This is a genomic window from Agrobacterium tumefaciens (assembly GCF_005221385.1).
Taxonomy (GTDB): Bacteria; Pseudomonadota; Alphaproteobacteria; order Rhizobiales; family Rhizobiaceae; genus Agrobacterium; species Agrobacterium tomkonis.
Map to the genome: position 1 here is coordinate 689,708 of NZ_CP039904.1, position 112,870 is coordinate 802,577.

The window sequence follows — 112,870 nt, forward strand, 5'->3', positions numbered from 1 at the left end:
CTGCGGGTGGAAATTGTCACATGGCGGGCAAGACCCAGTTCCCTGATATCGCGTGCAATCGACGAGCCAATCAGGCCGATGCCGATCAGCGCGATGCGTTCAAACATGATCTCGCCCATCACGCCTGCCCCATGAACTCGGTGAGAGCAGCGATGACGCCGAGATTGGCCTCTTCCGAGCCGACCGTCATTCTCAGCGCATTCGGGAAGCCGTAACCACGCACCGCACGCAGAATATAACCGCGGCGGCTCAGGAACTCATCCGCATCCGCCGCACGCTTGCCGTCCTGATCCGGAAAATGGATGAGAATGAAGTTGGTGACCGAAGGCGTGACGGTGAGACCGAGACCGGTGAAGGTAGTGACCAGCTTTTCCATCCACAGGGCATTATGCGCCACGGCCTTTTCAACGAAGGCCTGATCGCGGATTGCAGCGGCACCGGCAGCGATGGCCGGCGCGCTCATGTTGAACGGGCCGCGCACACGGTTCAGCGCATCGATGACGGCGGCCGGACCATACATCCAGCCGACACGCAGCGCGGCCAGACCGTAAACCTTGGAGAAGGTGCGGGTCATCACCACGTTTCGGTTGCCGGAAACCAGCTCCAGCCCGGCTTCGTAATCATTTTTGCGCACATATTCGGCGTAAGCCGCATCCAGCACCAGCACGACATGTTTCGGCAGGCCGGACTGAAGACGGCGGATTTCCGCAACCGGAACATAGGTGCCGGTAGGGTTGCCCGGATTGGCGACGAAAACCATCTTGGTCTTCGGCGTCACGGCGGCGAGGATCGCATCCACATCCACCGCGCAATCCTTTTCCTTCACCGTCACCGGGGTCGCGCCCGCACCCATGATCTGGATCTTGTAGACGAGGAAACCATGCTCGGTGATGATCGCCTCATCGCCTGCACCCAGATAGACGTGGCACAGCAGGCCGAGCAGCTCGTCCGAACCGTTGCCGCACATGATATTCGCGATGTTGAGGCCATGCACATCGGCAATCGCCTGACGCAGCGCGATCGCCTGACCGTCCGGATAGATTTCCAGATGGCTGGCGGCGGTGCCGAAAGCCTCGATCGCCTTCGGGCTCGGCCCAAGCGGCGTTTCATTGGAGGAGAGCTTATAAACCTTCGCAACGCCGTCCACATGTTCCTTGCCGGGAACATAAGCGGCGATATCCAGAATACCCGGACGCGGAACAGGTTGGTTAAGCTCTGCACTCATTTGATCGACCTTTGGAAAAACGCCGGAGAACCCGGCAAAAGCAATGCCGGAGGCATTAGACCGGAATGGCCGTTTTGTCGAGGGTCAGCGCGGCTTTACTTGGCTTGTTGCAGTGCGGGTGGTGGGCACCCCCTGCGGGGCCAGAACCGGCACGAAAACCCGGCGCGAGGCGCGCTGGGTGACGGGCAGTCCTTGGTAGAGACGTTTCTGGGCTTCCACCACGATGACGCCGGAAAAAAGCGGCCACAGCCGGCGGCCGGTATGTTCGAGATAACGGCGGAACTTCAGCACCGGCCGGCTGGTGGTGGGCGGGAAGAACAGCGCCTCGGCGGTGGCTCCCGGCGTGAAATTGGTTTCGCGCAAAAGCGCCGTCAACTGCCCGCGCGAATAGGGTCGACCAGAACCGAAAGGCGTATGTTCCATGCGTGCCCAGACGCCGCGTCGGTTCGGCACGACAATCACCAGACGGCCGCCCGGCGCCAGCACCCGCCAGAGTTCTTTCAGCGTTTCGCGCGGGTTTTCGGCAAATTCCAGCGCATGCACCATCAGAACCCGGTCTATCGACGAATCGGGAAGCGGCAGTTCCTCGTCGAACACCAGCGCCGTTGAAGACAACTCGCCAGCCGGCCAGTTCACCGCCCCCTGCCCCGCCGGCATGAAGGCGAAAGTGCGCTCCGTATCATGGCGGAACCGCTCCAGAAACGGCACGGCATAACCAAGGCCGACCAGCCGCTCCTCCGGCAAGGGCGGCCACAGCGTCGATAGCGCCATGGTGATCGCCTGCTCGGCCGAGCGGCCAAGCGGAGAATGATAGAATTCGCGCAGATCGACGATATCGGTATTCATGGGCGAGAATGTAGCATCAGGCGGTTGGACTTCAAGGCGTCTGCCCCTACATTGGAAGTCAGTTGGGAAAGTCAGGCGGGCGAATGCGCCGGTTTTGGCCGGCAAACGGAGAGGATACGATGAAACCTTTGGAAATAGACGTCTTTCTTTGCCGCAGCGACAATTTCGGAGTGCTCCTGCATGATCCCGAAAGCGGGGCGACGGCCACCATCGACGCACCGGAAGAAGGGCCTATCCTGCGCGCGCTCGACGGCCACGGCTGGAAACTGACCCATATCTTCACCACCCACCACCATCAGGACCACGTGGAAGCCAATCTGGCGCTGAAGGACAAGTTCCGCTGCGAGGTATACGGCCCCTATGACGAGGCGATTGCGATCCCCGGCCTCGATCGCTCGCAGGCCGATGGTGACGAGTTCGAATTTGCCGGACGCCGCGTTCAGGTCATCGCCACACCCGGCCACACGGCGGGTCATATCTGTTATTATCTGCCGGATGACGGCCTGTTGTTTGCCGCCGATACGCTGTTTGCCATGGGTTGCGGTCGCCTGTTCGAACGCCCGGCGACGGACATGTGGCACTCCTTCCAGAAGCTGATGGCCCTGCCGGATGAGACGCGGGTCTATTTCGGCCACGAATATACGCTTTCGAATGCCCGTTTTGCACTGACCGTCGACCCTGATAATGCCGTGTTGAGCGAGCGCGCGGCGCGTGTCGAGACGGCGCGGAAGGCCAATGAGTTCACCATTCCCACCACCATCGGGCTCGAAAAGCAGACAAATCCCTATATGCGCGTGGCGGATGCCGGCATTCGCAGACATCTCGGTCTTGAAGGGGCCGCCGATGCCGACGTCTTTGCGGAAATCCGCACGCGCAAGGACAATTTCTGATGAGCGCCGATCTGTCTGCGGAAGCGATCATTCGCGAATTGGGGCTGGAACCGCATCCGGAGGGTGGTTTTTACCACCAGACTTTTCGCGACAAGGCAGGCGGCGAGCGTGGCCATTCGACGGCGATTTATTATCTGCTGGAAAAGGGCGTGCGCTCACACTGGCATCGGGTCACCGACGCGGTTGAGGTCTGGCACTATTATGCCGGCGCGCCGATCGCGCTGCATCTTTCGCAAGACGGGCGGGAGGTACAGACCTTCACGCTCGGTCCCGCCATTCTCGAAGGCGAGCGTCCGCAGGTGATCGTGCCGGCTAATTGCTGGCAATCGGCGGAAAGCCTCGGCGATTTCACCCTTGTCGGCTGCACGGTCTCACCGGGATTCGCCTTCTCAAGCTTCATTATGGCCGAGCCCGGCTGGTCGCCTGGGGATGCGCTATAACCCGTAACGCCGGCCTATAGAGTGAGCGGTTGCCGCTTGCTTCTTCTCCCCGCCGGGGAGAAGTTCGCGGCAGCGGGATGAGGGCGCGCCGCCAGAGATATTCGGAGAGCGCACCCCTCATCCGACCCTTCGGGCCACCTTCTCCCCGGCGGGGAGAAGAAATATGCCGCAACGTCTGCTTTTCTTACGCCACCGCCAGCTTTGGTCAGCCGCCGTATTTCGTGGCCGTAATATAGACCTGACCCACCCGCGTCGGAATGATCGCATAAACCGGCGCATAGACATCCATATTGTTTGACTTGGCGAACCAGATCTCCATCGAGATGGATTTCAGATATTCTATATCCTTGCGCCCCTGCCGGTAGCCCGACTTCGGCACATAACGCGCCTTGCAGACGATGGCGTCACCGTTAAAGCCGTTGGTCTTGAACGGCTTGGTGCCACTGGAGCTCAAAACGAGGTCGAGTCGCGATTCGCCGTCATAGATCGGCAGGCGCGTTGGGCAGATGCGGCCGCCTGAGGGAATGATGAGACCGGAAATCGGATCGAGAACCGAGCGCAGGTCGCGGTCCTTCACATCCACCCAATTGTCCGGCCGGGCTTTCGGCTCAGGCTTCACCGTTGTCGATGTGACATTGCCGTTGCGGTAGACGACGTCATAGGTGCGTACCCGCTTGCCATCCTTATAGACCAGCGAATATTCGTTCGCCTGCAGCCGGTGGCCACGCTTGGCCCCGGAAACCGTTGTCTTGCCGGAAATGTCCTTGAGGATGCTGGCAAGGCCAGCGGCGCTGAAGGAACCGGAGATCGAATAATTCGGTCCGTCCATGCGAGTCGAAAAACTTGCCCGCGCAATCGGCAAAATGCCAAGATTGATGCTGTATTCGCTTGTGTGGCGTGCTTCGGCGGCGAGCGAGGGGGAGACGCCCGCAAACGCCATCGTCACGGCCATAAAAATGCTTTTTCCTCTGGCAATCATTTCGATATCACCTTAAAAGAGGCGCGGAAGCGGCCTTATCGGGCGATGATATACGCTGACTTGTGGCAATAAAAAAGCGGATGCCGGTTGAAAACGCCGGAATTTCCTTTCATTTGATCGCGAGCGGCTTGACTGTTAAGTCTCGTCTGACTATAGAACCGCAACTTTCCAATCATGGCCAGTTGGATTGCCACCCCGGTTTTGCCGGTGGCGAGCCAGTGGTGAAACAGACGAAACGAAATAGGTGTACCCATGTCCCGTGTATGCGAATTGACCGGCAAGGGCGTCCAGACGGGCAACAACGTCAGCCACGCCAACAACAAGACCAAGCGCCGGTTCCTTCCGAACCTCTGCCAGGTTACGTTGATCTCCGATGCTCTCGGCCAGCGTTTCCGCCTGCGTGTTTCCGCAGCCGCTCTGCGCTCCGTTGAACACCGTGGCGGCCTCGATGCTTTCCTTCTGAAGTCCGGCGAAAACGAACTGAGCATGCGCGCTCGTCTCCTGCGCCGCCAGATCGCCAAGAAGACGGCTGAAGCTGCTTAATAGCGGTTTCGACATCATCGATATTCAGAGGGCTTGAATGGCTTTTGCCGCTCAAGCCTTTTGTTTTATTTCAGTTCAGCTCCAACTGGTGGCATCACCCAGGATAAAAAAATGCTGACTCTGCGCTATACGCTGATCTACGTTCTCCTGATGACACTCGTGGTCGTCGCTTCCAATATTCTGGTTCAGTATCCGCTCTCCGGATCGCTGCTCGGCGTCAATCTCGGCGATCTGTTGACCTGGGGTGCCTTTACCTATCCGGTCGCCTTCCTCGTCACCGACCTGACAAACCGCCAGTTTGGGCCCTCCATTGCGCGCCGCGTCGTGCTGGCCGGCTTTGTCGTTGGGGTAACGTTGTCCTTCTGGACATCCATCCCGCGCATCGCGGTCGCTTCCGGCACCGCCTATCTCATCGGCCAGCTGCTCGATATTTCTGTCTTCAACCGCCTGCGCCGCCAGCGCTGGTGGCACGCGCCGCTTGCCGGCTCGATGCTGGGTTCCGTGCTGGATACGGCGCTGTTCTTCTCCATCGCCTTTGCCGCGAGTTTTGCTTTTGTCGGCCCCAATGATGCCTTCGCCATTGAAAATGCGCCTATCCTTGGCGTCTTCACTCTCGAAGCGCCGCGCTGGATCTCCTGGGCGCTGGGCGATCTTTCGGTGAAAATCCTCGTCGGCCTCGTCATGCTTCTGCCTTACGGCGCGCTGATGAACACGCTGAAGCCCATGCCGGGCGCGGTCAAATCGAGCTGACATTATCCGCCAGCCGCATTTGAAGCTGTGCAGGCGTGCATCAAATCACGCTTGCAAACCCACAGGTGGCGTTGCAATCTGGCGTCCGTGGCAAAGCACGGAGGCGGATCGGCATGCAGATCAAGGACGTTATCGAGATTGTGGATGCAACGAGCGCCACGCTCTCGGGTTCCAGCTTTGACGACGTCAATCTGTCAGGAACGGTCTTCAACAATGTCAATCTGGCCGGCACACGCTTCAACGACATCAACTTTTCCGGTGCGTCATTTACGGACAGCAACATGTCCGGCTGGTCAATCGATGACGTCAATTTTACCGGATTGAAGCTGAGCAACACGAACCTGTCCGGCGCGCAGATAATGGCATGTCGAATGACCGGCATGAAGATCGACGGCATTCCGATCGAGGATCTCCTCGCTGCTTACAAGGCGGCACAGGAGCGGACCTGATATTCAATCCACCAGCTTGAATTCCAGCATAAGATTGCGCTGGAGAAACGAGTGGTTGTCATCGGACACGATGATGAGGCGTGTCGAGCCATCCGGCCCCTTCACCACATCCATCCCCTCCATATTGTCGATCTGGTAGGCCATGCCCGCTTCCATCAGGATTTCACCATCCACCACCGCACCCGGACGGATATCGGCGCCGCGGATACGGCGGATGCGCATGCCGACGCCCTCGGCGAAATTGAACCGGCGTTCCAGAAGCAGCAGGTCGCCATTGGGCAGGAACGCACCGTCCGTCACGTCGAATGAGGGATGGTGCGTAACGGCAAATGTGCCCTTGCGCGGGCCTTCCAGAATGGCGGCAAGAAGATTGCCGTCCGTATCGATGCTTTTTTCAGCCACCACGACCAGAGCGCCGGCAAGCGGCGAATCGGCCGGCGATACCGCGAGAGCCTCCATGCCGCCATTATGGCGCAGCTCGTTACTGCGAATGAGATATGGCAGGCGGTCGAGCGGCTTTGAGCTAGCGAAGCCCGGATCGGGATAGATATCGATCCTGTGGCGCTGCTCGTAACTGACGAAAACCTTGCCGTCGCGCAGCGCCAGCCCTTCCGCATCCATTTCCATCTTGCGCGGCGGTTCGCGGCCGCTCATGTCCAGCATGGGGGTGATGCGGACATCGGCAAGCCCGGACAGCGCGCCAGCAGCACCACGCGTGATCCTGCCCGTCAACCAATGGCCGGTATCCAGCACCGCCACGAAATCCTCGCCATTGGGGCGGAAACGGATGGAGGATATCGCCCCGAACAGCTTTTCCGGCGCGCTCATCACCATGCCGCCGATAAATTCCAGCTTGCCGAAACGTTTTTCGCTGGTGCCGACTTCGAAAGAGGAGAGCAGACGCACGCCCACCGGCACATCGATGGTGGAAGCACCGATGGAAACCGGACATAGCGATATGGCCGCCAGAATGGCGGCCATCGCAAGCGTTTTGCAGGCGGAAGAAGCCCGGCCCCGCTTATCCCGCACGGCGAACCCTGCGGGACGAACCGGAGGCGCTGCTCGTATCCTCGAAGAGAGCAGCAAGCTGCTCGGTCATCGCGCCTGCAAGCTCATCCGCATCCACGATGGTCACTGCACGGCGGTAATAACGGGTCACGTCATGGCCGATGCCGATTGCCAGCAGTTCCACCGGCGAGCGCGTCTCGATCTGCTCGATGACCGCACGCAGGTGTCGCTCCAGATAGTTGCCCGGATTAACCGACAGGGTCGAATCATCCACCGGCGCGCCGTCGGAGATCATCATCATGATCTTGCGCTGCTCGGGGCGGCCGATCAGACGGTTATGCGCCCACATCAGCGCTTCACCGTCGATATTTTCCTTCAGAAGGCCTTCACGCATCATCAGGCCGAGATTGCGCCGTGCGCGCCGCCACGGGGCATCCGCGGACTTGTAGACGATGTGGCGCAGATCATTGAGGCGACCCGGCGAAGCGGGCTTGCCATTGGCGAGCCACTGTTCGCGCGACTGCCCACCTTTCCACGCCTTGGTGGTGAAGCCCAGAATTTCGACCTTGACGCCCGAGCGCTCCAGCGTACGTGCCAGAATGTCGGCGCAGGTGGCTGCAACCGTGATCGGACGACCGCGCATAGAGCCGGAATTGTCGATGACGAGCGAAACGACGGTATCGCGGAATTTGGTGTCGCGTTCCTTCTTGAAGGAGAGCGGCTGCATGGGATCGATGATGAGCCTGACCAGACGGGCCGGATCGAGATAACCCTCTTCCAGATCGAAATCCCAGGAACGGTTCTGCTGCGCCATCAAGCGGCGCTGCAGCCGGTTCGCCAGCCGTCCGACCGCACCCTGAAGATGGGCGAGCTGCTTGTCGAGGAAGGCGCGCAGCCGGTCAAGCTCGGCCTCGTCACACAGTTCCTCGGCGCGGATTTCCTCGTCGAATTCCTCGGTGAAGATGCGGTAGTCGACCTTCTCGTTGAAATCATCGAAAGGGCTGTTGGGGCGGCGGGTCTCGCCGGGCGTTTCGGAATCCTCGTCGAGATCGTCGGACATTTCTTCGTCCGACATCTCGGCACCGTCCATCTCGCCTTCTTCCATTTCCTCCTGCGAGGCCTCGTTTTCATCGGCGGGCGTCGCATCGGAGCCAGCCTCTTCCTCGACCTGCTCTTCCTCGGTCTCGTTGGTGCGCGGCTGATCCTCGTTGGATTCCGCTTCCTGGCTTTCCGGCTCGTTATCCTCGTCGCCGAAATCTTCCGCCATCTGCATGGAGGTCAACATCTTGCGCACCAGCCGCGAAAACGCCTTCTGGTCGGTAATGACGCGGGAAAGATCGTTGAGGTCGCCTGCGGCCTTGTCTTCGATGAAGTCGCGCCAGAGATCGAGAACCTTGCCGGCGCTCGCCGGCGGCTTTTCGCCGGTCAGTTTCTCGCGCACCAGAAGTGCCACAGCCTCGGCGAGCGGTGCGTCATCCTTATTGTTGATGCCGGAAAAATTGGCCTTGGCGTATTTTTCCGTATTCATGGCCTTGATATTGGAGGCCATGCCCGGCATGCGCAGCGCGCCGATGGATTCCACCCGCGCCTGTTCGACGGCATCAAAAACCAACTGCGCTTCGGCGCCCTGCGGTGACATCACCGCATGGGTATCCGCATCATGGCAGGCGAGACGCAGCGCCATGGAATCGCCGAGACCACGCGTGATGGCGATCTCCTGCGCCGTGGGTTTCTTCGAAATTTCCGGCAGGCGCATGCGCTCACCGGCAAGGCCTGGCCGCTCATTGGCGAAGACGACCTCAACCTCGGCGTCACCGGCAACGGATCGCACGCACCCGGCAATCGCCTGACGCAACGGCTCCGTATCAACCGCCGTACCCGGTTTCGCTCTGGAATTGTCGCCGCGCCCTGCCATAGTCTTTCCTGTCAGTTGCCGACGCCTGCGGCCCACCCATCAGAGGATGCGCAGCCGCCGGCGTCTTCAAGTCATCGGTGATCTTCTCCGGAAAACCGGGGACGATCAGGCGCTGAGAACGATGTTCGCGGCGCTTTCTTTGAGCTCAACGCCGAAAGCGCGCTGATACTGCTCGGCTACCAGGGTACGCTCAAGCTCGTCGCACTTGTTGAGGAAGGTCACGCGGAAGGCAAAGGCGAGATCGCCGAAAATTTCCGCATTTTCCGCCCAGGTGATGACGGTACGCGGGCTCATGACCGTGGAAAGGTCACCATTGACGAAGGCCGAACGGGTAAGGTCTGCCACGCGCACCATCTTGGAGACGGTTTCGCGGCCCTTCGGATTGTCGAGGCTCTTCACCTTGGCGGCGATGATGTTCACTTCCTGCTCGTGCGGCAGGTAGTTCAGCGTGGTGACGATGGACCAGCGGTCCATCTGCGCCTGATTGATCTGCTGGGTGCCGTGGTAGAGGCCCGTCGTATCACCGAGGCCAACCGTGTTGGCCGTTGCGAAAATGCGGAAAGCCGGGTGAGGGCGGATGACACGGCTCTGGTCGAGCAGGGTCAGGCGGCCGGAGGATTCCAGCACGCGCTGGATAACGAACATCACGTCCGGGCGGCCGGCATCATATTCGTCGAAGACCAGCGCGACATTGTGCTGGTAGGCCCAGGGGAGAATGCCGTCCTTGAATTCGGTAACCTGCTTGCCGTCCTTCAGGACGATGGCGTCCTTGCCGACGAGATCGATACGGCTGACATGGCTGTCGAGGTTGACGCGCACGCAGGGCCAGTTCAGGCGGGCAGCCACCTGCTCGATATGGGTGGACTTGCCGGTGCCGTGGAAACCGGAAACCATGACACGTCGGTTGTGAGCAAAACCGGCAAGGATCGCAAGCGTCGTATCCCGGTCGAAAAGATAGTCGGGATCGAGGTCAGGCACATAGGCGTCGCCCTGGGAATAGGCGGGAACCCGCAGATCCGTATCAATGCCGAAAACCTCCCGCACGGACACCGTCGTGTCGGGCAGGTTGGAAATATCAAGGTCGATTTTGCTCATCACGTCTCCAAGGCGGGCGGCAGCCACCCGGCCACATCATCAATCAGGCGGTAAACACGTAAGTTGGCTTAGCAGAAACCTGACTGCTTTAACAATTGATATGCTTGAACAACAGCCCGAAAACGTTCTTCCGAACCACGATCGCCACCATTAGCATCAGGATGGTGCTTTTTGACAAGCTCCTTATAGCGCCTTTTTATCTCTTCCTGCTTCGCATTGGCAGAAAGACCCAGCGTATCGAAGGCTTTTGCCTCCAGCGTCTTCAGCTTGCGGTCCTGCTGCATGCGCTGTCCACCGGCCTTTGCGCCGCCCGCAAAACCGCCGGCGAAGCCGAAGGGATCGCGAATGCGGGCATTGCCGCTCGCGGTGCCGGATCGAAGTGTCGAATGCAAAGGGCTGTCGCGCGCCGTCTTGTTGACGCCCACCGTCCAGGTCGGACGATGACCGGTGATCGCCTCCTTCTGGTAACGGGCGATCTCGCCGTCCGACAGGCCGGAGAAGTAGTTATAGCCCTTGTTGTATTCCTTCACATGCTCAAAACAGAACAGGAAGAATTGCCCCTCGGCATTGCGGCCGACAGGTGCGCGGTGAACGCCCGGTTTATCGCATCCGTCCCACTGGCAGGTGGGAGCCTGAACCTCAGGTTCCCTCTCCCTTTTCCGGCGCGTGCGGATGCGGTCGAAATATTTCGAATCCAGTTTCATGATGCCCTGATTATGGAGTGCGAAAAGCCGCACAACAAGAATTGACAAAGCGGAATGTTGCTGGCTTTTAGGTAACCCCCTTCAAGACCAGCCAACAGGAATGGAGCCCTTCGCATGTCCCTGCGAGAACGTATAGAAACGAAGCTCCGTGAGAGCTTTTCACCAGAGCGCCTGAAAGTCGTCGATGAAAGCCAGATGCATGCGGGCCACCAGCCGGATATAACCGGTACGGGCGAGACACATATGCGTGTTCAGATAGTATCGGAAAGCTTCTCCGGCAAGTCTCGCGTCGAACGCCACCGGGCGATCAATGCTGTTTTGAAGCCGGAACTCGACGCGGGGCTGCATGCGCTCGCGATCGAGGTGGCGGCACCGGGGGAAACGGTGCGGTTTTAGATTAACGCTGTCATCCGGGCCGATAGCAAGCCCCCTCATCCGGCCCTTCGGGCCACCTTCTCCCACTCGGGGAGAAGAAACCATGCGGCAGCGCTTTGCTCAAAGCTATGCCGCATGGCATTGCCATTGCGGCTTGTTCTTCTCCCCGCCGGGGAGAAGTGCCGGAGCGAAGCGAGGCGATGAGGGGGTACCCTCACCGTTTCTCACCATAAATCACGTCACCCCGGGTGCTTTTCCGAAAGGAACGACTGCACCTCGGAGGCCGCCACATCATCCGCCACGAAAGACTGGCCGATGCCGTGGGTGAGGATGAAGGTGAGCTTGCCGCCCTTGACCTTCTTGTCCTGCGCGATCGCCGTCATCAGCGTCTCGACCGGCGGCAACTCACCAGGAATGTCCTTCATCGTTGTGGGCAGTCCAACCGCCTTCAGGTGCGCCTCGACACGGGCCGCGTCGTCAGGGCTTGCGAGGTTGAGACGGGCGGAGAACTGGTGCGCCAGCACCATGCCGATCGCCACACCTTCACCGTGCACCAGCCGCTTGCTGTCGTAATTGGTCGCCGCCTCCAGCGCGTGGCCGAATGTATGGCCGAGATTGAGGAGCGCGCGCACGCCGTTTTCCTTCTCGTCGGCCACAACAACATCGGCTTTCGCCTGGCAGCTGGTCGCAATCGCCTGGATGCGGGCGGGACCGCCGGTGCGAATTTCATCCCAGTTCTTTTCGAGCCAGAAGAAGAAATCCGGCTTGTCGATCAGGCCGTATTTCACCACTTCGGCATAACCGGCGCGGAATTCGCGCGGGCTCAGCGTGTCAAGCACCGCCGTGTCCGCCAGCACCAGATCCGGCTGGTGGAAAACACCGACAAGGTTCTTGCCGTGGCGGCTATTGATGCCGGTCTTGCCCCCCACCGAGGAATCGACCTGCGCCAGAAGCGAGGTCGGTATCTGCACAAAACGCACGCCACGGCGCACGATGCCGGCGGCAAAACCCGCGAGATCACCGATCACGCCGCCACCGAGTGCGATGACCGCATCGTTGCGTTCCACGCGTGCGGAGAGAACCGCATCGCAGACGGTGACCAGATGTTCGAAGCTCTTGGTTTTTTCACCAGCCGGCAGGGTCAGCGACACCGCCTCGATACCGTCCGTCTGCAGGCCATCCATCAGGCCTTCGAGGTAAAGCGGCGCCACATGCTCATCGGTGATGATCGCCGCTCTCCTGCCCTTCAGCCGCGCCGAAATCTCACCGCCCGCCCTGCCGATCAGTCCCGGCCCGATCAGAATATCATAGGCGCGCTCACCGAGCGGCACATGGACAAGGCGTTCGTCGGCGTGGATTTCGGAAGGCGTCATGATGGTCAGTCTTTCTGTTCGATGCCGGCGATGGCGGCCAGCACTTCAGTCACGATGATTTCCTTGCGGACATCACGGGATTCGATGGTGAGATCAGCTCCGGCATAGATCGGGTAACGTTTCTCCATCAGCGCCGCCAATGTGGCCTTGGGATTTTCGGTCTTGAGAAGCGGACGATGATCGCGCTTGTTGACCCTTTCCCACAAAACCTCGAGATCGGCTTTAAGCCACAGCGAGATGCTGCCCCGCGTGATGTGACGTCTGGTATTGTCGTTGATGAAGGCTCCACCACCGGTGGAGATAACCTTGGGACCGCCGCGCAAAAGCCGCTTGATGACCCGTGTTTCCAGCGCCCGGAACTCTTCCTCACCATAGGTGGCGAAAAGCTCTGATATCGTCATGCGCGAGACACGCTCGATTTCCACATCCGTATCGATGAACTGGACTTTAAGCTGCTGGGCAACCATTCGGCCTATCGCGGACTTTCCAGCCCCCATCAGCCCGACAAAGACGATGTTGCGCCGTCCGAGCTTTGCCCGCGCTTGTTCCCCGAGTGTGGCCGGGACGGATAAATTCGTTTCATTCATAAATTTGAAAGCCCGTTTGGCATGGATATCTGCAAATGTTTACGAAGCGTCAAGCCAAATTGCTGACTGAATGGCGTTGAATCACAATCATCGCCGCATGCGGCACGGGGCGAAAGCCGGCTTTTTGATCTTGCCGCCGCTTTCGCCGCACCGCATATAAGTTCGACCGCCACCTTCACGGAGCCGCCATGCCCACCCTCTTCCGCTTCACGATGATACTGGCGACCATCGCGGGGCTGATCTATGGCGGCATGGTGCTGCTTGTCATGGTCGTGAAACCGCGCGACCGCGAGGTGACGGTGCGCATTCCGTCCGAACGTCTGAACCCACCTGCGGCAGAACCGGTAAGGCGCACTCCATGAGCGGACTAGCGGCAGGGCGTGACGGCGCGCGGCTCGAAAGTTTTCTGGAGATGATGAGCGCCGAAAGAGGTGCTGCCGCCAACACGCTTTCCTCTTACGAACACGACCTTTCGGATCTGCGCGAATTTCTGGCCGGCCGAGGTCAGTCTTTGACCGAGGCCGCCACGCCAGACCTGTCCGCCTATCTCACCCATCTTTCCACCCTAGGCTTTGCCGCCACCTCGCAGGCTCGACGCTTGTCCTCGATGCGGCAGTTCTATCGCTTCCTCTATTCGGAGGGGCTGCGCGGCGACGATCCGACCGGCATCATTGACGCCCCCAAAAAGGGTCTCAGCCTGCCGAAGACGATGAGTGTTGCCGATGTGACGGGACTTCTCCGCATCGCAGCAGAGGAAGCAGCCACCGCCGGTCCCGGCCAGCTTGCCCGCATCCGCATGCATCTGCTGCTTGAACTGCTTTATGCCACCGGCATGCGCGTCAGCGAGCTCGTTTCCTTGCCGGTCAAGGTGCTGCGGCAGGAAGGCCGCTTCCTGATGATCCGGGGCAAGGGTAACAAGGACCGCATGGTGCTTCTGTCACGCGCCGCCATCGAGGCCATGGAAAAATACGACGCCGCCAGAAAGGCGCTCGCGCCGGATAAAGCCAAGGCGGGGAAAAAAGCCGAAGCACCGGAAAGCCCGTGGCTGTTTCCTTCGAGCAGTAAGGAAGGTCATCTGCCACGGCAGGTCTTCGCCCGCGACCTCAAAGATATCGCCATTCGCGCCGGTCTCACCCCTTCGGCGGTGTCACCGCACGTCCTGCGTCATGCCTTTGCCAGCCACCTCCTGCAGAACGGCGCGGACCTGCGCGCCGTACAGGAACTGCTCGGCCATTCCGACATTTCCACGACACAAATCTATACGCATGTGCTGGAAGAACGCTTGCAAGAACTGGTACAAACACATCACCCCCTTGCCAAACAGGGCAAAAACCTTGATTAGAGCGACCGGAACCGCCGGATAATCCGGTCAAACCTTGCGCAAAACGATCGGAAACGGATCTCATGCACAATTATCTCGACTTCGAAAAACCTATCTCGGACCTTGAAGGCAAGATCATCGAGCTGAAGAAGCTTGCCGATGAAGACGAGAGCATAGACACCTCGGAGGAGATCAACCGCCTGGAATCGCGCGTCAATGATGCGATGCAGGATATCTATTCCAAGCTGAATGCCTGGCAGAAAACGCAGGTCGCGCGTCACCCGCAGCGGCCGCATTTCGTTGACTATGCCAAGGCGCTGTTCACCGATTTCACGCCGCTTGCCGGCGACCGCAAATTTTCCGAAGACGCCGCCATTCAGGCGGGCCTTGCCCGCTTCAACGGTCAGCCCGTCGCCATCATCGGCCAGGAAAAGGGTAACGACACCAAAAGCCGCCTGAAGCATAATTTCGGCAGTGCACGTCCGGAAGGTTACCGCAAGGCGATCCGCGTGCTGGAACTGGCTGACCGTTTCTCGCTGCCGGTCGTCACCCTTATCGATACCGCAGGCGCATATCCCGGCGTTGGCGCCGAAGAACGCGGCCAGGCCGAAGCCATCGCCCGCTCGACGGAAATGTGCCTTAACGTCAAGGTGCCGATCGTATCCGTCGTCATCGGCGAAGGCGGTTCAGGCGGCGCCATCGCCATCGCCACCGGCAACCGCGTCTATATGCTTGAACATTCGATCTATTCGGTGATCTCGCCGGAAGGTGCGGCCTCCATTCTCTGGCGTGATTCGACCCGCGCCAAGGAAGCCGCAACCAACATGAAGATCACGTCCGAAGACCTGAAGTCGCTCGGCGTCATCGACGGTATCATTGCCGAACCGATCGGCGGCGCGCATCGCGACCCGGAAACCGTCATCAACGCCACCGGTGATGTGATCGCCAAGGCGCTGGCCGATCTTTCGCAGCGTTCGGGCACGCAGCTTCGCGCCGAACGCCGCCAGAAGTTCCTGGATATCGGCCGGAATCTCTAACTCCGGCCTTATTTTCCTTGAATATCGCCCCAACTCGGCCATAGTCCGGTCACATCAAAAGATGTATCGGCGGCCGCGGGGGCGGATCCGATTTGAGTTAAGAAGATGTAAACGGTTAATACCGTATTTAAAATACACACGGGACGGTGTAGAACTGCCGCCGCTTCGTGCCATCGTCTTTCGGATCAGATCATGCGTTTGACACATTTTGCACTTCTTGCCTGCACCGCGCTCGTTCTCGCCGGCTGTAACGATACGCTCGAAACCGTCGAACGCGACGTTTCCCACGTCAAGAACAAGGTTGATTACCCGCTGTCTCCGTCCATTCTGGCCGAGATCGACAAGCGGGGCATGGATCGCACCTCGCCGATCATGATCCGCATCTTCAAGGAAGAAGGCGCGCTGGAAATCTGGAAGGCCAGACGCGACAACCGTTTCGAGAAGATCGCCGGCTACGAAATTTGCGCCTGGTCCGGCAAACTCGGCCCGAAGGTGAAGGAAGGCGACCGGCAGGCGCCGGAAGGTTTCTACAACCTGACGCCCGCGCACCTTAATCCAAACTCGAAATATTACCTCGCCATCAATACCGGCTTCCCGAACCGTTACGATGCCGCCAATGGCCGCAACGGCACCAATCTGATGATCCATGGCGCCTGCTCATCGTCCGGCTGTTATTCGATGACGGATGCGCAGATTCTTGAGATTTACGGTTTCGCCCGTGACGCCTTCAAGGGCGGCCAGAAGACCGTGCAGCTGCAGGCCTTCCCGTTCCGAATGACGGCGGAAAACATGGCCCGCCACCGCCAGAGCGAACATCTCGAATTCTGGAAGATGCTGAAGGTCGGTTACGACAATTTCGAAGTCACCAAGCGCCCGCCGGACGTAAACGTCTGCGAGAAGAAATATGTCTTCAACCAGCAGACGGAAGGCGGCACCTTCAACGGCTCCGCGCAGTGCCCGGCCATGAGCACACCGCCGGCGCTCGTCAGCGCACTTTCGAGCTACGAAAAAACCTATGATCTCGCCTATGAAAAGGCGATGAAAAAATATGACGGCATGGCCTGGTACGACCCGAGCGAAGCCGAGCGCAAGGCGCTGGTCGCCGAAAAGCGCAAGGGCCGCGAACCCGCCTATGCGCCGACCGGTTCGGCGCTGAAGGCCGGCAAGCTGATGAAGGAAACGGAATATGCAGCGCTGATGGAGAAAAAGGCGCAGCAGGTGACGTCGTCTTCTCCGGCCACAACCGCAACCGCCTCTTCTCTGCGCGGCCCGCGCCCTTCGGCAGCCCAGCCCGCCGCTCCGCAATCGAACCCGGCGCCAGCGGCCCCGACAATGGTTGCCACAGCCACCCCTTCGGCCGCCGGACAGAATGGAACCACTGCCCAGAGCATACCGGTTCCGGCCCTGAACCCGCTCGCCTATTCCGCAGCACCTGCACCGGAAGCGCCCGAGAAGAAGCCGTTCTGGAAGTTCTGGGCCAAGGAATGAGCGACACGGCCGAGATAATTTTCGATCTGAGGGGGCTTAAATGCCCCCTTCCCGTTTTGAGAAGCCGCAAGAAACTCGCGGCACTGAAAGCGGGCGATATTCTGACTATCGAGACGACCGATCCGCTGGCGGTGATCGATATTGCGCATATGTGCAATGAGGACGGGCATAACTTGCTGGAAACTACTGCGGTGGATAAGGGGCATCGGTTTCGGATTGTGAAGGGCGGGTAACCGACGTTCAATGGCGTCGGCCGTGGTTACCCCCTCTGTCCTGCCGGACATCTCCCCCACAAGGGGGGGAGATCTGCAAGCAGCTCCCCCATCACTTCATTCTCAAATGTCGAGATGGCCGAAACCTCGCCTCGATTCGATCTCCCTCCTTGTGGGGGAGATGTCCGGCAGGGCAGAGGGGGGGTAACCCCACCCGCCGATTTCAACGCCGTCGCGCGATCTAAAACCGCAACCCGGAAACCGCCAGCGGATTATCCGTCATTGCCTGCCTGTCCGGCCGGTCGATACCCGGCGTACCGGTGAAGGCCGCGAACAGGTCCTTTACGAAAGCCTCCGGCAAATCCTTCGTAATCAGCACCATGCGCGTGCGCTGGTCCGACGGGTCCGGCCAGGCCGAAAGACGCTGAGGCGTGTGGAAAATGTTCTGAACCCCATGCAACACCAGCGGTCTGCCCGGATTATCAGACAGCTTGACGATGGCCTTCATGCGCAAGAGCTTTTCACCATGTGCCGAGCGCAGCAGATCCACGAACATGTCGATCGCCATCGGGTTGATCGGCTGATCGTGAATGATCGAGAAGGAACGGATAGACGCATCGTGCCGGTTCACATCGTGGTGATGGTGGTCATCGTGGTCACCATGATGATGGTGGTGGTGGCCATGTTCATGGCCGTGATCATGCTCCGCCTCTTCACCCAGCCAGCGGCCGACATCGGCACTCTTGCTGCCGGCATCGTAAAGGCCGTTGTCGAGAAGACCCGCAGCGCTCCACTCGGTTTTGTCGCCATCCTCGATTGTCGCACGCGGATTGAGGGCCTGAAGGCGGGCCGTCAACGCGGAAATCGCCGCAGCATCGGCAAGCGCCCGCTTGGTCATCACCAGCCGGTCGGCCACAGCCGCCTGCTTCACCGCCTCTTCGTGATTGTCGAGCGTGGAGAGGCCGTTCACGGCATCCACCACCGTAATCATGCCATTGAGCACGAAATTCTGCGCGATCACCGGATTGCCCATGATCGATTGCATGACCGGGGCAGGATCGGCAAGGCCGGTCGTCTCGATCACCACCCGCTTCACCGGCTTCAGCTTGCCTGTCTGGATACCATCCATCAGTTCCGCCAGCGTATCCACCAGCTCACCGCGCACCGTGCAGCAGAGGCAGCCCTCCGCCAGCTCGATAATACCCTCGCCTGCGCTTTCGACCAGCATGTGATCGATACTGACGTCGCCAAATTCATTGATGATGATCGCGGCGTCACTCATCTCGGGATCTTTGAGAAGCCGATTGAGCAGCGTCGATTTTCCGGCGCCGAGAAATCCGGTGATAATGGAAACCGGGATGCGATCGCGAGACATGCCTTGCCTGTGTGTTGATGGCGGCCCAGGCAGGTCATTGGACGACATGAAACCCGGAACCGCGTGATAAAAACAGAAATCGCCCAAGGCCTGAAGCCACGGGCGAGACTGTAATATCATAACAGATCAGAGCTGCGAATAGCCAATCCACAAGCGTAGTCGCCCTTCGTCATTGAAGAGCGGTCAAGGCAATCAGAATGTCGGGCGTGGGATCGGGATCGGCACGTTGGCCAACTCACCCTTGCCGACAGCCCCCTTGGTCGTGTTGACAGCCACCGTCTCACTGCCTGGAATGAGACCGGCAAAGGAATATTCCGGTGGGCGGGTCATCTCCGTCACATAGGGCGAATGGATGACCATACGGCCGGCTTCATCGCGGCCCTCGCTACGCACCTTGGCAGCCTTCGGGTTGCAGATTTCGGCGCTGACATCGTTCACATCGCCGGTATCGCCATAAGGCGCCAGCGAAGCGAGCGAAACACCCTGACCGGAAGGCGCCGTCAGCCCCATCTGCAGCAGGTCGGCAGACTGGTCGGTTCGTCCGGCAAGGCTGTCCGCGCCCAGCACCACAGTGATGACGGAGCGGCCATTGCGCACGGCAGACGACACCTGATTGAAGCCGGAGGCACAGATGAAGCCGGTCTTCATGCCGTCAGCGCCATCGAAGCGGCCGACCAGCATGTTGAAATTGGCATAGTTCTTCTTGCCGGTGCTGACGCCTTCCAGCGAGAAATAATGGGCATATTCCGGAAACTCGCGCTTGATGATCAGCGCCAGCAGCGCCAGATCACGCGCGGTCGTATATTGCCCCTTTCCGGGCAGGCCGTTGGCGTTCACATAGCGGGTGGAGCTCATGCCCAACCGCTGCGCCTGCGCATTCATCTGCGCCACGAAATTGTCGCTGGTACCACCGATGGTCTCGGCAATCGCCACGGCTATATCATTGGCGGATTTGATCAGCAGCAGCTTCAGCGCGCTGTCCATCGTCAGCTTCTGGCCGGGCTTGAAATACATTTTAGAGGCCGGCTGGTCGGCGGCCTTCTTGCTCATCACCACTTCCGTCTGCGGGCTGAGCTTGCCGGCCTTCATCTGCGAAAAGGCGATATAGGCAGTCATCAGCTTGGTGAGCGACGCCGGATACCACTTGCGGAAGGCTTCCTGATGGGAAATCACCTTGCCGGTTTTGACATCCACCACCATTTTCGGATTGGCATTGGCCACAGGCGCCACGGCAACGAGGCCTGCGGTCATGATGGCAACGGCTGCGGAGAGCCGCCGGGCGGCGTTTGGCGATTTAACTGTCTGTGGCAAGGCTTGTCCTCGAATTCCCGTCTTCGGTCGGGGAATGGCAATATTCACCATATATGTCCTAGCAATGGCAAAGTACATTGATTACGTCAATTATGCGGCGCACTATCCACCACGGAGGATGGCTTTTACCACACGCCGCACCGATGAACCCAGGAATGAACGAATGCCGATTTTGAACAGAGCCGCCGAACTTCAACAGGAAGTCAGCGAATGGCGGCGTCACCTGCACGAAAATCCCGAGATTTTGTATGATGTCGACAACACCGCAGCCTTCGTTGCGGACAAGCTGAAATCTTTTGGCGTTGACGAAATCGTGACCGGTCTTGGCCGCACGGGTGTGGTCGGCATCATCAGGGGCAATCTTGCCGGTGGACGCACCATCGGCTTTCGCGCGGATATGGACGCCTTGCCCATTCTCGAGGAAACCGGCAAGCCCTGGGCATCGAAAACAGCGGGCGCGATGCATGCCTGCGGCCATGACGGCCACACCGCCATGCTGCTTGGCGCAGCCAAATATCTCACCGAGACCCGCAATTTCGCCGGCTCTATCGCCGTCATCTTCCAGCCCGCCGAAGAAGGCGGCGCGGGCGCGCTCGCCATGGTCGAGGACGGCCTGATGGAGCGTTTCGGCATTAACGAGGTCTATGGCATGCACAATATGCCGGGAATACCGCTCGGCGCCTTCGCCATCCGCAAGGGCGGCATCATGGCGGCACCGGACAAGTTCTCCATCACCGTCAAAGGCCGGGGCGGCCATGCGGCACAGCCGCACCGCACCATCGATCCGATCACCATCGGCGCGCAGATCGTCGGCAATCTGCAGATGATCGCCTCGCGCAATGCCGATCCGATCCGTTCGGTCGTCGTGTCCGTTACCCGCTTCCATGCCGGCTCCAGCCACAACATCATCCCCAATGAGGCGCTGATAGCCGGCACGGTGCGCAGCCTCGACGAAACGGTGCGTGATCTCGCGCAGGACCGCATCAAGCAGATGGCGGAAGGCATAGCCCTTGCCAATGGCGCCGAAGCCGAAGTCGTCTATGAGCGTTATTGCCCGGTGACATTCAACCATTCAGACGAGACCGACCACGCCATCCATGTCGCCCGCGATGTGGCGGGAGACCACAATGTCGATCCCGATGTCGACCCCTCAATGGCCGGCGAGGATTTTTCCTTCATGCTGAAGGAAAGGCCGGGCGCCTTCATCTTCCTCGGCAATGGCGATTCGGCAGGGCTTCATAATCCCGGCTACGATTTCAACGACGACGCCATCGCCTACGGCATTTCCTACTGGGTGAAACTGGCCGAACAGCGCCTGACGAGCTGATTGCCGACTGACGCGAAGAAAGCCGGGAAGAGATCGACCGCGATGAAGAACGCGGTTGATCCGCAGGCATCGTCAGGTTAAAGAGCAATTCAGTGTCCACGTAGCTCAGCAGGATAGAGCACAGGATTCCTAGTTGATAATTGGGGGCTACAGTCCGAAAGGCTGTAGTCGATCTGCTCAAATTCGGGGAACGCTTAGCTGGGCTTCCAGCATGCCAATCCCGAGCCAAGCTTCAGGCGAAAGCCTGTTGAAGGTGTAGAGACTGGTAGGGCAGCGCCTAAAGGCCGCAAGGTCCATGGTGAAGGGACAGTCCAGACCACGAACGCCCTGCCATTCGTGGCGGGACGGCGGTTAAAGCCGAAGTGGTATGAATCCTGGGGTCGGAGGTTCGAATCCTCTCGTGGACACCATTCTATCAAGGTCAATCCTGCGCGCAGAGGCGGAGATGCGTTGGCCGATATGAGTCGGCGAATTAATCGCCCCTGGCGCGATTAAGAGCACCTACGCGATACAAAATCATGCCGAGATGACATCATCCGTTTGGCATGTCTGGAATAGTGCTCACTCGCACGCCATTCTTCGACGCGCCCGCATTGAAACAAGCCTCAAGCCGAAATGGGTTGCGGCAATGTATAAGCCGACTATGGAGGCGTAGTTCACGAAGAAGCCCAACGTCGACGCATTGAAATCCCACATGTCCAGCGAATAGCGCAGCATCAACTTCGATCCGAACACCATATCGAACGAACTTTTCACACCCCAGGCCATGATAAGGGCCGTCAGCAAACGCAGGATCGCAGTCTGGCAAGCGCTCCGAGCAGGCATTCCAATCATTCCATAGAAAACGTTCATCACAACCTGCCAGCGCGTTCCGAGATGGATGCCAACGATCAGTAGCATCCAGTATCCCGTGAACATGTGGATTTCCCGGACGGCGAAAGCACCGCCCATCGCCGTGAGCGGGAAAAGGTCACGCGATATCAGCAGGCTCGTTAAGAACATGATGGTCATTGCGATTGCCAGGCTGACAATCGTGATCAGATTGATGATGCGGGTGACATCCAGCTTCCGTTTCGTCACGCCGCCATACCAGCGGCGATTAAAGACGTTATGAACAATCACCAGCGTGAAAAGCACCGTTCCGAACAGCTCGTGCGACAGGTTGTCCAGCCACCAATAGGCCAGACACGCAACAATCAATCCGACGGCAATGAGGTCGAGGACCAGACGAAACCGCAAGACGCCGTTCATTTAAGTTCGAACCGGCGCATTTCGTTGAACGTGTACAGGAAATCCCTGTCGGCCCGCGAGGTATGACAGCGCTGACAGCGGGCGGTGTTTTCTTCCATGTTGATCGTGCCGTCCGGCTTGAACCATTGGAACTGCCAGTCGGCAGTACGGCGGTTTTCGTCGTAATCCTGCCCCCAGCCCTCGCCCTTCTCCATGATGAAGTAACGGAAGACCTTGCCACCGCGATAGTCGACCAGCGCGACATGGGTGCCGTTGGGAATGGGATCGCCGCGCTTGACGGCCTCGATTGCTTCACGGGTGGTCATGATGTGCTCCGTAACCTCCCCCCGCTCGACTGTCGTATAGTGTATGAGCTTGTCGATTTCAGGCATGGTTGCGCGGGTCGGCTCGGCATGGACCTGCATGCCGACGAGAAATACGGCGCTTGTTACGAAGGCGGCGGCACCCGCCATATACATGACCCTGTTCAATCAAGGCCTCCATCAATCTTGGTGTATTGCTCGTCGGTCACATGTTCCATCCATTCCACCGTCTGGCCGTCCAGGGCCTCCGCCACGGCGATGTGCGACATTCCGACTTCAGATGAAGCGCCATGCCAGTGTTTGACGCCTGGAGGTATCCAGACGACATCTCCGGGTCCGATCTCCTGGATGCCGCCATCCCAGTGCTGAACTCGCCCCGCACCTTCCGTCACGATCAATGTCTGACCGAGGGGATGCGTATGCCAAGCGGTGCGGGCAGCGGGTTCAAAGGAAACGACACCGCCACCGACCCGGGCGGGCGACTGGGCCTGGAAACGGGACTGCACCTTGACGGAACCGGTGAAATAATCCGGCGAGCCTGCGGTTGTCGTCTGATCGTTGAAACGGGTAACCGTTACGGCGCGATCCGGTTCGGCGAAAGCTGCCGTGGCGCTAAAGGCCATGGCGGCGGTGACCATCGATTTCGTATTCATGGATTATTTCTCCGCAAAAACGTCTTTGGCGATCGCAACCGCGGAAACGCCGCTCGGCCAGCCCGAATAAAAAGCCATATGGGTGATGGTCTCGACAATCTCCTCCTTCTTCAGCCCGTTTTGCAGGCCAAGGCGGATGTGAGAGCGAAGTTGATCGGGACGATTAAGAGCGATCAGCGCTGAGATCGTTACGAGGCTCCGGTCACGTTTGGAGAGTTCGGGACGTTCCCATATGTCGTTGTAAAGAACCCCATCCGTCAGGTCGGCCAATTTCGGAGCGGTATCGCCCATCAATTGCTGGGCGCGCGTCTGCTGCTTTTCCGGCTGTGCCGTTTGCGTTGCTGTCTGGGCGTGTGTCATGGAAATGAAACCGTTGATGAGAGTGATGCTCGTTGCGAGAAAGAGACTTGTGGCGAATGCCTTCAAAGCTTGGCTCCTTAAATTGATCGCGTGCTCGCACGGCCGGTGACAGCAGGCATTGAACGACCCATCGTCATGACGAGCCCTTAACCCTGCGGTCACCGGTGAACGAACCGCTGATGGAAGATGTCAAACCAGGGTTCGGCCGAAGAAGGGTGTCAGCTTGTCCACCGCCGCTTCGACATATTCGGGTACCCAGTAGGTTTCGATGTGCTTTGCGCCCTTGATCGTGAAGAGTTCTTTGTCCTTCGTGCCGGTAGCCCTTGGGAACGCATCTTCGGTCATGTAAAGCGTATCAGCCTCGCTTCCGGCGATCATCAGCAGCGGCACGTCGATAAGTTCGATCTCGTCCGTCGCATCCCAGCGCATCAGGTCCATCAGGCTGCTCATCGTGTATCTGAAGGTCGAGCCGGGATGTGCATTGGTGCGCCAGTAATAATGATAGCCCTGTCGATAGAGGTCGAAAGGCAGGGCTTCGATCTGCGCATCCGTGAGGTTCGCGTCGCCCGCATAAAGAACCTCACCGCCGGCCGCTTCCTGCGCGCGGGCAGCGGACGCCTGCTGCAAACGCTTCTGGATCGTATCCATCTGCGTATCCTTAAAACCGTTGCGGCGGACGCGCCCGGAATTGAACATGCTGAGCGTCGCCACCGCCTTGAAGCGCTTGTCGGTCTTTGCCGCTGCCAGCGAATAACCGCCACCGCCGCAGATGCCGAGCAGTCCTAGACGCGCCGTGTCTACACCAGGGAAGCCGCTGATGAAGTCCGCCATTCCGTGGATATCCTCGATGCGATGCTGAGGTTTATCGACGCTTCGCGGTGCGCCACCGCTTCCGCCCTGATAGGCGGCATCGGCCGTGATCGTGATGAAACCTCGCTCCGCCAGATGCTGGGCATAAAGGCCCGTGGTCTGCTCCTTCACGCCACCATTCGGATGCGCCAGCACGATTGCAGGGTATTTCCTGGCGGGATCATAGTCGGCCGGGGTATAAACATTGGCGACGATATCGAGGCCGTTCAGTTTGTACGTCACCGGATGGATGTTCACCTTACCGGGTTCGTTTTTGGTCAGTGCGCCATCATAGACGAGCGTGAAGGGGTTTTGCTTGTAGTCGGCAGCGACGGCTTGGGTCGTCGTCATGGTTGACACTCCTAACATTGCACCAGAGATGAAGAGGGCAGAAGCTCCGAGGAACTCCCGTCTCTTTCCGTTGATGATTTCGTGCGCCATCGTCAGGCTCCTCAATTTGTCGGAAACGCGCGCACCGACCTGTTGAGGTACGCGCGCATGGATTAGTCGAGCTTCTTGTCGGCGAGGAATTTCGAGACCTGATCGGCGATCTCGACGTTGTTCAGGTCCGACATCAGGAAATGCGTGCCGCCCTTGATGCCGATATCCGGCAGGTGCACGAGCGTCGCGTCGCCACCATGCCTGTTGACGGCCTCCACCCAGAGCTTCGCCATTGCCAGCCTGACGCGCCAATTGTCCTGCCCGCGTTCGGCGGTCGGTTCCGTCGGGAAATTATCGCCGTAATAGATGACGATCGGCAGGCGCGTCAGTTTTTCGAAGTCGGCGGCGGGAACAGCCTCGGCTTTCAGTGTGCCTGCGGCGCTCGGCATGTCCCCGGGTATCTCGCCTTCGGGGAAGATGAACCCGCTTCCAGGCTCCAGCGCCACGATACCCTTGACGTTCGGGTTCTTGATCGCCGTCAGCCAGCCGGGACCACCCGCCTGCGAGTGTGTGAACAGGATGGCAGGCCCCGTCCTGTCAAACAGGGCCGACATGGCATCGGAAATTACCTTGGCATCATACGGTCCGGTGTTCGGCGTGACCGAACGCAGGAATTGATCGAGCGTTGCCGGATCGCGGGAGAATTGAACATTGCCGAAATAGTCCGGCCATTTGCCGATACGAAACTGGTCGAAGAAGAGCTGGTCATAGGGTGTCGGCTCGATCGTCGTTGCAACCGTGCTGTTGCCCGCGCGGCCTCGGCGCGGCTGGTCGACAAGGTAAGTGGAGTAGCCACGGCGCAGGAAGATATTCTGGAAACCCTCGCGGCCATCCGGCGTCGTCTCCCAGCTGCGCGCCGACTGGAACGCGCCATGCAGCATGACGATCGGCAGCGGCTTCGGATTTTGCGGAACCTGATAGAACACATAGGCGTGGTCGCCATGCAGCGTCTGGCCTTCGGCTGTCGGCGCATTGTTGTTGTAGGTTCCGGGTTTGCTCGAAACCGTACCGCCGACTGCAAAGCTTCCCTGCTGCTCAATGACAAGGGGTTCGGCCTTTGACGCTGTCTGGGCAAAGGCGACGCTGCAGGACGCAGCGATGGCGGAAAATACGAAGATTGAAATGGTTTTGGTAAAAATCTTTGGCATGGCTCTCTCACAACATGGCGTTGAAAGAAGGCTAAGCGAACAGCGCTCCAGTGATTAGATACCCATTTACGATTGAAGCCATTAGCTACGCTTATCAATCACTTTTAGTTTATTAGCGGGTTATCCGCGATATCGAAGCGCGTCCACCACAAGGGCAAAGGCCGGAGATGCGTGACGTCGATTTGGATAATAAAGGTGGTAGCCGGAAAAAGGCGCGCACCAGTCTTCGAGAACCCGTATCAGTGCTCCCTTCGCTATCTCGTCCGTAACAAGGTCCTCCGGCATATATGCAAGGCCAAGCCCTCGTTTTGTGGCATCGAGGCGCATTGCAATGTTATTGAAGACAAGTTGCCCTTCCACCCTGACCTTGAGTTCATGGCCATCCTTCTCGAATTCCCAGGCGAGGATGTTGCCGTAGGTCGGCATGCGAATCTGGATGCAATTGTGGGAGGTTAAATCCTCGGGTACTTCCGGCCAGGGATTCTGCTGGAAATAGGATGGCGCGCCAACCACGGCCATGCGCATCTCGGGGCCGATCTTGACCGCGATCATGTCCTTTGCAAGCTGCTCACCGAGCCGGACCCCTGCGTCATAGCGCTCCGCAACAATATCCGTCAGCCCGTAATCGACGGTAATTTCGACATTGATGTCGGGGTAATTCGAAATGATTTTTTCAAGTGCCGGCGCAAGAACGGAGATCGCGGCGTGTTCCCCTGTCGTGATGCGCACGGTTCCCGCGGGTTTGTCCCGCATGTCGCTGAGCGCCGAAAGTTCGGACTGAATTTCGTCGAACCTTGGACCTGCGGTCTGGAGCAGGCGCTCACCCGCAGCCGTGGGCGACACGCGCCTTGTCGTTCTCGTCAAAAGCCTCAGACCCAGTCGCTCCTCGAGACTGCGCACCGTCTGGCTCAATGCGGACTGCGAGACACCCAGCTTGACGGCGGCCCGGGTAAAGCTCTGCTCACGCGCGACGGTAACGAAGGCAGCCAGATCGTTGAAGTTCTCCTGCGGCATTCATTAGACATCCTTATAGCTTCATGCCGATTACCGCCCCTAATCGAAAAGATCGGCAAGGAATATCTTTATGGCATCAAAACCACAGCTTCGCCGTGGAAAACGGTATTGCCACCCGTAGAACGGAACCCTGATGCCAAAAAGACAAGCGACCACCGCCCCTGCCAACAAAACCGCGATCCTCGCGATTATCCTCGTGAGCTACGTGATGATCGTTCTCGACATCTCGGTCGTGCTGACCGGGCTTCCGAAGATCCATCACGAACTGGGGTTCACCGACGCCGGGCTGGCATGGGTGCAGAGCGCCTATACGCTGACCTTCGGTGGTTTCCTGCTGCTCGGCGCTCGCGCCGGCGACATTCTGGGACGCCGGCGCATGTTCATCATCGGTATGGCTATATTCACACTGGCTTCCGTCGCCATCGGGGCTTCACAGTCCTCCGCATGGATGCTGTCATGGCGGGCAATACAGGGACTGGGCTCCGCCATCCTTGCTCCCTCCACTCTGGCCCTCCTCCAGATCAATTTCGAAGAAGGCGAAGAACGCGTCCGTGCGGTGTCGCTCTATAGTGCCGCGGCTGGTGTTTCAGCCACAGTCGGACTGATTGCCGGCGGCCTTCTCGCTGACTGGCTGTCCTGGCGCGCCGGCTTCCTGATCAACCTGCCGATCGGGATCGCAATGATCCTTGCGGCCCGCGCCTGCATCCCTGAGACGGCAAAGCAGCCGGGTGCCCTGGACGTTCCTGGAGCGCTCTCCTCGACGATCGGCATGAGCGGGCTCGTCTACGGTTTCATCCGCTCAGCACAGGCTGGCTGGGATACAACGACCATCGCCATCCTTGTCATTTCGGTGACGCTCCTTGGCCTTTTCATCCTCATCGAGCGCCGTGCACCGCAACCCATTCTCCCACTTCGGCTGTTTTCGGATCTCGAGCGTTCGGGGGCCTACGGCGCGCGTGTCCTCTATCTCGGCGCGATGGTCGGTTTTTTCTTTTTCACGACGCTTTACCTTCAGGAAGTCGCTGGCTTGCGCCCGGCGCTTACGGGTCTCGCCTTCGTGCCGGCAACGATGCTGCACGTACCGATCGCCATGATCGTGCCGCGCCTCATCCAGCGCTTCGGGCGTAACACGGTCCTTGTCACAGGCATGGTTGTCGGCATCGTCGCCATGGGCTGGCTCAGCCGCGCGGGCATAGGCTCCAATTACTGGACCGCCATCGCAATGCCGATGATATTGATCGGGATCAGTCAAGGTTTGGTACTGAGTCCCCTGACCTCCTCCGGTGTCGCCCGGGTGGATCATGCGGATGCCGGGGCCGCATCCGGCGCAGTCAACGTTGCCCACCAGATGGGCAGCTCGGTCGGTCTCAGCCTGTTGATCGCCATTGCGGCCATCGGATCTGCTGGCCTCACTGGCGCGGAACTCACCGCCTACCGTGTGTCGCATGCCTTTGAGGCCGGAACAGTGATGCTTATGGCAACATTGGTGATCGCGCTTTTAACCATTGTGCCGACCGCCACACGGCGGGCACCCGCCGAAACAGAGGCCGCCCCGACAGAAAGCGCGGCCTAATCAAGGAGCAGAAACATGCAAAAACGCAAAATCGGAACCCTCGAAGTTTCCGCCCTCGGCCTTGGCTGCATGAGCATGAGTTCGGCCTATGGGCCAGCGGCCGATAAAACCGAGATGATCAAGCTGATCCGTTTTGGCCATGAGCGGGGCATCACATTGTTCGATACCGCTGAAGCCTACGGCCCTTTCGTCAACGAGGAGCTTCTCGGCGAGGCCATCACGCCCATACGTGACATGGTCGTCATCGCCACCAAGTTCGGCTTCGACATCGACCTTGAAACAGGCGAACGCCGCGGCGGCACCAATAGCCGGCCGAAGCACATCAAAGCCGTCGCGGAAGCGAGCCTCAAGCGCCTCAGGACTGATCGCATCGACTTGTTTTACCAGCACCGCGTCGATCCGGCCGTTCCCATCGAGGATGTCGCAGGCGCTGTGAAAGACCTGATCGATGAAGGCAAAGTCCAGCATTTCGGTTTGTCCGAGGCGGGTGTCGACACCATCCGCAAGGCCCATGCCGTTCAGCACGTCACCGCCGTCCAAAGCGAGTACTCCCTGTTCTGGCGCGGACCTGAGGCCGAGTTACTTCCGGTACTTGAAGAACTCGGGATAGGTTTCGTGCCCTTCAGCCCCCTCGGTGCTGGCTTCCTGACAGGTAAGATCGACGAAAATACCCAGTTCGACCCAACCGATTTCCGCAATGCTGTTCCGAGGTTTTCCCCCGAGGCCCGAAAAGCCAACATCGCACTGGTCGATGCCATCAAGGTCATAGCCGACAACAAGCAATCGACACCCGCCCAAGTCGCTCTTGCCTGGTTATTGGCACAGAAACCATGGATCGTCCCTATCCCCGGCACAACCAAGCAGCACCGCCTTGAAGAAAACCTCGGTAGCGTCGATCTTGAACTGACCTCGACTGACCTTGAGGAAATCAACACGATCCTCACGAAGATCGAAGTCGTCGGCAACAGGCTTCCAGAAGCGGTGCTGAAGATGACCGGCCTTTGAGGATGGCCGTTCGAACGTCCTCCGTGTCACGTCAGTGGAAGGCCCGGCAGAGAAATTCGCGCGGCCTTCCGGACCGGCAGAGCCTGTCCGGAAGGCCGATTTTCGGCATAATCCGTCTTTGGCTGCGCGCCTATACCGCCACCGGGGTAATCCAGCGCGGATCGGCGCTTTCGGCACTGTCCACCACCGCTTCCACGAAGGCCACGCCCTTCAACCCGTCATAGGCAAGCGGGATGTTGCGGCCGATGGCTGCCGGTTCGCGCCCCGCCTTGCGGGCGCGGATGGCTTCCGCAAAACCGGCATAGAGGTTGGCGAAGGCTTCCAGATATCCTTCCGGGTGGCCGGGCGGGGTGCGGGTTCGGACCCTGGCGTCTTCGGAAAGATCGTCCGCACCGCGCTTGATGGTCTGCACACGCCCATCAAGTGGGCTATAGACGAGTTCGTTCGGCTGTTCCTGAAACCATTGCAGCGAGCCGGTCGCGCCGAACACCCGCAGACGCACGCCGTTGGAATTGCCGAGCGCCACCTGCGAAGACCATAGGAGGCCGCGCGCTCCGCCCTCATAACGCATCATCACATGGGCATTGTCATCCAGCGCCCGTCCCGCCACGAAAGTAGCGAGATCGGCGGTGAGGGACTGAAGTTTCAGCCCGGTCACGAAACCGGCCAGATGATAGGCATGGGTGCCGATATCGCCGATGGAGCCGCCGCGGCCGTTCTTTTTCGGATCGGTGCGCCACGCCGCCTGGGCATTGCCCTTCTGCTCGATGGCCGTCGCCATCCATTCCAGCGGATATTCCACCTGCACGGTGCGAACCTCGCCGATCTCGCCAGCCGCTACGCGTGCGCGGGCTTCATGCACCATCGGATAGCCGGAATAGGTGTAGGTCACCCCGACGAAACGGCCGGTCTCTCGCGACAGCCTTTCCAGCGCGATGGCATCCTCCAGCGTGGCTGTCAGCGGCTTTTCGCAGATTACATCAAACCCGGCCTCGATCAGCGCTTTGGCGATCGGATAATGGGTAAAATTCGGCGTGCAGACCGCAACCGCGTCGACGCGGTCTTCTCGGGAAATCTCGCCGGCAATCAACTCCTGATAACTGCCATAGCTGCGGGCGGGGTCTAACCCCTCATTGATCGCAAAGGCGCGACCCCGGTCGGGATCGACATCGAAGGCCCCGGCAACCAGTATCCATTTGCCGTCAAGGCGCGCGGCGAGACGATGGATATTGCCGATATACGCGCCTTGGCCGCCGCCGATCATGCCCAAGCGAAGTGGTCTTTCGATAGTCATTGTTCCTCCAGCACTCATTGTTCCTTCAGTCCAAGCATGGCGCGGTTGGCGTTGCGATTGGCACCGGATTTGACAAAATCGTCAAAGGCGCGGTCCGAAACGCGGATGATGTGATCGGCGATGAAACGCGCGCCTTCAGACGCGCCGTCCTCCGGGTTTTTGACGAAACATTCCCATTCCAGCACCGCCCAGCCATCGAAGCCGTAGGTCGTCAGCTTCGTGAAGATCGCCCCGAAATCGATCTGCCCGTCGCCCGGGCTGCGGAAGCGCCCGGCCCGTTTGGACCAGGGCTGATATCCGCCATAGGCGCCCGATTTTCCGTCAGGGCGGAATTCTGCGTCCTTGACGTGGAAGGTCTTGATCCGCTCGTGGTAGTGATCGATGAAAGCCAGATAATCCATTCCCTGCAAAACGAGATGCGAGGGGTCATACATCAGGTTCGCGCGGGGATGCTCCTTAACCTTGTCGAGAAATAGTTCCCAACTGTGCCCGTCATGCAGGTCTTCGCTTGGGTGGATTTCGTAGCAGACATCCACACCATAAGCGTCGAAGTCGTTGAGAATCGGCGTCCAGCGGCGGGCGAGTTCGTCGAAACCTTCCTCGACCAGCCCTTCCGGCCATTGCGGATAGGGATAGAGATAAGGCCATAAAAGCGCGCCGGGAAAGGTCACGTGACGGTCGATGCCGAGACGCTTCGAGGCGCGGGCGGCAAAGCGCAGCTGTTCTTCGGCCCATGCCCGACGCTTTGCGGGGTTGCCGCGCACATGCTCCGGCGCGAAACTGTCCATGATCGCGTCATGGGCGGGATGAACCGCCACAAGCTGCCCGGTGATGTGGGAGGCAAGTTCGGTGATCTCCAGCCCATGCTCGCCGAGCATGCCTTTCAGATCGTCGCAATAGGCATCGCTTTCCGCCGCCTGTTTCATGTCGATCAGTCGCGTATCCCAGGTGGGAATCTGCACGCCCTTGAAACCCTTGGCGGAAGCCCATTGCGCCAGCGACGCAAGCGAATTGTAGGGCGCCTCATCCGCCGCGAATTGCGCCAGAAAAACGCCCGGTCCCTTGATGGTCAGCATTGACCTATTCCTCCAGCTTTTTGGCGGGCACCGGCGCGTCGTCGTAACCGCCATAGACCGATTGGTCGAAGGGGATCACCGCACCCGTCATCATGCCGCCATCGTCAGACGCCATCCACAGGATGGCGCGGGCCACCTCGACAGGATCGAGAATCCGCCCAAACGGCTTGGCCGCCGCCGCACGGTCGATGAAATCGGGATCGCCCGTCTCGGAGAGGACGAGCTTGCGCTCGTGATCGGAATTCATCCAGCCGATATCGAGTTGGTTCACATGGATACGATGGCGCATCAGCGAAAAGCCGGCATGGCGGGTGACGGTGGCAAGTGCCCCTTTCGAGGCCGCATAAGGCGCAAGGAAGGGCTGGCCGGTCAGCCCCGACATCGATCCGACATTCACGATACGGCCTTCGATGCCCTCGCGGATCATCACCTTGGCCGCATCCTGAATGAGGAAGAACGGCGCGCGCGTATTGACCGCGAACATGCGATCGAAGAGCTCGGGTGTCGTGTTCAGCATGTTGCCGCGATCCGTCAGCCCCGCCGCATTGACGAGAATATCGACACGCCCGAAGCGTTTGTCGGCAGCCGGGATGATGGTGCGGACATCATCGATGTTGCCGAGATCGGCGGCCACCACTTCGACAGGCACGCCCGTTTTCTGGGTGATGGCGCTTGCAACAGCCTGGCCCTTTTCCACACCGCGCCCGACGATGACGATCCCCGCGGCACCAGCCTGCGCAAATAGCTGCGCAACGGCTGCGCCCAAGCCCTGGGTTCCGCCTGTAATAACGGCGATTTTTCCTTCAATACGGTTCATTTCACAACCTCATAACCAGCGGCGTCCATGACGCGCAGCAATTCCCTGTGCCCCTTGCGGGCCATGTCCAGCGGCGGGTTCCTGACAGGATCCTGTTCCGCCTCGACCACGAACCAGCCCTCGTAACCTTTCGACGCCAGCGCCTTGACGATTGCCTCGAAATCCAGACTGCCATCGCCCGGAACGGTAAAGGCGCCCTTGATGACGGCGTCGAGGAAGCTCTCCCGGCTTCTGTCCAGCCCATCGACAACCTCTTGCCTGATGTCCTTGGTGTGGACGTGGGTAATGCGCGCATGGTGGTTTTCGATGACACGCATGACGTCCCCACCCGCAAAAGCCATATGCCCGGCATCGAACAGCAGCGGAACGGAAGAGTGCTTCATGAAGAGATCGAGTTCAGGCTCGGTCTCCACGACGGCCGCCATATGGTGGTGGTAGGAAATCGGCATGCCCTGCCCCGTGCACCAGTCGGAAAAATCGGACATCCTGCGGCCATAGGCCGCCATGCCAGCCTCATCGAGCCGGGGCTTGGTGGCAAGCGGGGCGGAACGCACGCCCTGAATGGAGCGTGCCGTTTCTCCATAAACGATGCAGGGCGCACCGGCGGCGATGAAGAATTCCATCTGCTGCGCGATACGGTCTTTCTCCGCCTCGATGTCGCCATCCAGCAGCAGACCGGAAAACCAGCCGCCGCAGACCGATATGCCGTAACGGTCGAGGATCGGCCCAAGCTCGGCCATGTCCATGGGAAACCGGCGTCCGGTCTCCATTCCGGTAAAGCCGGCTTCGCTTGCCTGCCGCAGGCATTCCTGAAGGCTGACATCATCGGAAAGCTCGGCAAGATCGTCATTCCACCAGGCAATCGGCGCGATACCAAGTCTTGCTTTCATCTCAAACTCCCACTCGCTGCGCCTTGCGGATGTTCTCCTGCGCGGCGCGAGCGGCGCGCACCGTCTCGAAGGTGGAAACGGAGGGAACGCCGACATCCCAGTCGGCATCGCCCGGCACCCATTTCCACGCATCGGAGACGATGGAGATGACGGTCACGCCCTCGTTGCCCTGCGCCCAGATCATCGCCTCTTCAAGATCGGCGAGGCTCTCCGCCTTGCGCGCATGGGCACCCATGGCTTGTGCATGTTTGACGAAATCCACATGCAGCGGATTTTCCCGATCCCTGATGCGGCAATCCGCAAGCAGGTTGTTGAAGCCGGGCACACCCTTGGCCTGCTGCAGGCGGTTGATGACGGCATATCCGCCATTGTCACAGACCACCACGATCATCCGGTGCCCGGTGAGCGCGGCGGAATAGATGTCGGAGTTCATCATCATATAGGTGCCGTCCCCCAGCATGACGATGGGGACACCGCCGGTGCCACCCGGCCCCTCCTGCGCCATGGAGCAGCCCCAGCCGGCGGCGATTTCATAACCCATGCAGGAAAAGCCGAATTCGCAATCGAACGTATTGGGGTTCTTGACCCGCCATCCCTTCGTCACCTCACCCGGCGTTCCGCCCGCCGCCGCAATCAGGGTGTCTTCGGGCCGGGCGACGCGGTTCAGTACGCCGACCACCTGCGCATAAGAGGGAACCGGCGCATTGGTGACGCGCTGATGCTCGTCCAGCAAATTATCCCATTCTGCGAACAGCGTTTTTGCCCGCTGCATATGGGCGGCATCGGCCTTATACGCACCGAGCGCCTGGTCCAGCTCGTCAATGGTTTCGAGTGCATCGCCGACCACGGAAAGCGCCCGGTGTTTCACCGCATCGAAGCGGGCGGCATTGACGGAAATGAACTGCGCATCGCGGGAGAAGGCCGTCCAGGAACCCGTCGTGAAATCCTGAAGCCGGGTGCCGATCGCCAGCACGACATCCGCATCCTTGCCCAGCGCATTCGCCGAAGTTGATCCGACAATGCCGATAGGCCCGGCATGCACCGGATGGTGATGGGTGAGCGCGCCCTTGCCGGCGATGGTTTCGACCACGGGAATGCCGCGCTTTGCCGCAAATTCGGCAAGTCGTTCTTCCGCCAGCGAATAACGCACGCCACCGCCGGAAATGATGAGCGGACGTTTTGCCTGCGCCAGCAGCCGGGTTGCGGCCGCCACAGCGTCACGGTCAGGACGCGGCCGAGGAATTTTCCAGACCTTCGGTTCAAAAAAGACTGCCGGATAATCGAAAGCGATTTCCTGCGTATCCTGCGCAAGACCGATGAAGGCCGGGCCGCAATCGGCCGGATCGAGCATGGTGGCGACCGCCTGCGGCAGCGATTGCAGCAATTGCTCCGGCAGCACGATCCTGTCCCAGTAACGCACCACGGATTTGAACGCGTCATTGACGGTCAGAGTCGGATCGCCGAAATGCTCAACCTGCTGCAGAACCGGGTCCGGCAGGCGGCTTGCGAAAGTATCGCCCGCAATGAGGAGAACGGGCAGCCGGTTGGCCATGGCGACGCCGGCGGCGGTCACCATGTTCAGCGCCCCCGGGCCGATCGATGTCGCGGCGACCATGATCTGCCTGCGCCGTTTTGCCTTGGCAAAACCGATTGCGGCAAGCGCCATGGATTGCTCGTTCTGCCCGCGCCATGTTGGCAATCGGTTCTGCACCGTCTCCAGAGCTTCGGAAAGGCATGTGACATTGCCGTGCCCGAAAATGGCGAACGCGCCCGCAAACAGGGGAACGCGCTCTCCGTCGATCTCGGTAAACTGGTTGCACAGGTAACGTACTAGCGCCTGAGCCATGGTCAGGCGTAAGGTCTTCGCGGTCATCTCGCCTCCTCCTGCGGATGGTTGTTGATATGTTTTTGGAATACATATTGACAAATTCGATACTTTGCAATGATTATTGCCAAATACCTTGGGAGGAAAATTTCAATGCTGAGAATTGCAGTGCTTGGTGTGGGCCGTATCGGCCGCATGCATGCGGAAAACATCGTCGCTCATCCACGCGCGACATTGGCTGGTATCTTTGATGTATACGAGCCCTCGGCGAAAGAAATTGCCGAAAAGCTTGATGTGATGCGATTTGAGTCGACCGAGGCGGTTTTTGCCTCGCCTGAAGTCGACGCCGTGCTGATCGCCACCTCAACCCCCACCCATGCGGATCTGCTGGAAAAGGCGGTCGCCGCCAGAAAACCGGCGCTCTGCGAGAAACCCATCGATCTCTCCCTCGACCGCGTCAACGCCTGTGCAACAAAAATTGCCGGCAGCGGCGTGCCGATCATGCTCGGCTTCGTCCGGCGTTTTGACAGCGGACATCGTGCCGTGCGTGAGGCCGTCGAAAACGGAACGATCGGTGAATTGCATCAGGTCGTCATCACCTCGCGCGACCCCGGCATGGCGCCCGCCGCCTATATCGAAATGTCGGGCGGCATTTTCCGCGACATGACGATCCATGATTTCGACATGGCCCGTTTCATTCTGGGTGAAGAAATCAGCCAAGTCTCCGCCACCGGTTCACGGCTGGTCGATAGGGCGCTGATGGAGAAATGCGGCGACTACGACACCGTGACCGTGGTTTTGAAAACCGCTTCGGGCAAACAATGCATGATCAGCAATTCGCGGCGTGCCGTTTATGGCTACGACCAGCGGGTCGAAGCCTTCGGAAGTGCCGGCATGGCGATTTCCGAAAACCGGACGCTCAATCACCTGCGTCTCTACACCGAAAGCGGCACCGACCATGCAGCGCCGCTGATGAACTTCTTCATCGACCGCTATGCCGATGCCTTCGCAGCCGAAATCAGCGCCTTTGTCGATGCCGTGGAACAGGGCAAAGCACCGGAGGTCGGCTTCGAAGACGGCAGGCAGGCCCTGCTTCTTGCCGAAGCGGCGATCCGTTCCGCCGCCGAAGGGCGCACCGTCAACACCAGCGAGATCGGATAAGCCATGTACGCGAATTTTGGACTTTTCATCAACGGCCGCTGGCTTACCGGCGCTGCAACGGGAGAAGTCGTCTCTCCGGTCACCGGCGCGGCGCTGGGTGAGGTGGCGTCCGCCACCGCCGATGAGACCCGCGATGCAATCGACGCGGCGGCAGCCGCCCTCCCGAAGCTGCGCTCCATGGGCGGCTTCGCCCGCGCCGAAGCGCTGCATCGGGCCGCCGACGAAATGTTGCGACGTGCGGACGAAGGCGCGAAGATGATCTCGCTGGAGACCGGCAAACCGATTGCCCAGGCAGGCCGAGAATGGAGCCTTGCCTGCGACCAGTTCCGCTGGTTCGCCGAAGAAGCGCGCCGCATCTATGGCCGCATCGTTGACAGCCGGGTGCCCGGCGGACGGTTTGAAGTGACCCGCGAGGCCGTGGGCATCGTTGGCGCTTTCACCGCCTGGAATTTCCCGGCTGCCCTTCCGGCGCGCAAGCTTGCCCCGGCGCTCGCCGCCGGATGCCCCGTCGTGCTGCGCCCCTCATCCCAGACGCCGGGCGTCGCCATGGTGATGGTCGACTGCCTCAGGGCAGCCGGCCTTCCGGATGGCGCCGTCAATCTCGTTGTCGGTTCGACCGCCGATACCTATGGCCCGATCATGGCGGACAAGCGCGTGCGCAAGGTGTCGCTGACCGGCTCGACGCGGGTGGGGCAGCAAATGATCCGCGATGCGGCGCAGACCGTGAAGAAAGTCTCCATGGAACTGGGCGGCAATGCGCCCCTCATCATTTATGACGATGCGGATCTCGACAACGCGCTCGATCTTGCCGTGCCTACCAAGTTCGCCAATTGCGGCCAGGTCTGCGTCACGCCGGATCGCATCTTTGTTCACGAGAGCCTTCACGACTCCTTTGTCGAGGGTTTCGTGGCCCGCACGGCGAAGATCAGGCTGGGCGACGGGCTTGATCCCGATACCGGCATGGGTCCGCTCATCAATGCCGGCCGCCTTGAGGAAATCGAGGCGGTGGTCGCCGACGCCCTACGCGCCGGCGCAGAAATCGCCCATGGCGGTAAACGCCCGCCTCACCTCAACCACGGCTTCTTTTTCGAGCCCACCGTGCTGACCGGTGTGACGGACACGATGAAGGTCTTTGCCGAAGAGAATTTCGGCCCGATTGCCGCAATCACCCGCTTCAGCACCGAGGAAGAGGTTCTGGAGCGGGCCAATGCCTCCGACATGGGCCTTTCCGCCTATGCATTCACCCGTTCGCCGGAAAGGGCACGGCGAACGGTAGCGACGCTGAAAGCCGGCATGGTTGGTATCAACAGTTTCGCGCTCGCCGCATCCGAAGCGCCTTTCGGCGGCACGAACCATTCCGGCATGGGGCGTGAGGGCGGTATAGAAGGGATAAGCGATTATCTCGAAACCAAACTCGCCCAGATCGTCTTTTAGAGCATTTCCAGTAAAAGTGCGTAGCGGTTTTGCGTCCGGAAAATGCGAAAAAACAAAGTGATAGAGCACGCCCGACAAACCCGTTTTAACCGGACGTGTTCTAGCGACGGATATTCTTGCAGGAGAAAATCATGCGGAAAAACAAACTGAAGGAAATCTGGGCCGAAGGACGTCCGGTACTGCATGGCTGGCTGTCCATCGCCAGCCCGTTCAGCGCCGAAATCATGGCGGCACAGGATTATGACGCCATCTCCATCGACATCCAGCACGGCGCGGTTGATTACAAGGATGTGCTCGGCATGTTTCAGGCGATGCGCGCCTCCGACAAGGTGCTGATGGCGCGGGTGCCCTGGCTCGACCCGGCATGGATATCGAAGGTTCTGGATGCAGGCGCTTATGGCATCATCTGCCCGATGATCAACAACCGGGCGCAGGCTGAGCAATTCGTCCGGTACATGCGCTACCCCCCGCTCGGGGAACGCAGCTTCGGCCCCACCCGCGCCGTTTACGCCGCCGGCGGCAATTACGCCGCGGAGGCCAATGACGAAATCCTCGCCTTTGCGATGATCGAAACGGCGGAAGCGATGGACAATCTCGAGGAGATCGCCTCCACTCCGGGCCTCGACGGGATTTATGTCGGCCCCGCCGATCTGAGTTTCTCGCTTTCGAAAGGGCAATTGACGCCCGCCTTCGACCGGGAAGAGCCTGAAGTCATCGACGCCATCAAGCGCATCCTCGACGCCTGCCGCCGCAACGGCATCAAGGCTGCCCTCCATTGCGGCACGGCGGATTACGCAGCACGCGCGGTGGAATGGGGTTTCGACATGACCACCGTATCCGGCGATTCGCGCCTGCTGGCCGCGGCGGCGACGGAATCGACCGCGACGTGGCGCAGGCTGGTGGAAAAGACCACCAAAAAAACCGATGGCAAAGGGGGGTATTGAATGCCGAACCTTCTCGTGGCCGGAAAACTTCATCCTTCCGGCGAGGCGATGCTGCGCGATCTGCCCTCCCTCGGCTTCTCCGTCCGCTATATCGAGGACGTCTCCGAAGCCTCCTACGCACCCTTCATCGAGGAAGCGGATGCGATCGTCATCCGCACGCAACCGCTTTCGGCAGCCACCATTGCAAAGGCCGGGCGGCTGAAAGTGGTGTCCCGCCATGGGGTGGGTTACGATAGCGTCGATCTTGCCGAACTCAACCGCCGCAACATCGCGCTCACCATCGTCGGCGACGTCAATTCCGTCTCCGTCGCCGAACATGCGATGATGCTGCTGCTGGCGGCGGCGAAGCGGGCCATACTCGCCGACCGCGCGGTTCGTGAACCGGGGCAATGGAGCTGGCGAAACAGGCTGGAGCAGCAGGAAATATCCGGCAAGAACCTCCTCATTCTCGGTTATGGCCGGATCGGGCGGCATCTTGCCAGGATGGCAGCGGGTTTCGGCATGCATATCCGCGCCTGCGACCCCTACCTGCTGCAAGCGGGATGGCCAGAAGGGCCAACAAGACCCGTATCGCTGGAAGAGGGCCTGCCCTGGGCCGACTATATTTCCGTGCATATTCCCAAAGGGCCAAGCCCGGCAATCGGGGCCGCCGAAATCGCGCTGATGAAACGTGGCGTCGTGCTGTCAAACACCGCCCGTGGTGGTGTGGTCTGCGAAAAGGCGCTCAGCGAAGCGCTCGCCTCGGGTCATGTCGGCGCGGCCGGGCTTGATGTCTTCGATGACGAGCCGCCGGAAAGCTCCTCTCCCCTGCTGTCGCAGTTCAATACCGTCCTGTCTCCGCATATTGCCGGACTTACGACGGAATGCGGGGAGAGGATGGCGATTGCGTCCATCCAGAACGCCGTCAACTACCTGAAAGGGACGATCGATCCCGGTCTCATCGTCAATCCGGAATTTGCCCATGTCTGAAAAACCCATTCTCCGCGTCGGCCTCATCGGCACCGGCTTCATGGGCAAGGCCCACGTCTTCGGTTTCGCCTCTGCCCAGAAGGTGTTCGACCTGCCCTACTGGATCGAACTGCACACCGTTGCCGACATCACCGAAGACGCAGCCGCACGGGCAGCTGCGGATTTCGGCTTTACCCGCTTCACGGCGGACTGGCGCAGCATCATCGCCGACCCGGATGTCGACCTCGTCGACATCACCGCGCCTAACGCCCTGCACAAGGAGATGGCGCTTGCCGCCATTGCCGCCGGCAAACACGTCTATTGCGAAAAACCGCTGGCGCCGCTTGCCGCGGATGCCGGCGAGATGGCCGCTGCCGCGGCTGCGCGTGGCGTCAAAACGCAGGTGGGCTTCAACTATCTCTGCAATCCCATGCTGCGGCTGGCTCGGGACATGGTGGCGGCGGGCGAACTTGGCAAGATACGCGGTTATCGTGGCCTGCATGCCGAAGACTATATGGCCGAGGCCTCCGGCGCCTTCACCTTCCGCCACGATCCGGCCGGCGGCGGTGCACTTGCCGATATCGGCTCACACGCACTTGCCACAGCTGAATTCCTGCTCGGCCCGATAACCGAAGTGATGGGGGATTGCGTGACGCTGATTGCCGAGCGGCCGGATGGCAAGGGTGGCACACGCAAGGTGGAAGTGGACGATGTGGGGCGCGCTTTCCTGCGTTTCGCCAATGGTGCGCAGGGTTCGATCGAAGGCAACTGGATCGCCACCGGCCGCAAGATGCAGCATGATTTCGAGATCTACGGCGACAAGGGTGCGCTTTATTTCACGCAGGAACGCTTCAATGAGCTGCATTTCTATTCAGCCGCCGATCCGGCCGGCCGCCGTGGCTTCCGCAGGATCGAGGCTTCGCCCGATCACGCGCCCTATGGCCGATTCTGCTTAGCACCCGGTCACCAGCTCGGCTTCAACGACCTGAAAGCCATCGAAATCGAAGGTTATCTGCGGGCGATCGCGGGAGAGGCGCCAGAGCCTTTCGGTTTTGCTGCCGGTCTGCGCATCCAGCGGCTGGTCGAGACAATCCAGCACTCATCATCCGCCCGCCAATGGATGGAGGTCGCCGGCTGAAAACCGTGATCGCGAGACGGGCTGCGGGCCTTCATGCCCCTTGGAAAACTGCAATAAATATTGCAATATCATGCCATGAAGCAACAACCGCAGCCCGTCGAACCTCCGAAAGATTACGAAGAACTGATCCGCCTCATCCATGATCGTCACGATCAGATGAGCAAGACCTATCAGCGGATTTCCGTCTATCTGACGCAGAACCCCAATGAAGTCGCCGTGCATTCGGTCAACACCATTGCCGAGCGGCACAATATCCACGCTTCCAGCTTCGTGCGGTTTGCGCAGTCGTTGGGCTACAAGGGTTTCAAGGAGCTGCAGGCGCTGTTCCAGAAACGGCTAGCGACAGCGGCTCCAGGTTTCGAGGCGCGCGTACGCGCACTCGATGACGAGCTGCAGAGCCGCGAGGACCGTTCTGAATACGGTTTCCTTCACGATCTTGTCGTCAGGGACATTGCCTCCCTGCAGGACCTTCTGGAGCGCATCAGCGCCGAACAGCTCGGCACCGCCGCGGACCTCATAGAGGCCGCTGGCACCGTCTATCTCGTCGGCCAGTTGCGCTCCGCGCCGGTGGCGGAACTGCTGCGCTACATCCTCACCATGCTCGGCAAGCAATGCATCCTTCTCGACCCCGGCGGAGGCCTCGCCACCCATATGGCGCGGACGATGAGGACTGGCGACGTGCTGATCGCCGTATCCTTCCGTTTTTATGCGACTGAAGTGGTGAATATCGTCGAGGAGGCGGAAAAAATCGGCGTACCGACCGTGGCGATTTCCGACAGTACCCTGTCGCCGCTGGCAAAATCGGCAAAGGTCCTGTTCGCGGTTCCCGAGCATGATTATAGCTTTTCCCGGTCTCTGGCCGCGCCGATGTGCCTTGCGCAGGCTCTGGCCGTCGCCGTGGCCGCGCGCGTTCAGAAGAACGAAACGGCGCCACGCATTCCGACGGTTACGGGCCTCTAGACACCCACACTCCTTAAAGCCCTGTCACGCCGTCCCAGATCAGCTTCACCGCCACCAGCGCCACGGAAACATAGGTCAGGGGATAAAAGATCGAGGCGCGCATGTGGCGCACCGTCCAGGCGCCAAGCCATGTAGAGGCGATCGCCAGCGGCACCATCAGGGCGGCGCGGCCGAGATTCTGTGCGCCGAAACCGCCGAGAGCCGCATAGGGCACGAGTTTCAGGACATTGGTGATGGCAAAGAACATCACATTGGTACCGGTGAAAACCTTCGGGTCCATCCGAAGCGGCAGCAGATAGACCTGCAGCGGCGGCGCGCCGGCATGGGCGACGAAGCTGGTGTAACCCGCAAGCAGGCTCCAGAACCGGCCTGCCATCGGCCGCTCCTTCGCAACCGTCACCAGAACGCCCCTCGACAGCACGACGCGCAGCACGAACACGGCCGAGACCAGGCCGACAATCAGGCGCACCACGGCATCCGAGGTGATCGAAGCTGGCGCATGATCCGCCAGTCGACCCAGTTGCGCCAGGCCGCCACGCCGACCATGTCCATGACGACGAGGATCGGTAGCAGGATGGCGGCCGCCGTGACCGGTGACATCACCAGCGCCATCAGCGGCACGCCGAGCAGGCTCATACCGCCGAGCCCACCCTTGGAAAGCCCGACCAGCACGACGGCGAGCACGGTGACGCCCAGTTCCAGAGGAGAGTTGAAAAGGATCAAGTGCATCTCCTCGGCAATGCCGCCGGCACCCGAGCCGGGGCACCGCGCGCATGGATATCAGCCCTTCCGGAGCCGGGCTTTTTGACGGTAGACATCAGCAACGACCGCACTGACGATGATCAGTCCCTTGACGATCTCCTGATAGTAAGCATCCACGCGCAGGAATGTGAAGCCCGACATCATCAACCCCAGGATCACGGTGCCGATAACCGTGCCGAAAATGCGTCCCCGCCCGCCGGAGAGCGACGTGCCGCCGATAACCGCCGCGGCTATGGCGTCAAGCTCGTACATCATGCCCATGCCGGCCTGCGCCGTCTCCGCGCGGGCGGCGGTGACGATGCCGGCGAGGCCCGCGAGCAGGCCGGCAATGGCATAGACCTTGACCAGATGCAGCTGAACATTGATGCCTGACACCCGGGCCGCCTGCATGTTCGCGCCGATCGCATAGGTGAACTTGCCATAACGCGTATAGCGCAGGGCAATATGGAAGGTGACGGCGACGAGCAGGAAGATGACGACAGGCCATGCGCCCGAGCCGATCGAGGCAAAGCTCTCGGTCGGGAAGGAGATCGGCTGACCCTTCGTATACCATTTGGCGATGCCGCGTGCGGTGACCATCATGCCAAGCGTGGCGATGAAGGGCGGTATTCCCGTCACCGCTATGAGCATACCGTTGACGATGCCGGCAATGAGACCGAGGCCCAGACCAACGGCCAGCGGCACCACCACGGGCATATCAGTCAGTGCGGGATAGATGGCCCTGGCAAAATCGCTGCTTTGCGCAAAACTCATGGCGATCATGGCGGTCATAGCCACCACAGAGCCCGAACTGAGGTCGATGCCGCCGGTGATGATGACCTGGGTGACGCCGACGGCAATGATGCCGACGACGGAGACCTGCAGGATCATGATCGTCAGGCGTTGCGGGCTGCCGAGAAAGCTTTGCCCCTGCACGAACCACCCGAGCAACTCAAACACAAGTGCGACGCCGATCAGCACGGTCAGAATATTCAGTTCCTGCGGCAGCTTGCGCCTTTTTCGTTCGACCGGTTCGGTCTGTACGCTATCCATAATTTTTCCTCCCCGGCATTGCCGCCGTCGCAGCCTCAGCGGGCCGCCAGTTCCATGATTTTGACTTGGTCCGCTTCGGCGCGATCGAGAATCCCGGTCATATGCCCCTCATGCATCACGACAATCCGGTCCGACATGCCGAGAACCTCCGGCAGTTCCGACGAGATCATGATGACGGCGACACCTTCCTTCGCCAGACTGGAAATAAGGCGATGGATTTCTGCCTTGGCGCCGACATCAATGCCGCGCGTCGGTTCATCGAGGATGAGGATTGCCGGCTTCGTCAGAAGCCAGCGGGCGATCAGCACCTTCTGCTGGTTGCCGCCGGACAGGTTTTCGATCCGCTCGTCGAGATCGGGCGTCTTGATGCGCAGCGCCTTCTTCATGTCTTCGCATAGCACCGTCAGCCCGCGCTCATCGACATAACCCATGGTCGCGTGGCCATTCTGAAGGGCCGCAATCTGCATGTTTTCAAGAATCGAAAGCGGCAGAAAACAACCGGTTGCCTTGCGATCTTCCGTCAGTAACGCCATGCCCCTGCGCATCGCATCCGCCGGCGAATGGATCGTGACCGGGGCACCGTCGATGCGGATGGTCCCTTCACTCGCCGGCACCACCCCAAAAATCGCCTCGGCAACGTTGGAGCGACCGGAGCCCACCAGCCCCGCCACGCCGAGGATTTCGCCGCGATGCAGATCGAAGGAAATACCGTGGAAAACCCCGGCCAAACCGAGATCCCGAACCTCAAGGACGACGTCACCGATCGAGGCTTCCTGCTTGGGAAACATGTTGGTGATCTCACGGCCGACCATCATTCTGATGATGTCGTCCCGCGTGACATCGGTGCTCGCATGGGTTCCGACATATCGTCCGTCGCGGAACACCGAAAACTCGTCGGCGATCTCGAACAGCTCGTTCATCTTGTGGGTGATGTAGACGATGCCGATATTGCGTGACCGCAGGTCGCGGATGATATCGAAGAGATGCGCGACCTCCGATTCTGTCAGGGCCGATGTCGGCTCGTCCATGATGAGCACGCTGGACTGGTAGCTGACGGCCTTGGCGATTTCGACCATCTGCCGCTGCGCCACCGTCAGCGTGCTGACCTCCGCCGCCGGATCGATATTGATCTTCAGCTGGTTAAACAGCGCCTGCGTCTCCGCCAGCATTTTCGCATGGTCTATGAGGCCGAGACGGTTTTTCGGCTCGCGACGGATCCAGATGTTCTCCGCCACGGTCATCCAGTCCATCAGCGCCAGTTCCTGATGGATCATGGCGATGCCGCGCTCCAGCGCATCGCGGGGACTTTTCAGACGGACGTCTTCTCCCCGGAGCCTGACGGTGCCGGCATCGGGGCTGTAAATGCCGGCGATAATTTTCATCAGCGTCGACTTGCCGGCGCCGTTTTCGCCCATCAGCGCGTGCACGGAACCGGGGCGCAGGCGAAACTGCACATCATCCAGCGCAACGACGCCCGGAAATTCCTTGCGCACCCCCTCGATTTCGAGAAGATATGGGCCTGCGGCCTGCTTGAAGCGTTCGATCGCCTCTAAGGTGGTTGTGGAAATCATGTCTCACCCGTCCTTTATCCGGCCAGCGGCCGGGCCGTGATTTGCTGTGCCGGCGACCGGGGCAATGCCCGGTCGCCGGCCACAAATCAGTTGCTGGACTTGTATTGAGCGACATTGGCAGGGGTGACGAGTTCGAAGGGTACATCGACCTTGTGCTCGAATTTTTCACCACGTGCGATTTTCAGCACGGTATCGAGCGATCCTTCGCCCTGACCCTTGGCGGACTGGTAGACCGTAACGTCAAGGTCGCCCGCTTCCATGGCCGCCAGAGCATCCTGCGTTGCGTCAACACCGGCGACGACGACATCCTTCATGCCGACGCCGGACGATTTCAGCGCCTGGATCGCGCCGAGCGCCATCTCATCATTGTTCCCAAGCACGATGGTCGGCTTCATGCCCGATGTAATCCAGTTCGTCATCAGGTCCATGGCCGGGGTGCGCATCCAGTTCGCGGTCTGCGCGTCCAGCACCTTGATGTCCTTGCAGGCATCGCTTTTAAGGACACGTTCGGCCGCCGCGGTGCGGCCGCGCTGGCCGGTGGTGCCAAGCTGGCCCATCAGAATGACCGCATCGCCCTTGCCGCTGGCAAGCTTGCAAACCTCTGTCGCCTGCAATTCGCCAGCCTGTTCCTCATTGGAACCAACCCATGCCTGCTTTTCCGGGAATTTCTCCATATTAGCCGGAAGCATGTTCACGAAGACAAGCGGGATACCCGCCTGATCGGCGATCTTCGACATCGCCCTGCCAGAATCCGCATCCACCAGCATGGTGATGATGCCATCAACACCGGCCGCCACGAAGTTTTCGATCTGCGACTGCTGACGGGCGATATCGCCCTGCGCATCTTCCATCTGGACTTCGACGCCGAGATCCTTGGCATGGCGCTGAATGTTGTGGCGCAACACGGTGAGATAATTGTCGTCGAAAAGCGACATTGCCACGCCGATCTTCTCAGCATGGGCAGCGTTTGCCATCAGGGCGCAGAATGCGGTTGTGATTACGATTTTTTTGATCACGAGATTTTCTCCTCCTCTTTTCCCCGCACGTGACGAATGTGTGCGATCACCCAAACCAGCGCCTCCCGGCTGTCTCCAGGCATGGCTTCGCCGATGACGGATGCAGCAGCAAAATCCGCCTCAAGCGAAGTCATGTCCTGTCGATCAGTCGAAACGGCAGCACTGTTTGCGCGCAGCTTTAGTGCTACGCCCGTCTCTCCCATGCGACCGGGTGTTTTCCGGGCGCAGTTTCAACATAGCGGGATGAAACAGGATTCGCAACAAAAATTGCAGAATTTATATACGGCAATAAAATTTCCAAAATCTCACTCGTCGACCTGGACCCATCAAACCCGGATGCCACGGTTTCGCGGACCGCACCGTGCGACTAGAGCGTTGTCGCATTTCCGAACGGAAAACCGGGAGCCACTTCGCCTGGAAATGCTCCCTATTGCTTTTGAGGAAGAGCAGATGAAAGCGGCACGGTCTGGCCGCAAAACTCACTCGACGAAAACGCGTACGCTCGAAGCACGCCCATCGGCATCGATCACCGTGAGGGTGGAAAACCCTTGCCCCTCGGGTCGCCATTCGCTGTTGCGGCGATGGGAAGCGTCGGGCAGAGGCATGCCATTCGCGAGCCAGCGGAAGGGAGCACGCCCGCCTTGCAGCTTCAGCACCAGCGGTGAAATGCCCGACTGGCCGGAAAGCTCAACCCTTGCTCCTTCCGGCGGATAAACGATGCGCGGGGCGCTTTCGCGTCTCGAGGCCGAAAGCAAGCCGCTTGCCGTCGTGGTGAAACGCCGCTGGTTGGCGGGAAGGTTGGCAACGGTAACGCGTGCAACGCCGGAGGGCGCAGCAGGCATCGGCGTGATCGCCACACCGGATTTTGCGAAGGCCTCAAACAGGATCGGGGCCGCCGTCGCGTAGCCAGCAATACCCGGCACCGCGCCATTATCGGCCCGACCGACCCAGACGCCGATCACATGCCGCCCGTCATAACCCACTGACCAGGCATCGCGGTAGCCGTAGCTCGTGCCTGTCTTGTAAGCGATGCCGCGCTGTTTCATGCCGAGCGGCGGCAGCACGCCAGAGAGAATGTCCGAGACATTCCAGATTGCGGCATCGGAAAACAGCCGGTCGCCGACAAGGCGCTCAGGGACTGAGCGGACGCCGTCACCCAACCGCACGGGGTCACCGCTGCCGGCAAGCCCGGCATAAAGCTGCACCAGATCAACAAGCGAAATACCCGCACCGCCAAGCGCAATGGCAAGTCCGGGCGCCTCGTTTGACGGAAGCACCAGCCGGACGCCCGCTCGCCGGAACCGCACCATCAGCGCCGATGGGCTGACGGCATCGAGCAGTTTGACGGCAGGCACGTTGAGCGACAATTGCAGCGCCTGCCGGATACTGACATCGCCCTGATAATGCATATCGAAATTGCGAGGGCGATAACCGGAAAAGTCGGCCGGGCGATCCTCGATGATGGTTTCCTGCCCGACAAGACCGTCTTCGAAGGCAAGACCGTAAATGAACGGCTTGAGGGTGGAGCCCGGCGAACGCACGGCCCGGCTCATCTCCACGAAACCACGCCTTGCCGTATCGAGATAATCCGCCGAGCCGACCTCCGCGAGAATATCACCGGTCTGGGCGTCGGCCATGACGATGGCGACAGAGACCTTATCGCCAAGCTTCTCCGCAGCATGGCGCGCAACACCTTCCAGTTCCCGCTGGATCGGCAATTTGAGCGTCGAGCGCGCCTCGGCAGCATTTGGGAACTTCACCCGTGCGGCAACGGCCATATGCGGCGCATAGGCCGGCAGGTCGCGCCGGTTGGAAGGCACGTCCGCAAGTGCCGACCGTTCCGCCTCCCCCTCGCCCACCACGCGTTCCACGGCAAGCCGTTGCAGCACCCGCTCGCGCGCCTGCTTCGCCGCCTCCGGAAAACGGTCCGGACGACGTTTCTCCGGCAGTTGCGGCAGCGCCACCAGAAGCGCCGCCTCCGCGGTATCGAGCCGGCCCGGTTCCTTGCCGAACCAGGCGAGGCTTGCAGCCCTGACACCTTCGAGATTGCCGCCATAGGGCGCGATATTCAGATAGAGATCGAGGATGTCAGCCTTGCTGAGCCTCCTTTCGATCTGGAGCGCACGCATGGCCTGCAGCAATTTTGCCGAGAATGAGCGGTCGGCGCGCGGCTCGATCAGCCGCGCCACCTGCATGGAAAGAGTCGAAGCGCCGGAGACGATCCGGCCGTTGCTGGCCAGTTGCCAGGCGGAGCGCAAAAGCGCCCGTAGGTCGACCCCGTGGTGATCATAGAAACGTTGATCCTCATAAGCGACAAGCATGCGCAGGAACTGCGGATCAACCTCGGCAGCGGTGGTTTTCAGCCGCCAGCGGCCATCGGGTGTCGCAAAGGCGCGCAACAGCTTGCCGTCGCGATCCAGCACCTCGAAGGATCGTTGCCGCGCAGCATCCAGCGGCGGCGGATAGGCTTTGTCCAGCGCATCAAGACCGAAGGCCGCGCCGCCCATAAGCAACGCGGCCGTCACGATGCCGACAATGATCGCCTTGCGTCGCCTCATGGGGTTGCCGAGCGCACCTCCATGCGGCCGGTTGCCGTGCGGGCGGAAAATTGCGGCCGGTACATATCTTCCACCGAGGCTGCCGGATGGTCATAGGTGCCCGGGGTAACGGCACGAACGACATAGGCAAGCGCAATTTCCGAACTGTCGCCGGCCGAGCGGTCGAAGGCCGCCACGAAACGGTCATAGCGGAATTCGGTATGTGCCGCTTCCGTTTCCGGCAACCAGTCGAAATTCGAAAGCGCTGCCGAATTGACGAGGCTCGGATTGTCGATTTCGAAGCCGGAGGGCAACAGATCCGTCACCAGAATGCGTGATTGCCAGTTATTCTGCGGCACGACGTTCAGCACCACCACATAACGCTCGTTTTGCGTTACCTCGCTCGGGTTCACCTCCTCGCCATCCATGGAATAATAGGTGCGGGTGATGGTGAAACCCTCGCCGCCGGCGGCAAGCGGCTGCGCCGGTGGCGCCACCGTGGTGACAACAGCCGTGACAGGATCGGCCGAGGCATTGGCGATCTTCAGGGGAGCTGCCAGCAATTCATCGCCGCTCATCCGTTTGCCGAAACCGCCGGTCTGCAAATCACCGTTCACATCGAGACGGATATCCTTGTCCTCGCCTTTGACAGCGCGGGCGGCCAGCAGCATCCATGCCTGTTCCTGGGTGCTGGTATAGGGTTTCTTTTCCCATTCCTTCGCCACGGCTCCGGCAAGCTGCGGCACGACGGCCGGGACCGGCCGGCTTTCGGCCGCAAGCGCCAGCGTCGCAGCACCATCCCGCAGCGCAGAGCCGTAATCTGCCCGCGCGAAGCTGACATTGGTGGCGCGACTTGCCATATCGAGCGAAGCGCCGAACACGGCCTTGGAACGGGCCTGATCGCCATAAAGCGAAAGGGCGGCGGCAACCTGCGCCTTGGCGAGCGGCGTCGGGAAATCAGCAAGTGCCGTATCCGCGTAATAACGCAGATCGTTGATCGCCGCCTTGCGGTTGCGCGCCAGCACATAAAGCGAATAGGCGATCTCGTTACCGCGATCCTTGACGTTGCTGTCATAGGACAGGCCGTTCTGCAGATTGTTCAGCGCCTGCACCATGGCCGCTTCGGGAACATCGTAATTCTGCTCGCGCGCCCTTGTCAGGAAGTCGCTGATATAGGCATCGAGCCACAGATCGCCATAACCCGGCGACCAGAGGCCAAAACTGCCGGAACTCGACTGGAAGGACAGCACGCGGTAGATCGCCTCCTGCACCCGCTTGCGGGTATCCGGATCTTCGGTCAGGCCGGTATCCTTCGTCATTTCCGAGAGATAAAGCAGCGGCAAAGCGCGGCTCGTCGTCTGCTCGGCGCAGCCGTAAGGATATTTATCCAGCATCATCACCAGCGCCGGAATATCGAAGGCGGGCGAGCGCGTGACGTTGACGGCGACCGAAGAGCCGAGCAGCATGCTGTCGGCCAGAAGATCGCCGTTGATCGTCAGGCTGCTGTTCGGCGCAATCTTGATTTCGCGCCGCGTCGTCACCGGCAGAACGGCCGGGCGCACCGGAACATTCAGAACCTGCTCCAGCGAGATACCGGCGGCATTGGAGACCTTGATGGTGATCGCGCCTTTGCCGGGCTGTTCGCCGGTCAGGGGGACAGTCAGCGACGACTTTCCACCCTTTTGAAGCGCCAATGTCTGCGACATCTCGCCCTGATCGACCGTCAAGGCCGTGTTGCTGGTCACATCCAGCCGGTAATCGCCGGCCTCGCCATCAGTATTGGCGATATCGAGCCGCAATTGCGAGACATCGCCGGGAGCGAGGAATTTCGGTGCGCTGGCCGTGACCACGACCGGATCGCGGATGACGGCATCGGAGACCGCATGGCCAACACCCGTCTTCGTCCAGGCGACCGCCATGATGCGGGCCGTGCCGTTGAACTGCGGAATATCGAAACTGACAGTCGCCTTGCCGTCGTCGTCAAGCTCGACCGGACCGGCAAAGAACGCCACCAGCTTTTCGGTGGGCGGGCTGCCTTGAAGGGCTGCCCCTGCGCCATCACCACCGGTGCGCAGCCGGCCGGTGGCGCCCAGCGAACCGTCGATCAGGCGGCCATAGAGGTCGCGGATTTCCAGCCCCAGCCGGCGCTGGCCGAAATACCATTCATCCGGCTTCGGCGGCTCGTAACGCGTGAGGTTCAGAATGCCGACATCCACCGCCGCAACAATGGCATAGGCCTTTTCGCCGACACCAGCGCCCGCAACCGTGATCGGAATTTCAAGCGGCTGGCGCGGCAGCGTCTTCTGCGGCGCACCGAGGGTCACGGCAAGCTTGCGCTCGGCCGGGTCGACAGCAAGCCACTTGATGCCGATGGCCCGCATCGGCATGCGGCTTTCCTGCGCATCGCCGGGCCGGAACAGCGTGGCGGTGACGTAAGCGCCCGCACCCCATTCTTCCGTTACCGGAATGTCGATCTCGCCGCCATCCGCGCCGATCTCGGCATTCTGAACGGAAATCAGCTTTTCAGAGCCGGACGTGATCATCAGCTCGCCGGCAAAACGCGAGGAGACCTTGAGTTTGGCCGTATCGCCGATCTTGTAGCTTTGCTTGTCCAGCGCGATTTCCAGCGCATCCGGCGTTTCGGTCGAGCTTGCCTCAACGTAGAAACCGGCATCGAATTCAACGCTGGAAACAGGTGCACCATTGCCGGCACCCTCCACTTCCAGCCGGTAGCGGCCCCAGGTGACCGGCACGGAAATCTCGCTGCCATTGGCATCGACGGACAAGGTGCCGGCCTCTTGCTGCTTGGTATATTCCACCGGCTCGTAACGCCAGGAATTGCCCTGACGATACCATTGATAGTTCCGCTCAACCTTGATGAGCTTCCAGTTGAGGCCGCTCATCGCCTGTTTTACGCCATCGGCACCAACGCCGATGATATGGAAACGACCGACGGAATTCTGGGCGAGATCGCCGGAAAATTGCGGCTTGATGCCGATAACAGAAGCTTCCGCCTTGATAGGCAGCGTCAGCGAACGCTCCACGGCACGTCCACCCGCCTCTTGCATGCGCACGGTGATGTTGGCGGAAAGAAGCTGCGTGGTGGAGGGCAGATCGGTGAGATCAACATTGAAGCTCGCCTTGCCCTCTTCGTCCAGCACCGGCAGATCGGCAAGCGTCGTGCGGTTCTCCTCTTCGCTTTCCTCATCCGCCAGACCGAAGAAATAACCTTCGAAATCAGCGCTGGTGCGCGTTGGCTTGATGGCGACCTCACCTTCCAGCGTCAGGCCGGCGGCGGGGGCGCCATAGAGATAACGACCGTCGACATCGATTGCCGTTTCCGCGCCAGGGTCAATCTGCTTTGCCTTGCTCGAGAGGTCAAACTCGGTACGGTCAGGCACGAAATCATCGACCAAAAAACTCTTTTCGCTGATCGCAGGCGTTTTCGGATCGGTATGGATGCGCACTGTCCAGGTGCCGCGCATCGCATTTGCCTGCAACGGCAGATCGACCGCATGGCCGCCCAGCGCCTTGCCATCGCTGACGAAGCGCCGGTCCTCGACACCGTCAGGGCGCGAGAAGATGAAGGTAAGCGGCAGATCCTCGATTGCCTTGCCATCGACGTCGCGAGCAAGCGCTGCGGCATGCACGGTCTCGCCGGCGCGGTAGATGCCGCGTTCGGTCCAGCTGAACACATCGATCGCGCCGGGTGCTGCACGTCCCGTCACGCCGCGATCCGAAAGATCGAAGCCGGCACGGGTCATGTCGAGGAACACGTAGTCCTTGTCGCCGTTCCGTGCCGTCAAGATTGCGGGCGCCTGCGCAGCGGTGCCGCGCATCAGGCCAGCCGAGAACACCGCGCGGCCATCCGCATCCGTCTTCGCAGTGCCCAGCACCTCGTTATTCTTGGCGAGCAGCTGCAAATCCACATCTGCCAGCGGCTTCGCGCTGCCAAGTGCACGGACAAAGACATTCAGACCATCGGTTCCGGCATAGGTGGTGATGCCGGTATCCGACACCAGGAACCATTGCGTGGCGCGCGAATCCCAGGTTTCCGGTGCAGTGCCCGGCGGCACGGCGGTCAGTACATAGATGCCGGGCTTACGTTCCGGCAAAGCTTCATCCACCGGGAAACTCGTCACCACATCCTTGTTGAGATCCGGCTGGATATCGATCGCGCCCTGCCAGACGAGTTCGCCTATTTCGTTTTCGATACGGTCAGCGTTGTAACCGTCCATCTGCGTCAGAAACTGCGAATTGGAAAGAAGCGAGGTGATGTTGCGATCACCGACGCGATAGAGCTTCAGATCAGCCTTGTCGGCATTAACAGAGACGATCGGAATGCCGCGGCGCGCAGTCCCCGGCAGCACGAAATTCTCGCCCGTGAAGCGCACGGTCGCGGCGCGGTCACGCACGTAAATATCGAGATTGACCTGCTTTTCCAGAGGCTCTTCCACCGAGGACGGCAGGCCGGCGCGCAGCGCGATCTTGTAACGCTGGCCATGGGTCAGTCCTTCTACGCAGATCTCGCTGCCCTTCGCTTCGATGGCCTTGGGGGCTGCCCCATCGAGCGTGATGAAGGAGGAATAATCGACACCGTTCTTCACCAGCGGTTCGGAAAACTGCACGCAGGCGCGCGGGCTGACGCTATCCGTATCCACGGTATTGTTGATGACGCGGAAACCCTGGCGCGTGCGCAGGTCGGCATAGGCCGCCTTTGTCTGTGCATTGTCGGTGAGCGCAAGGCTCTCCTTATAGGCGTTGAGTGCTGCGCGATAATTCTGGGTTCTTTCGAAAGCCTTCGCCAGCCGGTTCAGGGCCTCGGTACGGGCGCTGACGGTGCCGCTCAGCTGATAGGCGTTGATGGCGGCAGACGCCGCCTGCCCGGCAATCGAATAATTATCGGTGACCTGCGCCGCCTTTTCCGACAATTCCGCCCAGAGCGCGCCGTCATCAGGCGTGATCGCAAGAGCCTGTTTATAGGTCGTGACCGCATCGGGAATATTGCCCGCAGCGACCTGCTGCCGCGCCGTCTGCACAAGGGCTTCCACGCCCTGTTCGTCACCGTCACTGGCAGCGAGGCCGGATTTCAGCCGGCGGGCTTCCTGCTGCAGGCTGTCCGTCACGAAGGAAAGGCGCTGCGGCGCGCCGATATCGGCTTCCGCAGCCACTTCCACGATCTTGCCGCCAACTGCGCCGGGGAAGGCGTTCAGCTGGTTGAAATCCGATTTGAGGAAACACCATTTCACCTTGGGATTGTAGGTGAAAGCCTTGCAGGCAGCGTCGCCGACGCAAATCTCGCCGCATTGTTCCAGCGAGACATTCTGCTCCGTCCGAAGATCGAAGCCGAAATAATCGCCGTTTTGCGTAGTTACCACTTTCCGCGAAGGTTCGGCCGCCGTAGCCGGGAGAAAAATCAGGGCGGTAGAGACCGCAACCAACGAAATCCGAACGAGCGCGCGCAACGACATCAGTATTCTCCCCGCAACAGACATGTCGGGCGGGACTCTGGTCAAATCCACGCATGGTTGTCAACGCATCTTCGTCAATTCACAACAGGAGGATGCGTGGAGGCCAGCAAAGGGGGAAGACTAGTCTTCTATTTTACGCGCTTCGGAAATCAGCATGATCGGTACGCCGTCGCGGATCGGGTAAGCGAGCCTTGCGCTTTCGGAGATCAGCTCGTTGTGGGTCCGGTCATAAGAAAGGCGTCCCTTGGTCAAAGGGCAGACCAGCAGCTCCAGGAGCTTCGGATCGACATTGCTCATCCTGTCGTCCATGGCGACAATCCTATTGCAGCACGGTGCCGCCCTCGCCCGACCCTTGGGCAAGAACGATCTCGGTGATGGCGATCAATGTTTCGGCCCGCGTCTTCAGGTCGGGTGCTTCAAGCAGCGCCTGTTTTTCGGCCGGACCGAAGGGAGACATCATCGAAAGGGAATTGACGAGGACACGATTGCCCGCCCTTTCCACGCTTTCCCAATCAGCCTCCAGCTGGTTTGCATCCAGAAACGCGCGGAATACCCTGAGCAGGTTTTCACGATCCACCGCCTCCTCGTTATATTCGCCGGAAAGATCGGCAATGAAGGGCGCATGACGGAAGCTGCGATAAGGCTTGTCGACCTCCACCTCTTCCAACAAGCGAAAACGGCAGACACCGGTGAGAGAGATGACGTAACGGCCATCCCCGGTTTCGGAAAAGGAAGTGATGCGGCCAAGACATCCGACCGCACTCAAAGGCCCGCCTTCAATCCCCGCCTCAATGACATGCAGGGCCGGCTGTACCATGCCGATGACACGGTGGCCAGCCAGGGCCATGTCGATCATGGCGAGATATCTCGGCTCGAAAATATTGAGCGGAAGATGGCCTTCCGGTAGCAGCAGGGCGCCCGGCAAGGGAAACACCGGTACGGTTTCCGGCAGATCGTCGTTCTTCACATATCTCGCATTTCCGACATGCATGGGATCAAGCCCCCTGTTCACCGCTGCCCGGCCGGCGGAATCAACCGCCGCGGCCGGGATATGCCCGCATTACGAAAACAATATTGCCGAAAGCTTCCGGCGGCCAGCGACGGTTGCCGGGTCCTTGAAGCCCCAGGCCTCGAAAAACTCCAGAAGCTGCCGGCGCGCGCCGTCATCATCAAAGGTCCGGTCCTTGCGCATGACATAAAGCAGATGGTCTGCCGCTTCATCGCGCCGCCCTTGAGCGTTCAGCACCTTGGCGAGCTTCACCCGCGCCTCGTGATGATCGGGATTGAGCGCCAGATCGCTTTCCAGCGCCACCGGATCGCCGATTTTTCGGGCTTCCTCATATTGCGCGATCTTTTTCAAAACGAGCTGAATGCCCGCATCTTCGTTGAGCTCCGCAGGTAGGGAGGAGAGCAGTTCGCTGGCCCGCTCATACTGACCGGCAGCGATCATGCATTCAGCGATACCGGCAATCGCCGCGGGGTTTTCCGGATCGGCCTGCATGACGGCGCCGAACAGCTGTGCCGCACCGTTAAAATCGCCATCCGTCAGAAGCTGTTTCGCCTCGGTCAGAGCCGCCTCGATTTCGGCTTTCGGATCACCCGCATCCGGGCCGGCAATCTTGTCGATGAACTGCTTGATCTGGCTTTCCGGTACCGCGCCCATGAAGCCGTCCACCGGCCGACCATCGGCAAAAGCGACGATGGCGGGAATGGACTGGATGCCGAGCTGGCCCGGAATCGAAGGGTGATCGTCAATGTTCAGCTTCACAAGCTTCACACGGCCATTCGCCTCGTTGATGACCTTTTCGAGCACCGGCGTCAGCTGCTTGCACGGGCCGCACCAGGGCGCCCAGAAATCCACCAGAACCGGCTGGCGGCGCGATTCCTCAAGAACATCCTTGGAGAAAGCAGCCGTCGTTGTGTCCTTGATGTGACCGGAGGCCGCACCATTCAGCTCGCCATTATGATGCGCGCTTGCAGACATCTGCCCGCCATAGGAACCGCCGTAAGGATTATTCGTGTCGCTCATGCCGGTCTCCCGCAATTTCTGTCGCATGTCTCAGTTGAAGCAAAGATCGTATCTCACTCACTGACTTTCAAGACAAGCGGCGCATGTCCGGTCGCCTCAAGAAAGCGGATGAGATCCTTCGACGCGATCGTCGTCGTCTGGTCGTTGGAAAGCGGATGGCCATTGACCAGTTCGTTTTCCAGAAGATCACTGTCGAGCACAAAGGTGACCTGCCTGCCAATGTCGTTGATCGCCCCGAATACTGTCACCGATCCCGGTACGACGCCCAGATATTCGAGCATTTTTTCCGGCCTGCCAAAGGACACGCGGCTTGCAGCACCTATCGTCTTGTGAACGCTTTTGAGATCGACGACCGCATTCTCTTCGACAGTCAGAACAAAATATTGATCCTTTTTGTCCTTCACGAAAAGGTTTTTCGTGTGGCCTCCGGGAATGAGATCGCGCAGCGACTGGGACTCAGCAACGGTAAACACCGGTTCGTGCTGTTTCGTGGTATGAGAAATGCCGAGCCCATCCAGAAACTGGAAAAGCTCCGTTGCCGTCCTGGGAGAATTCTCCGCCATATTCCGCCGCCCGCCCCTGCCGATTTCGATACCGTTGCACTCCTGATTAAGGTGGCAACCGGCGCTTGGCAACGCAGGAAAAACCGCAGAGATGAAAAACCGCCAATCATTTCCGTCGCTTGTCGCATTTTTCAAAGAAATTTTCGCGTTTTTGTCATTTCCCTGTTGCATTCCAAAATCGATTGAGCGATATAGCGCCCGTCGCCGCAACATGGTGACCCACGGTTCAGCGACTACCCCGGACCGGTGGATTTGAGCGGGTGTAGCTCAGGGGTAGAGCACAACCTTGCCAAGGTTGGGGTCGAGGGTTCAAATCCCTTCGCCCGCTCCAAATTTTCCGAAAAGCGGAATATTCACGGAATACTGAACTTCAGACCAGCGAATTATGCAGGGTTATGCGGTTTGCCGCTCAAGAGTTCGTCACCCTCCCCGTTAGAACAGGCGTGAAATTATCGGACGAATGGAACTTCCCCCGGAAATGGCCGTTTCAGATGCGAGGCTCCTAACCTCAGTTCCCCTCTGAATTGCCCGCCATGAGCGGGCATTTTTTTAGGGCAACTGTCGCCAAGAAATAAATCCGCCCGTCTGGAACACCGCCCGTATACGGGGCGTTCTCCTGTGTTTGATCAACACCGGGGGAACACCCATGTCCGCAATCTCGAAAACTCTTTTGATTGCAGCACTCGCTGCCGTGACGATGCCGGCCGCCTCCTTCGCCGCAGACATGATCCCGTATGGCCACGACCAGCCTCGGCGGCACAGAAACCATTATCAACCACGCACGGCTGAGAACACCTATTCGAATCGTATAGAAATGCGCTGCTCCGAGAACATCGTCTCCTATCAAGCGCCTTACCAGCGGCATACGGAGCTGGTCACGCTCTGCCATCCGCCACTAAATTGGCGAACGGAGCCGTCCACGGCAACAATATGGTCGCCATGATCTTGCCATAATTCATTCGATGTGCTTTTGTGCAGCCGCCCTTGTGGGAGGGGGTAGAGGTCGAGACCCGCTGGCTGCATTTTGGCAGCAGGCGGGTTTCCCTTTTTTTGGCGACCGCTATGGGCGATACGCCACAATATACCCTTTTCTGCCCTGGACAGACGACAAGAAACAGGCGCACAAGGCGCTGATTTAGTTTTGTGCTTTTGGATGAAAATGGTAGCGGGAGAGGGACTTGAACCCCCGACACGCGGATTATGATTCCGCTGCTCTAACCACCTGAGCTACCCCGCCACAGGGGAAACGTGACAGTCATGTGACCGGCCGTTCCTTCAGGATGAGCGGCTTATAAGGTGCCGCTCCCCAAAGTGTCAAGCGCAAGATGCGCAAAAAATTCGCTTTCCACCTCGCGGCAAAAAGCGAACCGTTTCAGGCCGCAACCGGCTTTTCCAGAAGCGCCTTCAGCGAAGCCTCGGCTTCCACCGAGCGTTCCGACCGTTCGATGAAACCGCCGCCGTAAACGCGGGCATCCGCGCCCGGCGCTGAATAGAGCACGCAGGCCTGGCCAGGGGCGACGCCCGCCTCGCCGGTCATCAAATCCACATAGATGCCGTTTTCGTCGGCATGCAGCACCGCTTCGGTTGGCGGACGCGTGGAGCGCACCTTGGCGAAGCAGGTAAAACCCTGCCCGGCATCATTTGCCAGCGCGTCATCGCCCAGCCAGTTCATATCACGAAGATAGACCCGGCGGGTTTCCAGCGCTTCGCGTGGGCCAACGATGACACGGCGACCACGCGCATCAAGATGTACGACGTAGAGCGGCTCTCCCGTCGCCACACCGATGCCCCGGCGCTGGCCGATCGTATAATGCACGATGCCATCGTGGCGGCCGAGCACACGGCCGTCCAGATGGACGATATCGCCGGCCAGAGCCGCATTCGGCTTCAGCTTGTTGATGATATCGGTATATTTGCCCTGCGGCACAAAACAGATGTCCTGGCTGTCGGCCTTTTTGGCCACAACAAGCCCCATATCTTCCGCCAGCGCCCGCGTTTCGGCCTTGGAAAGGCCGCCAAGCGGAAAGCGCAGGTAGTCGATCTGCTCCTGCGTGGTGGCAAACAGGAACCAGCTCTGGTCACGGTCGCTGTCGATCGGGCGATAGAGCGCCCGGCGTCCCGGCTGGCCGGAGACGGGGTTGGGGCGCGAGCGGATATAATGGCCAGTCGCCAGCGCATCGGCACCCAGCTCCTGCGCCGTGGCGAGCAGATCGGCAAATTTTACCGTCTGGTTGCAGGCGACGCAGGGGATCGGCGTTTCGCCCATCGCGTAGGCTTCGGCAAAGGGATTGATGACGGTTTCACGGAACCGCGCTTCGTAATCCAGCACATAGTGGGGAATGCCGAGCGTTTCGCAGACCCTGCGCGCATCGTCAATATCCTGCCCCGCGCAACAGGAGCCGGCGCGGTGCACGGCCGCACCATGATCATAAAGCTGGAGGGTAATGCCGAGGACATCATAGCCCTCGCGCTTGAGGATACCGGCCACCACTGAAGAATCGACGCCACCGGACATGGCGACAACGATCCGGGTATCTTCCGGCCTCTTGTCAAAATCGAGCGTATTCACGTTTTTTCCCATCGTCAGTCATAACGGGGGTAAAGGCCCCGCCGCCTGTCGGTCATCCGCCACGTGAGCATCCGCCGAAAATCGGACTGTTCTGGCTCACTACCCTGCGGATTTAAGGGCTGCATATAGAAAGGAATGGCCGCGCACGCAAGTACGGGGCGGAAAACCGCCCCGTAAAGCCGTCAGATTCAGGCATTGAGGGTCTGTCAGGCGCCAGCGGTCTTCTGGCCACTGCTGCCGATCCACTTGTCGCGTTCCCTCCACAGGGCCGGCAAGGCCAGCAAGCCTATGGCCGTGAAGGCGATCAGCGTCTTGCTGACCTGCGACAGTTCCGCCGTGCGGCCATCCAGATAATAGACGCCATAGACGATGGCCACGTGCCAGACATAGACCTGCAGCGAATGGCGGCCGAGCAATTGCAGGAACTTCAGAGACAGCACCCAGATCACGCCCTCGGCAATGGAGCGCACAAGCGGACGATGGTGTTTCGGGCCAGCGATCACCAGCCAGGTCAGGCCGACGCCCACGGCGAGGAAGTTGATGAGATAGACCGGGCCGAAATCGGCGCGGATTTCCATGGTGGAAAATTTGCCCATCATGAATTCCGGCATCAGACCCCAGGCCGTGGCGATGCGCAGCGGCAGGAAGAACAGGCAGATCAGAAGTGCAGCCTTAGGCAGCCATGTGTGCTGCGGCGAGAAGATCGCCTTCCACGGAATGCGGTTCTGCGCCGTCATCGCGCCCATCACCAGCGCCGAATAGAATACCAGCTGCCAGCCGAGCAGGTTGAAGCTGACGCGGATGCCCTGCTCGTCCGCACCCTTGACGAGTTCGTTGAGCGGCGTTGTCACGATCTGCTGAAGACCGAGCTGACCGGCCATCCAGACCAGCAGGGAGCCGGCCATCACATAGGCCCACTTGCCGTCGAGGCAGAGCTTCACCAGCACCGGCGCAAACAGCATGTAGACGATGTATTGGGGCAGGATATCCATGAAGGTCGGCTGGAACAGGAATGTCGCAATCGCTGCCAGACGCAGCGGATCGTCGAAGGTCGTCATACCAAGCCAGTTATACCAGATATAGGGCGCATGCGGGATGACCATGCGGAAGAACAGCACGGCGATGACCAGACCCATGGCGTAACGATAAAGCTCCATCGCCCGGTTCCAGATCATCTGTTTACCGGCGTCATAGCCATACTTCATCATCTTTCGGGCATAGACCATGCCGATCAGCAGACCGGACAGAAACACGAAGCCCTGCGCGTCTTCCACGAAGGCAAACTGACGGTGGTTGATTTCCACCAGCCAGAATCCGCCTGCAAACACCAAGTGGTTGATCAGCATGAAGACGAGGAAATAACCACGCATCCCGTCGATCAGGTCAAAGCGTTTCATCTCGATAGCTCTCCGTTCTCGCGGGCCGTGCATTGCCCGGCCACCCAGCCCGGCTTGCGGGAGGCTGGCCGGGAATTGGATTGTCAACGCTGTTTTGCGCCTGAGGTTCCCTTTCCAAAGCGGTTTAGAACCGGCACGAAAAGTCACATTGACGTGTATGTCCCGTGGTTAAGACGCGGGGACTGAATGCCGGATGAATGAAAAAAGGCCATTCCGTGGAAGCGCTGAGCCATGCGCAGACAAGATGCCTTGGCAGGGAGTACGCAAACCCTTGCATGGCAGGGCGAAAGGCCAAATCGGAATTTGTGGGTGCGGCAGATATCACCCGTTAGATTTATCAGCCGTTTTTTTGCCCTGTCCCGCATCCGCCTGTGCCGGGCCGTAACCCGAATCAACACCAAAATCGGAGACATCGCGGGATTCTGGCAAACGAAAGCCCGGAGGTTGGTAAACCTCCGGGCCGCTCAGTTTAAAAAAGAAACTCGCTATCGCCTCAGGCGGCAGCCTGAATGGCGGCGACCTGCCAGTTGTCGTTGCCGCCACGGCGCACGAAGGTCCACATTTCCACCGCTTCGGAAGGCTTATTCTCGTCACCCTCGATAACTTTGCCCGAGGTGCGATCGCGCATGATGTCGATGGCGGAGTAGCGCATGGCCACCGTCGCGTAATCCTGCCCCTCTTCATGCCAGGCTTCGGCGACATCACCCTGCAACAGCGTCACGTCGCGGACGTCGTTTTTCACACCGCTCGTGGCATTGTCGCTCAGTTCCTCGGCGAGATAGGACATGGCTTCCGGGGTCGTCAGCTTGCGCAACGTGCCGTAATCCTCTGCAGCATAGGCCGACTGGACGTCTTCCAGCATTTTCTGGAAGGTTTCGAGGTCGCCCTGGGTGATGCCGATTTCATCGCCTTCCGAAATGGCGTTGGCGTGCGCCACCGGCTTGGCCGTTGCGGCAGTTGCCGCGGCCGCGCCGCCCGCAGCACCGGCAAGCGCGCCGATCTTCGGGATTTTGAACGAGGATGCGGAAGGACCTGCCTGCGAGCCACCATTAAAGGAGGAACCGGAATGATCCGTGCGCTGCGAGCCGCCGGCTGCACCATAAGCGGGCTGGCCCTGACGGCGCGATGCGAAGAAACGCATGGCGAGCATCACCAGACCACCGATAAGCAGTACCTGCATCAGCATGCCGAAGAAACCGGCCATGCCGCCAAAACCGCCGCCCATCAACATGCCAAACAGACCGCCCATCAACAGGCCGCCCATAAGACCACCCATCATGCCGCCAAACAGGCCACGGCTCTGCTGCGGGGCCGCCTGCGCACCGGGGCGCGCCGGCTGGGCAGCACTCGGCGCCGCCTGGTTGGTATTGGGGGTCATGCTGCGATTAATCGGCGCGGTCTGGCCCGGCGCGGTACTGGTCGAAGGTGGTGCTGAATATGTCCGCGTACCACGGCTGCCGAAACCACCGCCGGCACGGCGTGCCTCGGCCATATCAACCGCCACGAAAGACACCGCGATACCAAGTGCGGCGACTGCGAACAAACCCTTGAAGCGCCGAAAGGCAGCAAACATCACTATCTCCTGTTGGCCGCCCTCCCATGAGCGGCATGTCAGCAGGCGATATAGCAACTCATGATCATCATTTTTAGACCACCCGGCTTAAATTTTTCGTGATATGCAACCGACACGCGAGACGGGTGCATATTGCCGTGAAATCGATGGTCGGAAAAACGAAAAACCCGGCACAGGGTCTCCCCTGAACCGGGCCTTATTGTCCCCTTGGGAGGAACGATGGGTATCAGTCGACGTTGAAAGTCAGCGGCTTGACCTGGCGGATGGCCGGGTTGGCGCGCAGCTTGTCCAGCACGGTTTCGGAAACCGGACCATCGACATAAAGCAGCGCGATGGCGTCGCCGGCTTCCTTTTCACGACCAAGCTGGAAGTTGGCGATGTTGACGCCAGCTTCACCAAGCGTGGTGCCCATGAAGCCGATCATGCCGGGAACGTCGGTATTGGTGATGTAGATCATGTGCGAACCGACATCGGCATCCATGTTGATGTTCTTGATCTGGATGAAGCGTGGCTTGCCATCCGAGAACACCGTGCCGGCGACCGAGCGGATCTGGTTTTCCGTCTTGACCGTCAGCTTGATGTAACCGTCATAAACGCCGGTCTTGTCGCGCTTGACCTCGGAGAGGATGATGCCCTTTTCCTTGATCATGACAGGTGCCGAAACCATGTTCACATCGGCAACCTGGCTGCGGATCAGGCCGGCCAGCAACGCACTGGTCAATGCCTTGGTGTTCATGTTGGCGGTTGCACCATCATAAAGTATTTCGATTTCCTTGGTGGCGCTTTCCTGCACCTGACCGACGAAGGAACCGAGAACATCCGCCAGACGGATGAAGGGCTTCAGGCGCGGTGCTTCTTCAGCCGTGATCGACGGCATGTTGATGGCGTTGGAAACCGCACCCTTGACGAGGTAATCCGACATCTGCTCGGCAACCTGAAGAGCGACGTTTTCCTGCGCTTCCGTGGTGGATGCGCCAAGATGCGGGGTGCAGACGACGTTCGGCAGGCCAAAAAGCGGGCTTTCGGTGGCGGGTTCAACTTCGAACACGTCGAAACCGGCGCCGGCGACATGGCCGGACTTGATGGCTTCGGCAAGCGCCGCTTCATCCACCAGACCGCCACGGGCGCAGTTGACGATACGAACGCCCTTCTTGGTCTTGGCAAGGTTCTCTGCATTGAGGATGCCGCGCGTCTTGTCGGTCATCGGCACGTGCAGGGTGATGAAATCGGCCTGGGCCAGCAGTTCGTCCAGTTCAACCTTGGTTACGCCCATTTCCTGCGCACGCTCCGGTGACAGGAAGGGGTCATAGGCGAGAACATGCATCTTCAAGCCCAGCGCACGCGAGCAGACGATGGAGCCGATATTGCCGGCGCCGATGACGCCGAGCGTCTTGCCGGTGATTTCGACACCCATGAATTTCGACTTTTCCCACTTGCCGGCCTGCGTGGAGCTGTCTGCGGCCGGAAGCTGGCGGGCGACGGCGAACATCAGCGCAATCGCATGTTCCGCAGTGGTGATGGAGTTGCCGAAAGGCGTGTTCATGACGATGATACCGCGGCGCGAGGCTGCCGGAATATCGACATTGTCGACGCCGATGCCGGCGCGGCCGATGACCTTGAGGTTGGTCGCCGCCTCGATCAGCTTTTCGGTTGCCTTGGTGGCGGAACGGATGGCCAGACCATCGTAATTGCCGATGATTTCGGCAAGCTTGTCCTTGTCCTTACCGAGCTTCGGCTGGAAATCGACTTCGACGCCACGATCACGGAAAATCTGGACGGCGGTTTCCGACAGTTCGTCGGATACGAGTACGCGAGGTGCCATGGTTCACGGGCTCCTTGAAAAACGGTGCAGTTTTGAAAGCGGGGAATGTGCGGCCCTGCATCAGCGCAGGGCCGGTATCAAAATCAGGCGGCAGCCTTGGAAAGTGCTGCCTTCTGCGTCTGGTAGGCCCAGGCGAGCCAGGGCATGACGGCTTCCATATCCGCCATCTCGATGGTTGCGCCGGCCCAGATACGCAGACCGGACGGGGCGTCACGGTAAGCGCCGATATCGAGGGCGACATTTTCCTTCTCGAGCAGGGCAACGACGCCCTTGGCGAAATCGGCCTGTGCGGCCGCGTCCAGCGCCTGTACTTCGGGATCGACGATCTTCAGGCAGACGGAGGTGTTGGAACGGGTTTCCGGCTTGACGGCCAGATTAGCGATCCAGCTATTCTTCTCGATGAAGTCGTAGATAACCTTGGCATTGGCATCGGCACGGCCGATCAGCGCCTTGAGGCCACCGAGGTTCTTCGCCCACAGCAGCGCGTCGATATAGTCCTCAACGCAAAGCATGGACGGGGTGTTGATGGTTTCGCCGGTGAAGATGCCTTCGATCAACTTGCCGCCGGAGACCATGCGGAAGATTTTCGGCAGCGGCCATGCCGGCGAGTAGCTCAGCAGGCGCTCGACAGCGCGGGGCGAAAGAATGATGACGCCATGGCCGCCCTCGCCGCCCAGAACCTTCTGCCAGGAGAAGGTGACGACGTCGAGTTTCGTAAAGTCCATGTCCTGTGCGAAGGCTGCCGAGGTGGCGTCGCAAATGGTCAGGCCCTTGCGGTCGGCCGGAATGAAATCGGCATTGGGAACACGAACGCCGGAGGTGGTGCCATTCCAGGTGAAAACCACGTCACGGTCGAAATCGACTTCAGCAAGGTTCGGCAACAGGCCATAATCGGCCTCGAACTTGCGCACGTCCTTCAGCTTCAGCTGCTTGACGACGTCTGTGACCCAGCCGGCGCCGAAGCTTTCCCAGGCGACCATATCGACGCCACGTTCACCGAGCAGCGACCAGAGCGCCATTTCAACAGCGCCGGTGTCGGATGCAGGAACGATGCCGATGCGATAATCGGCGGGAACATCAAGAATTTCACGGGTGAGATCGATGGCCTGCTTCAGCTTGGCTTTGCCAACCTTGGCGCGATGCGAGCGACCGAGCGGTGCATCGGAGAGAGCATCTAACGACCAACCGGGACGCTTCGAGCAGGGACCAGAAGAAAAATGTGCATTGCCCGGACGGAGGTCCGGCTTCACGATATCTGTCATTTGACTACCCTTTCAGATAGGCGCCTCTCGTTAGGGAGAGGTGTCCTGCCGCCGTTGCTATTCCTGTCGCCGATCTCAGTCAAGCGGAATATGTCGCTGCGCAGAAGAATTTTGGTCCATATGCGTCATGCGCCAAGCCGCTAAAACAAAACCGCCTGCACCCAAGGAGGATGCAGGCGGCTTGAAGCTATCAGTCTGGCGTGACGTTTATTTGTAAACGGCAGGCTGCAGCGGAATATCGGCAGGCGGCATATATTGCGCCGTATCGCAACCGTTGAAGACATAACGGCCACCGACGCGCACTTCATGCGAATAAAGGCCCTTGTCACGGCCCGGACCGCCGCCATTCTCGTAAGCGAACATATCGCCCTTGTTGATGTGGCGGAAACGATAGCCGATATCAGCCTTCAGGTTACAGGTGACGTCGATCGAAGCACCTGCCATCAGGGCATAAGCGAAGCGCCACTTGCCCTTGCCGCCGTGCTCGGTGGTCGGGTCGCAGCCCAGGCCATTGACGCTGCATGATGTGTTGCGCAGCTTGTCCCACTTGACGTAGGAGCCACCGATACCGCCGCCGACATAAGGCGTGACACGGCCATAAGTGCCGAGATCGACATAGGCGTTGGCCATCAGCGTGTAGGCCCTCAGCGAGCTGAGATCAGCCGAAACACAGCGACCCGGAACAGAGCCGCAGAAACCGCTCGTGGAGCCGCGGAAATCCGATTTGCCCATATAGTCGAAGGTCACGTCACTGCGGAAATAGTTGTTGAACTGATAACCGACACCGGCGCCGACGACATAACTGTCCTTGATTGTCGCTGTGTCGAAATCGGCGAGATAACCACCCGGTCCGCCCTGATAATAATTGGCGCCGCGCAGCTTGTTGAAGGAATAACCGACGTCGCCGCGCAGATACCAGCCGCTGGACTGCGTGATCTGAACTTCCGGCGCCTCGACATAGGCGGGCGCTGGTTCGGCTTGGTAAAGGTCGGCGCCGACGGCGCTTGTGCCGGTCAGCAGAACGGCCAGAAATCCGGCCAGGGCGTTTTTCATGACTTCCACTCCAGAATAGGCACGTGCGTTGCGGCAGCTGCCAGTGAACTGTTCAGTCACGGAGAGTGGCGTAAAATGGTTAAGTCCCGATTAACCACGATCATTCACTATATTTATTAGCAAACACGCAAAGAAAAAGCCGGCTTGAAGGCCGGCTTTTGTCTTTCGTTACTGTCGCGATAACTCAGGCGGCCGAACGGGCGCTGGAGATGACGCCGACCAGATCGTTGACGATCTTTTCGACTTTTGCGCTATCGTCGCCCTCCGCCATGACGCGGATCAGCGGCTCGGTGCCGGAAGGACGGATGACGAGGCGGCCATTATTGGCCAGCGCGCTTTCCGCATCGGCAATCGCCTGCAGCACGACCGGATTTTCCAGCGGCTTGCCGCCGGAAATGCGCACATTTTTCAAGAGCTGCGGCACGGGTTCAAACTTCCGGCAGACTTCACTGACCGTGCGGCCGGAACGCTTGACCTTGGCGAGAACCTGCAATGCCGCGACAAGGCCATCACCGGTCGTGCCGTAATCCGACAATACGATATGGCCGGACTGCTCACCGCCGACGTTGAAATTGTGGTTGCGCATGTGCTCGACCACATAACGGTCGCCGACCTTGGTGCGGGCAAGAGTGAGGCCCTTGTCGCCGAGGAACCGCTCCAGGCCGAGGTTGGACATCACGGTTGCGACAATGCCGCCGCCGCGCAGCGTGTTATCGTCGGCCCAGCTATCGGCGATGACGGCCATCAGCTGGTCGCCATCAACGATCTCGCCGCGCTCATCGACGATGATGACACGGTCCGCATCGCCATCGAGCGCGATGCCGATATCGGCCCGCACCTCATGCACCTTCTTCTGCAGGGCTTCCGGATGGGTGGAGCCGCATTCGAGGTTGATATTGATGCCATTCGGTTCGTTGCCGATGGTGACGACCTCTGCGCCGAGTTCCCAGAGTGCCGCCGGGGCCACCTTGTAAGCCGCGCCATTGGCGCAGTCGATGGCGATCCGCAGGCCGCTCAGCGTCACATCACGCGGCAAGGTGCGTTTGACGAATTCGATATAGCGGTAAATATCGCCATCCACGCGCTTGGCGCGGCCGATCTCGCTGGGCTTCGCCAGCTGCGCGTATATATCCTTGTCGAGAAGATCTTCGATCTCCAGTTCCAGCTCGTCGGAAAGCTTGTATCCGTCAGGTCCGAAAAGCTTGATGCCATTATCGGAGAACGGGTTATGTGAGGCCGAGATCATCACGCCGATATCGGCGCGCAGCGAGCGGGTGAGCATGGCGACGGCCGGCGTCGGAATAGGCCCGAGCAGGAAGACATCAAGGCCGGCAGCGGTAAAACCGGCAACCAGCGCATTCTCCAGCATATAGCCCGAAAGCCGGGTATCCTTGCCGATCACGACGCGATGGCGATGATGGCCACGCCGGAAGATCGTGCCGACGGCAATGCCCACACGCATCGCCAGATCCGGCGTCATGGGGAAGACGTTCGATTGTCCGCGGATACCATCGGTTCCGAAATAACGGCGTGCCATTTGAACTCCAAATCTTTTCAAGCATTCCGGCACAGGGTGAAACAGCCGGAAGCGTTTTTTGGCTAGATGCCACAAACCACGATAAACAGCACGTAAATTACCGCAAAAATGGCTTATATCTTGTTACCAAACTGAAAAGGCCACCCGGAAAACCGGATGGCCTTTTACAATAGCTTGCCTTGGTACCGGCAATCAGTGCGGCTGCGGCTCCATGCCGCCTTCGGCCTCGCCGTCGCCCTTGGCTTCGCCGTCACCCTTCACTTCACTGGGCCCGTCCTTCTTGGCGCCGGCCTTCGGCACCGCCGAACCACGGCTGCCCGGGGAATCGTCACCCAGATCGCGCGCGGGCTTCTCGCCCCTCAGCAATGCCTTGATCTCGTCGCCCGTCAGGGTCTCATATTCGAGAAGGCCCTCGGCAATTGCCACAAAGCCATCGTGGTTGTCCGTGAGGATACGCCGTGCCTCGGTATAGGCCTCGTCGATCAGGCGGCGAACTTCGGTGTCGATGGTCTGCGCCGTCGCCTCGGAGACGTTCTTCGACTGAGAGACGGAATGGCCAAGGAACACTTCCTGCTGGTTTTCACCATAGGCCACCTGGCCGAGAGCGTCGGAGAAGCCCCATTGTGTCACCATCGCGCGGGCAAGCTTGGTGGCCTGCTCGATATCCGAAGATGCGCCTGACGTGATGTTTTCCTTGCCGAAGGTCAGTTCCTCGGCAACACGGCCACCCATCATGATGACGAGGCGCGACACCATCCATTTGTAGCTCATGGAGTAGCGATCGCCTTCCGGCAGCTGCATGACCATGCCGAGCGCACGGCCGCGCGGGATGATCGTTGCCTTGTGCAACGGATCGGCCACGGCAACCTTCAGCGCAGTAATCGCATGACCGGCCTCATGATAGGCGGTCAACTTCTTTTCGGCCTCGGTCATGGCGGAAGAGCGGCGTTCCGCACCCATCATGATCTTGTCCTTGGCGTCCTCGAATTCCTGCATGGTGACCACGCGCTTGTTGCGGCGGGCGGCCATCAAGGCGGCTTCGTTGACGAGATTCATCAGATCCGCGCCCGAAAAACCGGGTGTGCCACGGGCCAGAACCTTGAGATCGACATTCGGCGCCAGAGGTACGTTGCGGATATGCACCTTGAGGATGCGCTCGCGGCCAACAATATCCGGGTTCGGCACAACGACCTGACGGTCGAAACGGCCGGGACGCAGAAGTGCGGGGTCAAGAACATCAGGACGGTTGGTGGCGGCGATGAGGATGATGCCTTCATTCGCCTCAAAACCGTCCATCTCGACCAGCAGCTGGTTCAGCGTCTGTTCGCGTTCGTCGTTACCGCCGCCAAGACCGGCGCCACGATGGCGGCCGACGGCGTCGATTTCGTCGATGAAGATGATGCAGGGTGCATTCTTCTTGGCTTGCTCGAACATGTCACGCACGCGGCTTGCGCCGACGCCGACGAACATTTCCACGAAGTCCGAACCGGAAATGGTGAAGAACGGCACATTGGCTTCGCCAGCAACGGAGCGCGCCAGAAGCGTCTTACCCGTACCGGGCGGGCCGACCAGCAGCACGCCGCGCGGGATCTTGCCGCCGAGGCGCTGGAACTTCTGCGGGTCGCGCAGGAATTCAACGATTTCCTCAAGGTCCTGCTTGGCTTCGTCCACGCCTGCAACATCGTCGAACGTCACACGGCCATGGGCTTCTGTCAGCAACTTCGCCTTGGACTTGCCAAAGCCCATCGCGCCGCGCGAGCCGCCCTGCATCTGCCGCATGAAGAACAGCCAGACGCCGAGGATGAGGAACATCGGCAGAAGCGTGCCGAGATAGCTCAGAAAGCCGGAGGAGCCGTCGCTTTCAGGACGCGCCACGATGGTGACGTTCTTGCTCTGCAAGCGCTCCATCAGGCTGTCGTCGATGACGGGGGAATAGGTTTGAAAGGCCGTGCCATTTTCGGTATAGGTTCCGAGAACCCGGTTACCGGTGACAGTCACGTCGCGAACTCGCCCGGAATCCACGTCGCGAAGAAACTGGGAATACGGAATTTCCCGCGAACCCGTTTGCGTCGGCGACGTCTGGAACATGCTGAACAACGCGATCAGCAAGAGGGCGATCACGGCCCACAAGGCGAAATTTCTGAAATTTGGGTTCATCGAACTCCCCGAACTCACACGGACATATCTGCTGCCCGCTATTATGTGCCCCTAACATAAGGACGACATCTGCCGTTGCCAAGGCGAACGGCGTTATCTGATGCGTTTTGGTGTAAAAAGTATTCCAAGGCAATTCACGAAAAAGAGGCCCGATTTAAACCGGGGGCTGTGGATATGCCGGGCGGCCGAATAAAATTGCGATTGCATTCGCCAACTCAAGGTCGAAACGCGGCAGGAAAAGATCAAACGGTGCAAGCCTTGGCGTAATCTCAACGCCGCCCTCAAGGGAGCTCGATCCGGCAACCGCTGCGGCGATTTGCGGCAGGCCCGCCATCGCCGATTTTGCCACCCCGGGCGGCACCGAAGGAAAAAGCCGGGCCGCTTCCGAAGCACCGCCGACACTGGCTGCGGCAACGCGGATCGGAAATGTGGGTCCGTTCCTCACAAAAAAACGATCGTCCCACAGCCCCTGTTCGGAAACCTCGAGACGAAGCTCCGGCAGGTTTCGCTGCTCACGGAAGATATAAAGCCCATCCCGTCTGCGATCGAGCAGAACGCGGCCGACTGTCATCCGACCGTTTTCACCGGCTTTGAGAAATTGCAGAACTCGCGCCATGCTATTTGCAGCTGGAAAATAGGCCCTCCCGCCAAGCGTGGCGATGAGCGCCGCCAGCCCGTATCGGAACTCGGGGGGATCGACCAGCTTGTTGTCCACCGGCAATCTGGCGACTGCGGCATGAAAGATTTGCGCGTGGTCGCGCAGGAAATCGGCGCTTTTTTCAGAAAGCGCCTGCCTTTTGACGGCGGCCTCCGCGTCAGGCTGCACCGGAGAATCGGGCAACGCCTGCCGCACGCGCACGCGCTCATATTTTGTATTTTCGTTGCTCGGATCATCGAACCAGCCACACGAGCGGGATGATACGTAGTCGCGGATTGCCTGCCTCTCGCATTTCAGGAACGGCCGCATGATCCAATAGCGCCCATCGTATAATACCGCGTCCGCCATGCCGGAGAGGCCGAGATTGTCAGCCCCCGCGCTGCGGGCGGCACGCATCGCCACGGTTTCCCGCTGGTCGCCGATCGTATGCCCAGTCACGACGAGATCGGCGCCGACCTCCTGGGCGATCTCGGCGATCAGGCGGTAGCGGGCAAGACGGGATGCTTCGGATATGCCGGCAGCCGGCTTGACGCCACCCCATCGGCACGTGGCATGAAAGATATTCAGTTCTGCACAAAGCGCGGCAACCTTGCGGGCCTCATCGGCGGATTCCGCTCTCAGCGCATGGTCGACAGTAATGGCGGAAAGCCGCAATCCGTCGCAACCCGCCTCCGTCATTACCTCATGTAATGCCAGCAACAGGCCGGTGGAATCACTGCCGCCGGAGATTGCGACGAGGATATGAGTGGGTTTACGGAAATTTTCGACGAAACACCTTGCCGCCGCAAGCGGCGCAACTGTGTTCTCGCTTAGAATGCGGGCATCAACCGGCATGGAAAGACCGCCACCATGGCAGGAAAAAGATCAGCAGCTCAGCCGCTTCTGTTCGCTCGCAACCTTGTTCAGTACGGTCTTCGACGCACTGGGATAACGCTTCGGCACCTCGCGCAGCGTGGCGCAGGCGGTTTCGGTATTGTCGAGAGCTGCAAGCGACATGCCGAGCTTCATCAGCATTTCCGGAGCTTTTGGCGATTTGCCATAGGCCTGATGACCATTGAGGAAGGTTTTTGCCGCCTCGTTGAACTTGCCCTGCGAATATTGCGCCTCGCCCAGCCAGAAGCTCGCATCCGCAGCCTTGGTTCCTTTGGGATAACCCTGCAGGTATTGCTGGAACCCCTGCTCCGCCAGCCTGTAATCGCCGGAAAGAACGTGGCCGTAAGCGGCCTGATAAATATCGCTCTCGCTGGTCAGCGCCGCCGTGTTGACCGGATCGGTCTTGCGCGGCGTATTGCCGGTGGTCACACCGGGAAGACTGCCGGAAGAATTGTTGGCGCCCTGATTGAGCGTCCCACCGATCGGCATTCCCTTGGAATCAAGCTCGATCGAGCCGAGCGTCGTCTCGCCCGGTGCGCCTGTCGGTGCATTGGATGGAGCAGACGGCGAAACGGAAGCGCCACCCTCGGGTGGCGTTTCGATGATCGTTGCAACGTCGTCGGTCGGCGGCGTGGCCGGACTTACCGGACTGGCCTCCGCCTTCTTTTTCGGCGCTGTAGGACTTGCGCCCTTGCCGCCGGCATTACCACTTTCCAGTTCCTGGAAGCGGAATTCATTGTCTTCCTGCGCCTTGCGGATCGTTTCCTGCATCTGCAAAAGCTGGAAGCTCATTTCTTCGATACGGCCGTTGAGCTGCCGGATCTGCTCTTCAAGCTGCTGAACCCGATAGGCTTCGTTGGCCTGAACCCGGATGACCGGGGGCTGCTGAGAGTTGATCGTGCCGAAGCTACCCCCCGCACCGAACAGCGGACCCGAAACGGCGATGCCGCTCAAGCCGGTGCAGGCTGCAAGCCCCAGCATTCCCGCCACGACAAGTTTCTTCATCTCATTCGTCCTGCCTTAACTGATTTGCACCGGAATGGCGCAAGCCGGATTTTTTCCATATCAACCAAAAAAGCAACTTAACTTCGGCCAAACTATGAAAAAAACGAAAGGCGGCCCGAAGACCGCCTTCCATTCAAGATCACAATAACGTCAGGCAATCACATGCCCGCGCCACCAAGAACTGTCACGGCGCGGCGGTTCTGCGACCAGCACGAGATGTCGTCGCAAACGGCGACCGGACGTTCCTTGCCGTAGGAAATCGTCTTCATGCGGTTTGCCGGAACGCCCTGGGAAGCCAGGAAGTCACGGGTCGAAGCCGCACGACGGGCGCCGAGCGCCAGGTTGTATTCACGCGTACCACGTTCGTCGGCATGGCCTTCGACCGTAATGGCGTAGTTCGGATAACGGGCAAGCCACTGGGCCTGGCGCTGCAGGGTCTGCTGCGCATCGGCGCGGATCGAGGTCGAGTCCGTATCGAAGAAGATGCGGTCGCCGACGTTGACCGTGAAGTCCTGCTGGGAGCCCGGCGTTGCGGAACCTGCGCCACCGAGACCGAGTTCACCGGCATTGTTCGGCATGTTCTTCTTCGCGCAGCCTGCAAGGGCAAGCGCGAGCGTCATGGCGATAACAGCCGGGTTACGGGCCAGTTTCTGCATCGGGCTGAGTGCCGAAATGTGTGTACGGCTCATCGCCGGTCTCTCCTTGGAATTTCAATAACGTTGCCAGACACTAACTGATCGCGGTTAATAGCCGGCAAACGCTTATGGTTAACAGAAAGGAAATGTCCCACTTTTTTGCTCCCTCACAACACTTTGCGGCAAGAAAGAGGCGCTTTCCCGTGTGGCATGCTTAAAAACATGGTGGCGCCGGACGAGCCGGCGCCACCATGGCAGTCAATATCAGTCCAGAAGCGGCGACCATGCCGGGTCCGAAGCAAAGGTTGGCGTCTTGATGAGCTGTTCATTGTAGCCCGTCAGGTCGATCGAATAGAGCTGCGGACCACCGGCGCCGGCATTCTGGCGGAAGAACATCAGCACGCGGCCATTCGGCGCCCAGGTGGGGCCTTCATTGTGGAAGCCGCTGGTCAGAATGCGTTCACCCGAACCGTCGGTCTTCATCACGCCGATCGAGAACTTGCCGCCCGACTGCTTGGTAAAGGCGATCAGATCGCCACGCGGCGACCATACCGGCGTGGAATAGGAACCGTCGCCGAAAGAAAGACGCTGCTGGCCGGAACCATCGGCATTCATCACGTAAATCTGCTGGCGGCCGCCACGGTCGCTTTCAAAGGCGACGCGCTGACCATCCGGCGAAAATGACGGCGCCGTATCGATCGCCGACGTGTTCGTCAGGCGGGTCGTGGTGCGCGAACGCAGATCCATGGTGTAAATATTGGCGTTGCCATCCTGCTGCAGGCTCATGATGACCTTTTGGCCATCCGGCGAGAAGCGTGGCGAGAACGTCATGCCGGGGAAGTTGCCGACGACTTCGCGCTGTCCGGTTTCCAGTTGCAGCAGGTAAACGCGCGGCTGCTGACCCTCGAAAGACATGTATGTCACTTCCTGACGGTTCGGCGAGAAACGCGGCGTCAGAACGATGTCGTTCGAATTGGTGAGGTTGCGGACGTTGAAACCATCCTGGTCCATGATCGACAGCTGGCGCTTGCGGGCCGTCTTCGGGCCGCTTTCGGAGACGAAAACGACGCGGGTGTCGAAATAACCCTTTTCGCCGGTAATGCTCTCATAGATCGCATCCGCGATGATATGGGCGACGCGCCGCCAGTTTTCAGGCTGGGTGAAGAATTGCTGGCCAGCCATCTGCTTGTTTGCAAACGTGTCCCACAGACGGAATTCCGCGCGCAGGCGGCCATCGCTTTCACGCGTCACGCGGCCGGTCACAAGCGCCTGTGCATTGATGACCTTCCAGTCCTCGAAACGCGGCTGCTGATCCGGATTGGTGATCTTTTCGATGAAGGCGCTTTTATTGACCGGCGCGAACAGGCCGGAACGCTGCAGATCGGCCGCGATGACGGCCGAAACCTGCGCGCCAATGCCATCGCCCGAGATGAAATCGGTGATGGCGATGGGCAGCGGCTGTACATTGCCCTTGTTGATGTTGAGCTCCACAACAGCATTCGCTGGAGTAACGGCAACGAGTGAAAACAACATGCCTGTTGCAACCATTAGGGCGCGGAGGACAGAACACTTGATCATTTAGACAAGCCTTTCAGCTTCTTACGAAAATTGGACAGAGATCCCAGAGACATTGCTTAAATTCCCGAATCTCTTTGCTCATAATGCGAATTGCGACGGGTCAAAGTTTGCGGAGAACGTGTTCCACCCGCCCTCGCCATCGTATTTTTCGGCAGGGGGCAGGCTTTGAAACGGCGAAGACCTCATAATCGCCCGTCGCGCACTTGCCTCCACCGCACGCCTTGTCCCGTCGGGTCCGCCCGTCGCCGTTATCTCCGGGTCACCGACAATATTGCCCGACCGATCAAGCGAGAACCTGATCTTCACCCGAACATCCGCAACACCGGTCAAACCGGACACCATTGACCAATTATTCTGAATTTGGCCTTCGATGCCGGCTTTTTCACTCGCCGACAAACCTGATCCGATCGTCTTCTTGCCGCCGAGCGAAGCCGTCTGCGTCGCCCGCTTCGAGCCGCCGCCAGACGGAGCCTGTTTGTTCAGTAGCGCAGAAATCTCATCAGCATTAAATTCACTTGCCTGCGACGCGGCGGATTTCGCCGTCTCCTGCTTCTTCTCGCCCGGCTTCTTGTCGGAAGGCTTGTCCGTGGATTTTGCCTGATCAGGCTTCTTCTCTGCCGGTTTTTCAGCTGGCTTCTGATCCACAGGCTTGTTTTCTGCCTGCTTGGGCTCTTCCGGCTTCGGCGGTTCGGGACGGGCATTTGGGCGCGGTACATTTTGCGGTACGGCAATCTCAGCCGGTTCTTGCTGCGCGGGCGGCGGTTCTTCCGCCTTGGTTTCCTGCGGTGGCGGCTCGTTCTTCGGCTGCGGCGGGATTTCTGGCTTGGTCTGCGGCAAGGCGGCCATTTCCTGCGGCTTCGGAGCCGAGGTCTCTTCCTTGACGATTTCCTTTACTTCGTTTGCCTTAGTGTCGACCGTGGGAAGCGGCTTTTCCTGCTTTGGCGGAGCAGCCGCGCTGAGATTGTCGTTAGGCTTGACAGTCGGCGTCGGCGGCGCATCAAGATCGGTCGTGTTGTTTCCAATGTTTTGCGAATTTTCGACGATATCCGGGCGCGTGGTCGGAACAGGGGCCGACTTCTCCGCTTTCGGAGCGTTCTTGTCGCCCTGCTGGATCTGGGTCAATTCCTCGATAGGCACCAGTTCCACCGGCAAGGCCTCGGCCTGCGACACGTCTAGCGGTTCCGGCGAGCCCAGGGAAACCAAGGCGAAAGCCAGAAGCGACGCATGCACAATCGCGGATGTGGTGATGCTGCCCTTCATCGTTTTACGTCAATTGTCCTGTTTCTGCTGGGTCACAAGGCCGATATTCTTGAAGCCCGCCGCCTGGATACGCGCCATCACATCGGCGACGACGCCATATGCGGCAACGGAATCCGCCCGTACGAAGATACGTTCGTTATAACCTGTCGTGGCGATCGCCTGCAGCTTGTCGGCCACCTCGGCCGCCTGGATTTCGGTTTCCTGCAAATGGATCTGGCCATTGGCATTGACCGAAATCGTGATCGGCTGCGTGTCCGAATTCAGCGCATTGGCGGATGTCTGCGGCAGATCGATCGGCACGCCGACCGTCATCATCGGTGCCGCCACCATGAAGATGATGAGCAGCACGAGCATGACGTCGACGAGCGGCGTCACGTTGATCTCGCTGATCGCGCCGCCTTTGCGCCGTCCGCCGCGCCCACCCCGGCGTCCACCGGAACCGCCGCCGCTGCCACCTGCTGACATACCCATATTATTTACTCCATTTTGCCTTGCGGCAAATTATTGCACAGCATGCAAGTTGCGCGGCCGCTTACTGGGCGGCCTGCCGTGTCTGAAGTTTTTCATCGATCTGACGCGACAGGATCGCGGAGAACTCGTCGGCGAAACCTTCCATACGGGCGGAAAGCTTGTGCGCGTCGGCCGTGAACTTGTTATAGGCGATAACCGCCGGAATAGCCGCGACAAGGCCGATGGCCGTTGCCAGAAGCGCTTCAGCGATACCGGGCGCCACAACCGCAAGGTTGGTGGACTTCGAACCGGCAATCGCCTGGAACGAGGTCATGATACCAACGACCGTACCGAAGAGGCCGATAAAGGGACCTGCCGAACCGATGGTAGCCAGCGAACCGAGGCGGGCCTCATATTGTTCGCCTTCACGGGCAATCGTTACGTCCATTGCCCGGTCAATGCGCATCTGCAGACCGATGGGCGAACGCGCACCGCGTTCGAATGATTTTTTCCATTCCCGCATGGCGGAAACGAAAATTGCCGCAAGACCGCCATTCTGGCGTTCCGCCAGAGTGCGATAAAGCTCTTCAAGCGACTGGCCTGACCAGAACACCTGTTCGAACTGGTCGAACTGGCGCTTTGCCTTGCCGAAGCTCACATATTTGTCAAAGACGATCGCCCACGTCCAGACCGAGGCGGCGATAAGTCCGATCATCACGAGCTTCACGATGAGGCCCGCCTGCATAAACAGTGCCCAGAGACTTACATCGTGCGTCGCCGCTGCCAAACCTGCCTGTTCCATAAATATCCAATCCCCGAATCCAAACGCCCGGTACGGGACCGGGCGATTCAAACGCGTGTTAACGCTCGAAGTCATGCGGCCTCAGCCGTTAACCCCTTTGCCATACCCCGATACTTGCCAGTAAGCCTTACTTGCCAATAAATTTGGTGAAAGGAAGGCGTGCGCCGCACAAATGCCAGTTGCTAAAGTAAGACACCATTATGGTTAAAGGAGTGTTACAGCCGGGCCACGCCGGATGGATTTACTCGACGGGGCCGTCAATTACTTCAGGAATTTTTCCGCCACCGTCTCCGGAAGACGCCTTGGCCGGCCATTGGCATTGATGACGGCGATGATGACCTTGGCGGCAACAAGCAGTGTTTCGCCGCGCCGGATTTCCTGATTGAGCACCATTTTTGCGCCACCGGCCTTTTCGGTCACCGTGGTGATTATCAGCACATCATCCATCCGCGCCGGGGTCTTGAAATCAATCTCCATGCGATGAACGACGAAAACAAGGCCTTCCTCGTCAGCGGTCAAAAGCGCGCTCTGCTCGCAGCCGAGGCAACGCAGGTAATCAGTGCGGCCGCGCTCGAGAAAATGCAGGTAGCGCGCGTGATAAACGAGACCGGAAAAATCCGTGTCCTCATAATAGACGCGTTGCGTCAGGCGGTGCCCATGTTCGATGAGTTCGCCTGAAAGCGAAACCATAAGCTCGCTCATACTGTCTCCCTGGAAAGTTCGGCCGCATCGAAGCAACCTTCGCGGACGATAGGATGCTCGTGGCGCTGGGGCAGGTTCTCGATGCGGTCTGCAATAAAACGAGGCCTGAGATCGTGATCCAGCAGGGTGGAAGATTGCGCAGGCAACCAGCGGAACTCTACCTCGACGCCATCCAGCACCCGGTGCACGATATCGCTACCATGGAAAGGAAAGGCCTGGCGAAGCGAAACCAGATAATAAAATGCCAGCTCATGCGCCGCATAATCGCCATAGGCGAAAAAATTCTCGGCCGACCAGAGGAGGCGCTCAACGGTACAATCCCGATCAAGCTCCTCGCCGATCTCGCGGATGATGGTTTCCTGCGAGCTTTCGCCTATTTCCGCCCGTCCGCCCGGCAAGGCCCAATAACTGCCCTTGGTGCCGCGCTGGACGAGAATATGGTCGTTCTGAAAAATAAGCGCCGCGACGCGCATGCTGAAAAGCTGCGGTTTCCGGTCCAGCCGGATCATGTGGCGTTCGGGGGCAGAAGTCATTTATCGTCCAGATCGCCGTCATGCCAGACGAGATGTCTCGTCGTCTTAGGCAGGTGTTCTATTTCGTCGGCGATGAAATAGGGCGGAATATCAAGCTCCGTCAATGCCTGCCGGGTTGCCGCGACCCAGCGGAATTCGAGTTCGTTATCGCCGTCCTGAACGCGATGGATGATCGCGGTGGGATGGAAAGCCAGCGTCTCCGGCAAGTCCATCAGGTAATAGAAACCGAGTTCGTGCCAGTCCTTGCCCTCGTAGTGGAAAAAATTCTCAACCGCCCATAAAAGCCGCCCCACCTTGGCCTCGACGCCAAGCTCCTCCACCATTTCGCGCGCCAGCGTTTCCTCGGAGCGCTCGCCCATTTCGGCGCGGCCACCCGGAAAGGTCCAGAATTTTTCATGCGATGCCCGGTGCACCAGCACGTGTCCATCACGAAACGCCAGCCCTGCGACACGCATCTGGAAAATGCGTTTCGGCTTGAACTTCATGCGGATGCGGGTGTCCTGCGTCTTGTTATCGTGCGTCATTGTCCGGACCTGCGGGCTGGAAACATCAAATCGGTTTCCCTCCACCCTAACGCATCCATCTCTTCTTTTCTCACCTTTGCGTCATCGCCCACAATGAATTCATCCAGTTGCGGCGGCTTGATCGTGGTGCCGGACAACATGGCATGCGCCTGCCCCCGATGATGCGTCTGGTGCTGAAAGAGATGCGACAGGATATCGTCGCAGCGATCCTGCTGGATGCGCGTGCCGCGATGGATATTGACGGTTGCGGCAAGACCGTCTTCATCGAGCCCGTCGACAAAGGCGATCAGCACCTCGTCCAGTTCCATCTGGGCGCTCCGCAGCGCCAGCATCGTGGCGAAGGGCTCCTCTGTGGCAAAGGCCGCCAGACCGAGCGTCCCGCCCTGGAGGGCATCGATATAGAATCGGTCGACGGTGTAGATGTGGTTCAGCGTGGCGCGGAGCGTTGGAAAGAAGCTGACACGACGAGCGATAAACTCCTCCTGCGAAAGCTGAAGACAGGCTTGATGCAGCCGGAAATTGGCTAGGCGGTTGTTGCGCGAGAGTTTGCGGAATATCCGCAGCGGATCGTAAGGCATATGGATTCCTCCATTGACGCCGAATATCGGCGTTTTCAATCGACGCGTTCAAGCTCCGATCTGCTTTTTTAGAACTTTTGCGCCGTCTTTCTGGTCGATCGTCGAGCGGCTCAGAAAAGCTCAGACGGATGATCCAAGATCAACGACCACGATTTCCGGTGGAACGCCAAAGCGGACGGGCGCGATGGAGCAACCAAGGCCGCCCGAGATAATCAGGTTGCGACCGTCCTCGACCACATGTCCGTAAGCATAGCGATTGCCGTAGCGCGACGGTACCACGGGCGAACGTCCCAAAAACCGTATTTGTCCGCCATGGGTATGCCCGGACAATGTTAACGCCACACGGGACGGCACTTTGGGAAAAACATCCGGTTCATGCGCCATAAGGATAACCGGTGCTTCATCCGTCACCTGCATGAGCGTACCGTCGAGATCGTCGAGTCCGCGCATGGTTTGGCGATCCCATTTTTTGCCCGGCAACAATGCAAGCTGGTCCTCCAGCCCTGCGATCCAGAAGCCTTGGCCATTCTTTTCCAGCCGCAAGACACGATTGCCGTAGACGGCAATGCCAACATCGGCAAGCGCCTTGTGACCGAACGTTTCACCGCCACCGGCTTTCTGCGCCGACCGGTCTTCCCACCAGTCATGATTACCCATGATCGCATGAACACCGAGGGGTGCCTTCAATACCGCAAGAGCCTTCGACCAATCTCTCGAATGGACATAGCTCGTCACGAGATTCATACCAGCGGTATAGTCACCAAGCAGCAATACTACGTCGCCGCCGAGACTGTTGGCATGATTGCAAATGGCAGTAATCCGGGCAGCAGACATCCAAGGCTCGCAGGCGTGAATATCAGCAAGCACCACCAGCCGTAGTTTGAGACCCGGCGGCCAGCCGGGCGGCGTCAACGCATAACGGGTAACGTTAAGCCGAAGGAGCGGTTCGAAGCCGAAAGCATAGGAACCGAGCGCCATGGCACCCGCAAAGCCACCCCCAAGAACCCTCAGAAAGGCGCGGCGGGAAATCAATCAATCCTCCTCCAGCGTCAGCCGGAACTGCGCCGCCTCAAGATCCTTAGGCGGCTGCATTCCCAGATGTTTCCAGGCCGTCCCGGTCAGAATACGCCCGCGCGGTGTGCGCTGGATAAAGCCCTGCTGGATCATATAGGGTTCGATGATGTCCTCGATGGCATCGCGCGGCTCCGACAGGCCAGCAGCGATGGTTTCGATGCCGACAGGGCCGCCGCCGAAATTGACGGCGATCATGGTGAGATAGCGCATATCCAGCTGGTCGAGACCCATTTTATCGACCAGAAGCCGTGTCAAAGCCTCGTCGGCGATCTCGCGGGTAACGGCTTCCGCCCGCGCCACCTCGGCGAAATCACGCACGCGGCGCAATAGCCGCCCGGCGATACGCGGCGTGCCACGTGCACGCCTTGCCACCTCGCGCGCGCCTTCATCGGTCATATTGAGGCCCATAAGCCGTGCGCCGCGCCGAACGATCAGTTCCAGTTCGTCGACCGTGTAGAAAGCCAGCCGGACAGGAATGCCAAAACGGTCGCGCAGCGGCGTCGTCAGCAGGCCGAGACGGGTCGTTGCGGCAACAAGGGTGAATTTGGAAAGATCGATCTTCACCGAGCGCGCCGCCGGTCCCTCGCCGATGATGAGATCGAGCTGGAAATCCTCCATCGCCGGATAGAGAATTTCCTCCACAGCGGGGTTTAGACGGTGGATTTCATCGATGAACAGAACATCGCGCTCCTCGAGATTGGTGAGAAGCGCGGCAAGATCGCCTGCCTTGGCAATGACCGGCCCTGATGTGGACTTGAAGTTGACGCCAAGCTCCTTGGCCATGATTTGCGCCAGCGTCGTCTTGCCGAGGCCGGGCGGGCCGACGAACAGTACGTGATCAAGCGCCTCGCCCCGGTTCTTGGCGGCTTCAATAAATACCTTGAGATTGGCGCGGGCTTCTGCCTGGCCGGTAAAATCGTCCAGCGACTGCGGACGCAGCGTGGTGTCGATATCCTCGCCGCGCTTTTCCGGGGTAATCAGTCTCTCCGCATCGCTCATTCAGGGCATTCCATTGTTATAGCCGAATTCATCAGGTAACTGCCGCCGCTATATCATGAGTATCGCAACAACGCGCTTCACGAAATTCAGGATATGTATGGGCTACACGCCCGCTTACCAGCCATTCTTACCGCGAAAGCTCTTTCAGCCCGAGCCGGATCAGCTTGGCGCTGTCCCCGCCCTCGCCGCCATTCTTCAGCGCGGCGGCAACGGCATTGGCGGCCTGATCACGCGAATAGCCGAGATTGGTGAGCGCGGAGACTGCGTCGGCAACCGGCGCGGAAGCAACGCCTTCCCCAAGCTCCTGCTTGAGCCCGATGGACGCCGAAGCATCCCCGGCGAAAGCGGGCGCCTTGTTGCGAAGTTCCGTCACGAGGCGAACCGCCACTTTCGGCCCCACGCCGGGCGCACGCGAAATCATTACCTTGTCCTGAAGCGCGATGGCATTGGCAAGCTCGGAGGGCGACAGCGTGGAAAGGACGGCCAAAGCCACTTTCGAACCAACCCCCTGCACGCTCTGCAACAGGTTGAACCATTCCCGCTCCAGCGCCGAGAGAAAGCCGAAGAGCTTCAGCTGGTCCTCACGCACGTAGGTTTCGATGAACAGCACCACCGCCTCCCCGACGGAGCCGATTTTCGACAGTGTGCGCGCCGAACAATAGGCGACGTAACAGACGCCGTGCACATCCACCAGCACGTAATCCGCGCCGATTTCCTCGATGCTGCCCTTCAGTTTTCCGATCATGATGCCGCCCGCTCAATGAGACCTTATATTCAACCGGCCGCCAGGAGCCGCCGCATCCTGTCACCGCCGCGATTATGGGCGTGGCAGATGGCGATGGCGAGCGCGTCCGCTGCATCGTTACCCTTGAATTCGGCCTTCGGCATCAGGATTTTCAGCATCATGTGAATTTGCTGCTTTTCGCCGTGCCCGACGCCGATGACCGCCTTCTTCACAGCGTTCGGCGCATATTCGAAGACCGGCAATCCCGCCCGTGCCGGAACCAGCATCGCAATGCCGCGCGCCTGGCCGAGTTTCAGCGTGGCAACCGCATCCTTGTTCACGAAAGTCTGCTCCACCGCCGCTTCATCGGGCTGGTGGCTGTGCACGATGTCCGCCAGCCCGTCATGCAACTGGCAGAGCCGGGAGGCGAGGTCCATATCACCATCCGACGTTACCGTGCCGGAAGCGACAAACCGCAGGCTGTTGCCAAGGGTGTCGATGACACCCCAGCCGGTGCGCCGCAGTCCGGGGTCGATGCCGATGATTCGAATCGTCTTTTGCATGAGTTACCTTATCTTTCCGGCTGCGATCCTGCCAGCGATAAGTGAACAAAACGACAACATTGCTCAAATTTGCAATGCAGCATTTACCTCTGCTTAAACCGCGTACCGCATTGTTCCCCCACAAAACCAACAAAAGGGGAGCTGCGGACATGATGATCCGCAGCACAATATTTTCGCCATATCAGCCGTCCGATGGCGCCATCCATGCGTGGCGCGGGAACTGATCCGGCATTGGGGGCTGCTTCGGCCATGCTGAATCGTTTTCATTCCATATCCACCAAAGTGCTGGTGATTTTCCTGGCGCTGATGGCAATCTCCACCGGGGCTCTGACCCTTCTCGGTTATCAAAGCAGCAGTGGCGTTCTCGAAGAACAGGCGTCGAAATCTATGGAGAGCATTCTCGTCTTCCGTGGCGACATGCTTCAAGAACGCCTTGAACAGCTGAAGACGCAGGCGGACTCCATCGCCAAGATCGAAGCACTGCAAATGGCTGTTGTTTCCATGCGCAGCGGCTGGGCAACCGTACAAAAGAATTCCGGTGACGCGAAGGCGGAACTGCAGCGTGTCTTCGTCAAGGAAAATCCCTTCGGTGAAAAGGAAAAGCTGATCAAGCCGGAAAGCCCAAGCGGCTTTTATTATTCGACCCATGAAAAGACCCAGACGGATATCGGCGGATATTTGCAGGGAACGCCGTTCAGCGACGTCCTTTTCATCGATCCGGCCGGCACGGTTTATTACTCTTACCTGAAGGGAACGGCCTTTGCGGAAACCGTGACCGGCGGCGTCTGGGCGGAAAGCGGTCTCGGCGCAGCATTTGCACGCGGTGGCGCGAATGCCGAAAAAGCCGTCAACGACATGGCGCAAACCAGTTTCTCCGGCCTGCGCATAGACACGGCAACAAAAGAGGCCGGTATTTATTTCGGCGTTCCGGTCGTCAAATTCGGTGCCTTCAAGGGCATCGTCCTCTTCCGCGTCAAGGAGGACGTGTTCAGCCAGATACTCGCAAAGGGCATCGCGGCCGGCAGTTCCGAACAATCGGCAATCATTTCGGCGGATGGCAAGGTTCTGGGCGAGCAGGGCGAAAAGCTCATCGGCCTCGACCCGGCAATCTACGGTTTCCATGGACAGGCGCTGAACGCCGCCGGCATGACGATTGCCAAGATCGACCGCCCGGATGGCGAGGCCAATGCCTATGCCCGCCCCTTCTCCTTTGCAGGTGAAAAATATCTCGCCGTCGAAAGCATGTTGCGCAGCGAGCTAAACGCGGGTTCCATCTCGATTGCCGGCACACTTGCCGTAATCGGCCTTTGCGTTCTGGCCGCCATGTGTGCGGCGACGGCCTTTTTCGCACGGCGCCTGTTCGCCCCGCTGGAAAAGCTCGCCGGGCTGACCGGCGAAGTGGCGGCAGGGCGTCTTGATGCGGAGATCGGCAATCAGGACCGGAAGGACGAGATCGGCCGCATGGCGCGTGCGCTCGGCAGTTTCCGTGAAAAACTTATTCTGCAGCGGGAGATGGAAGAGACCGCATCACGCACCCGGGAGGAAGCCGAAACAGCCCGCCGCGCACATCTTGCGCAACGGGAGGCCGAGGCCGGAACCCTGCAAATGGTCGTGCAGTCTCTGGACGAAGGTCTGGACCGGCTGGCGAACGGCAATCTTGCCTATCGTATCGACACCGCATTCCCCGACGATCTCGAAAGCCTGCGCCACAACTTCAATACGGCGCTTGCCCGGCTGAGCGAAACCATGCAGGCCATCGGCGGCAATTCCACAGCCGTTCGTGGCGGTTCCGAAGAAATGCGGGTGGGTGCCGACCAGCTGGCAGAGCGCACCGAGCGGCAGGCGGCCTCCATTACCGAGACGGCAAGCGCCATCAAGGCCATCACCGTGGCCGTCCGCGACCAGATCGAACGTGCCGAACAGGCGACGCGGATCGCCCATGACGCGAGCACGGAGGCGACGGCATCCAGCCGCGTGATGGAGCAGACCATCGCCGCCATGGAGGCGATCCAGACCTCATCGCGCCAGATCAACCAGATCATTGGCGTCATCGATGAAATCGCTTTCCAGACGAACCTTCTCGCATTGAATGCGGGTGTGGAAGCCGCCCGCGCGGGCGACGCCGGCAGGGGGTTTGCGGTTGTGGCACAGGAAGTGCGTGAACTGGCGCAGCGTTCGGCCGCCGCTGCCAAGGAAATCTCCAGCCTGCTGAAACGCTCCACCGACGAGGTTTCCGCAGGTGTTGTCTTAGTCGAAAAGGCAGGCGCTTCGCTCACCGGCATCGGCAAGCATGTACAGACCATCAGCTCCCGCATCGAGGAGATCATGGAATCGACCCGCGAGGAAGCGCAAACGCTTGCGGAAATCAATGGCACCGTCACCAGCCTCGACACCATGACGCAGCAAAATGCCGCCATGGTGGAGGAAACGACAGCCGCCATTCATAACCTCGCCTCCGAAGCGGGAGAGATGGACGGCAGGCTCGGACAATTCGTGCTGGCCACTGACGGGCAAGCAGCAGGACAGGGCAAAACCCGTCAACTCCGGCGGGCCGGCTGAGTTAAGGGGGCCTCTTCGGAGGCCCCAATTTTTTTGAACCATCCATCAATTCTATGCGACTTCTATGGTAAATCGGGACACGCGCCTTACATCCGCAGCAAAGATTTGAATTTACGCAGGAGCGTCGGATGATCCCCTTTTCCATTCTCGACCTTTCGCCCATCGGCGAAGGCGAGAGCGTCAGCACGGCGCTTGAAAATTCCCGCCGCATGGCAATCAAGGCCGAAGACCACGGCTATAACCGCATCTGGCTGGCGGAACACCACGGCATGCCGGGCATTGCCAGTGCTGCGACATCGCTCGTCATCGCCCATGTGGGGGCGGCCACGAAACATATCCGTGTCGGCTCCGGCGGCATTATGCTGCCCAACCATTCCCCTCTCGTCATCGCCGAGCAGTTCGGCACGCTAGCGGCGCTCCTGCCCGGCCGCGTCGATCTCGGTCTTGGCCGCGCGCCCGGAACCGATATGCGCACGGCACGGGCACTGCGCCGCAACCTCGATGCCGGTGCGGAAAACTTCCCGCAGGATATCATCGAACTGCAGCGTTACCTCGGCCCGCCACAGCAAGACCAGGCGATCCTCGCCGTGCCGGGCATGAATTCCAACGTGCCGCTCTGGCTGCTCGGCTCCAGCACATACAGCGCGCATCTCGCCGCGGCACTTGGCCTGCCCTATTCCTTCGCGTCACATTTTGCCCCTGACATGCTGATGGAGGCGATCCATATCTATCGCGAGCGCTTCCAGCCCTCCGAAGTGCTGGACAAGCCCTATGTGATGGTGGGTGTGATGGGTGTCGGCGCGGATACGGATGAGGAGGCGCAACATCTCTTCACCTCGTCCCAGCAGCAATTCGTCAATCTGCGCCGCAATGTCCGCACCCCGTTCCCGAAGCCGGTGCACAGCATGGACGGTTACTGGAACGAGATGGAGCGTTTCTCGGTGGAGCATACATTGCGTTTCGCCGCCGTCGGCTCGCCCGAAACGATCGAGCGTCATCTCGGTGGTTTCCTTGCCGAAACGCAGGCAGACGAACTGATCGTATCGATGCCGATCCATGACATCGAAAAACGGCTGCGTTCCGTGGAAATTTTCGCCGATGTGCGGAGTTCCATCAGGAAGGCGGCCTGAATAAAAAAGCCCCGGAGCGAGAGAGCTACCGGGGCTTTTTATTAAATCTGAAGCGTCAGGCGGAGAGCTTGGCGAGAATTTCTTCGGAAACCTCGAAGTTGGAATAGACGCTCTGCACGTCGTCATCGTCTTCGAGATTGTCGATGAGCTTCATCAGCGACTGCGCCTTTTCTTCATCCACCGGCACCGTGTTCTGCGGCTTCCAGATGGCCTTGACGCTTTCGGCTTCGCCAAGCACGCCTTCCAGCGCCTTGGAAACCTCGTTCATCGCTTCGAAACCGCAGATGATGGTGTGGCCGTCTTCGGAGGATTCGACATCGTCGGCGCCCGCTTCGATGGCCGCTTCCATGACCTTGTCGGCATCGCCGACTTCGACCTTATAGGTGATTTCGCCAACGCGGTCGAAGGAGAAGGAAACGGAGCCCGTTTCACCCAGCGCGCCACCGGCCTTGGTGAAGATGGAGCGCACGTTGGAGGCGGTGCGGTTGCGGTTGTCGGTCAGGGCCTCGACGACGACGGCAACGCCACCCGGGCCGTAACCCTCGTAACGGACTTCGTCGTAGTTTTCGCTGTCTGCACCGGAAGCTTTCTTGATCGCGCGCTCGATATTGTCCTTCGGCATGGACTGGGCCTTGGCGTTCTGGATTGCCAGACGCAGGCGCGCGTTCATGTTCGGGTCGGGCATGCCCGCCTTTGCCGCAACGGTGATTTCACGCGCAAGCTTGGAAAACATTTTGGACCGTACGGAGTCCTGCTTGCCCTTGCGGTGCATGATGTTCTTGAACTGTGAATGACCAGCCATGGAAAACCTGATTGTCTTAATTTGGAGATTGCGGGCCTTATAAGTGCGATACGCCCGCCGTTCAACCCCGCAAGCGCTTTCTCTTCCGTCAACAATAGAAGGAACTGATTTATCCGCTTCTCGTTTTGATCATGAACGCGGCACATGAGGGCATGGATTTCTCGCCGTCGCAGCAAAACAGACCGGAAGGAGAAAACACATGATCAGCCTGACTGAAGCAAGAGAAGCCCCGGCCCGCCAGCTTTGGGACGAGATCAATTCCGTCCATGCCGGCATGCTCGGTCTGGAAGGACTGCACAACCACATGCAGCCCATGGCGCCTCATGCTGACCCGAAGACCAACACCATCTGGTTTTTCTCCAAAAAAGACACCGATCTCGTAAAATCGCTGAAGTCAGGTTCGCGTGCGCACTTCTGCCTCGTCGGCAAGGACCATGATTACCACGCCTGCCTTTCCGGCATTCTGGAAGCGCGTGACGACCGGGCGAAGATCGACGAATACTGGAATTCCGTCACTGCCGCCTGGTTCGAACATGGTAAGACCGATCCGCAGCTGACGATGCTTGCGCTTCACGTCGATGATGCCGACATCTGGGCGTCAACCGACAGCACGCTGAAATTCGGCTGGGAAATCGCCAAGGCCAACATGTCGGATGACAAGACACCTGACGTCGGCGTCCGCCAGCACCTCACCTTCGCCTGACACCTTTGCCTGGTTCTAGCTCCTGATTTTCCGGGCTCCCCCGGCCTTCCTCGCCCACCGCCTGCTACATGCCTTTCGGCACCAGTATCTGCGGTTGGCGGGGAAGGTTTCTCATTGAAACGCGGATCACCGGATCGGCGGCATAGGCAATCTGGAAACTTTCACCAAACATTGTCAGAAACTGCTCGAGCGGCGGCCCGGTGCGGTGCATCGGCAGGATCAGCGCGGAGCGCAGGCGTTTCACCACTCGGCTCATGCTGTCGGCCCCCATGGTCAGGCCGCCATCCACCGGAACCATCAGCACATCCAGGCGGCCTATTTCGGCATAATGCGTATCCGTCAATTCGTGATGCAGGTGGCCGAGATGGCCTATGCATAGTCCTGCAACTTCGAAAATGAAGATTGAATTGCCGTTTTCCTGGAAGGATTCATAGTCGCCCCAGCGGTTGCGGATATCGGTCGCGACATTGCGGATATAGACATCGCCCACCAGAACCTTGTGCTCGGCCTTTTCGCCCGGCGTATCGCTCCAGCCATGCAGCACGTGTTGAATGGCTGGATCCGGATTGAGGGTGAAATGGGTCGAATGCGCCCTGTTCATCGTCACCACCGTCGGGGTGACGGGCGGGCGATAGACGCCATTATAGTCGGTGGCAATCGTCACCCCGCCGGGGCTTTCGATCAGATAGGTGGAATGGCCGATAAAGCTGATCTTCACTTCTTCCCGGGAAGCGGCCTGGGCAAGCTGAACGCCGGGTGGATTGAAACTGGCGAACATCACACCGGGAATATTGCGGGCAATCGCCTGGCACTGGCTGACGGGCGGGCGACTTTCCGTCTGGGCGAAGGCCGCTCCCGCACAGGTGAGCAGTCCCGTTATTGCAAGCATTAGCACACGCAGCATCATGCCACTCCCCTGAACTTGCGAAGGGCAGAGGATGAGACAGGTTTTGCAAGGCGTCCAGTTGCAAGAGCTGTGGGAATGCTCACAATCTCGTCATTGTGAGCATTCACGCTGAAGGAAGGTCAGGCCCAGAAAGACGGAAGGGTTTCGGAGAGCCGCGGTCCGATGCGCAGTGGCGCAATCTTTTCAGCCAGTCCGGTGCGGTCGGAAATTTCGACACCGACGCCGCAGATCGTTGCAGGCCCGCTTGCCGCCTCGAAGCGCCCCTTCGGCATCTTGGAGATGAAACGGTTGATCGGCTCTTCCTTCTCCATACCGAGCGAGCTGTCATAATCACCGCACATGCCGGCATCCGACATATAGGCGGTGCCGCCATTGAGGATTTGCGCATCCGCCGTTGGAACATGCGTATGGGTGCCGACAACGAAGCTCGCACGGCCGTCTACGAAATGGCCGAAACACTGTTTTTCGCTGGTTGCCTCGGCATGAAAATCGAAAATGATGGCGTCGGCCTGCTCTTTCAGCGGGCAGGCGGCAAGAATAGTCTCGGCCGACTTGAAGGGATCGTCCAGTTCCGGATGCATGAAGACGCGGCCCATAATGTTGGCGACGAGGATGCGCGCGCCGTTGCGGGCATAAAAAATGCCCGAGCCCTTGCCCGGCGTACCCTCAGGATAATTGGCGGGACGCAGGAACTGGTCGTGGCGCTCGCAGAAGGAAACCGCCTCCTTCTGGTCCCAGACATGGTTGCCCGTCGTCACCACATCGGCGCCGGCATTGATGGTCTCGAGGTAGATATCCTCGGTGATGCCGAAACCGCCGGCGGCATTTTCACCGTTGACGATGACGAAATCGAGCTTCAGATCGGAAATCAGTCCCGGCAACCTGTCCCAGACCGCCGTGCGTCCGGTCTTGCCCACCATGTCTCCGAGAAAAAGAAGTCTCATTCACCGCCCCGTTTTGCGTATGTTCTTTGGATTGCGTCCCTCTAGCGGGTAATCCGTGTTTTAAAAAGTGCTAAAGCGCCTTTTGCCCTTGATCGGGCATTGACCGCCGTGCGGAAAACCAGCGCAGGCCGCTCTCCGTCAGAATTGCATCAAGCGGCACGTCATGCGGCTCCGCCGGCACCAACGGTACTTCCTGACAATCAAAGGCGACACCGATGAGAACCGGGCTCCGACCCTTGCCATGCAATCGCGCAATGGCGCGGTCATAGTGGCCCGCGCCATAACCTATACGCTGACCATGCGCGTCAAAGACAGACAGCGGCACGAGCAGAATATCCGGATCGAGAACATCCGCATCCGCCCCCGGCCCGGTCGTGCCGAAGCCGGTCTTCACCAATGTGGTGTCCGCGTCGAAGGCGCGAAAAACGATGGTTTCGCGGTCCAGCACAACGGGAAGCACAAGACGCCCGCCCTTTGTCCGCAGCGCCTCCATCAGCGGCCGGATATCGGCCTCGGAACGGATCGGCATGAAACCGGAAATGATCGCGCCCGGCGCAAAGGGGATGGCGGATGCACCATGGGCGGTCAGCGCCTGGCTCTTTTCCTGCCGCTCGGCCTGCGTCAGCGCATCACGCGCGGCAAGCCTTTCGCCGCGCAGTCTCGGTTTTTCGGCAATGTCGCCAGACATCAGGCGGCCCGGCTCACGAGCACCTTGTCGATACGATGGCCGTCAAGGTCGATGACTTCGAAACGCCAGCCGTTGCGGGTGATGTGCTCGCCCAGTTCCGGCAAACGACGGAACTCATCCAGCACCAGACCGGCAACGGTCTCGAACTCGGCATCCTCGTCGATCTGGAATCCCATGCGGTAAGCGAACTCATCGGCCGGCATCCAGCCGGCGACGAGGAATGAACCGTCCTCGCGCTCGACCATTGCCGGCTCCTCGTCATTATCTTCCTGGAACGCGCCGGTGATGGCCTCCAGAACGTCGCCGGAGCTGACGATACCTTCGAAATGGCCGTATTCGTCATAGACCAGCACCATATGCACCGTTGAACGGCGCAACGACTGGATGACGTCCACGGCGCTGGTCAGATCCGAGACGACAGGAACTTCGCGCAGAAGCTCGCGCACATCCAGCTCCTTGCCGGAGGCAAGCGCATCAAAGGCGTCCTTGGCGAAAAGCACGCCGAGAATTTCATCGGAAGCGCCGTTGCGCACAGGCAGGCGCGACCGCTGCGTGCCGCGAAGCTGCTCGCGGATTTCTTCCGCGCTGTCTTCGATATCCACCACTTCCACGTCACGGCGCGGCGTCATCAGGCCACGCGCATTGCGGTCGGCAAGACGCATGACACTGGTGATCATCGCCGATTCCTCGGTCTCGATCACGCCAGCGCTGTGCGCTTCGGCCAGAACGGTGCGAATTTCGTCGTCGGTCACCGAGGCGTTGGACTCGCCGCTATGGCCGAGAAGGGCAAGAACGGCCTTGCCCGACTTGTCGAGCAGCCATACCAGCGGCGCGCCGACCCGCGACAGCATCACCATGGTGGGCGCAACGCGCGCGGCAACCTTTTCGGGATCGCGCAGAGCGATCTGCTTGGGCACCAGCTCGCCGACGATCAGCGACAGATAGGTGATGGCGACAACCACCGAGCCGACACCGATTGCATCGGCGGCACGATCCGGAACGCCCTGCTCCAGAAGCCATGCGGTGAACCGGGCGCCGAGTGTGGCGCCGGAAAATGCACCGGACAGAACGCCGACCAGCGTGATGCCGATCTGCACTGTGGAAAGAAAGCGTCCGGGATTTTCGGAAAGGCCGAGCGCCATGGTGGCGCCTCTGCTGCCTTGCGCGGCAAGCACCTTGAGCCTCGCCGGTCTGGAGGAGACAACGGCAAGCTCGGACATGGCAAGCACACCGTTCAATACGGTGAGCAGGACCACGATCATAATTTCAGTAAACAAGTTTAGCTCTTTGGGCTGTTGAACGGCACGTCGCGGTTTTGGCCGCAGCGCCCTTTCTATAAAAAGGGCATGACAGACATACCAATCCGGATAATAGGGAATTGTTCCGCCATTGCAATGACGGCGCTATAAAAAAGCCGTTCCCGGCAGTAGTTAAAAATAACTGTCGACGATAAAATAATCAGGTGAAGAACCGGGGTTGACCCGAAACTTCAAGCGCGATCCACGGCGACCGATGGAGATTTACGATCCTGGGTGCCTACAAAAGTAGGTGGGCACCGTGTGTCCAGCCCCACGGGACTGGCCAGGGACAGCTCCCTTTGGATCGAGTATGGCCCCAGGGATTGTGGTTCCTGTCGGGAAGCGCAGAACGCATCCAAGATATAGGACGGATCGGGGAAAACCGCCAGAGGGCGCGGTGCGAAATTTTGCCGCCTCAGAACTCTTCAGCCAATCAATGCGCCGCGGGCTTCGGCCGGGCCAGCAGTTTGTCGGTTATTCCGTTCAGGCGGTCAGCCAGATCGCCGATGGCAAGCGCCACCATCTCGTCCGATTTCGCCTTGTGCTCGGCCATGCCATCGCGGTTGCGGGAAAGGGAAGTGACTTCGCCTTCCAGCTTCTCGAGCTTGCGGTTGATTTCGGAAAGCTCGTCCATCACCATGATGCCGGCCATGACGGTGAGCCTGAGATCACCGATTTCACCGAACTGGCTCTTGAGGTGCCCGACATAACGGTCAAAACGCGTGGCAAGATCGGTCAGGTGATCTTCCTGCCCTGCCTCGCACGCCATGCGATAGGCCTTGCCGTCGATCATAACAGTGACTTGCGCCATGAAACCGCTCCTATCGATCCAGCACCGCGCGGATCGTCTCCATCGCCGTCACCAGACGGCGGGAAACCTCGCGGTTGACTTCTTCAAGACGGTTGGCGCGAAACTCGGCCTGATCCAGTTCCTGCGCCAACCTGGCGCGGTCGACATGGACCCGTTTGACCTCATTATCGATCTCGCCCGTCTCCCTTTGCCGCTCGATACGCATATCGATGGCATTTTCGAGATTTGTGATGGCAGCATTCAGCTCCGTCAGCGCAGATTGTACGGTCTTCTCAGCCGACATCGTTTTTTCCAACTCGCACGCCACCGGGCGAATCGTCCGGTTTCAGGCCTTTTCAACAATCACGAGGTTATTACCCGATTTATCATCCCGTCAATCAAACCAGTGCATTGAGGCGTTTTGCTCTGTGGATGAACGAAGAGACACCGGCCCATATCGCACGAATTTTGTCAGGACACCCGGTTTTCTAAACGATTTTTTCTCCCGGAGCGAACCGCAAACGCCCGTGGATTTATTGACTTGCCGGCCTCACCTGCTATGGATCAACCCGCTTTTTGGATAGTTGCGTAAAACTATCTCCTTTCACCCGGAAACAGACGGAAAAGCCATGATTTCTCGCGACAAACACAACCGGATGGCAAATGCGATCCGCTTTCTTGCCATGGATGCAGTGGAGAAGGCCAATTCAGGCCATCCCGGTCTGCCGATGGGCGCAGCTGATGTCGCCACCGTTCTCTTCACCCGTTACCTGAAATTCGATCCCAAGGCGCCGCTTTGGGCGGATCGTGACCGCTTCGTGCTGTCGGCGGGCCATGGTTCGATGCTTCTTTACTCGCTGCTCTATTTGACGGGCTACGAGGACATGACGATCGACGAGATCAAGCGCTTCCGTCAGTTTGGTTCCAAGACCGCCGGCCACCCCGAATATGGCCATGCGACCGGCATCGAAACCACCACCGGCCCGCTCGGACAGGGCATCGCCAACGCCGTCGGCATGGCAATCGCTGAGCGCAAGCTGGAAGAGGAGTTCGGTTCCGACCTGCAGAGCCACTTCACCTATGTGCTTTGCGGCGACGGCTGCCTCATGGAAGGCATCAGCCACGAAGCCATCGCGCTTGCCGGCCACCTGAAGCTCAACAAGCTCGTTCTGTTCTGGGATGACAACAACATCACCATCGACGGTGAAGTTGGCCTTTCCGACAGCACCGACCAGATTGCCCGCTTCCAGGCCGTTCACTGGAACACCATCCGCGTCGATGGCCATGACCCGGACGCGATTGCCGCCGCCATCGAAGCCGCGCAGAAATCCGACCGCCCGACCTTCATCGCCTGCAAGACCGTGATCGGTTTCGGCGCGCCCAACAAGCAGGGCACCCACAAGGTGCACGGCAACCCGCTCGGCGCCGAAGAAATCGCCGCTGCGCGCAAGAGCCTCAACTGGGAAGCCGAAGCTTTCGTCATTCCGGAAGACGTGCTCGATGCATGGCGTCTCGCCGGCCTGCGCTCCACCAAGACCCGCCAGGATTGGGAAGCCCGCCTCGAAGCCGCTGAAGCCGGCAAGAAGGCCGAATTCAAGCGTCGTTTCGCCGGCGACCTGCCCGGCAATTTCGACAGCTCCATCGATGCCTTCAAGAAGAAGATCATCGAAAACAATCCGACGGTTGCCACCCGCAAGGCCTCCGAGGACGCGCTCGAAGTCATCAACGGCATCCTGCCGGAAACGGTCGGTGGTTCGGCTGACCTGACGCCGTCCAACAACACCAAGACCAGCCAGATGAAGTCCATCACGCCGAGCGACTTCTCAGGCCGTTACCTGCATTACGGCATCCGCGAGCACGGCATGGCAGCGGCCATGAACGGCATCGCGCTGCATGGCGGCCTCATTCCCTATGCCGGCGGCTTCCTGATCTTCTCGGATTATTGCCGTCCGTCGATCCGTCTTGCGGCCCTCATGGGCATCCGCGTCGTCCACGTTCTGACGCATGATTCCATCGGCGTCGGCGAAGACGGTCCGACCCATCAGCCGGTGGAACAGATCGCTGCCCTTCGCGCCATTCCGAACCTTCTCGTCTTCCGCCCGGCGGATGAAACCGAGACGGCGGAATGCTGGCAGCTGGCTCTCGAGCAGAAGCATCGCCCGTCCGCACTGGCGCTTACCCGTCAGAACCTGGCGCCTTCGCGCAAGGAATACGAAGAAAAGAACCTTTCCGCTTACGGCGCTTACGAGCTCGTATCGGCAAGCGACGCGAAGGTTTCTATCTTCGCCTCCGGTTCGGAAGTCGAAGTGGCGCTGAAAGCCGCTGCAACGCTGAAGGACAACGGCATTTCGGCCCGCGTCGTCTCCGTTCCCTGCTTTGAACTCTTCAAGGAACAGCCGGAAACCTATCGCAATGCCATTATCGGCAAGGCGCCGGTGAAAATCGCGGTGGAAGCCGCCATCCGCCAGGGCTGGGATTATTTCATCGGTTCCGACGGCGCTTTCGTTGGCATGCATTCCTTCGGTGCGTCCGCGCCGGCGAAGGATCTCTTCAAGCACTTCGGCATCACGGCGGAAGCCGTTGTCGCCGCAGTCGAGGCAAAACTCGCGTGAGGGCCCCAAGCCCTCACCATTCACGCAAAGACCAAGCCCATATCTTGATCGGGAGACTGTAAATGACTGTAAAAGTTGCCATTAACGGCTTCGGCCGCATCGGCCGCAATGTTCTGCGCGCCATCGTCGAATCCGGCCGCACCGATATCGAAGTCGTTGCCATCAACGACCTCGGCCCGGTTGAAACCAACGCTCACCTGCTGCGCTACGATTCGATCCACGGCAAGTTCCCGGCCGACGTAAAGGTCGAAGGCGACACCATCATCGTCGGTGGCGGCAAGCCGATCAAGGTAACGGCCGTTCGCGATCCGGCAACGCTGCCGCACAAGGAACTGGGTGTCGACATCGCGCTCGAATGCACGGGCATCTTCACCGCCCGCGACAAGGCCGCCGCTCACCTGACGGCTGGCGCAAAGCGCGTCATCGTTTCCGCTCCGGCTGACGGCGCTGATCTCACCGTGGTTTTCGGCGTCAATGACGACCAGCTGACGAAGGACCATCTGGTCATTTCCAACGCCTCCTGCACCACCAACTGCCTCGTGCCTGTTGTGAAGGTTCTCGATGACGTCGTTGGCATCGATCATGGCTTCATGACCACGATCCACTCCTACACGGGCGACCAGCCGACGCTGGACACCATGCACAAGGATCTGTACCGCGCCCGCGCCGCAGCCCTGTCCATGATCCCGACCTCGACGGGCGCCGCCAAGGCTGTTGGCCTCGTTCTGCCGCACCTCAAGGGCAAGCTGGACGGCACGTCTATCCGCGTTCCGACCCCGAACGTTTCGGTCGTCGACTTCAAGTTCATCGCCAAGCGCGACACGAGCGTTGAGGAAATCAACGAAGCGATCAAGTCCGCTTCCAACGGCAAGCTGAAGGGCATTCTCGGCTATACCGAAGAACCGCTGGTTTCCCGCGACTTCAACCATGACAGCCATTCGTCGATCTTCGCGATCGATCAGACCAAGGTCATGGAAGGCAGGTTCGTGCGCGTTCTGTCCTGGTACGACAATGAGTGGGGCTTCTCCAACCGCATGTCGGACACGGCCGTCGCCTTCGCGAAGACCATCTGAGCATAAATCGCTCCATCAAAAAACCGGCAGGAGCAATCCTGCCGGTTTTTGTTTGTCGAAAAAAGCCGGCGGGACTGAGGGATCCCGCCGGCGCCGATCCTGAAGCAAGGCGGGGACGCTTCGGATCGAAACAATCACCGGAGGCGAGAGGAACCAGCCCGTCGCCAGCCTTCCGGCAGGCAACCCTCACTTTCTGTTGTTGATGATGATCGGGTCGTGTGAACCGGCACTGCTCCAGATCGTATCGAAAGTCTGTTGCCGCAAATCACTTTGCTGCATGGAAAGCTTCATCATGCAGTCGGCAAAATCCCGTGAACCTTCAGGGTAGCCAAAGACACGACAACGCTCGCGTTGCGCGGCCATGTTTTCAGCTGTCTGCTCAGTGCTGGAGCAACCCGAAACAATCGAGCCTGCCGCCAGTAATATAAAGATGGATATTCGTTTCATCCGATCGCTCCGGTAATGATGAAAAGCAATTCGGAGATGACAACTAGCGCAGCTGGATTATCGCTATGTTACGTGAAAACACGGCTGCCGAATCTATTTCAACAATCTGCCTATCCCTCCCAAGCAAAAGCTCCATGCGCGGGACAGGCGTTGCTTCAAGCGCGAACCTTCGATCACTCGCCGAAAAAATTCCCATTTCCTGCCTTTGTCTGGTCCATTTTGAGACCGACAAGAAGCACAGGGACAACGGTCGTGCGCAATGCACTTCGGCCCTGCCGTATCATTCGATACACCCCGCCTTGCGTCGCCTTTCAACGCCAACCGACTGAAGCGCTGACAGACCGCAACCCGTGGCGCATTGGCTGCAGACGCGCAGAGCATTCATTGCATCGGCCAACGCGGTTTGAATGAGGCGGTGGACGTGGAATCATTTTATCTCCTGTTGCTCGTGGCAACTGTTCTGGTTCTCGTCGCAGCCTTTTCCAGCCTCATCGCCTTCCGGTTCGGCGCACCGCTGCTGCTGCTCTTTCTGATGATCGGCCTTGCCGCGGGCGTAGATGGCCTCGGCATCGAATTTACCAACAATCCGCTCGCTTATATGCTCGGCTCGCTTGTGCTTGCCGTCATTCTTTTCGACTCCGGTTTCGGCACGTCGATACAATCCTTCCGACTTTCGGCACCCCCCGCCGTCGCACTTGCCACAGTCGGTGTCATCCTCACTTCCGTCTTTTTCGCCGGCGCGGCCGCCCTGCTCCTCGGGCTCTCCTGGCTGGAGGGACTGTTGCTCGGCGCGATCGTCGCCTCCACGGATGCGGCGGCCGTGTTCTTCCTGCTGCGCATCGGCGGCATCCATATCCGCGATCAGGTGCGCTCGACGCTTGAAGTCGAATCCGGCACCAATGATCCGATGGCGATCTTCCTCACCATCGCCTTGGTCGAAATCATCGCCAAGGGCCAGGGGCTGGCCGGCATCGACAGCGGCTTTTTGCTGCTTTTCATTGAGCAGATGGGGCTTGGCGTGATTTTCGGCCTGCTCGGCGGCGTCATGATCGCCACCGTGGTCAATCGCTTCGCCGCCGACCGCGGGCTTGCGCCGATCTTCGTCCTGGCGCTGGCGCTGCTTGTCTTCTCTTTCACAGGGACAATTGGCGGCAGTGGTTTTCTGGCGGTCTATGTGGCGGGCATCGTTGCCGGCAACCGCAGGATTTTCGCCAAGGAGACCATCAGACGTTTCCATGAGGGGCTGACCTGGCTTGCCCAGATCATCATGTTCCTGATGCTCGGCCTTCTGGCCACCCCGTCGCAATTTCCGGCAATCGCCATCCCGGCCGTGCTGCTGGCGCTTTTCCTGATCTTCGTCGCCCGCCCGCTCGCGGTGTGGCTCAGCCTCATGCCCTTCAGCTATACCCAGCAGGAAACATCCTTCGTGGCATGGGTCGGCCTGCGCGGCGCGGTTTCCATCCTGCTTGCCATCATGCCCATTCTCGGTGGGCTCAACGATGCGCAGATCTATTTCAACGCTGCCTTCATCATCGTTTTGGTATCGCTGCTGGTGCAGGGCTGGACCATCAAGCCGGTGGCGACAAGGCTCGGCCTGATCGTGCCCCCGCGCATGGGCGACGTCGACAAGCTGGAAGTGGACCTTCCCGGCACCGCCAATCACGAGCTGATTTCCTACCGTGTCGCCAAGGGCAGCGCCATCATGCAGGGCGAGCGCATTCCACGCTGGGCGATGCCCTCGCTCGTGGTGCGCGACGGCAAGTCGATCCGCTACCAATATGCCGGCCGGCTGCGCGAAAACGATCTCGTCTATCTTTTCATCGCGCCCGGCTATTCCCGCCTGATCGACCGGCTGTTCGCCAGCGCCCTGCCGGTTGCCGATGACGACGCCGATTTCTTTGGCACCTTCGCGATCTCACCCGCCCGACCGGCCAAAGAGCTGGATGCGGCCTATGGTCCCGGCCTGATCTCTCAGACCGAACAAGCCATGAGCATCGCCGAATTGATCGAGGCGCGTCTTGCCGGAAAAGCCGATTATGCCGACCGCGTGCGCCTCGGTTCCATTGTCCTCATCGTTCGAACGCTGGACGAACATGAGGCCATCACCGGCATCGGCATCTCACTGGAACCGGTCGAGCCGGCCACCAGCCTGCCGATCTTCATCAGCTTCGGCGAGATCATCCGCCGGGTGCGCGACCATCTGGCGCAGCGGCGTCAATTGCGCTCCGGCAATGCCATCGAGGACACTGCCGCGCCTTCGAACGCAGTGAGAGAAAATGAGGCCTGACCGGCTTGCGTCGGCAATCAGGCATAGTATGGTCCGTGCCGAACTCGCAACAAATCAGGATCGACCTATGCCCGCTTTCAAGACCATCGACGACCTTAACGACATTGCCGGAAAGCGCGTTCTCGTCCGCGTTGATCTCAACGTGCCGGTTGCGGATGGCAAAGTAACGGACGCGACCCGTATCGAGCGGGTTGCACCGACCATTCTGGAACTGTCCGGCAAGGGCGCGAAAGTCATTCTGCTTGCCCATTTCGGCCGGCCGAAGGGCGAACCGGTGGCCGACATGTCGCTTTCGCAGATCGTCCCCACCGTCGAGGAAGTGCTCGATCACGCCGTTTCCTTCGCAGCCGATTGCATCGGCACGCCGGCAGCGGATGCGGTCGCGAAGATGAACGATGGCGATATCCTGCTTCTGGAAAACACCCGTTTCCACAAGGGCGAAGAAAAGAACGATCCGGCCTTCGTCGAGGCTCTGGCGGCCAATGGCGACATCTATGTGAACGACGCCTTCTCCGCCGCCCACCGCGCCCACGCGTCCACCGAAGGTCTTGCACGCCATCTGCCCGCTTATGCCGGCCGCACCATGCAGGCCGAGCTTGAGGCGCTGGAGAAGGGTCTCGGCCAGCCGGTCCGTCCTGTGGTTGCCATCGTCGGCGGTGCGAAGGTTTCGAGCAAGATCGATCTCCTGATGAACCTCGTCAAGAAGGTCGATGCCCTCGTCATCGGCGGCGGCATGGCCAACACCTTCCTTGCCGCACGCGGCACCAATGTCGGCAAATCGCTGTGCGAACACGATCTGGCCGAAACCGCAAAACAGATCATGATCGAGGCGGCGACATCCGGTTGCGCCATCGTCCTGCCGGAAGACGGCGTGGTGGCCCGCGAGTTCAAGGCCGGTGCGGCCAATGAAACGGTCGATATCAACGCCATTCCCGCTGACGCCATGGTTCTCGATGTCGGCCCAAAATCGGTTGAAAGCATCAAGGCCTGGATTTCCCGCGCCGAAACATTGGTCTGGAACGGCCCGCTCGGCGCCTTTGAAATCGAGCCTTTCGATGCGGCGACCGTGGCAGCTGCAAAACACGCCGCCGAATGCACGAAATCGGGCAAACTCGTTTCCGTCGCCGGTGGCGGTGATACGGTCGCGGCGCTCAACCATGCCGGTGTTTCCGACGATTTCACCTATATTTCGACGGCGGGCGGCGCCTTCCTCGAATGGATGGAAGGCAAGGAATTGCCGGGCGTTGCCATCCTGACCGCCGCCAAGTAAACTCATTTCACTTGCCTGACACGAGGCCGGACAAGCCCTGCTTGCCCGGCCTTGTTTTTTGGTAAGTGCACATGGGAGGAAAAGTTTCAAACGATTGAAATCATTTCAATCGTTTCAATGAGTTAGCGTGCCATTTCCCTGCCCTGGAACTTCTGTTATCGGGAATTTATTGTGCCTTGGGAGAATAGCAAATGACCGAACGTCTCGAAGACATCGCAATCAAAATGGTCGCCGACGGCAAGGGCCTGCTCGCCGCCGACGAATCCACAGGAACGATCAAAAAGCGTTTCGACAGCATCAATCTGGAGTCCACCGAGACCGCCCGCCGCGACTATCGCGAGATGCTGTTCCGCTCCGACGACGCCATGAAGAAATACATCTCTGGCGTCATCCTTTATGAAGAGACCCTGTTCCAGAAGGCTGCCGACGGCACGCCTTTCGTGGATATCATCAAGGCGGCCGGCAGCCTGCCGGGCATCAAGGTGGATATCGGTGCAAAGCCGATGGCTTACCACCCACATGAATTCATCACCGAAGGCCTCGACGGTCTTTACGAGCGCCTGCGCAAATACCACGAGGCTGGCGCCCGTTTCGCCAAGTGGCGCGGCGTCATCACCATCGGTGAGCAGCGTCCGAGCTGGGGTTCGATCAAGGCTAACTCCCAGTCGCTCGCCCGTTACGCCGCTCTCTGCCAGCAGGCGGATATCGTGCCGATCGTGGAGCCTGAAGTGCTGATGGACGGCGAACCCGGCACGCACGACATCGATCGCTGTGCGGAAGTCACGCAATGGGTTCTCCAGACCGTCTTCGCGGACCTGTTCGACGCCCGCGTCAACCTTGAAGGCATGATCCTCAAGCCGAACATGATCATCGACGGCAAGAAGGCTCGCAAGGCTTCCGTCGAGGAAGTGGCGGAAAAGACCGTCAAGGTTCTGAAGGCCACCGTGCCTTCCGCAGTTCCGGGCATCGCCTTCCTTTCCGGCGGCCAGTCCTCCGAAGAGGCGACGGCGCATCTCTCCGCCATGAATGCCGGCTACGACCTGCCCTGGTCGCTGACCTATTCGTATGGCCGCGCCCTCCAGGATACAGCGCTCAAGACATGGGGCGGCAAGCAGGAGAATGTTGCTGCCGGCCAGCGTGCCTTCACGCACCGCGCCGCCATGAACAGCCTTGCCGCCAAGGGCAACTGGAAGCTGGAACTCGAAAAGGCCGCATAAGGCCAGGCCGAAAGGCATGCCGAAAAATCAAAGCCGCCCCATGGGCGGCTTTTTTCTTTACGGGCGCAGAAGCAGCGTCGCCGACCAGATGACAAAAGCTGCAACCGCTATCTTCCAGCAGTCGCCTCTTTTCTTAAGGCCCGGCAGGCCGAGCGGCCGGATGATCTGGACCACCATGGCAAGCAGTAAAAAAAGGCCGATCGCCTTTGTCATTTATTGAGCCTTTTCTTTATTTCTGCATCGTCACAGGCTGGACATTTTTACCGTTCACCAGAAGAGTGCAACTCATTCGGGTAATCCCGTTCTATGACCTGTCCGACCGCCCGTCCGAACGCATGAGAGTGTCTTCATGAGCAGAAATCTTCTACCCGTATTCGCTCTTTTATCCAGCACTCTGTTTCTTTTTCTTGGCAACGGCCTTCAGGGCCTCGTGCTGCCGGTTCGCGGTTCGGCGGAAGGTTACTCCAATGAAATCCTGGGCTTTCTCGGCACTTCCTGGGCGGCCGGCTTCGTCATCGGCTGCTTTGTGGCGCCCGCCATCGTTCGCCGTGCGGGGCATGTGAGGGCCTTTGGCTCCTTTGTCGCGCTCATCTGCCTGACGGTGCTGATGACCGGCCTGATCGTCGATGATGTCTGGTGGATTGCCCTGCGCGCACTGACCGGCTTCTGCACGGCCGGCACTTCGATGATCATCGAAAGCTGGCTGAACGAGCGCGCCACCAATGAGAGCCGCGGCATGATCTTTTCGCTCTATATCGCCATCACGCTGCTCGGCGTCGTGGCGGGGCAGATGATCGTGCCGATGGGCGACATCAGCAATACGTCGCTGTTCATGATCTGCGGCATCATCTATTGCATCGCCATTCTGCCGGCCACGCTTTCCAAGGCGGCGAGCCCCCAACCCTTGCAGAAGGTCAGTCTGGATTTACCGGCGCTCTACCGCAATTCACCGGTGTCCTTCGTCGGTATTCTGATGATCGGCATCGCCAACGGTGCGTATGGTACGCTCGGCGCCGTCTTCGGCGCGCGGGCTGGCCTGGACCCGACCATGATCGCCATCATGGTGTCCGTCACGATTTTCTTCGGCGCGCTGGCGCAATTTCCGGCAGGCCGTCTTTCAGACCGGATAGACCGCCGTTACGTGTTGGCTGGATTGGCCGGGCTTGGCGCCGTCGCGGGCCTTGCCGTTGCCGTTGTGCAGCCGCGTGATGTCTATGTGCTGATTTCCATGGTCGCCATTTACGGCGCCGCCGCCAACGCGCTTTATCCCATCGCCGTTGCGCATGCCAACGACTATGCCGCCGCTGAAGACTTCGTCAAGGTCTCGGGTGGATTGCTGCTGCTTTACGGCATCGGCACCATTATCGGCCCGACACTCGGCGGTGCGGTCATGACCTATTCCGGCCCTTATGCCCTGTTTTTTGTGACAGCCGTGGCCCACGTGCTGATCACCGCCTATGCCATCATCAGAAGCCGTCAGCGCGCCGCCCTTTCAACCGGCGAGAAGGACAATTTCTCGACGATGATGCCAACCACACCTTCACCGCTCGTCACGCCGGAAAGTATTGCGCTTGACCCCCGCGCGCCGCAATATCCCGAAGACGATGGCGACTATGTGGAAAAAGGAGCAGGCATATGAGCCTCTTTGACGATGACCGCCCACAAAAACCCGTGGCGCATGAGATCGGCAGCGATCTCAGCCTTCTTTCAGTCGATGAGTTGGGTAGCCGTATCGACCTTCTGCAAGCGGAAATCACCCGGCTGGAGGAGGAGAGGACCCGAAAATCCGCCGGCCGACTAGCGGCGGAGAACCTCTTCCGATCCTGAGAGCAATTCAAGAAAAGGCCGCAGGCAATGCCCTTCGGCAGCAGTCTGCCGCGCTGATGGTAAACGGGAATAAATATTCTGGCGCAGTCTTTCGTTTACCATTAACCAAAAATTAAGCTTTCTGAGAGATTACTATACATGTCCAGTTCTTCTGGACCTCAGGCATCTTCTCCATTCGGCGAATTGGTCTGATTTTTCTCCCTGTTTTACCTTGAGAGCCGCTTTCGCGGCTCTTTTTTTACCGCGCACCGGATTCGGTAAAACTGTGGGTATTAACCCTTCTTTAATAATTGCCTTGCGCATTTCGGGTAAAGATACCATCCTGAAAACACTAAAAGGCCGGAACAAAACATCCGAGTCTTCGTTGCCTGACAGTGTGGTGCGTGAGCAGGGATTTAAAGAAATGTCGGAACAGGTTTTAAATACCATAAGCTTTGCGGGGCGCGCTGCTGCTTCCAACCAGTTCAAAACCCTCTATACTGAAGGCATGACTTTGGTTGAGGAAACGGCAAGCTATCTCGACGGCGCCGGCCGTGTTGCCTCGAAGGTTTTGCCGCGCATGGCATCGGTACTTTATGCAGCGGAATCGATGCGCCTCACCACTCGCCTGATGCAGATGGCCTCCTGGCTGCTTCTGCAGCGCGCCGTCAACAATGGCGAAATGACGCGAGACCAGGTTCTGAGCGAAAAGAGCAAGGTGCGTCTCGACAGCTTCAACGTCGACCGCAACGCGCCCGGCTGGAACGACCTGCCGGAATCCTTCCGTGATCTTATCGAGCGCTCGCTACGCCTCCAGAACCGCATCGCCCTGCTCGACCGCGAAATCTATCGTCCGACCGAAGCCACCAAGGTGCCGGACAATGAAAACAGCGTGCAGGCGCAGCTCAATCTCCTGCGCACGGCTTTCTCGATCAACTGAGAAAAGACCACCTTATCCGGACAATTTGAAAAGCAGGCTCACCAGCCTGCTTTTTTGTGTCCGCCAATACCGTTTGTCGCCCCTGGAAACGGCAACAAAAAAGCCCGGTTTTACCGGGCTTTTTTTAAACGATCCGTTCGCAAGAGAATCAGAAACCGAGGTTGCCGAAACGCTTGTTGAACTTGGAAACGCGACCACCGCGGTCCATAAGCTGCTGGTTGCCGCCCGTCCATGCCGGATGGGACTTGGGGTCGATTTCAAGGTTCATGACAGCGCCTTCCGAACCCCAGGTGGAGCGGGTTTCGTATTCGGTGCCATCGGTCATGACCACCTTGATCGTGTGGTAAGCGGGATGGATATCAGCCTTCATGACAATCTTCCTGGTTAAGTGACGTGCGGTCCATTGCCGCAATTGCGTCAATTGAGCCATTTCAATAAATGAAGCCATAGACCAGATGGGCTATGGCTTCCCAATTCGATGCGGAGCCTATACATGAAGGTCGCCGAGATAACAAGAGCCTGCCATACCCTTGTGAAAGGAGATGGCCGCTAGGGCAGGAATTTTACCGCACGCCGGAAATCTCTCCCTAAAAAGCCAAAAATGGCATGGAACGAGGAGCATCAGGCACGTGGCAGACATAGAAGAGCAGAAAGCGGCAAAACAGAGAAGCCTGAAGCCACTTCTCAGCCTGTTTCCCTATCTCAGACGTTATCGCGGCCTGATGGCGGCGGCCCTTTTTGCGCTTGTTCTTTCTTCCGCCACCACACTGGCCCTGCCGCTTGCCGTTCGTCGCATCATTGACCACGGTTTCCAGACGCCGGATGGCGGCATGATCAACAGCTATTTCGCCGTGCTTCTGGCGATTGCTGTCCTGCTCGCGCTCGCCAGCGCCATGCGTTATTATTATGTCATGACCATTGGTGAGCGGGTCGTCGCCGATCTGCGTCGCGATGTCTTTGCCCACCTCACCACATTGTCGCAGCAGTTTTTCGATAGCAACCGCTCCGGCGAACTGACCTCGCGGCTGACCGCGGATACGGTGCAAATACGCTCAGCTTTCGGTTCATCGGCCTCGGTGGCGCTGCGCAACATCATCATGTGTTGTGGCGCAGTGGCAATGATGATCTATACCAGCCCCGGCCTTTCCGGCCTCGCGCTGCTTGCCATTCCCTTCATCGTCTTTCCGCTGATCGCCTTTGGACGGTCTGTTCGCGCCCGCTCCCGCACGACGCAGGATACGCTGGCCAATTCCGCCGCCTATGCGTCCGAAACGATCGCCGCGAGCCGCACGGTGCAGTCCTTCAATGCCGAAGCGCTTGCGAATGCCCGTTACGGCGCCTCCGTGGAAGCGGCCTATCAGGGTGCACGCGCGGCGATCGGCGCCCGCTCCATCCTCACCGCGGTCGCCATTGCGCTGGTCTTCGGCAGCGTCGTCGGCATTCTCTGGTATGGCGCGCAGAGTGTGCTGTCCGGCGGCATGACGGCGGGTACGCTTGGTCAGTTCGTGCTTTATTCGGTTATCGCCGCAAGCGGCCTCGGCCAACTCTCGGAAGTCTGGGGTGAACTGGCGCAGGCGGGTGGTGCCGCCGAACGGCTTTCCGAACTGCTGAACGAGCGCTCGCCCGTCGCGGAACCCACGGCGCCCCTCGCCATGCCGCAACCGCCACGCGGCGAAGCGGAATTCGAAAATGTCGATTTTGTCTATCCGCTGGCGGCGGGACGCCCGACCCTTTCCGGCCTTTCCTTCAAGGTCGGCGCCGGTGAAACCGTTGCCATTGTCGGCCCATCAGGCGCGGGCAAAAGCACGGTGTTTTCGCTGCTGATGCGGTTTTACGATCCACAACAGGGCCGCATCACGGTCGATGGCGCTGATATTCGTGACATCAGCCTTACTGATCTGCGCGCACGCCTGTCCATCGTTCCGCAGGATGTGGCGATCTTCGCCTCATCCATTCACGATAATATCGCCTTCGGCCGGCCGGAGGCGACCCGCGAAGAGGTCCGCGCCGCCGCCATCGCCGCCCAGGCCGACAGTTTCATCGAGCGCCTGACGGATGGTTACGACACGCAGGTGGGCGAGCGCGGTGTGACACTTTCCGGCGGCCAGCGCCAGCGCATCGCCATTGCCCGCGCCATTTTGCGCGACGCGCCGATCCTGCTTCTCGACGAAGCGACCTCGGCGCTCGATGCGGAAAGCGAAACGCTGGTGCAAAAGGCGCTCGATGAGCTGATGAACACCCGTACCACCATCGTCATTGCCCACCGCCTCGCCACGGTTCTGAAGGCAGACCGCATTCTGGTGATGGATGACGGCCGCGTCATCGAGGAGGGCACACATCAGAGCCTCATTCGCCAGAACGGCCTTTATGCACGACTCGCCCGACTGCAATTCCAGACCGGCCCGGATGAGCTGCGCGCCCAGGCGTGAGCCGTTTAAGCCAACACGCTGCGCCCCGCAATGCGGCCTGAAAACAGGCAACCGCCAAGGAATGTGCCTTCGAGCGCATTATAGCCATGCATGCCGCCGCCGCCAAAACCGGCCACTTCGCCAGCGGCATAAAGGCCCGGCACCGGCTCACCGGCAGCATCCAGCACGCGCGCCTCAAGATCCGTATGCAGGCCGCCGAGCGTCTTGCGCGTCAGCACATGCAGGCGCACCGCGATCAACGGCCCCATTGCCGGATCAAGCAAGCGGTGCGGTTTTGCGGTCCGCATCAGCTTGTCGCCGAGATAACGGCGCGCGCCATGGATTGCGGTTACCTGCGCATCCTTGCTGAAACCATTCACGATTTCCCGATCACGCGCTTCAATCTGCCGGCGGATATGATCGATATCCAGCCGCGCGTCGCCGCTGATGGCGTTCATTGCCACCACAAGCTCCTCCAGCGTGTCGCGGACAGCGAAATCTTCACCGTGTTCCATGAAAGCCCGCACCGGCCCCGGCGGCTCCTTGCCCAACCTTTTGAGCAGCAGCCGCACATCCTTACCCGTCAGATCCGGGTTTTGCTCGGAGCCTGAGAGGGCGAATTCCTTCTTGATGATCGCCTTGGTCAGAATGAACCAGCTATGACCGCTGCCGCGCTCGCCCAGCATTTTTAGCGTGCCGAGCGTATCGAAGCCCGGCATGGCGGGGGCGGCAAGACGGTTTCCATCCGCATCGCACCAGAAGGATGAGGGACCGGGGAGGATGCGGATACCGTGGCCCGGCCAGATCGGGTGGTGGTTCTTCACACCCTCGGTGTAGTGCCACATGCGATCAGGGTTGATGACCGCTCCGCCCGCCGCTTCGGTGATCCCGATCATGCGGCCATCCACATGTGCCGGCACGCCGCAGACCATATCTGCCGGCGGCTTGCCCAGCCGCTCCACCGGCCAGTTGCGCCGTACCAGCTCCTGATTACCGCCAATGCCACCCGAACTGACGATAATCGCCGCGGCCGAAAGGGTGAAATCGTCCTCAACTTCGCGGCTGCTCTGTTGCCCACGCAACACCGGATCCGTTGCAAGGACTGCACCGGAAACGCCAGCCACCCGGCCATCGATGATATCCAGATGGTCGACGCGGTGGCGGAAACGAAAGTTGAGCCGGCCACTTGCCGCCATGACCTTCGCCTTTTCGATGAAAGGCGCCAGCACACCGGGGCCGGTTCCCCAAGTCACATGAAACCGCGGAACGGAATTGCCGTGACCATCGGCCAGCGCCCCGCCACGCTCGGCCCACCCGACCACAGGAAACCAGCGCATGCCGAGGCGGTGCAGCCATTCACGTTTCTTACCAGCGGCGAAAGTCAGATAGGCTTCAGCCCAGCGGCGTGGCCAATAATCCTCGGGACGGTCGAAACCAGCCGAACCGAACCAGTCCTGCCTTGCGAGATCGAGATTGTCACGCACCCGCATCCGGCGCTGCTCGGGGCTATCGACAAAAAACAGACCTCCCAGCGACCAGAAGGCCTGTCCGCCAAGGTTCTGCTCGCCCTCCTGATCCACGACACAGACGCTCAGTCCTCGTTCGGCCGCTTCGGTCGCCGCAACCAGCCCGGCAAGCCCTGCACCGACAACGATCACATCATATCGTTCCATCAACCCCTCCCAGATATGACGGAATTACCTTTACGCGAACGTAAATTCACTTCTGCAAGAAGGCAACCACCATGATGCGGCGGCGATGTCAGCGTTCGGTCAGCTTGAGTTCGATACGACGGTTCTGCTGCCGCGCATCAGGCGTATCGCCTTCTGCAATCGGCTGATATTCGCCAAAACCAGCGGCAACCAGCCGGTTTGCCGGCACACCCCTGGAGATCAGGAACTTCACCACCGAGGTGGCGCGGGCCGAGGAAAGCTCCCAATTGTCGCGGAAACGGCCCGAACCGGAAAGCTGGACATTGTCCGTATGGCCATCCACGCGCAGGACCCAGTTGATCTCCGCCGGGATTTCCTTGGCGAGATCGATCAGCGCAGCCGCGAGCTTCTCCATTTCAATTTGCCCTGCCGGATTGAGGTCGTTGCCACCGGAGGGAAACAAGACTTCGGACTGGAAGACGAATCGATCGCCGACAATGCGGATGTTTTCGCGGTCTGAAAGAATTTCACGCAGCCGGCCGAAAAAATCCGAACGATAGCGGTTCAGTTCCTGCACCCGCTGCGCCAGCGCGACATTGAGGCGGCGGCCGAGATCGGCGATCTTGACCTGAGAGGAAGTGTCCTTGGCTTCCGATGCCTGCAAGGCAGCTTCCACCGAAGCGATCTGTGCCCTCAGCGCCGCGATCTGCTGGTTGAGCAATTCGATCTGCGCAGAGGCACGGGAATTGGCCTGCTTCTGGTCGTCCAGTTCGCCGGTCAGGCTACCGATCCGGGCATTGGCGTTGGCATTGCTGCCCGATCCCGCATCGAGAAGCGCCTGCAGGCGCGACCGTTCGTTTTCCGATGACGCGAGCGTCGATTGCAGGCTTGCCAGCGCATCCTCAATATCCTGCTTGTTGCCCTTTTCCATGGCCAGAAGTTCGGTCAATTCGGCAATCTGGCTGTTGAGGCGCGTCAGCACCTCGTCCTTGCCGGTAATTTCCCGCGACAGCACGAACTGCGCCAGCACGAAGACGGTTAGCAGAAACATGATGGCCATGAGCAGCGTCGACAGCGCATCGACGAAACCCGGCCAATAATCCACACCCCTGTCGCGGCGGCGGTTGCGCGCAAGCGCCATGGCTACTCGCTCCCGTTATCGTGCCGGGTGCGTCCGGGAGATTTTGTCTCGCTGTCGATCCGGGTCGATAGTCGGTCAAGCGTGCGGCGGAGCGATTTCGATTCCTCCTGCTGCGCCTCGATCCAGTCCCGCAGCATCTGCTGTTCGCTGCGCATATTCTTGACGAGGCCCTGAATGCCTTCGGCAAGGCTGGTCATGGCCGCAAGCGAGCGCTCGGTGCTGACCATGGCGCCCGGTTCCGCCTTGAACTCCCTCGGTCCCTCCACGCCCGTATCCGTTACCGAAGACAGCCAGTTTTCAAGCTGGGTGTAAAAGCGGTTCTGCGCACGTCCCGCCTGAAGATCGAGAAAACCAAGGATCAGCGAGCCTGAGAGACCAAGAAGCGACGAAGAAAACGCCGTTCCCATGCCCGCCAGCGGTGCAGTGAGACCCGCCTTGAGCGAACCTAGAATATCGTTGCTGTCGCCGGCGCTCGGGTCGAGCGACTGGATGACATTGCTGATGGCGCCTATGGTGCCGATCAGGCCCCAGAAGGTGCCGAGCAGGCCGAGAAACACCAGAAGGCCAACGAGATAACGCGATGTATCGCGGGTCTCATCAAGGCGCGTCGCGATGGAATCGAGAATGGTCCGCTGCGTGACGGCGGAAAGCCTGACTTCACCGCGCTTGCCGATCAGCGTGCTCATGGGGGCGAGCAATTTCGGCGCGCGGCCAACCTTTTCGGCGCTGCCGGCGGCGCGGAAAGCATTAAACCAGCGCACTTCCGAACGCAGGCTCATGGTTTGGGTAAACACCAGAATGATGCCGATGGCGAGAACGCCAAGAATGAAGCCGTTGAGACCGGGATTGGTCATGAAGGCGGTATGCGCCTGCCGGTAAAGAATGGCCGCCAGAAAACCGACGAGGATCAGAAACAGAACCATCGTCCACAGAAACGGTGTGGGGCTGGACAGCTTGTGGCTGTATTGCCTCGTGGCCACCGGTTTCTCGACGCCGAGATCAAGTAACTCCGAATCCGCCATAACGTTCGCATTCCCTTCGGTCACGTATCTAGCGGAAGCTATTTGAAAATTGCGACGATTTGAAGCGAAAAGCCGGTCTTTCGTCACAGGCATTTTACAAAACCGGAAGCAGACCGTGCGGAGAAAAACAAAAACGCCCGGCAGGGGTTCGCCGGGCGCCTGAAACTTGCATTAAACGGCAGGTTTTCTGCCGAAATCGATCAGCGGCCCGGTATCGGGCGGTTCGCGACTTCCACAAGCGACTTGTGGATATATTCATTTCCAGCTGCAACAGTGCCGCTGCCGAAGATATCCGTGCCGCCCTTGATGTCGGAAGCAAAGCCGCCGGCCTCACGAATCAGCACCAGGCCGGCCGCCATATCCCAGGGCGAAAGTTCGGCTTCCCAGAAACCGTCGAGACGGCCCGCTGCGACATAAGCAAGGTCGAGTGCTGCAGCGCCCATACGGCGGATGCCAGCAGCTTCGCCCATGACGTGACGAAGCTCGACGAGGAATTTGCCGTGATTGCCGCGGCCAAGATGCGGGACGCCGCAGCCGATGACGCAATCGGTCAGCGCCTTGCGCGCAGCAACGCGAATGCGGCGATCGTTGAGGAAAGCGCCGCCGCCGCGCTCGGCGGTGTAGAGTTCGTCGGTGGCTGGATTGAAGATCACGCCGGCAACAACTTCCCCATTGCGCTCCAGCGCAATGGAAACGGCGAAATGCGGAATGCCGTGCAGGAAATTGGTGGTGCCATCAAGCGGATCGACGATCCAGCGATGCGCACCATCCGAGCCCTTTTCCTCGCCGCCTTCCTCACCCAGAAAGTCGTAGGTCGGGCGGGCTTTCATCAGCTCGTCGCGCACGATCTTTTCGGCTTTCAGGTCTGCCTGCGAGACGAAATCGCTCGGTCCCTTGACTGAAACCTGAAGGTTCTGCACTTCACCGAAGTCACGCGACAAAGACTTACCCGCCTTGATGGCGGCCTGAACCATGACATTGAGAAGGGCTGAACGGGCCATCGAATTTGTTTCCTGGAAAGCTTGCGAACCGCCCGAAAGCGCATCGGGCAGGCACGTCATTATTTTCTTGAATTGAAAGTTTGCGGTTCAAGACCACAAAACGCGCGGAAATTCAAGGCAAAAAGCCCGCATCGGCAAGCTGGCACCAGAAGACCGGGCCTGCATTACGTTGGGCGGAAACGATTTGCGGCCTCGATCCCCTTTTTCTGCTGCTCGTCGGTGATGCCGAGATAAAAATCCTCGAGAGCCGGATCCTTCAGTCCGGCGCGGCGGGAAAGCACATACCATTTGGCCGCTTCCACCGGATCGGGCCGGGTGCCAAGCGCCTGAATGTAAAGATGCGCCACCTTGTTCTGCGCAATGACATTGCCGCGCTGCGCTGCGCCATAAAGCCAGCGGAAGCCCTCTTCCAGATTTCTCTCGCCACCAAAACCGTTGACCAGCCAGATGCCGAGATCGACCTGCGCAGTATCGTATCCTGCCTTTGCGGCCCGCATCAGCCAGTCCCGCGCCTTGGCCTTCTTGTCTGCC

At 59.6% G+C, this 112,870-nt stretch carries 104 protein-coding genes, 2 tRNA genes, 1 other RNA gene and 1 pseudogene (2 of these 108 cut by a window edge); 34 read left to right on the forward strand and 74 right to left on the reverse strand.

The window, feature by feature from the left end; all coding sequences use genetic code 11:
• From CFBP6623_RS18360 to CFBP6623_RS18370, 3 genes are all read right to left on the reverse strand, one after another.
• On the reverse strand, window positions 1-119 hold the start of the coding sequence (locus CFBP6623_RS18360; protein WP_080842834.1) for a prephenate/arogenate dehydrogenase family protein. 811 nt of this gene lie to the left of the window's left edge; 119 of the gene's 930 nt are visible here — the first part of the coding sequence; the start codon lies at window positions 117-119; its stop codon lies off the left edge, out of view.
• Entirely contained in the window at window positions 119-1,225 is a 1,107-nt protein-coding gene (hisC, locus tag CFBP6623_RS18365; RefSeq protein WP_046799838.1) for a histidinol-phosphate transaminase, read from the reverse strand. The genes CFBP6623_RS18360 and hisC overlap by 1 nt, the downstream gene beginning before the upstream one ends.
• Window positions 1,226-1,309: 84 nt before the next feature.
• Window positions 1,310-2,071, reverse strand: a complete 762-nt coding sequence (locus CFBP6623_RS18370; protein ID WP_046799839.1) for a class I SAM-dependent methyltransferase — start codon at window positions 2,069-2,071, stop codon at window positions 1,310-1,312.
• A 119-nt stretch (window positions 2,072-2,190) separates the two neighbouring features.
• On the opposite strand from CFBP6623_RS18370, the gene gloB reads away from it, so the two are divergent.
• Window positions 2,191-2,961 (forward strand): hydroxyacylglutathione hydrolase, encoded by a 771-nt coding sequence (gloB, locus tag CFBP6623_RS18375; RefSeq protein WP_046800024.1) that lies wholly within the window; start codon window positions 2,191-2,193, stop codon window positions 2,959-2,961.
• The gene (locus CFBP6623_RS18380; protein ID WP_046799840.1) at window positions 2,961-3,401 is read left to right on the forward strand and encodes a cupin domain-containing protein; all 441 of its coding nucleotides are present in this window, start codon (window positions 2,961-2,963) and stop codon (window positions 3,399-3,401) included. Before gloB ends, CFBP6623_RS18380 begins: the two co-directional genes overlap by 1 nt.
• A gap of 205 nt (window positions 3,402-3,606) precedes the next feature.
• On the opposite strand, the gene CFBP6623_RS18385 is transcribed toward CFBP6623_RS18380, so the two are convergent.
• Window positions 3,607-4,380, reverse strand: coding sequence for a DUF3108 domain-containing protein (locus CFBP6623_RS18385; protein WP_046799841.1), 774 nt, complete (start codon window positions 4,378-4,380; stop codon window positions 3,607-3,609).
• Window positions 4,381-4,632: 252 nt separating this feature from the next.
• Between CFBP6623_RS18385 and rpmB the strand changes: the two genes are divergently transcribed.
• The 3 genes from rpmB (at window position 4,633) to CFBP6623_RS18400 (ending at window position 6,122) form a co-directional block, all read left to right on the forward strand.
• Window positions 4,633-4,923, forward strand: coding sequence for a 50S ribosomal protein L28 (rpmB, locus tag CFBP6623_RS18390; RefSeq protein WP_003509888.1), 291 nt, complete (start codon window positions 4,633-4,635; stop codon window positions 4,921-4,923).
• Window positions 4,924-5,034: 111 nt separating this feature from the next.
• Entirely contained in the window at window positions 5,035-5,673 is a 639-nt protein-coding gene (locus CFBP6623_RS18395) for a queuosine precursor transporter (RefSeq protein ID WP_046799842.1), read from the forward strand.
• 113 nt (window positions 5,674-5,786) lie between these two features.
• On the forward strand, window positions 5,787-6,122 hold the full coding sequence (locus CFBP6623_RS18400; protein ID WP_080842835.1) for a pentapeptide repeat-containing protein: 336 nt from the start codon (window positions 5,787-5,789) through the stop codon (window positions 6,120-6,122).
• Window positions 6,123-6,125: 3 nt separating this feature from the next.
• Here the strand turns inward: CFBP6623_RS18400 and CFBP6623_RS18405 are convergent, their stop codons facing one another.
• The 4 genes from CFBP6623_RS18405 to CFBP6623_RS18420 all read right to left on the reverse strand — a co-directional run bounded on the left by CFBP6623_RS18405 (window position 6,126) and on the right by CFBP6623_RS18420 (window position 10,844).
• Window positions 6,126-7,103 carry an esterase-like activity of phytase family protein gene (locus CFBP6623_RS18405; RefSeq protein ID WP_046799844.1) on the reverse strand — a complete coding sequence of 326 codons (978 nt, stop codon included), beginning with the start codon at window positions 7,101-7,103 and terminating at the stop codon, window positions 6,126-6,128.
• A gap of 37 nt (window positions 7,104-7,140) precedes the next feature.
• Entirely contained in the window at window positions 7,141-9,045 is a 1,905-nt protein-coding gene (cobT, locus tag CFBP6623_RS18410; protein ID WP_046799845.1) for a cobaltochelatase subunit CobT, read from the reverse strand.
• 105 nt (window positions 9,046-9,150) lie between these two features.
• The gene (gene cobS, locus CFBP6623_RS18415) at window positions 9,151-10,140 is read right to left on the reverse strand and encodes a cobaltochelatase subunit CobS (protein ID WP_003509875.1); all 990 of its coding nucleotides are present in this window, start codon (window positions 10,138-10,140) and stop codon (window positions 9,151-9,153) included.
• A 68-nt stretch (window positions 10,141-10,208) separates the two neighbouring features.
• On the reverse strand, window positions 10,209-10,844 hold the full coding sequence (locus CFBP6623_RS18420) for a J domain-containing protein (RefSeq protein WP_046800025.1): 636 nt from the start codon (window positions 10,842-10,844) through the stop codon (window positions 10,209-10,211).
• Between the two features lie 114 nt (window positions 10,845-10,958).
• On the opposite strand from CFBP6623_RS18420, the gene CFBP6623_RS18425 reads away from it, so the two are divergent.
• Window positions 10,959-11,240: a BolA family protein gene (locus CFBP6623_RS18425; protein ID WP_046799846.1), complete on the forward strand. Its 282-nt coding sequence runs from the start codon at window positions 10,959-10,961 to the stop codon at window positions 11,238-11,240.
• 218 nt (window positions 11,241-11,458) lie between these two features.
• Here the strand turns inward: CFBP6623_RS18425 and aroB are convergent, their stop codons facing one another.
• Together aroB and CFBP6623_RS18435 are read right to left on the reverse strand one after the other, a co-directional pair.
• The gene (aroB, locus tag CFBP6623_RS18430; protein ID WP_046799847.1) at window positions 11,459-12,592 is read right to left on the reverse strand and encodes a 3-dehydroquinate synthase; all 1,134 of its coding nucleotides are present in this window, start codon (window positions 12,590-12,592) and stop codon (window positions 11,459-11,461) included.
• A 5-nt stretch (window positions 12,593-12,597) separates the two neighbouring features.
• The gene (locus CFBP6623_RS18435) at window positions 12,598-13,179 is read right to left on the reverse strand and encodes a shikimate kinase (protein ID WP_046799848.1); all 582 of its coding nucleotides are present in this window, start codon (window positions 13,177-13,179) and stop codon (window positions 12,598-12,600) included.
• Window positions 13,180-13,367: 188 nt separating this feature from the next.
• On the opposite strand from CFBP6623_RS18435, the gene CFBP6623_RS18445 reads away from it, so the two are divergent.
• The 5 genes from CFBP6623_RS18445 to CFBP6623_RS18465 all read left to right on the forward strand — a co-directional run bounded on the left by CFBP6623_RS18445 (window position 13,368) and on the right by CFBP6623_RS18465 (window position 17,258).
• A complete protein-coding gene (locus tag CFBP6623_RS18445) occupies window positions 13,368-13,541 on the forward strand; it encodes a hypothetical protein (protein ID WP_046799849.1) in 174 nt (57 codons plus the stop codon).
• Window positions 13,538-14,521, forward strand: coding sequence for a site-specific tyrosine recombinase XerD (locus CFBP6623_RS18450; protein WP_046799850.1), 984 nt, complete (start codon window positions 13,538-13,540; stop codon window positions 14,519-14,521). Before CFBP6623_RS18445 ends, CFBP6623_RS18450 begins: the two co-directional genes overlap by 4 nt.
• Before the next feature lie 62 nt (window positions 14,522-14,583).
• Entirely contained in the window at window positions 14,584-15,537 is a 954-nt protein-coding gene (locus CFBP6623_RS18455) for an acetyl-CoA carboxylase carboxyltransferase subunit alpha (RefSeq protein WP_046799851.1), read from the forward strand.
• 192 nt (window positions 15,538-15,729) lie between these two features.
• Window positions 15,730-17,025, forward strand: coding sequence for a L,D-transpeptidase family protein (locus CFBP6623_RS18460; protein ID WP_062653046.1), 1,296 nt, complete (start codon window positions 15,730-15,732; stop codon window positions 17,023-17,025).
• On the forward strand, window positions 17,022-17,258 hold the full coding sequence (locus tag CFBP6623_RS18465) for a sulfurtransferase TusA family protein (RefSeq protein ID WP_046799853.1): 237 nt from the start codon (window positions 17,022-17,024) through the stop codon (window positions 17,256-17,258). Before CFBP6623_RS18460 ends, CFBP6623_RS18465 begins: the two co-directional genes overlap by 4 nt.
• A 220-nt stretch (window positions 17,259-17,478) precedes the next feature.
• Here CFBP6623_RS18465 and CFBP6623_RS18475 read toward each other — a convergent pair whose 3' ends face one another.
• Together CFBP6623_RS18475 and CFBP6623_RS18480 are read right to left on the reverse strand one after the other, a co-directional pair.
• On the reverse strand, window positions 17,479-18,612 hold the full coding sequence (locus CFBP6623_RS18475; RefSeq protein WP_062653044.1) for a CobW family GTP-binding protein: 1,134 nt from the start codon (window positions 18,610-18,612) through the stop codon (window positions 17,479-17,481).
• Window positions 18,613-18,804: 192 nt separating this feature from the next.
• The gene (locus CFBP6623_RS18480; RefSeq protein WP_046799855.1) at window positions 18,805-19,863 is read right to left on the reverse strand and encodes a D-alanyl-D-alanine carboxypeptidase family protein; all 1,059 of its coding nucleotides are present in this window, start codon (window positions 19,861-19,863) and stop codon (window positions 18,805-18,807) included.
• Between the two features lie 223 nt (window positions 19,864-20,086).
• Here CFBP6623_RS18480 and CFBP6623_RS18485 point away from each other — a divergent pair, with 223 nt between their 5' ends.
• Window positions 20,087-21,250, forward strand: coding sequence for a M20 aminoacylase family protein (locus tag CFBP6623_RS18485; RefSeq protein ID WP_046799856.1), 1,164 nt, complete (start codon window positions 20,087-20,089; stop codon window positions 21,248-21,250).
• 561 nt (window positions 21,251-21,811) lie between these two features.
• Here CFBP6623_RS18485 and CFBP6623_RS18490 read toward each other — a convergent pair.
• The 7 genes from CFBP6623_RS18490 to CFBP6623_RS18520 all read right to left on the reverse strand — a co-directional run bounded on the left by CFBP6623_RS18490 (window position 21,812) and on the right by CFBP6623_RS18520 (window position 27,268).
• Window positions 21,812-22,501: a DUF4405 domain-containing protein gene (locus tag CFBP6623_RS18490; protein ID WP_080842839.1), complete on the reverse strand. Its 690-nt coding sequence runs from the start codon at window positions 22,499-22,501 to the stop codon at window positions 21,812-21,814.
• Window positions 22,498-22,959, reverse strand: a complete 462-nt coding sequence (locus CFBP6623_RS18495) for a cytochrome P460 family protein (protein WP_137002599.1) — start codon at window positions 22,957-22,959, stop codon at window positions 22,498-22,500. Before CFBP6623_RS18495 ends, CFBP6623_RS18490 begins: the two co-directional genes overlap by 4 nt.
• Before the next feature lie 8 nt (window positions 22,960-22,967).
• A complete protein-coding gene (locus CFBP6623_RS18500; protein WP_080842841.1) occupies window positions 22,968-23,456 on the reverse strand; it encodes a (R)-mandelonitrile lyase in 489 nt (162 codons plus the stop codon).
• Between the two features lie 3 nt (window positions 23,457-23,459).
• On the reverse strand, window positions 23,460-23,816 hold the full coding sequence (locus CFBP6623_RS18505) for a carboxymuconolactone decarboxylase family protein (protein ID WP_225244292.1): 357 nt from the start codon (window positions 23,814-23,816) through the stop codon (window positions 23,460-23,462).
• A gap of 189 nt (window positions 23,817-24,005) precedes the next feature.
• Window positions 24,006-25,016, reverse strand: coding sequence for an alpha/beta hydrolase (locus tag CFBP6623_RS18510; protein ID WP_225244120.1), 1,011 nt, complete (start codon window positions 25,014-25,016; stop codon window positions 24,006-24,008).
• Window positions 25,017-25,168: 152 nt separating this feature from the next.
• Window positions 25,169-26,254 carry an alpha/beta hydrolase gene (locus tag CFBP6623_RS18515; protein WP_175415503.1) on the reverse strand — a complete coding sequence of 362 codons (1,086 nt, stop codon included), beginning with the start codon at window positions 26,252-26,254 and terminating at the stop codon, window positions 25,169-25,171.
• Between the two features lie 120 nt (window positions 26,255-26,374).
• Window positions 26,375-27,268 (reverse strand): LysR family transcriptional regulator, encoded by an 894-nt coding sequence (locus CFBP6623_RS18520; RefSeq protein WP_052819485.1) that lies wholly within the window; start codon window positions 27,266-27,268, stop codon window positions 26,375-26,377.
• A gap of 133 nt (window positions 27,269-27,401) precedes the next feature.
• Here CFBP6623_RS18520 and CFBP6623_RS18525 point away from each other — a divergent pair, with 133 nt between their 5' ends.
• Complete coding sequence (locus CFBP6623_RS18525; RefSeq protein WP_046799864.1) at window positions 27,402-28,841, forward strand: MFS transporter; 1,440 nt, start codon at window positions 27,402-27,404, stop codon at window positions 28,839-28,841.
• Between the two features lie 15 nt (window positions 28,842-28,856).
• Window positions 28,857-29,846 carry an aldo/keto reductase gene (locus CFBP6623_RS18530; RefSeq protein WP_046799865.1) on the forward strand — a complete coding sequence of 330 codons (990 nt, stop codon included), beginning with the start codon at window positions 28,857-28,859 and terminating at the stop codon, window positions 29,844-29,846.
• Window positions 29,847-29,976: 130 nt separating this feature from the next.
• On the opposite strand, the gene CFBP6623_RS18535 is transcribed toward CFBP6623_RS18530, so the two are convergent.
• The 5 genes from CFBP6623_RS18535 to iolD are packed head-to-tail and all read right to left on the reverse strand — an operon-like array spanning window position 29,977 to window position 35,796.
• Window positions 29,977-31,140, reverse strand: a complete 1,164-nt coding sequence (locus CFBP6623_RS18535) for a Gfo/Idh/MocA family protein (protein ID WP_232370447.1) — start codon at window positions 31,138-31,140, stop codon at window positions 29,977-29,979.
• 14 nt (window positions 31,141-31,154) lie between these two features.
• Window positions 31,155-32,216, reverse strand: a complete 1,062-nt coding sequence (locus CFBP6623_RS18540; protein ID WP_046799867.1) for a sugar phosphate isomerase/epimerase family protein — start codon at window positions 32,214-32,216, stop codon at window positions 31,155-31,157.
• Between the two features lie 4 nt (window positions 32,217-32,220).
• On the reverse strand, window positions 32,221-33,033 hold the full coding sequence (locus CFBP6623_RS18545; RefSeq protein WP_046799868.1) for an SDR family oxidoreductase: 813 nt from the start codon (window positions 33,031-33,033) through the stop codon (window positions 32,221-32,223).
• On the reverse strand, window positions 33,030-33,923 hold the full coding sequence (iolE, locus tag CFBP6623_RS18550; RefSeq protein WP_046799869.1) for a myo-inosose-2 dehydratase: 894 nt from the start codon (window positions 33,921-33,923) through the stop codon (window positions 33,030-33,032). Before iolE ends, CFBP6623_RS18545 begins: the two co-directional genes overlap by 4 nt.
• Window position 33,924: 1 nt before the next feature.
• Complete coding sequence (gene iolD, locus CFBP6623_RS18555) at window positions 33,925-35,796, reverse strand: 3D-(3,5/4)-trihydroxycyclohexane-1,2-dione acylhydrolase (decyclizing) (protein ID WP_046799870.1); 1,872 nt, start codon at window positions 35,794-35,796, stop codon at window positions 33,925-33,927.
• A gap of 105 nt (window positions 35,797-35,901) precedes the next feature.
• Between iolD and iolG the strand changes: the two genes are divergently transcribed.
• The 6 genes from iolG to CFBP6623_RS18585 all read left to right on the forward strand — a co-directional run bounded on the left by iolG (window position 35,902) and on the right by CFBP6623_RS18585 (window position 42,333).
• Entirely contained in the window at window positions 35,902-36,909 is a 1,008-nt protein-coding gene (iolG, locus tag CFBP6623_RS18560; RefSeq protein ID WP_046799871.1) for an inositol 2-dehydrogenase, read from the forward strand.
• A 3-nt stretch (window positions 36,910-36,912) separates the two neighbouring features.
• On the forward strand, window positions 36,913-38,343 hold the full coding sequence (locus CFBP6623_RS18565) for an NAD-dependent succinate-semialdehyde dehydrogenase (protein ID WP_046799872.1): 1,431 nt from the start codon (window positions 36,913-36,915) through the stop codon (window positions 38,341-38,343).
• A gap of 131 nt (window positions 38,344-38,474) precedes the next feature.
• On the forward strand, window positions 38,475-39,287 hold the full coding sequence (locus CFBP6623_RS18570) for an HpcH/HpaI aldolase family protein (RefSeq protein WP_046799873.1): 813 nt from the start codon (window positions 38,475-38,477) through the stop codon (window positions 39,285-39,287).
• The gene (locus tag CFBP6623_RS18575) at window positions 39,288-40,256 is read left to right on the forward strand and encodes a hydroxyacid dehydrogenase (RefSeq protein ID WP_080842842.1); all 969 of its coding nucleotides are present in this window, start codon (window positions 39,288-39,290) and stop codon (window positions 40,254-40,256) included.
• Complete coding sequence (locus tag CFBP6623_RS18580; RefSeq protein WP_046799875.1) at window positions 40,249-41,373, forward strand: Gfo/Idh/MocA family protein; 1,125 nt, start codon at window positions 40,249-40,251, stop codon at window positions 41,371-41,373. The genes CFBP6623_RS18575 and CFBP6623_RS18580 overlap by 8 nt, the downstream gene beginning before the upstream one ends.
• 75 nt (window positions 41,374-41,448) lie before the next feature.
• On the forward strand, window positions 41,449-42,333 hold the full coding sequence (locus CFBP6623_RS18585) for a MurR/RpiR family transcriptional regulator (protein WP_046799876.1): 885 nt from the start codon (window positions 41,449-41,451) through the stop codon (window positions 42,331-42,333).
• 13 nt (window positions 42,334-42,346) lie between these two features.
• Here the strand turns inward: CFBP6623_RS18585 and CFBP6623_RS18590 are convergent.
• The 11 genes and pseudogenes from CFBP6623_RS18590 to CFBP6623_RS18635 form a co-directional block, all read right to left on the reverse strand.
• A pseudogene (locus tag CFBP6623_RS18590) lies at window positions 42,347-43,062 on the reverse strand (sulfite exporter TauE/SafE family protein).
• Window positions 43,063-43,113: 51 nt separating this feature from the next.
• Entirely contained in the window at window positions 43,114-44,127 is a 1,014-nt protein-coding gene (locus CFBP6623_RS18595; RefSeq protein WP_046799878.1) for an ABC transporter permease, read from the reverse strand.
• Between the two features lie 35 nt (window positions 44,128-44,162).
• On the reverse strand, window positions 44,163-45,698 hold the full coding sequence (locus tag CFBP6623_RS18600) for a sugar ABC transporter ATP-binding protein (RefSeq protein WP_046799879.1): 1,536 nt from the start codon (window positions 45,696-45,698) through the stop codon (window positions 44,163-44,165).
• 86 nt (window positions 45,699-45,784) lie between these two features.
• Window positions 45,785-46,711 (reverse strand): substrate-binding domain-containing protein, encoded by a 927-nt coding sequence (locus CFBP6623_RS18605; protein ID WP_046800030.1) that lies wholly within the window; start codon window positions 46,709-46,711, stop codon window positions 45,785-45,787.
• The gene (locus CFBP6623_RS26885) at window positions 46,711-46,848 is read right to left on the reverse strand and encodes a hypothetical protein (RefSeq protein WP_156393941.1); all 138 of its coding nucleotides are present in this window, start codon (window positions 46,846-46,848) and stop codon (window positions 46,711-46,713) included. Before CFBP6623_RS26885 ends, CFBP6623_RS18605 begins: the two co-directional genes overlap by 1 nt.
• Window positions 46,849-47,193: 345 nt before the next feature.
• Window positions 47,194-49,272, reverse strand: a complete 2,079-nt coding sequence (pbpC, locus tag CFBP6623_RS18610) for a penicillin-binding protein 1C (RefSeq protein ID WP_046799881.1) — start codon at window positions 49,270-49,272, stop codon at window positions 47,194-47,196.
• Window positions 49,269-54,722, reverse strand: coding sequence for an alpha-2-macroglobulin family protein (locus tag CFBP6623_RS18615; RefSeq protein WP_046799882.1), 5,454 nt, complete (start codon window positions 54,720-54,722; stop codon window positions 49,269-49,271). The genes pbpC and CFBP6623_RS18615 overlap by 4 nt, the downstream gene beginning before the upstream one ends.
• A 120-nt stretch (window positions 54,723-54,842) precedes the next feature.
• Window positions 54,843-55,031 carry a Trm112 family protein gene (locus CFBP6623_RS18620; protein ID WP_006310303.1) on the reverse strand — a complete coding sequence of 63 codons (189 nt, stop codon included), beginning with the start codon at window positions 55,029-55,031 and terminating at the stop codon, window positions 54,843-54,845.
• A gap of 10 nt (window positions 55,032-55,041) precedes the next feature.
• On the reverse strand, window positions 55,042-55,713 hold the full coding sequence (locus CFBP6623_RS18625) for an LON peptidase substrate-binding domain-containing protein (protein WP_046799883.1): 672 nt from the start codon (window positions 55,711-55,713) through the stop codon (window positions 55,042-55,044).
• 69 nt (window positions 55,714-55,782) lie between these two features.
• A complete protein-coding gene (trxA, locus tag CFBP6623_RS18630; protein WP_046799884.1) occupies window positions 55,783-56,751 on the reverse strand; it encodes a thioredoxin in 969 nt (322 codons plus the stop codon).
• Window positions 56,752-56,804: 53 nt separating this feature from the next.
• Window positions 56,805-57,314 carry a prolyl-tRNA synthetase associated domain-containing protein gene (locus CFBP6623_RS18635; RefSeq protein ID WP_046800031.1) on the reverse strand — a complete coding sequence of 170 codons (510 nt, stop codon included), beginning with the start codon at window positions 57,312-57,314 and terminating at the stop codon, window positions 56,805-56,807.
• A 256-nt stretch (window positions 57,315-57,570) separates the two neighbouring features.
• On the opposite strand from CFBP6623_RS18635, the gene CFBP6623_RS18640 reads away from it, so the two are divergent.
• A tRNA-Gly gene (locus tag CFBP6623_RS18640) sits at window positions 57,571-57,645 on the forward strand.
• 829 nt (window positions 57,646-58,474) lie between these two features.
• Here CFBP6623_RS18640 and CFBP6623_RS18645 read toward each other — a convergent pair.
• The 24 genes from CFBP6623_RS18645 to ruvC form a co-directional block, all read right to left on the reverse strand.
• Window positions 58,475-58,551, reverse strand: a tRNA-Met gene (locus CFBP6623_RS18645).
• A 135-nt stretch (window positions 58,552-58,686) separates the two neighbouring features.
• Complete coding sequence (gene mnmA, locus CFBP6623_RS18650) at window positions 58,687-59,883, reverse strand: tRNA 2-thiouridine(34) synthase MnmA (RefSeq protein ID WP_046799885.1); 1,197 nt, start codon at window positions 59,881-59,883, stop codon at window positions 58,687-58,689.
• A gap of 206 nt (window positions 59,884-60,089) precedes the next feature.
• Window positions 60,090-61,280, reverse strand: a complete 1,191-nt coding sequence (locus CFBP6623_RS18655; protein WP_035222261.1) for an OpgC family protein — start codon at window positions 61,278-61,280, stop codon at window positions 60,090-60,092.
• Window positions 61,281-61,773: 493 nt separating this feature from the next.
• Entirely contained in the window at window positions 61,774-62,853 is a 1,080-nt protein-coding gene (locus CFBP6623_RS18660; protein ID WP_046799886.1) for a Tim44 domain-containing protein, read from the reverse strand.
• A gap of 226 nt (window positions 62,854-63,079) precedes the next feature.
• On the reverse strand, window positions 63,080-64,675 hold the full coding sequence (gene serA / locus CFBP6623_RS18665; RefSeq protein WP_046799887.1) for a phosphoglycerate dehydrogenase: 1,596 nt from the start codon (window positions 64,673-64,675) through the stop codon (window positions 63,080-63,082).
• Between the two features lie 83 nt (window positions 64,676-64,758).
• Window positions 64,759-65,937, reverse strand: a complete 1,179-nt coding sequence (locus CFBP6623_RS18670; protein ID WP_046799888.1) for a phosphoserine transaminase — start codon at window positions 65,935-65,937, stop codon at window positions 64,759-64,761.
• A 207-nt stretch (window positions 65,938-66,144) separates the two neighbouring features.
• Window positions 66,145-66,990, reverse strand: a complete 846-nt coding sequence (locus CFBP6623_RS18675; RefSeq protein ID WP_046799889.1) for an outer membrane protein — start codon at window positions 66,988-66,990, stop codon at window positions 66,145-66,147.
• A gap of 184 nt (window positions 66,991-67,174) precedes the next feature.
• Entirely contained in the window at window positions 67,175-68,527 is a 1,353-nt protein-coding gene (gene glmM / locus CFBP6623_RS18680; RefSeq protein WP_046799890.1) for a phosphoglucosamine mutase, read from the reverse strand.
• Window positions 68,528-68,719: 192 nt separating this feature from the next.
• The gene (gene ftsH / locus CFBP6623_RS18685) at window positions 68,720-70,684 is read right to left on the reverse strand and encodes an ATP-dependent zinc metalloprotease FtsH (RefSeq protein ID WP_046799891.1); all 1,965 of its coding nucleotides are present in this window, start codon (window positions 70,682-70,684) and stop codon (window positions 68,720-68,722) included.
• A 154-nt stretch (window positions 70,685-70,838) separates the two neighbouring features.
• Window positions 70,839-72,176 carry a tRNA lysidine(34) synthetase TilS gene (gene tilS / locus CFBP6623_RS18690; RefSeq protein ID WP_046799892.1) on the reverse strand — a complete coding sequence of 446 codons (1,338 nt, stop codon included), beginning with the start codon at window positions 72,174-72,176 and terminating at the stop codon, window positions 70,839-70,841.
• Between the two features lie 30 nt (window positions 72,177-72,206).
• Window positions 72,207-73,220 (reverse strand): tol-pal system protein YbgF, encoded by a 1,014-nt coding sequence (gene ybgF / locus CFBP6623_RS18695; RefSeq protein ID WP_046799893.1) that lies wholly within the window; start codon window positions 73,218-73,220, stop codon window positions 72,207-72,209.
• Between the two features lie 158 nt (window positions 73,221-73,378).
• The gene (gene pal, locus CFBP6623_RS18700; protein ID WP_046799894.1) at window positions 73,379-73,909 is read right to left on the reverse strand and encodes a peptidoglycan-associated lipoprotein Pal; all 531 of its coding nucleotides are present in this window, start codon (window positions 73,907-73,909) and stop codon (window positions 73,379-73,381) included.
• Window positions 73,910-74,119: 210 nt separating this feature from the next.
• On the reverse strand, window positions 74,120-75,433 hold the full coding sequence (tolB, locus tag CFBP6623_RS18705; protein ID WP_046799895.1) for a Tol-Pal system beta propeller repeat protein TolB: 1,314 nt from the start codon (window positions 75,431-75,433) through the stop codon (window positions 74,120-74,122).
• A gap of 78 nt (window positions 75,434-75,511) precedes the next feature.
• A complete protein-coding gene (locus CFBP6623_RS18710) occupies window positions 75,512-76,693 on the reverse strand; it encodes a hypothetical protein (protein ID WP_080842844.1) in 1,182 nt (393 codons plus the stop codon).
• A 9-nt stretch (window positions 76,694-76,702) separates the two neighbouring features.
• Window positions 76,703-77,164 (reverse strand): protein TolR, encoded by a 462-nt coding sequence (gene tolR, locus CFBP6623_RS18715; RefSeq protein WP_003506238.1) that lies wholly within the window; start codon window positions 77,162-77,164, stop codon window positions 76,703-76,705.
• 61 nt (window positions 77,165-77,225) lie between these two features.
• Complete coding sequence (gene tolQ, locus CFBP6623_RS18720; protein WP_003497570.1) at window positions 77,226-77,945, reverse strand: protein TolQ; 720 nt, start codon at window positions 77,943-77,945, stop codon at window positions 77,226-77,228.
• 261 nt (window positions 77,946-78,206) lie between these two features.
• A complete protein-coding gene (ybgC, locus tag CFBP6623_RS18725; protein WP_046799897.1) occupies window positions 78,207-78,647 on the reverse strand; it encodes a tol-pal system-associated acyl-CoA thioesterase in 441 nt (146 codons plus the stop codon).
• Window positions 78,644-79,180: an NUDIX hydrolase gene (locus CFBP6623_RS18730; RefSeq protein WP_046799898.1), complete on the reverse strand. Its 537-nt coding sequence runs from the start codon at window positions 79,178-79,180 to the stop codon at window positions 78,644-78,646. The genes ybgC and CFBP6623_RS18730 overlap by 4 nt, the downstream gene beginning before the upstream one ends.
• On the reverse strand, window positions 79,177-79,704 hold the full coding sequence (locus tag CFBP6623_RS18735) for an NUDIX hydrolase (protein WP_035222231.1): 528 nt from the start codon (window positions 79,702-79,704) through the stop codon (window positions 79,177-79,179). Before CFBP6623_RS18735 ends, CFBP6623_RS18730 begins: the two co-directional genes overlap by 4 nt.
• A complete protein-coding gene (locus CFBP6623_RS18740; RefSeq protein WP_046799899.1) occupies window positions 79,701-80,282 on the reverse strand; it encodes a DinB family protein in 582 nt (193 codons plus the stop codon). Before CFBP6623_RS18740 ends, CFBP6623_RS18735 begins: the two co-directional genes overlap by 4 nt.
• 120 nt (window positions 80,283-80,402) lie before the next feature.
• On the reverse strand, window positions 80,403-81,314 hold the full coding sequence (locus tag CFBP6623_RS18745; RefSeq protein WP_046799900.1) for a metallophosphoesterase: 912 nt from the start codon (window positions 81,312-81,314) through the stop codon (window positions 80,403-80,405).
• Entirely contained in the window at window positions 81,315-82,355 is a 1,041-nt protein-coding gene (ruvB, locus tag CFBP6623_RS18750) for a Holliday junction branch migration DNA helicase RuvB (protein WP_046799901.1), read from the reverse strand.
• Window positions 82,356-82,482: 127 nt separating this feature from the next.
• Window positions 82,483-83,100 carry a Holliday junction branch migration protein RuvA gene (gene ruvA / locus CFBP6623_RS18755; RefSeq protein WP_046799902.1) on the reverse strand — a complete coding sequence of 206 codons (618 nt, stop codon included), beginning with the start codon at window positions 83,098-83,100 and terminating at the stop codon, window positions 82,483-82,485.
• A gap of 29 nt (window positions 83,101-83,129) precedes the next feature.
• Window positions 83,130-83,642, reverse strand: a complete 513-nt coding sequence (gene ruvC, locus CFBP6623_RS18760) for a crossover junction endodeoxyribonuclease RuvC (protein WP_003523217.1) — start codon at window positions 83,640-83,642, stop codon at window positions 83,130-83,132.
• A gap of 249 nt (window positions 83,643-83,891) precedes the next feature.
• Between ruvC and CFBP6623_RS18765 the strand changes: the two genes are divergently transcribed.
• Both CFBP6623_RS18765 and CFBP6623_RS18770 read left to right on the forward strand, forming a co-directional pair.
• A complete protein-coding gene (locus CFBP6623_RS18765; RefSeq protein ID WP_080842845.1) occupies window positions 83,892-86,201 on the forward strand; it encodes a methyl-accepting chemotaxis protein in 2,310 nt (769 codons plus the stop codon).
• Window positions 86,202-86,329: 128 nt separating this feature from the next.
• Window positions 86,330-87,331: an LLM class flavin-dependent oxidoreductase gene (locus CFBP6623_RS18770; protein ID WP_046799904.1), complete on the forward strand. Its 1,002-nt coding sequence runs from the start codon at window positions 86,330-86,332 to the stop codon at window positions 87,329-87,331.
• A gap of 55 nt (window positions 87,332-87,386) precedes the next feature.
• On the opposite strand, the gene CFBP6623_RS18775 is transcribed toward CFBP6623_RS18770, so the two are convergent.
• Window positions 87,387-88,133, reverse strand: a complete 747-nt coding sequence (locus CFBP6623_RS18775; RefSeq protein WP_052819453.1) for a YebC/PmpR family DNA-binding transcriptional regulator — start codon at window positions 88,131-88,133, stop codon at window positions 87,387-87,389.
• A gap of 199 nt (window positions 88,134-88,332) precedes the next feature.
• Here CFBP6623_RS18775 and CFBP6623_RS18780 point away from each other — a divergent pair, with 199 nt between their 5' ends.
• On the forward strand, window positions 88,333-88,836 hold the full coding sequence (locus CFBP6623_RS18780; protein WP_046799906.1) for a pyridoxamine 5'-phosphate oxidase family protein: 504 nt from the start codon (window positions 88,333-88,335) through the stop codon (window positions 88,834-88,836).
• Between the two features lie 64 nt (window positions 88,837-88,900).
• Here CFBP6623_RS18780 and CFBP6623_RS18785 read toward each other — a convergent pair whose 3' ends face one another.
• The 7 genes from CFBP6623_RS18785 to CFBP6623_RS18820 form a co-directional block, all read right to left on the reverse strand.
• Complete coding sequence (locus CFBP6623_RS18785; protein ID WP_046799907.1) at window positions 88,901-89,743, reverse strand: MBL fold metallo-hydrolase; 843 nt, start codon at window positions 89,741-89,743, stop codon at window positions 88,901-88,903.
• A gap of 119 nt (window positions 89,744-89,862) precedes the next feature.
• A complete protein-coding gene (locus tag CFBP6623_RS18790; RefSeq protein ID WP_046799908.1) occupies window positions 89,863-90,687 on the reverse strand; it encodes a TIGR00282 family metallophosphoesterase in 825 nt (274 codons plus the stop codon).
• Between the two features lie 70 nt (window positions 90,688-90,757).
• On the reverse strand, window positions 90,758-91,375 hold the full coding sequence (locus CFBP6623_RS18795; protein WP_046799909.1) for a 5-formyltetrahydrofolate cyclo-ligase: 618 nt from the start codon (window positions 91,373-91,375) through the stop codon (window positions 90,758-90,760).
• Window positions 91,375-92,637 (reverse strand): hemolysin family protein, encoded by a 1,263-nt coding sequence (locus CFBP6623_RS18800; RefSeq protein ID WP_046799910.1) that lies wholly within the window; start codon window positions 92,635-92,637, stop codon window positions 91,375-91,377. The genes CFBP6623_RS18795 and CFBP6623_RS18800 overlap by 1 nt, the downstream gene beginning before the upstream one ends.
• Before the next feature lie 231 nt (window positions 92,638-92,868).
• Window positions 92,869-93,027: non-coding RNA, 6S RNA (gene ssrS / locus CFBP6623_RS18810), on the reverse strand.
• Window positions 93,028-93,106: 79 nt separating this feature from the next.
• Entirely contained in the window at window positions 93,107-93,484 is a 378-nt protein-coding gene (locus tag CFBP6623_RS18815; RefSeq protein WP_046799911.1) for a cell division protein ZapA, read from the reverse strand.
• Window positions 93,485-93,494: 10 nt separating this feature from the next.
• On the reverse strand, window positions 93,495-93,767 hold the full coding sequence (locus tag CFBP6623_RS18820) for a DUF4164 domain-containing protein (protein WP_046799912.1): 273 nt from the start codon (window positions 93,765-93,767) through the stop codon (window positions 93,495-93,497).
• A 325-nt stretch (window positions 93,768-94,092) separates the two neighbouring features.
• On the opposite strand from CFBP6623_RS18820, the gene tkt reads away from it, so the two are divergent.
• Window positions 94,093-96,075 (forward strand): transketolase, encoded by a 1,983-nt coding sequence (tkt, locus tag CFBP6623_RS18825; protein WP_046799913.1) that lies wholly within the window; start codon window positions 94,093-94,095, stop codon window positions 96,073-96,075.
• A 62-nt stretch (window positions 96,076-96,137) separates the two neighbouring features.
• On the forward strand, window positions 96,138-97,148 hold the full coding sequence (gap, locus tag CFBP6623_RS18830) for a type I glyceraldehyde-3-phosphate dehydrogenase (RefSeq protein ID WP_046799914.1): 1,011 nt from the start codon (window positions 96,138-96,140) through the stop codon (window positions 97,146-97,148).
• Between the two features lie 186 nt (window positions 97,149-97,334).
• Here the strand turns inward: gap and CFBP6623_RS18835 are convergent, their stop codons facing one another.
• Window positions 97,335-97,595 carry a hypothetical protein gene (locus tag CFBP6623_RS18835; protein ID WP_046799915.1) on the reverse strand — a complete coding sequence of 87 codons (261 nt, stop codon included), beginning with the start codon at window positions 97,593-97,595 and terminating at the stop codon, window positions 97,335-97,337.
• 421 nt (window positions 97,596-98,016) lie between these two features.
• On the opposite strand from CFBP6623_RS18835, the gene CFBP6623_RS18840 reads away from it, so the two are divergent.
• The 7 genes from CFBP6623_RS18840 to CFBP6623_RS18865 all read left to right on the forward strand — a co-directional run bounded on the left by CFBP6623_RS18840 (window position 98,017) and on the right by CFBP6623_RS18865 (window position 105,115).
• Window positions 98,017-99,882 (forward strand): potassium/proton antiporter, encoded by a 1,866-nt coding sequence (locus CFBP6623_RS18840; protein WP_046800032.1) that lies wholly within the window; start codon window positions 98,017-98,019, stop codon window positions 99,880-99,882.
• Window positions 99,883-99,949: 67 nt separating this feature from the next.
• Window positions 99,950-101,152, forward strand: a complete 1,203-nt coding sequence (locus tag CFBP6623_RS18845) for a phosphoglycerate kinase (RefSeq protein WP_046799916.1) — start codon at window positions 99,950-99,952, stop codon at window positions 101,150-101,152.
• A gap of 191 nt (window positions 101,153-101,343) precedes the next feature.
• Window positions 101,344-102,369, forward strand: coding sequence for a class I fructose-bisphosphate aldolase (locus CFBP6623_RS18850; RefSeq protein WP_046799917.1), 1,026 nt, complete (start codon window positions 101,344-101,346; stop codon window positions 102,367-102,369).
• Between the two features lie 16 nt (window positions 102,370-102,385).
• A complete protein-coding gene (locus CFBP6623_RS26890) occupies window positions 102,386-102,589 on the forward strand; it encodes a hypothetical protein (protein ID WP_162248987.1) in 204 nt (67 codons plus the stop codon).
• A 129-nt stretch (window positions 102,590-102,718) separates the two neighbouring features.
• Window positions 102,719-104,008, forward strand: a complete 1,290-nt coding sequence (locus tag CFBP6623_RS18855) for an MFS transporter (RefSeq protein WP_046799918.1) — start codon at window positions 102,719-102,721, stop codon at window positions 104,006-104,008.
• Window positions 104,005-104,196 (forward strand): DUF1192 domain-containing protein, encoded by a 192-nt coding sequence (locus CFBP6623_RS18860; RefSeq protein ID WP_046799919.1) that lies wholly within the window; start codon window positions 104,005-104,007, stop codon window positions 104,194-104,196. Before CFBP6623_RS18855 ends, CFBP6623_RS18860 begins: the two co-directional genes overlap by 4 nt.
• Before the next feature lie 403 nt (window positions 104,197-104,599).
• The gene (locus tag CFBP6623_RS18865) at window positions 104,600-105,115 is read left to right on the forward strand and encodes a DUF1465 family protein (RefSeq protein ID WP_046799920.1); all 516 of its coding nucleotides are present in this window, start codon (window positions 104,600-104,602) and stop codon (window positions 105,113-105,115) included.
• A gap of 148 nt (window positions 105,116-105,263) precedes the next feature.
• On the opposite strand, the gene rpmE is transcribed toward CFBP6623_RS18865, so the two are convergent.
• The gene (gene rpmE, locus CFBP6623_RS18870; RefSeq protein ID WP_046799921.1) at window positions 105,264-105,485 is read right to left on the reverse strand and encodes a 50S ribosomal protein L31; all 222 of its coding nucleotides are present in this window, start codon (window positions 105,483-105,485) and stop codon (window positions 105,264-105,266) included.
• A 259-nt stretch (window positions 105,486-105,744) separates the two neighbouring features.
• Between rpmE and CFBP6623_RS18875 the strand changes: the two genes are divergently transcribed.
• Window positions 105,745-107,544, forward strand: coding sequence for an ABC transporter transmembrane domain-containing protein (locus CFBP6623_RS18875; protein WP_046799922.1), 1,800 nt, complete (start codon window positions 105,745-105,747; stop codon window positions 107,542-107,544).
• A 5-nt stretch (window positions 107,545-107,549) separates the two neighbouring features.
• Here the strand turns inward: CFBP6623_RS18875 and CFBP6623_RS18880 are convergent, their stop codons facing one another.
• The 5 genes from CFBP6623_RS18880 to CFBP6623_RS18900 all read right to left on the reverse strand — a co-directional run.
• Window positions 107,550-109,196 (reverse strand): FAD-binding dehydrogenase, encoded by a 1,647-nt coding sequence (locus tag CFBP6623_RS18880; protein ID WP_046799923.1) that lies wholly within the window; start codon window positions 109,194-109,196, stop codon window positions 107,550-107,552.
• A gap of 88 nt (window positions 109,197-109,284) precedes the next feature.
• Window positions 109,285-110,316: a peptidoglycan -binding protein gene (locus CFBP6623_RS18885; protein ID WP_046799924.1), complete on the reverse strand. Its 1,032-nt coding sequence runs from the start codon at window positions 110,314-110,316 to the stop codon at window positions 109,285-109,287.
• 2 nt (window positions 110,317-110,318) lie between these two features.
• Window positions 110,319-111,338, reverse strand: coding sequence for a hypothetical protein (locus CFBP6623_RS18890; protein WP_046799925.1), 1,020 nt, complete (start codon window positions 111,336-111,338; stop codon window positions 110,319-110,321).
• A gap of 200 nt (window positions 111,339-111,538) precedes the next feature.
• The gene (locus CFBP6623_RS18895; RefSeq protein WP_046800033.1) at window positions 111,539-112,339 is read right to left on the reverse strand and encodes an inositol monophosphatase family protein; all 801 of its coding nucleotides are present in this window, start codon (window positions 112,337-112,339) and stop codon (window positions 111,539-111,541) included.
• Window positions 112,340-112,503: 164 nt separating this feature from the next.
• Window positions 112,504-112,870, reverse strand: partial view of a tetratricopeptide repeat protein gene (locus CFBP6623_RS18900; RefSeq protein ID WP_167379185.1) — the end only. Its footprint extends 734 nt past the window's final position; the window shows 367 of its 1,101 coding nt (coding positions 735-1,101); the start codon falls outside the window, past its right edge; its stop codon occupies window positions 112,504-112,506.

What these genes read in the sequence shown, in the direction of transcription:
- CFBP6623_RS18600 (WP_046799879.1), bottom strand. Translation starts at nt 45,698, where the DNA reads ATGATTTCCACAACCACCTTAGAGGCGATCGAACGCTTCAAGCAGGCC.
- CFBP6623_RS18860 (WP_046799919.1), top strand. Translation starts at nt 104,005, where the DNA reads ATGAGCCTCTTTGACGATGACCGCCCACAAAAACCCGTGGCGCATGAG.
- CFBP6623_RS18475 (WP_062653044.1), bottom strand. Translation starts at nt 18,612, where the DNA reads ATGTCTCGCGATCGCATCCCGGTTTCCATTATCACCGGATTTCTCGGC.
- tolQ (WP_003497570.1), bottom strand. Translation starts at nt 77,945, where the DNA reads ATGGAACAGGCAGGTTTGGCAGCGGCGACGCACGATGTAAGTCTCTGG.
- CFBP6623_RS18565 (WP_046799872.1), top strand. Translation starts at nt 36,913, where the DNA reads ATGTACGCGAATTTTGGACTTTTCATCAACGGCCGCTGGCTTACCGGC.
- ybgC (WP_046799897.1), bottom strand. Translation starts at nt 78,647, where the DNA reads ATGAGCGAGCTTATGGTTTCGCTTTCAGGCGAACTCATCGAACATGGG.
- CFBP6623_RS18570 (WP_046799873.1), top strand. Translation starts at nt 38,475, where the DNA reads ATGCGGAAAAACAAACTGAAGGAAATCTGGGCCGAAGGACGTCCGGTA.
- CFBP6623_RS18465 (WP_046799853.1), top strand. Translation starts at nt 17,022, where the DNA reads ATGAGCGACACGGCCGAGATAATTTTCGATCTGAGGGGGCTTAAATGC.
- CFBP6623_RS18615 (WP_046799882.1), bottom strand. Translation starts at nt 54,722, where the DNA reads ATGTCGTTGCGCGCGCTCGTTCGGATTTCGTTGGTTGCGGTCTCTACC.
- CFBP6623_RS18585 (WP_046799876.1), top strand. Translation starts at nt 41,449, where the DNA reads ATGAAGCAACAACCGCAGCCCGTCGAACCTCCGAAAGATTACGAAGAA.
- CFBP6623_RS18525 (WP_046799864.1), top strand. Translation starts at nt 27,402, where the DNA reads ATGCCAAAAAGACAAGCGACCACCGCCCCTGCCAACAAAACCGCGATC.
- CFBP6623_RS18790 (WP_046799908.1), bottom strand. Translation starts at nt 90,687, where the DNA reads ATGAGACTTCTTTTTCTCGGAGACATGGTGGGCAAGACCGGACGCACG.
- CFBP6623_RS18845 (WP_046799916.1), top strand. Translation starts at nt 99,950, where the DNA reads ATGCCCGCTTTCAAGACCATCGACGACCTTAACGACATTGCCGGAAAG.
- CFBP6623_RS18445 (WP_046799849.1), top strand. Translation starts at nt 13,368, where the DNA reads ATGCCCACCCTCTTCCGCTTCACGATGATACTGGCGACCATCGCGGGG.
- iolD (WP_046799870.1), bottom strand. Translation starts at nt 35,796, where the DNA reads ATGACCGCGAAGACCTTACGCCTGACCATGGCTCAGGCGCTAGTACGT.
- ybgF (WP_046799893.1), bottom strand. Translation starts at nt 73,220, where the DNA reads ATGAAGAAACTTGTCGTGGCGGGAATGCTGGGGCTTGCAGCCTGCACC.
- CFBP6623_RS18500 (WP_080842841.1), bottom strand. Translation starts at nt 23,456, where the DNA reads ATGAATACGAAATCGATGGTCACCGCCGCCATGGCCTTTAGCGCCACG.
- CFBP6623_RS18425 (WP_046799846.1), top strand. Translation starts at nt 10,959, where the DNA reads ATGTCCCTGCGAGAACGTATAGAAACGAAGCTCCGTGAGAGCTTTTCA.
- rpmB (WP_003509888.1), top strand. Translation starts at nt 4,633, where the DNA reads ATGTCCCGTGTATGCGAATTGACCGGCAAGGGCGTCCAGACGGGCAAC.
- CFBP6623_RS18405 (WP_046799844.1), bottom strand. Translation starts at nt 7,103, where the DNA reads ATGGCCGCCATTCTGGCGGCCATATCGCTATGTCCGGTTTCCATCGGT.
- CFBP6623_RS18670 (WP_046799888.1), bottom strand. Translation starts at nt 65,937, where the DNA reads ATGACAGATATCGTGAAGCCGGACCTCCGTCCGGGCAATGCACATTTT.
- cobT (WP_046799845.1), bottom strand. Translation starts at nt 9,045, where the DNA reads ATGGCAGGGCGCGGCGACAATTCCAGAGCGAAACCGGGTACGGCGGTT.
- CFBP6623_RS18765 (WP_080842845.1), top strand. Translation starts at nt 83,892, where the DNA reads ATGCTGAATCGTTTTCATTCCATATCCACCAAAGTGCTGGTGATTTTC.
- CFBP6623_RS18710 (WP_080842844.1), bottom strand. Translation starts at nt 76,693, where the DNA reads ATGAAGGGCAGCATCACCACATCCGCGATTGTGCATGCGTCGCTTCTG.
- CFBP6623_RS18485 (WP_046799856.1), top strand. Translation starts at nt 20,087, where the DNA reads ATGCCGATTTTGAACAGAGCCGCCGAACTTCAACAGGAAGTCAGCGAA.
- CFBP6623_RS18625 (WP_046799883.1), bottom strand. Translation starts at nt 55,713, where the DNA reads ATGCATGTCGGAAATGCGAGATATGTGAAGAACGACGATCTGCCGGAA.
- CFBP6623_RS18435 (WP_046799848.1), bottom strand. Translation starts at nt 13,179, where the DNA reads ATGAATGAAACGAATTTATCCGTCCCGGCCACACTCGGGGAACAAGCG.
- CFBP6623_RS18735 (WP_035222231.1), bottom strand. Translation starts at nt 79,704, where the DNA reads ATGACGCACGATAACAAGACGCAGGACACCCGCATCCGCATGAAGTTC.
- gloB (WP_046800024.1), top strand. Translation starts at nt 2,191, where the DNA reads ATGAAACCTTTGGAAATAGACGTCTTTCTTTGCCGCAGCGACAATTTC.
- CFBP6623_RS18730 (WP_046799898.1), bottom strand. Translation starts at nt 79,180, where the DNA reads ATGACTTCTGCCCCCGAACGCCACATGATCCGGCTGGACCGGAAACCG.
- CFBP6623_RS18835 (WP_046799915.1), bottom strand. Translation starts at nt 97,595, where the DNA reads ATGAAACGAATATCCATCTTTATATTACTGGCGGCAGGCTCGATTGTT.
- CFBP6623_RS18775 (WP_052819453.1), bottom strand. Translation starts at nt 88,133, where the DNA reads ATGGCTGGTCATTCACAGTTCAAGAACATCATGCACCGCAAGGGCAAG.
- CFBP6623_RS18785 (WP_046799907.1), bottom strand. Translation starts at nt 89,743, where the DNA reads ATGATGCTGCGTGTGCTAATGCTTGCAATAACGGGACTGCTCACCTGT.
- CFBP6623_RS18395 (WP_046799842.1), top strand. Translation starts at nt 5,035, where the DNA reads ATGCTGACTCTGCGCTATACGCTGATCTACGTTCTCCTGATGACACTC.
- CFBP6623_RS18540 (WP_046799867.1), bottom strand. Translation starts at nt 32,216, where the DNA reads ATGCTGACCATCAAGGGACCGGGCGTTTTTCTGGCGCAATTCGCGGCG.
- CFBP6623_RS18380 (WP_046799840.1), top strand. Translation starts at nt 2,961, where the DNA reads ATGAGCGCCGATCTGTCTGCGGAAGCGATCATTCGCGAATTGGGGCTG.
- CFBP6623_RS18455 (WP_046799851.1), top strand. Translation starts at nt 14,584, where the DNA reads ATGCACAATTATCTCGACTTCGAAAAACCTATCTCGGACCTTGAAGGC.
- CFBP6623_RS18620 (WP_006310303.1), bottom strand. Translation starts at nt 55,031, where the DNA reads ATGGACGACAGGATGAGCAATGTCGATCCGAAGCTCCTGGAGCTGCTG.
- ruvA (WP_046799902.1), bottom strand. Translation starts at nt 83,100, where the DNA reads ATGATCGGAAAACTGAAGGGCAGCATCGAGGAAATCGGCGCGGATTAC.
- pbpC (WP_046799881.1), bottom strand. Translation starts at nt 49,272, where the DNA reads ATGAGGCGACGCAAGGCGATCATTGTCGGCATCGTGACGGCCGCGTTG.
- CFBP6623_RS18770 (WP_046799904.1), top strand. Translation starts at nt 86,330, where the DNA reads ATGATCCCCTTTTCCATTCTCGACCTTTCGCCCATCGGCGAAGGCGAG.
- rpmE (WP_046799921.1), bottom strand. Translation starts at nt 105,485, where the DNA reads ATGAAGGCTGATATCCATCCCGCTTACCACACGATCAAGGTGGTCATG.
- CFBP6623_RS18780 (WP_046799906.1), top strand. Translation starts at nt 88,333, where the DNA reads ATGATCAGCCTGACTGAAGCAAGAGAAGCCCCGGCCCGCCAGCTTTGG.
- CFBP6623_RS18795 (WP_046799909.1), bottom strand. Translation starts at nt 91,375, where the DNA reads ATGTCTGGCGACATTGCCGAAAAACCGAGACTGCGCGGCGAAAGGCTT.
- CFBP6623_RS18635 (WP_046800031.1), bottom strand. Translation starts at nt 57,314, where the DNA reads ATGGCGGAGAATTCTCCCAGGACGGCAACGGAGCTTTTCCAGTTTCTG.
- tolB (WP_046799895.1), bottom strand. Translation starts at nt 75,433, where the DNA reads ATGATCAAGTGTTCTGTCCTCCGCGCCCTAATGGTTGCAACAGGCATG.
- CFBP6623_RS18820 (WP_046799912.1), bottom strand. Translation starts at nt 93,767, where the DNA reads ATGTCGGCTGAGAAGACCGTACAATCTGCGCTGACGGAGCTGAATGCT.
- CFBP6623_RS18460 (WP_062653046.1), top strand. Translation starts at nt 15,730, where the DNA reads ATGCGTTTGACACATTTTGCACTTCTTGCCTGCACCGCGCTCGTTCTC.
- CFBP6623_RS18890 (WP_046799925.1), bottom strand. Translation starts at nt 111,338, where the DNA reads ATGGCGGATTCGGAGTTACTTGATCTCGGCGTCGAGAAACCGGTGGCC.
- CFBP6623_RS18400 (WP_080842835.1), top strand. Translation starts at nt 5,787, where the DNA reads ATGCAGATCAAGGACGTTATCGAGATTGTGGATGCAACGAGCGCCACG.
- CFBP6623_RS18740 (WP_046799899.1), bottom strand. Translation starts at nt 80,282, where the DNA reads ATGCCTTACGATCCGCTGCGGATATTCCGCAAACTCTCGCGCAACAAC.
- tkt (WP_046799913.1), top strand. Translation starts at nt 94,093, where the DNA reads ATGATTTCTCGCGACAAACACAACCGGATGGCAAATGCGATCCGCTTT.
- CFBP6623_RS18520 (WP_052819485.1), bottom strand. Translation starts at nt 27,268, where the DNA reads ATGCCGCAGGAGAACTTCAACGATCTGGCTGCCTTCGTTACCGTCGCG.
- cobS (WP_003509875.1), bottom strand. Translation starts at nt 10,140, where the DNA reads ATGAGCAAAATCGACCTTGATATTTCCAACCTGCCCGACACGACGGTG.
- CFBP6623_RS18495 (WP_137002599.1), bottom strand. Translation starts at nt 22,959, where the DNA reads ATGTATATGGCGGGTGCCGCCGCCTTCGTAACAAGCGCCGTATTTCTC.
- CFBP6623_RS18580 (WP_046799875.1), top strand. Translation starts at nt 40,249, where the DNA reads ATGTCTGAAAAACCCATTCTCCGCGTCGGCCTCATCGGCACCGGCTTC.
- CFBP6623_RS18675 (WP_046799889.1), bottom strand. Translation starts at nt 66,990, where the DNA reads ATGAAAAACGCCCTGGCCGGATTTCTGGCCGTTCTGCTGACCGGCACA.
- CFBP6623_RS18865 (WP_046799920.1), top strand. Translation starts at nt 104,600, where the DNA reads ATGTCGGAACAGGTTTTAAATACCATAAGCTTTGCGGGGCGCGCTGCT.
- CFBP6623_RS18510 (WP_225244120.1), bottom strand. Translation starts at nt 25,016, where the DNA reads ATGACGACGACCCAAGCCGTCGCTGCCGACTACAAGCAAAACCCCTTC.
- tolR (WP_003506238.1), bottom strand. Translation starts at nt 77,164, where the DNA reads ATGGGTATGTCAGCAGGTGGCAGCGGCGGCGGTTCCGGTGGACGCCGG.
- CFBP6623_RS18515 (WP_175415503.1), bottom strand. Translation starts at nt 26,254, where the DNA reads ATGCCAAAGATTTTTACCAAAACCATTTCAATCTTCGTATTTTCCGCC.
- pal (WP_046799894.1), bottom strand. Translation starts at nt 73,909, where the DNA reads ATGAGCCGTACACACATTTCGGCACTCAGCCCGATGCAGAAACTGGCC.
- CFBP6623_RS18530 (WP_046799865.1), top strand. Translation starts at nt 28,857, where the DNA reads ATGCAAAAACGCAAAATCGGAACCCTCGAAGTTTCCGCCCTCGGCCTT.
- ftsH (WP_046799891.1), bottom strand. Translation starts at nt 70,684, where the DNA reads ATGAACCCAAATTTCAGAAATTTCGCCTTGTGGGCCGTGATCGCCCTC.
- CFBP6623_RS18655 (WP_035222261.1), bottom strand. Translation starts at nt 61,280, where the DNA reads ATGAAACGCTTTGACCTGATCGACGGGATGCGTGGTTATTTCCTCGTC.
- CFBP6623_RS18450 (WP_046799850.1), top strand. Translation starts at nt 13,538, where the DNA reads ATGAGCGGACTAGCGGCAGGGCGTGACGGCGCGCGGCTCGAAAGTTTT.
- CFBP6623_RS26890 (WP_162248987.1), top strand. Translation starts at nt 102,386, where the DNA reads ATGCCGAAAAATCAAAGCCGCCCCATGGGCGGCTTTTTTCTTTACGGG.
- CFBP6623_RS18535 (WP_232370447.1), bottom strand. Translation starts at nt 31,140, where the DNA reads ATGACTATCGAAAGACCACTTCGCTTGGGCATGATCGGCGGCGGCCAA.
- iolE (WP_046799869.1), bottom strand. Translation starts at nt 33,923, where the DNA reads ATGAAAGCAAGACTTGGTATCGCGCCGATTGCCTGGTGGAATGACGAT.
- CFBP6623_RS18850 (WP_046799917.1), top strand. Translation starts at nt 101,344, where the DNA reads ATGACCGAACGTCTCGAAGACATCGCAATCAAAATGGTCGCCGACGGC.
- serA (WP_046799887.1), bottom strand. Translation starts at nt 64,675, where the DNA reads ATGGCACCTCGCGTACTCGTATCCGACGAACTGTCGGAAACCGCCGTC.
- CFBP6623_RS26885 (WP_156393941.1), bottom strand. Translation starts at nt 46,848, where the DNA reads ATGACTTCGCTTGAGGCGGATTTTGCTGCTGCATCCGTCATCGGCGAA.
- CFBP6623_RS18815 (WP_046799911.1), bottom strand. Translation starts at nt 93,484, where the DNA reads ATGGCGCAAGTCACTGTTATGATCGACGGCAAGGCCTATCGCATGGCG.
- iolG (WP_046799871.1), top strand. Translation starts at nt 35,902, where the DNA reads ATGCTGAGAATTGCAGTGCTTGGTGTGGGCCGTATCGGCCGCATGCAT.
- CFBP6623_RS18480 (WP_046799855.1), bottom strand. Translation starts at nt 19,863, where the DNA reads ATGACCGCAGGCCTCGTTGCCGTGGCGCCTGTGGCCAATGCCAATCCG.
- CFBP6623_RS18420 (WP_046800025.1), bottom strand. Translation starts at nt 10,844, where the DNA reads ATGAAACTGGATTCGAAATATTTCGACCGCATCCGCACGCGCCGGAAA.
- CFBP6623_RS18545 (WP_046799868.1), bottom strand. Translation starts at nt 33,033, where the DNA reads ATGAACCGTATTGAAGGAAAAATCGCCGTTATTACAGGCGGAACCCAG.
- CFBP6623_RS18895 (WP_046800033.1), bottom strand. Translation starts at nt 112,339, where the DNA reads ATGGCCCGTTCAGCCCTTCTCAATGTCATGGTTCAGGCCGCCATCAAG.
- tilS (WP_046799892.1), bottom strand. Translation starts at nt 72,176, where the DNA reads ATGCCGGTTGATGCCCGCATTCTAAGCGAGAACACAGTTGCGCCGCTT.
- CFBP6623_RS18385 (WP_046799841.1), bottom strand. Translation starts at nt 4,380, where the DNA reads ATGATTGCCAGAGGAAAAAGCATTTTTATGGCCGTGACGATGGCGTTT.
- CFBP6623_RS18490 (WP_080842839.1), bottom strand. Translation starts at nt 22,501, where the DNA reads ATGAACGGCGTCTTGCGGTTTCGTCTGGTCCTCGACCTCATTGCCGTC.
- ruvC (WP_003523217.1), bottom strand. Translation starts at nt 83,642, where the DNA reads ATGCAAAAGACGATTCGAATCATCGGCATCGACCCCGGACTGCGGCGC.
- hisC (WP_046799838.1), bottom strand. Translation starts at nt 1,225, where the DNA reads ATGAGTGCAGAGCTTAACCAACCTGTTCCGCGTCCGGGTATTCTGGAT.
- CFBP6623_RS18880 (WP_046799923.1), bottom strand. Translation starts at nt 109,196, where the DNA reads ATGGAACGATATGATGTGATCGTTGTCGGTGCAGGGCTTGCCGGGCTG.
- ruvB (WP_046799901.1), bottom strand. Translation starts at nt 82,355, where the DNA reads ATGAGCGATGCGGAGAGACTGATTACCCCGGAAAAGCGCGGCGAGGAT.
- gap (WP_046799914.1), top strand. Translation starts at nt 96,138, where the DNA reads ATGACTGTAAAAGTTGCCATTAACGGCTTCGGCCGCATCGGCCGCAAT.
- CFBP6623_RS18660 (WP_046799886.1), bottom strand. Translation starts at nt 62,853, where the DNA reads ATGTTTGCTGCCTTTCGGCGCTTCAAGGGTTTGTTCGCAGTCGCCGCA.
- CFBP6623_RS18370 (WP_046799839.1), bottom strand. Translation starts at nt 2,071, where the DNA reads ATGAATACCGATATCGTCGATCTGCGCGAATTCTATCATTCTCCGCTT.
- CFBP6623_RS18800 (WP_046799910.1), bottom strand. Translation starts at nt 92,637, where the DNA reads ATGATCGTGGTCCTGCTCACCGTATTGAACGGTGTGCTTGCCATGTCC.
- aroB (WP_046799847.1), bottom strand. Translation starts at nt 12,592, where the DNA reads ATGACGCCTTCCGAAATCCACGCCGACGAACGCCTTGTCCATGTGCCG.
- CFBP6623_RS18855 (WP_046799918.1), top strand. Translation starts at nt 102,719, where the DNA reads ATGAGCAGAAATCTTCTACCCGTATTCGCTCTTTTATCCAGCACTCTG.
- CFBP6623_RS18595 (WP_046799878.1), bottom strand. Translation starts at nt 44,127, where the DNA reads ATGGATAGCGTACAGACCGAACCGGTCGAACGAAAAAGGCGCAAGCTG.
- CFBP6623_RS18575 (WP_080842842.1), top strand. Translation starts at nt 39,288, where the DNA reads ATGCCGAACCTTCTCGTGGCCGGAAAACTTCATCCTTCCGGCGAGGCG.
- CFBP6623_RS18505 (WP_225244292.1), bottom strand. Translation starts at nt 23,816, where the DNA reads ATGACACACGCCCAGACAGCAACGCAAACGGCACAGCCGGAAAAGCAG.
- trxA (WP_046799884.1), bottom strand. Translation starts at nt 56,751, where the DNA reads ATGAGCGACACGAATAATCCTTACGGCGGTTCCTATGGCGGGCAGATG.
- glmM (WP_046799890.1), bottom strand. Translation starts at nt 68,527, where the DNA reads ATGGCACGCCGTTATTTCGGAACCGATGGTATCCGCGGACAATCGAAC.
- CFBP6623_RS18885 (WP_046799924.1), bottom strand. Translation starts at nt 110,316, where the DNA reads ATGGCGCTTGCGCGCAACCGCCGCCGCGACAGGGGTGTGGATTATTGG.